Origin of the sequence: Pseudoalteromonas sp. NSLLW24 (genome assembly GCF_015864725.1) — a bacterium.
Lineage (GTDB): Bacteria > Pseudomonadota > Gammaproteobacteria > Enterobacterales > Alteromonadaceae > Pseudoalteromonas > Pseudoalteromonas arctica.
This window is the reverse complement of record NZ_JADYWQ010000002.1, coordinates 57,672-173,014: the sequence shown is the minus strand read 5'-3', so window position 1 is coordinate 173,014 and position 115,343 is coordinate 57,672. Positions and strand designations below refer to the sequence as shown.

General features: G+C 40.0%; 84 protein-coding genes, 1 tRNA gene, 1 pseudogene and 1 riboswitch (1 of these 87 only partly in view). Of the genes and pseudogenes, 31 read left to right on the top strand and 55 right to left on the bottom strand.

From position 1 onward, the window contains the following. Together I6E72_RS02315 and I6E72_RS02310 are read right to left on the bottom strand one after the other, a co-directional pair. Positions 1–795, bottom strand: partial view of a CheR family methyltransferase gene (locus I6E72_RS02315; RefSeq protein WP_007581859.1) — the 5' portion only. 36 nt of this gene lie to the left of the window's left edge; 795 of the gene's 831 nt are visible here — the first part of the coding sequence; its start codon is at positions 793–795; its stop codon lies off the left edge, out of view. Between the two features lie 20 nt (positions 796–815). Beyond that, positions 816–1,748: a chemotaxis protein CheV gene (locus I6E72_RS02310; protein WP_007581858.1), complete on the bottom strand. Its 933-nt coding sequence runs from the start codon at positions 1,746–1,748 to the stop codon at positions 816–818. Between the two features lie 140 nt (positions 1,749–1,888). Here I6E72_RS02310 and flgA point away from each other — a divergent pair, with 140 nt between their 5' ends. From flgA to I6E72_RS02295, 3 genes are all read left to right on the top strand, one after another. Continuing rightward, positions 1,889–2,596 (top strand): flagellar basal body P-ring formation chaperone FlgA, encoded by a 708-nt coding sequence (gene flgA, locus I6E72_RS02305; RefSeq protein WP_197110941.1) that lies wholly within the window; start codon positions 1,889–1,891, stop codon positions 2,594–2,596. Positions 2,597–2,672: 76 nt separating this feature from the next. Continuing rightward, the gene (gene flgM, locus I6E72_RS02300) at positions 2,673–2,993 is read left to right on the top strand and encodes a flagellar biosynthesis anti-sigma factor FlgM (protein ID WP_002959436.1); all 321 of its coding nucleotides are present in this window, start codon (positions 2,673–2,675) and stop codon (positions 2,991–2,993) included. After that, the gene (locus tag I6E72_RS02295) at positions 2,986–3,417 is read left to right on the top strand and encodes a flagella synthesis protein FlgN (RefSeq protein WP_024592769.1); all 432 of its coding nucleotides are present in this window, start codon (positions 2,986–2,988) and stop codon (positions 3,415–3,417) included. Before flgM ends, I6E72_RS02295 begins: the two co-directional genes overlap by 8 nt. Before the next feature lie 143 nt (positions 3,418–3,560). Here I6E72_RS02295 and I6E72_RS02290 read toward each other — a convergent pair whose 3' ends face one another. Beyond that, on the bottom strand, positions 3,561–24,581 hold the full coding sequence (locus I6E72_RS02290; protein WP_197110939.1) for an Ig-like domain-containing protein: 21,021 nt from the start codon (positions 24,579–24,581) through the stop codon (positions 3,561–3,563). Positions 24,582–24,820: 239 nt separating this feature from the next. Here I6E72_RS02290 and I6E72_RS02285 point away from each other — a divergent pair, with 239 nt between their 5' ends. From I6E72_RS02285 to I6E72_RS02270, 4 genes are all read left to right on the top strand, one after another. After that, a complete protein-coding gene (locus I6E72_RS02285) occupies positions 24,821–26,797 on the top strand; it encodes a TolC family outer membrane protein (RefSeq protein WP_197110937.1) in 1,977 nt (658 codons plus the stop codon). 120 nt (positions 26,798–26,917) lie between these two features. Further along, the gene (locus tag I6E72_RS02280) at positions 26,918–29,056 is read left to right on the top strand and encodes a type I secretion system permease/ATPase (protein ID WP_197110935.1); all 2,139 of its coding nucleotides are present in this window, start codon (positions 26,918–26,920) and stop codon (positions 29,054–29,056) included. Beyond that, complete coding sequence (locus I6E72_RS02275) at positions 29,053–30,474, top strand: HlyD family type I secretion periplasmic adaptor subunit (protein WP_197110933.1); 1,422 nt, start codon at positions 29,053–29,055, stop codon at positions 30,472–30,474. Before I6E72_RS02280 ends, I6E72_RS02275 begins: the two co-directional genes overlap by 4 nt. Before the next feature lie 23 nt (positions 30,475–30,497). Further along, a complete protein-coding gene (locus tag I6E72_RS02270) occupies positions 30,498–31,085 on the top strand; it encodes a response regulator transcription factor (protein ID WP_197110931.1) in 588 nt (195 codons plus the stop codon). Between the two features lie 22 nt (positions 31,086–31,107). On the opposite strand, the gene I6E72_RS02265 is transcribed toward I6E72_RS02270, so the two are convergent. The 3 genes from I6E72_RS02265 to I6E72_RS02255 all read right to left on the bottom strand — a co-directional run bounded on the left by I6E72_RS02265 (position 31,108) and on the right by I6E72_RS02255 (position 34,376). Beyond that, positions 31,108–33,063 carry a bifunctional diguanylate cyclase/phosphodiesterase gene (locus I6E72_RS02265; RefSeq protein WP_197110929.1) on the bottom strand — a complete coding sequence of 652 codons (1,956 nt, stop codon included), beginning with the start codon at positions 33,061–33,063 and terminating at the stop codon, positions 31,108–31,110. Then, complete coding sequence (locus I6E72_RS02260) at positions 33,063–33,770, bottom strand: transglutaminase-like cysteine peptidase (protein ID WP_007583156.1); 708 nt, start codon at positions 33,768–33,770, stop codon at positions 33,063–33,065. Before I6E72_RS02260 ends, I6E72_RS02265 begins: the two co-directional genes overlap by 1 nt. A 147-nt stretch (positions 33,771–33,917) precedes the next feature. After that, the gene (locus I6E72_RS02255) at positions 33,918–34,376 is read right to left on the bottom strand and encodes an LPP20 family lipoprotein (RefSeq protein WP_008168853.1); all 459 of its coding nucleotides are present in this window, start codon (positions 34,374–34,376) and stop codon (positions 33,918–33,920) included. Between the two features lie 406 nt (positions 34,377–34,782). Between I6E72_RS02255 and I6E72_RS02250 the strand changes: the two genes are divergently transcribed. Continuing rightward, the gene (locus I6E72_RS02250; protein ID WP_197110927.1) at positions 34,783–35,976 is read left to right on the top strand and encodes a flagellar assembly protein FlgT; all 1,194 of its coding nucleotides are present in this window, start codon (positions 34,783–34,785) and stop codon (positions 35,974–35,976) included. Here I6E72_RS02250 and I6E72_RS02245 read toward each other — a convergent pair. Further along, positions 35,973–36,872, bottom strand: coding sequence for a LysR substrate-binding domain-containing protein (locus I6E72_RS02245; protein ID WP_197110925.1), 900 nt, complete (start codon positions 36,870–36,872; stop codon positions 35,973–35,975). The two genes, I6E72_RS02250 and I6E72_RS02245, sit on opposite strands and share 4 nt — an antisense overlap. Before the next feature lie 112 nt (positions 36,873–36,984). On the opposite strand from I6E72_RS02245, the gene I6E72_RS02240 reads away from it, so the two are divergent. The 5 genes from I6E72_RS02240 (at position 36,985) to I6E72_RS02220 (ending at position 42,856) form a co-directional block, all read left to right on the top strand. Next, on the top strand, positions 36,985–37,713 hold the full coding sequence (locus tag I6E72_RS02240; RefSeq protein WP_010553231.1) for a glutathione peroxidase: 729 nt from the start codon (positions 36,985–36,987) through the stop codon (positions 37,711–37,713). Positions 37,714–37,795: 82 nt separating this feature from the next. Continuing rightward, on the top strand, positions 37,796–39,244 hold the full coding sequence (locus tag I6E72_RS02235) for a dihydrolipoyl dehydrogenase (protein ID WP_039484710.1): 1,449 nt from the start codon (positions 37,796–37,798) through the stop codon (positions 39,242–39,244). Positions 39,245–39,388: 144 nt separating this feature from the next. Further along, positions 39,389–40,321, top strand: coding sequence for an exopolyphosphatase (locus tag I6E72_RS02230; RefSeq protein WP_024609032.1), 933 nt, complete (start codon positions 39,389–39,391; stop codon positions 40,319–40,321). Between the two features lie 494 nt (positions 40,322–40,815). After that, positions 40,816–41,688, top strand: a complete 873-nt coding sequence (locus tag I6E72_RS02225; protein ID WP_197101070.1) for a polysaccharide lyase family 7 protein — start codon at positions 40,816–40,818, stop codon at positions 41,686–41,688. A gap of 79 nt (positions 41,689–41,767) precedes the next feature. Then, positions 41,768–42,856, top strand: coding sequence for a hypothetical protein (locus I6E72_RS02220; protein WP_197110923.1), 1,089 nt, complete (start codon positions 41,768–41,770; stop codon positions 42,854–42,856). 239 nt (positions 42,857–43,095) lie between these two features. Here I6E72_RS02220 and I6E72_RS02215 read toward each other — a convergent pair whose 3' ends face one another. After that, positions 43,096–43,626, bottom strand: a complete 531-nt coding sequence (locus tag I6E72_RS02215; protein WP_197110921.1) for a hypothetical protein — start codon at positions 43,624–43,626, stop codon at positions 43,096–43,098. A 333-nt stretch (positions 43,627–43,959) separates the two neighbouring features. Between I6E72_RS02215 and I6E72_RS19685 the strand changes: the two are divergent. Then, positions 43,960–44,118: pseudogene (locus I6E72_RS19685) on the top strand (VOC family protein); the annotation flags it as partial. A gap of 164 nt (positions 44,119–44,282) precedes the next feature. On the opposite strand, the gene I6E72_RS02210 reads toward I6E72_RS19685, so the two are convergent. The 17 genes from I6E72_RS02210 to rppH all read right to left on the bottom strand — a co-directional run bounded on the left by I6E72_RS02210 (position 44,283) and on the right by rppH (position 60,580). Further along, positions 44,283–44,357, bottom strand: a tRNA-Arg gene (locus I6E72_RS02210). A 72-nt stretch (positions 44,358–44,429) separates the two neighbouring features. Beyond that, a complete protein-coding gene (locus tag I6E72_RS02205; RefSeq protein WP_197110919.1) occupies positions 44,430–45,098 on the bottom strand; it encodes a FlgO family outer membrane protein in 669 nt (222 codons plus the stop codon). A 7-nt stretch (positions 45,099–45,105) separates the two neighbouring features. Continuing rightward, positions 45,106–45,798, bottom strand: a complete 693-nt coding sequence (locus I6E72_RS02200) for a FlgO family outer membrane protein (RefSeq protein ID WP_024589981.1) — start codon at positions 45,796–45,798, stop codon at positions 45,106–45,108. A gap of 13 nt (positions 45,799–45,811) precedes the next feature. Further along, positions 45,812–46,405 (bottom strand): FlgO family outer membrane protein, encoded by a 594-nt coding sequence (locus tag I6E72_RS02195; RefSeq protein WP_197110917.1) that lies wholly within the window; start codon positions 46,403–46,405, stop codon positions 45,812–45,814. Between the two features lie 52 nt (positions 46,406–46,457). Further along, a complete protein-coding gene (locus tag I6E72_RS02190) occupies positions 46,458–46,991 on the bottom strand; it encodes an SPOR domain-containing protein (protein ID WP_197110915.1) in 534 nt (177 codons plus the stop codon). Between the two features lie 177 nt (positions 46,992–47,168). Continuing rightward, a complete protein-coding gene (locus I6E72_RS02185) occupies positions 47,169–50,120 on the bottom strand; it encodes a carboxypeptidase-like regulatory domain-containing protein (protein WP_197110913.1) in 2,952 nt (983 codons plus the stop codon). Between the two features lie 43 nt (positions 50,121–50,163). Next, positions 50,164–50,991, bottom strand: coding sequence for a fimbrial biogenesis chaperone (locus I6E72_RS02180; protein WP_197110911.1), 828 nt, complete (start codon positions 50,989–50,991; stop codon positions 50,164–50,166). 8 nt (positions 50,992–50,999) lie between these two features. Beyond that, positions 51,000–51,446, bottom strand: a complete 447-nt coding sequence (locus tag I6E72_RS02175; RefSeq protein WP_197110909.1) for a DUF4402 domain-containing protein — start codon at positions 51,444–51,446, stop codon at positions 51,000–51,002. Between the two features lie 33 nt (positions 51,447–51,479). Next, a complete protein-coding gene (locus I6E72_RS02170) occupies positions 51,480–52,070 on the bottom strand; it encodes a DUF4402 domain-containing protein (RefSeq protein WP_197110907.1) in 591 nt (196 codons plus the stop codon). Between the two features lie 167 nt (positions 52,071–52,237). Further along, on the bottom strand, positions 52,238–52,834 hold the full coding sequence (locus I6E72_RS02165; protein WP_197110905.1) for an SPOR domain-containing protein: 597 nt from the start codon (positions 52,832–52,834) through the stop codon (positions 52,238–52,240). 65 nt (positions 52,835–52,899) lie between these two features. Further along, positions 52,900–53,583 carry an SPOR domain-containing protein gene (locus I6E72_RS02160; protein WP_197110903.1) on the bottom strand — a complete coding sequence of 228 codons (684 nt, stop codon included), beginning with the start codon at positions 53,581–53,583 and terminating at the stop codon, positions 52,900–52,902. 702 nt (positions 53,584–54,285) lie between these two features. Beyond that, positions 54,286–55,164 carry a UTP--glucose-1-phosphate uridylyltransferase GalU gene (gene galU / locus I6E72_RS02155; protein ID WP_007583126.1) on the bottom strand — a complete coding sequence of 293 codons (879 nt, stop codon included), beginning with the start codon at positions 55,162–55,164 and terminating at the stop codon, positions 54,286–54,288. 23 nt (positions 55,165–55,187) lie between these two features. Further along, the gene (locus tag I6E72_RS02150; RefSeq protein ID WP_165721034.1) at positions 55,188–56,039 is read right to left on the bottom strand and encodes a thymidylate synthase; all 852 of its coding nucleotides are present in this window, start codon (positions 56,037–56,039) and stop codon (positions 55,188–55,190) included. 10 nt (positions 56,040–56,049) lie between these two features. Beyond that, complete coding sequence (lgt, locus tag I6E72_RS02145; RefSeq protein WP_007583122.1) at positions 56,050–56,853, bottom strand: prolipoprotein diacylglyceryl transferase; 804 nt, start codon at positions 56,851–56,853, stop codon at positions 56,050–56,052. Positions 56,854–56,866: 13 nt separating this feature from the next. Further along, positions 56,867–57,676: a sulfite exporter TauE/SafE family protein gene (locus I6E72_RS02140; RefSeq protein ID WP_024589991.1), complete on the bottom strand. Its 810-nt coding sequence runs from the start codon at positions 57,674–57,676 to the stop codon at positions 56,867–56,869. A gap of 90 nt (positions 57,677–57,766) precedes the next feature. Then, on the bottom strand, positions 57,767–60,031 hold the full coding sequence (gene ptsP / locus I6E72_RS02135; RefSeq protein ID WP_007583118.1) for a phosphoenolpyruvate--protein phosphotransferase: 2,265 nt from the start codon (positions 60,029–60,031) through the stop codon (positions 57,767–57,769). Positions 60,032–60,061: 30 nt separating this feature from the next. After that, positions 60,062–60,580, bottom strand: a complete 519-nt coding sequence (rppH, locus tag I6E72_RS02130; protein WP_002958704.1) for an RNA pyrophosphohydrolase — start codon at positions 60,578–60,580, stop codon at positions 60,062–60,064. 683 nt (positions 60,581–61,263) lie between these two features. Here rppH and mutH point away from each other — a divergent pair. Continuing rightward, positions 61,264–61,935, top strand: coding sequence for a DNA mismatch repair endonuclease MutH (gene mutH, locus I6E72_RS02125; protein WP_197110901.1), 672 nt, complete (start codon positions 61,264–61,266; stop codon positions 61,933–61,935). Positions 61,936–62,131: 196 nt separating this feature from the next. On the opposite strand, the gene eno is transcribed toward mutH, so the two are convergent. From eno to rlmD, 5 genes are all read right to left on the bottom strand, one after another. Continuing rightward, a complete protein-coding gene (gene eno / locus I6E72_RS02120; protein ID WP_024610627.1) occupies positions 62,132–63,430 on the bottom strand; it encodes a phosphopyruvate hydratase in 1,299 nt (432 codons plus the stop codon). Positions 63,431–63,543: 113 nt separating this feature from the next. Next, complete coding sequence (locus tag I6E72_RS02115) at positions 63,544–65,178, bottom strand: CTP synthase (protein ID WP_197110899.1); 1,635 nt, start codon at positions 65,176–65,178, stop codon at positions 63,544–63,546. A gap of 162 nt (positions 65,179–65,340) precedes the next feature. Then, positions 65,341–66,138, bottom strand: coding sequence for a nucleoside triphosphate pyrophosphohydrolase (gene mazG / locus I6E72_RS02110; protein ID WP_121953495.1), 798 nt, complete (start codon positions 66,136–66,138; stop codon positions 65,341–65,343). Between the two features lie 2 nt (positions 66,139–66,140). Next, on the bottom strand, positions 66,141–68,297 hold the full coding sequence (gene relA, locus I6E72_RS02105) for a GTP diphosphokinase (protein ID WP_121953494.1): 2,157 nt from the start codon (positions 68,295–68,297) through the stop codon (positions 66,141–66,143). A gap of 8 nt (positions 68,298–68,305) precedes the next feature. Then, on the bottom strand, positions 68,306–69,631 hold the full coding sequence (gene rlmD, locus I6E72_RS02100; RefSeq protein WP_121953493.1) for a 23S rRNA (uracil(1939)-C(5))-methyltransferase RlmD: 1,326 nt from the start codon (positions 69,629–69,631) through the stop codon (positions 68,306–68,308). Between the two features lie 109 nt (positions 69,632–69,740). On the opposite strand from rlmD, the gene barA reads away from it, so the two are divergent. Then, positions 69,741–72,515 carry a two-component sensor histidine kinase BarA gene (barA, locus tag I6E72_RS02095; RefSeq protein WP_007583105.1) on the top strand — a complete coding sequence of 925 codons (2,775 nt, stop codon included), beginning with the start codon at positions 69,741–69,743 and terminating at the stop codon, positions 72,513–72,515. Between the two features lie 82 nt (positions 72,516–72,597). Here the strand turns inward: barA and pdxJ are convergent, their stop codons facing one another. The 10 genes from pdxJ to rpoE form a co-directional block, all read right to left on the bottom strand. Next, positions 72,598–73,329 carry a pyridoxine 5'-phosphate synthase gene (gene pdxJ, locus I6E72_RS02090; RefSeq protein ID WP_007581734.1) on the bottom strand — a complete coding sequence of 244 codons (732 nt, stop codon included), beginning with the start codon at positions 73,327–73,329 and terminating at the stop codon, positions 72,598–72,600. 22 nt (positions 73,330–73,351) lie between these two features. After that, positions 73,352–74,044 (bottom strand): DNA repair protein RecO, encoded by a 693-nt coding sequence (gene recO, locus I6E72_RS02085; RefSeq protein ID WP_007581733.1) that lies wholly within the window; start codon positions 74,042–74,044, stop codon positions 73,352–73,354. Between the two features lie 20 nt (positions 74,045–74,064). Then, positions 74,065–74,997 (bottom strand): GTPase Era, encoded by a 933-nt coding sequence (gene era, locus I6E72_RS02080; RefSeq protein ID WP_007581730.1) that lies wholly within the window; start codon positions 74,995–74,997, stop codon positions 74,065–74,067. After that, complete coding sequence (gene rnc / locus I6E72_RS02075) at positions 74,987–75,664, bottom strand: ribonuclease III (RefSeq protein WP_007581728.1); 678 nt, start codon at positions 75,662–75,664, stop codon at positions 74,987–74,989. The genes era and rnc overlap by 11 nt, the downstream gene beginning before the upstream one ends. Before the next feature lie 2 nt (positions 75,665–75,666). After that, positions 75,667–76,602, bottom strand: a complete 936-nt coding sequence (gene lepB / locus I6E72_RS02070; RefSeq protein WP_024589998.1) for a signal peptidase I — start codon at positions 76,600–76,602, stop codon at positions 75,667–75,669. A gap of 16 nt (positions 76,603–76,618) precedes the next feature. Beyond that, positions 76,619–78,406, bottom strand: a complete 1,788-nt coding sequence (lepA, locus tag I6E72_RS02065) for a translation elongation factor 4 (RefSeq protein ID WP_007581724.1) — start codon at positions 78,404–78,406, stop codon at positions 76,619–76,621. Between the two features lie 275 nt (positions 78,407–78,681). Next, positions 78,682–79,131, bottom strand: a complete 450-nt coding sequence (locus I6E72_RS02060; RefSeq protein WP_154903490.1) for a SoxR reducing system RseC family protein — start codon at positions 79,129–79,131, stop codon at positions 78,682–78,684. 19 nt (positions 79,132–79,150) lie between these two features. Beyond that, the gene (locus I6E72_RS02055) at positions 79,151–80,101 is read right to left on the bottom strand and encodes a MucB/RseB C-terminal domain-containing protein (RefSeq protein WP_007581719.1); all 951 of its coding nucleotides are present in this window, start codon (positions 80,099–80,101) and stop codon (positions 79,151–79,153) included. 4 nt (positions 80,102–80,105) lie between these two features. Then, positions 80,106–80,723 (bottom strand): sigma-E factor negative regulatory protein, encoded by a 618-nt coding sequence (locus I6E72_RS02050; protein WP_007581717.1) that lies wholly within the window; start codon positions 80,721–80,723, stop codon positions 80,106–80,108. Between the two features lies 1 nt (position 80,724). Next, a complete protein-coding gene (rpoE, locus tag I6E72_RS02045; RefSeq protein WP_002958721.1) occupies positions 80,725–81,306 on the bottom strand; it encodes an RNA polymerase sigma factor RpoE in 582 nt (193 codons plus the stop codon). A 246-nt stretch (positions 81,307–81,552) separates the two neighbouring features. Here rpoE and nadB point away from each other — a divergent pair, with 246 nt between their 5' ends. Continuing rightward, positions 81,553–83,163 (top strand): L-aspartate oxidase, encoded by a 1,611-nt coding sequence (gene nadB / locus I6E72_RS02040; RefSeq protein WP_007581714.1) that lies wholly within the window; start codon positions 81,553–81,555, stop codon positions 83,161–83,163. Here the strand turns inward: nadB and I6E72_RS19680 are convergent. After that, a complete protein-coding gene (locus I6E72_RS19680; protein WP_007581712.1) occupies positions 83,138–83,494 on the bottom strand; it encodes a hypothetical protein in 357 nt (118 codons plus the stop codon). The genes nadB and I6E72_RS19680 overlap by 26 nt on opposite strands. Before the next feature lie 55 nt (positions 83,495–83,549). Continuing rightward, on the bottom strand, positions 83,550–83,801 hold the full coding sequence (locus tag I6E72_RS02035) for an FAD assembly factor SdhE (protein ID WP_007581709.1): 252 nt from the start codon (positions 83,799–83,801) through the stop codon (positions 83,550–83,552). Between the two features lie 164 nt (positions 83,802–83,965). On the opposite strand from I6E72_RS02035, the gene ygfZ reads away from it, so the two are divergent. Both ygfZ and I6E72_RS02025 read left to right on the top strand, forming a co-directional pair. Next, positions 83,966–84,877, top strand: a complete 912-nt coding sequence (gene ygfZ / locus I6E72_RS02030; RefSeq protein WP_010553210.1) for a CAF17-like 4Fe-4S cluster assembly/insertion protein YgfZ — start codon at positions 83,966–83,968, stop codon at positions 84,875–84,877. A gap of 12 nt (positions 84,878–84,889) precedes the next feature. Continuing rightward, positions 84,890–85,375, top strand: a complete 486-nt coding sequence (locus I6E72_RS02025) for an FKBP-type peptidyl-prolyl cis-trans isomerase (RefSeq protein WP_007581704.1) — start codon at positions 84,890–84,892, stop codon at positions 85,373–85,375. A gap of 41 nt (positions 85,376–85,416) precedes the next feature. Here I6E72_RS02025 and I6E72_RS02020 read toward each other — a convergent pair whose 3' ends face one another. The 3 genes from I6E72_RS02020 to I6E72_RS02010 are packed head-to-tail and all read right to left on the bottom strand — an operon-like array spanning position 85,417 to position 87,100. Continuing rightward, a complete protein-coding gene (locus tag I6E72_RS02020) occupies positions 85,417–85,899 on the bottom strand; it encodes a hypothetical protein (protein ID WP_197110897.1) in 483 nt (160 codons plus the stop codon). A 25-nt stretch (positions 85,900–85,924) separates the two neighbouring features. Continuing rightward, positions 85,925–86,737: a DUF481 domain-containing protein gene (locus tag I6E72_RS02015; protein ID WP_197110895.1), complete on the bottom strand. Its 813-nt coding sequence runs from the start codon at positions 86,735–86,737 to the stop codon at positions 85,925–85,927. Positions 86,738–86,779: 42 nt separating this feature from the next. After that, positions 86,780–87,100 carry an HI1450 family dsDNA-mimic protein gene (locus tag I6E72_RS02010; protein WP_007581697.1) on the bottom strand — a complete coding sequence of 107 codons (321 nt, stop codon included), beginning with the start codon at positions 87,098–87,100 and terminating at the stop codon, positions 86,780–86,782. Positions 87,101–87,467: 367 nt separating this feature from the next. Here I6E72_RS02010 and I6E72_RS02005 point away from each other — a divergent pair, with 367 nt between their 5' ends. The 7 genes from I6E72_RS02005 to I6E72_RS01975 all read left to right on the top strand — a co-directional run bounded on the left by I6E72_RS02005 (position 87,468) and on the right by I6E72_RS01975 (position 95,301). Further along, positions 87,468–88,259 (top strand): crotonase/enoyl-CoA hydratase family protein, encoded by a 792-nt coding sequence (locus I6E72_RS02005; RefSeq protein WP_197110893.1) that lies wholly within the window; start codon positions 87,468–87,470, stop codon positions 88,257–88,259. A gap of 71 nt (positions 88,260–88,330) precedes the next feature. Then, positions 88,331–88,684, top strand: coding sequence for a CidA/LrgA family protein (locus I6E72_RS02000; RefSeq protein WP_024609017.1), 354 nt, complete (start codon positions 88,331–88,333; stop codon positions 88,682–88,684). Then, entirely contained in the window at positions 88,677–89,420 is a 744-nt protein-coding gene (locus tag I6E72_RS01995) for an LrgB family protein (RefSeq protein ID WP_197110891.1), read from the top strand. Before I6E72_RS02000 ends, I6E72_RS01995 begins: the two co-directional genes overlap by 8 nt. Positions 89,421–89,458: 38 nt before the next feature. Beyond that, positions 89,459–90,289, top strand: a complete 831-nt coding sequence (locus I6E72_RS01990) for a mechanosensitive ion channel family protein (protein WP_008167991.1) — start codon at positions 89,459–89,461, stop codon at positions 90,287–90,289. 168 nt (positions 90,290–90,457) lie between these two features. Then, positions 90,458–93,712 (top strand): nSTAND1 domain-containing NTPase, encoded by a 3,255-nt coding sequence (locus tag I6E72_RS01985; protein WP_197110890.1) that lies wholly within the window; start codon positions 90,458–90,460, stop codon positions 93,710–93,712. Positions 93,713–93,728: 16 nt separating this feature from the next. After that, the gene (locus I6E72_RS01980) at positions 93,729–94,106 is read left to right on the top strand and encodes a DP-EP family protein (protein ID WP_197110889.1); all 378 of its coding nucleotides are present in this window, start codon (positions 93,729–93,731) and stop codon (positions 94,104–94,106) included. Positions 94,107–94,311: 205 nt separating this feature from the next. Further along, entirely contained in the window at positions 94,312–95,301 is a 990-nt protein-coding gene (locus tag I6E72_RS01975; RefSeq protein WP_007581681.1) for a sensor domain-containing diguanylate cyclase, read from the top strand. A gap of 78 nt (positions 95,302–95,379) precedes the next feature. On the opposite strand, the gene I6E72_RS01970 is transcribed toward I6E72_RS01975, so the two are convergent. Continuing rightward, positions 95,380–95,862 (bottom strand): winged helix-turn-helix transcriptional regulator, encoded by a 483-nt coding sequence (locus I6E72_RS01970; RefSeq protein WP_024590009.1) that lies wholly within the window; start codon positions 95,860–95,862, stop codon positions 95,380–95,382. Positions 95,863–96,031: 169 nt separating this feature from the next. Between I6E72_RS01970 and putA the strand changes: the two genes are divergently transcribed. Both putA and I6E72_RS01960 read left to right on the top strand, forming a co-directional pair. After that, positions 96,032–99,835, top strand: a complete 3,804-nt coding sequence (gene putA / locus I6E72_RS01965; RefSeq protein WP_010553201.1) for a bifunctional proline dehydrogenase/L-glutamate gamma-semialdehyde dehydrogenase PutA — start codon at positions 96,032–96,034, stop codon at positions 99,833–99,835. 117 nt (positions 99,836–99,952) lie between these two features. Further along, positions 99,953–101,146 (top strand): HD-GYP domain-containing protein, encoded by a 1,194-nt coding sequence (locus I6E72_RS01960; protein WP_007581678.1) that lies wholly within the window; start codon positions 99,953–99,955, stop codon positions 101,144–101,146. A gap of 53 nt (positions 101,147–101,199) precedes the next feature. Here I6E72_RS01960 and I6E72_RS01955 read toward each other — a convergent pair whose 3' ends face one another. The 6 genes from I6E72_RS01955 to I6E72_RS01930 form a co-directional block, all read right to left on the bottom strand. Beyond that, positions 101,200–102,237, bottom strand: coding sequence for a general secretion pathway protein GspB (locus tag I6E72_RS01955; protein ID WP_197110888.1), 1,038 nt, complete (start codon positions 102,235–102,237; stop codon positions 101,200–101,202). 11 nt (positions 102,238–102,248) lie between these two features. Further along, positions 102,249–103,166 (bottom strand): ExeA family protein, encoded by a 918-nt coding sequence (locus I6E72_RS01950; RefSeq protein WP_024590013.1) that lies wholly within the window; start codon positions 103,164–103,166, stop codon positions 102,249–102,251. Between the two features lie 165 nt (positions 103,167–103,331). Beyond that, the gene (locus tag I6E72_RS01945) at positions 103,332–103,850 is read right to left on the bottom strand and encodes an Lcl C-terminal domain-containing protein (RefSeq protein WP_197110887.1); all 519 of its coding nucleotides are present in this window, start codon (positions 103,848–103,850) and stop codon (positions 103,332–103,334) included. Between the two features lie 9 nt (positions 103,851–103,859). Then, a complete protein-coding gene (locus tag I6E72_RS01940; protein ID WP_197110886.1) occupies positions 103,860–105,509 on the bottom strand; it encodes an Lcl C-terminal domain-containing protein in 1,650 nt (549 codons plus the stop codon). 69 nt (positions 105,510–105,578) lie between these two features. Further along, positions 105,579–105,911 carry a hypothetical protein gene (locus tag I6E72_RS01935; protein ID WP_007581673.1) on the bottom strand — a complete coding sequence of 111 codons (333 nt, stop codon included), beginning with the start codon at positions 105,909–105,911 and terminating at the stop codon, positions 105,579–105,581. 22 nt (positions 105,912–105,933) lie between these two features. Next, positions 105,934–106,638, bottom strand: a complete 705-nt coding sequence (locus I6E72_RS01930) for a DUF2982 domain-containing protein (protein WP_165721048.1) — start codon at positions 106,636–106,638, stop codon at positions 105,934–105,936. A 246-nt stretch (positions 106,639–106,884) separates the two neighbouring features. Between I6E72_RS01930 and I6E72_RS01925 the strand changes: the two genes are divergently transcribed. The 3 genes from I6E72_RS01925 (at position 106,885) to msrA (ending at position 111,661) form a co-directional block, all read left to right on the top strand. Continuing rightward, the gene (locus I6E72_RS01925; protein WP_024590017.1) at positions 106,885–107,937 is read left to right on the top strand and encodes an efflux RND transporter periplasmic adaptor subunit; all 1,053 of its coding nucleotides are present in this window, start codon (positions 106,885–106,887) and stop codon (positions 107,935–107,937) included. Between the two features lie 3 nt (positions 107,938–107,940). After that, a complete protein-coding gene (locus tag I6E72_RS01920; RefSeq protein WP_010553194.1) occupies positions 107,941–111,039 on the top strand; it encodes an efflux RND transporter permease subunit in 3,099 nt (1,032 codons plus the stop codon). Between the two features lie 85 nt (positions 111,040–111,124). Then, positions 111,125–111,661, top strand: coding sequence for a peptide-methionine (S)-S-oxide reductase MsrA (msrA, locus tag I6E72_RS01915; RefSeq protein ID WP_197110885.1), 537 nt, complete (start codon positions 111,125–111,127; stop codon positions 111,659–111,661). Positions 111,662–111,751: 90 nt separating this feature from the next. On the opposite strand, the gene I6E72_RS01910 is transcribed toward msrA, so the two are convergent. The 3 genes from I6E72_RS01910 to I6E72_RS01900 all read right to left on the bottom strand — a co-directional run bounded on the left by I6E72_RS01910 (position 111,752) and on the right by I6E72_RS01900 (position 115,332). Continuing rightward, a complete protein-coding gene (locus I6E72_RS01910) occupies positions 111,752–113,578 on the bottom strand; it encodes a TonB-dependent receptor domain-containing protein (RefSeq protein WP_197110884.1) in 1,827 nt (608 codons plus the stop codon). Between the two features lie 37 nt (positions 113,579–113,615). Then, positions 113,616–113,799, bottom strand: a riboswitch (cobalamin riboswitch). Positions 113,800–113,862: 63 nt separating this feature from the next. After that, positions 113,863–114,648 (bottom strand): ABC transporter substrate-binding protein, encoded by a 786-nt coding sequence (locus I6E72_RS01905; protein ID WP_197110883.1) that lies wholly within the window; start codon positions 114,646–114,648, stop codon positions 113,863–113,865. A 201-nt stretch (positions 114,649–114,849) separates the two neighbouring features. After that, positions 114,850–115,332 carry a YajQ family cyclic di-GMP-binding protein gene (locus tag I6E72_RS01900; protein WP_007377833.1) on the bottom strand — a complete coding sequence of 161 codons (483 nt, stop codon included), beginning with the start codon at positions 115,330–115,332 and terminating at the stop codon, positions 114,850–114,852. Positions 115,333–115,343 lie beyond the last annotated feature (11 nt).

The window sequence follows — 115,343 nt, the reverse complement described above, 5'->3', positions numbered from 1 at the left end:
AACCATATCAAATTCAGTACTTAGGCCAGTTAGGGACTCTGACGCGCCTAAAAATAAGTACCCTTTTGGGTTTAATGCTTGTGCAAACTGATTAATAATTTTAGCTTTTATTTCAGGCGCAAAGTAAATAAGTACATTACGGCAAAAAATAATATCAAATTTGCCCATTAACGCGTAAGAATCAAGCAAATTCAGGTGCCTAAAACTAACTTGTTTTTTTATTGTATCGTTTACTTGTGCCATACCATTGCCGCTGTCTTTAAAAAACTTTTTACGACGCTCTGCAGATAACCCTCTGGCAAGTGCAAGCGCGTCATATTCTGCATTTTTACACATATCAAGCATGGTATTAGATATGTCGGTACCAATAATTTGTGCGCCCATACGAAGCACACCAGGTTGCTTAGTATTAAATTCAGCTACTGACATAGCTATTGAATAGGGTTCTTGTCCTGATGAGCTGGCAGCAGACCAAATTTTTAAAGGCCTTCTTAAGTCTTTAAACTCAGGGAAGAGCTTGTTTTGGAGCAACTCAAACGGGTATTGATCTCTAAACCATAACGTTTCGTTTGTGGTCATTGCATCAACCACTGCGGCTCTTAATTGCCGCTCGTGAGGCCCGAGAGTTTTACTAACCAACTCCGATAAAGATCCCACATTAAATCGAGTCATTAACGGAGCAAGTCGGCTTTTAACTAAATACTGTTTGTTTTCACCTAAAACAATGCCGCATTGCTGCTCTAAAAACGAACGAAACTGGTCGTATTCACTTTGCTGCAAATCTTTATTATTCAAGTTAGTAGCACCTATTTTTGTTAATCACAATGAACCCACTTTTTAACCGCTGTTGCTAATTCGTCTGGGTTAAATTTAGCAATAAAGTCATCTGCCCCGACTTTTTCAATCATAGCCTGGTTAAAAACACCACTCAGAGAGGTATGCAAAATAACATGCAAAGGTGCAAGTTTGGGATCTGCTTTTATTTCAGCTGTTAAGGTATAGCCGTCCATTTCTGGCATTTCAACGTCTGAGATAAGTAACGCTACTCGCTCAGTAATATCGTTTTTACAATCAAGCTCTGCTATTTCTTTTAATCTTATAAGTGCTTCTTTACCATTTTTGGCAAGCTCTGTTTGCACGCCTAACGGCTCTAGGGCACGTTTAACTTGATTACGCGCAACAGCAGAGTCGTCTGCAATAAATACGATACGTTCGCCTAAATCTTTTTGAATATCGCCGCTTTGTGCAACTTCAGCACTTACTTCTGTGTTTACTGGGCAAATTTCGTTGAGAATTTTTTCTACATCGAGAATTTCGACTAATTCATTTTCGATTTCGGTCACTGCCGTTAAATATGAATAACGTCCGGCGCCTGATGGCGGTGGCATTATTTTTTCCCAATTCATATTTACAATACGTTCAACTCCGCCCACTAAAAACCCTTGTACAGAGCGATTGTATTCAGCAATGATTATAAAGCTGTCTTTAATGTTGTCGATTGGGCGCCCACCTACAGCCATCGATAAGTCGATTACTGAAATAGTTTGACCACGAATATGTGCAACACCACGAATATACGGATTAGATTTTGGCATGCTTGTTAGTGGAGGGCATTGCAGCACTTCTCTCACTTTAAATACATTAATACCAAAACGCTGACGCCCTCTGAGCTTAAATAAAAGTAATTCTAGGCGGTTCTGCCCAACCAACTGTGTGCGTTGGTTTACTGAGTCTAAAATGCCTGCCATTCAAATCTCCTAAAGAAAACAAATAATACGGAACGATAATTGCTTTCTATTTATAAAGCTACATAACATCGCGGGTGCGTCTACTTTTTGACGCAAAATATTTATACCCTGTTTGAAACCATAAGCATAGTCGAAACATTATGAGTTTGTTAAAAAAAATCAGAAGATACAGTGTTTTTTATTTTGTTACTAGCTTGTGCTTTGTATTCCCTTTGCACGCTAAAGTGTTTAGTAAAGATTTATTACAAGACATGGCCGTCACTTACATAGGTAAGCAGGTTGGTACATTACAAAATACTAATATTCAATTAAGTGCACTGCCTTTAGATAGTCGCATCCCTGATCGTGTCTGTAATACTAAGCTTGAATTATCAACATCCGATGAGCCACCATTTAACCGCCAAGTAACCTTACAAGCCAAGTGCAATGATGCGCAAACGTGGACTCAATACGTTCATGTAAGAGTTGTTGAAATGGCTCCAGTTGTTGTTGCCACTGCTAATTTAACTCGTGGTGAAGTAATAACTAAATCGCATTTAAGTATTGAAATGAAACCAACTCACTTTGTACGAATTCAGTACTTAGATGACCCTACAATGCTAATAGGCAGCAGAAGTAAACGAAATATTAGAAGTGGTATGCCAGTATTACTAAACCAAATTTGTATGGTGTGTAAAGGTGACTCTGTTAATATTTACGCTAATCTCAGAGGCCTTAGAATTAAAACCACAGGTATTGCTTTAGAAGACGGTACTTTGGGCGAACAGATACAAATAAAAAACAAAAAATCAGGTAAAGTTTTAAATGCGCGAGTAGATGGTGTAGAGTCTGTTCAGGTGAATATTTAATTTAGATTTATACTAAAGTATCCTACGTATATGCCGATAACATGGCATAAGTTGGGTAATATACGGGTTTATTATTATGGTCAATCAAGTTAATGGCAGTAATCAACAAGCTAATGCGCTTACAAATGCAAAGCAGCAACAAGTTGATTTAAAAAAAGATAATGCTAATACACAAGCTGCTCAGGCTCCTTCGCCTAAAGCTGCTAGTGATTCTGTAAGTTTAACGCCGCAGGCACAGCAATTAAAAACGCTTCAAGATAAAGCGCAGCAATCGCCTGGCTTTGACAGCGATAAAGTTGCTGAGCTAAAAAAAGCAATAACTGAAGGTAAATACCAAGTGGATAGTGAAAAGCTTGCTAAAAACTTAGCTGATTTTGAGTTTAACGTGTATGGCTGATCATAATAGTTTAATTAGCGTAAAACTAAACCAACAAGTAAGTTGTTTAGATTCTTTGCATACGCTATTAAACGACGAGCTTACTGCTATTGCCTCACGACGTGGTGCTGGTTTAAAAGAAATTACCCAACAAAAAATGTCTTTTTTAACTAAGTTAAGCACTCTTGATAAAGAGCTAAGTAAGCTAATTGCTAGTAACGACTCACAAAATCCTGAAATATCTGAGCTAATAAGCCAAGTTAAAACTCAACTTGCACAATGCCAAAAACAAAATAACGTTAATGCTCATGCTGCCCGCCAAGCGCAACTAAGTGTTAAACAATTAAAAGAGATATTAATTGGCGCACCAACGTCAATGACCTACGACCAAGCCGGTAAGTCTGTAAATACCGAGAGTAAACTGGTTCGTAACTTAAAAGCTTAAGCCCAAAATTTTACATTAAAAAAGCCTTATTGACTTATCAATAAGGCTTTTTTAATGTCCTTTATTCTTAAATTTAGTTATAAATAATACCAATTCACTTAATTATGTAAGCCCCCTTAATAATTAAGAGGGCTTTATTGGTATTAAATATCCGTTTGATTATTACTACTTTCAATTAAGTGTTTAATCATCTCTTCCGATTGATTTTGTACATCAACCGCAGGTGCTGCTGTATCAATGCTTCCCCCGCTTTGGGCTGGGGTATAAGCAATTGCAGAACCTTCGTCTTCAACCAGTGTATTTAGCGCTATAAGCTGCTCTGCATCTTCGTTAATGATTACATCATCAATATTAAGCGGCTCCGCCGAACTCATTTGCACCGTTTGCTCAGGTGTTGATAGACCACTCAAGTTACCTAAATCAATAGTTTCAGTACTTAATATGTTGTTGCTTGAAACTTCATTAGAGATTGTATCGCCTAGAGCCGACTCTTCGCTAAATGATGCAGGGATTGTGTCGCCAGAGGCTGAGCCTGATTCAGAGGTGTAAATATTGCCGGACTCGATAAACACATCATTACCATTTTTAACTTGGTAATTACCAGCTTCGTCCACAGTATAGAAATACGTGTTTTCAAGACCTGTACCCAGTAAACCTAAAAGATTCAGATCTAAATTAGTAGAGTCCCAATTACCTTGAGCATCTACAACTGCATATGGCGCTGAAGTTAAAGCTAAATCAATGCCTAAAACTAATGAGTCGAAAATATAGACCTTACTTCCCTCACCGCCATCAGATGTACCTTCGTAACCAACCAATATCCCTATACCCAATAAATTAAGTAAGTACTCAGGTTCTACTGTAAAGTTAATCGGTGTAGTATCAATAACCAATCCAGATAAACTACCGCTTGATGTTGCGTTTCCAGAACTATCGGTCGCTACAGCTGTTACAGTATAAGTCCCATCAGCTAAGGTAGTATTAGCTGTTACGCTCCACTCACCAGATGCATCAGCAGTTACTGTTTCCGTTGCCTCTGTAGCGCCACTAAAGGTAACAGTTACAGACTCACCAGGAGCGGCTGTACCTGTTATAACTGGGTTTTGATCTATAGTTAGTACCAATCCTGAATCGATTGTGATTCCTGAATCAACGGCACTGCTTGCTGATCCTTCTCCGATATTACCTGCACCATCAGCAATGCTTACATCAACGCTGTAGTTGCCCTCAGGAAGTACTTCTGTAGAGGTCACGCTCCAAGTTCCATCAGGCTCAACTGTTGTTTGAACATTGTGAGTGGCACCAGCTGAATCAGTAAACATAACGATTACTAACGCGCCTGCAAAACTTCCAGTTACTGACCCTGTAACAGTAGGTGTTATATCTTGCCCTACCAATATTGGATCTATGACTACAGTTGGCGCTGTGTAGTCTGTGCTTGACACCATAGTATCGCTAGCAGAGTTACCCGCTGTATCGCTTATTGATGCTGTTGCATTAAAGCTACCTTCACTAAGCGCGGTGGTAGCTGTTACTGACCATGTGCCATTGCCTGAAACTTGAGCGGTAATAGTTTGTGAATCATTATTAGCATCGGTAATAACAACACTCACATTTGTACCTGCTGGTGCATCACTTGTACCTGTAATTGTTGGTAACGGGTTATTAGTAACAGGTAACTGGTTAACTTCAACTGTTGGTGGTGTTAAATCAATAATGCCACCTAGGCTTGTAGAACTTGTAAGCCCTAAGTTTTCAACTGTAGCACTTACAGTAAAGGCACCTTCAGCTAATGGTGTTGTAGGTATTAGAGTCCATACACCTGCAATAGCTTGGGTGTTATATGTCGTTGCTGTACCGCTACTATCGGTAATAACTACCTGTACGTCACCTGCTAATATATCTGTGGTACCTGTAATTGTTGGCGTTGTATCGCTTGTATCTACAATTTGATTAATTAACAAACCTGGTAAGGTTGTACTAATAGTGCCCGTTTGCGTAACTGTTGTTATATTCCCAGCATCATCTGTACTTATTGCCTCAATTGTTAAGTCACCTTCAGCAAGTAAAGGAGTAACAATAAGCCATGTTCCGTCTCCTAATACCGAAGTGGTAACTACATATAATGTATCTGTAGAGTCAGTAATATTTACGGTAATTAAACTTCCTACCTCTTCATCGCTTGTCCCTTCAATAGTAGGTGTTAGCGTATTAAGTACACCAAACGCATCAATCCCTAGCGCTGGCGCTATAGTATCTATGGTTACTTGCTCAATGGCCGACTGCCCAGTATTGCCTGCGGCGTCAGTTATACTTGCAGAAACAGTATATATACCATCTGATAAGCTAGTAGTTACTAAAGACCACTTGCCATCGCTACCAATTAAGGTATTAAATACCGTTTTTTCACCATTACTACCAATAACAGTTACGTCAATATCTGTACCTGGTTCTTCTTCCGATGTACCTGAAATTTCTAATAAATCGGTATTGCTAATGCTCAGTGGTAAAATTCCAACCACTGGTACTAGCGTATCAACGACGAATTCAAGCGTATCGGTAACTACATTACCTGCATTATCAGTAATACTCACATTAGCAACGTGTTGCCCTTCAGATAATGCATCTACCTCGAGTGAAAATAACCCAGCTGCATTAACCGTAGTGGTTAAAACTGAACCACCATCAAGTTGTATTTCAACAACACCATTAATTAAATCACTGGTACCTTGGATAATTGGCGTTGAATCTGATGTTGTGCCAATAACCTCTAAGCCAAGTGTTGGCGATATTGTATCCACCACATCCGTAAGTAGCTGCGTCGTAGTAATACCTACTTCACTTAACACATTAACAGTGACTTTAAACACTCCTTCAGCCAATGATTGAGGAACTTGTACAGCCCACGTATTATCGGCTTGCACTATAGCCGTAAGCTCTTGTACTACATTTTCGCTATCTACCACTCTAACTAGCACTTCGGTGCCTGGGGCTTGGTCGGTCGTACCGCTAATTATTGGTAAATCGCCCTCACCAGTAGCAAAGTCAACCACCGCATTAAGTAACGGCGTTGAAGCATCTACATCTGCAGTCGTAATAGTGGTGGTGTTACCCGCTTCATCGGTTGCAGAGGCTTCAACAACTGATAGACCAATAACATTAACTGCTAGGCCTAATAGCTCCCAATCACCATTTGCATCTGTGGTTACATCGTATGTTAAATCAAGTAAATCACCTGCAAGCTCTAAAGTAACAGTAACTGTTTTACCCTCACCTAAATCAGAGGTGCCAGATAAAGAAACCAACTGACCTAATAGGAACGAAGGCACAATTGTTAGCTCTGGTCCCACGGTATCAACCTCACCACCGGCTTTATTGTCGACCGAAGTATTGCCCGCAGCATCGCTAATAGTTGCACTAACACTGTAAACACCGTCAGCTAAAATATTATTAGCAGCCGCTTGCCAGTCTCCATTGCCATCGGTTTGAACGGTCATTTGATGAGAAACTCCAGCAGAATCAGTAAAGGTAACAATAACGTTTGTATTTGCCTCGTTAGACGTACCTGTAATCAATGGAGTGCTATCTTGAGTTAGTATTAATGAACTTTGATTAATACTAATTTCGGGAGCAATTGTATCAATAGTTGCAGTATTTGTTGCGTCCCCAGTATTACCAGCGCTATCAGTAACAAATACTTCAACTGAATAACCTCCTTGTGAAAGAGAACTACTTGCCTCTACAGACCATATACCACCAGTTTGAACTGTTGTATTTACAGTATGCTTATTCCCTAGTGCATCGGTAAATACCACAGCGACTGCATCACCTACCATGGCACCTGTCACATTCCCTGAAATACTTGGAGTTAGATCGGTACTTCCAGCAATATCGTTAATGATCACAACTGGCGCTGTTATGTCAACTTCCCCTGTAATACTTGTGTTTACAGGATTACCGGCAGTATCTGTTGTTGAAGCTAAAACCGTGTAAATGCCCTCGCTCAACTCTGTACTTGCAGCGACTGACCATGTGCCATTTGCACCAACCATAGCATTAACCGTTTGCTCTGCACCTAAGCTATCAGTAATTAAAATAATAATTAATGCGCCTTGCGGTGCGGTTGTTGTGCCTGAAATTGTAGGCGTTGTATCATTTAAAGTTACAAGCGGCGTAATACTAAGCGTTGGCGCGGTTAAATCGATAACACCGCTACCTGTTGTATTACTCGTTAAGCTTCCTTCAGTTACACTTGCCGAAACAGTAAACTCACCTTCAGGAAGAATACTTGTCGCATCAACACTCCAAATCCCACCTACCACAGTTGTAGTTACAGTATGTGAAATGTTATTAACGTCAGTTATGACAACCGTGATGTCTGTGTTATCTGCCGCACTACTTGTGCCCGATATTGCTGGTGTTTGATCGTTCGTATCAACAATTGTATTAATATTAATTGTAGGCGCATTGGTATTTAAAGTTGCGGTACTATTTGCAACTGATTCATTCCCTGCGGCATCAGTAACACTTGCAGAAACTGTAACTTCACCATCAGTCAGTGCGTCTGTTATATTTGCACTCCAAGCACCTCCTGCACCAACAACAGTTGTGTAAGTCTCGGTACTATCTCCATCGGTCACAGTTACTGTAATACTCGTGTTTTCAGGTTCATTGGATGTGCCTGAAATAGTTGGCGTGCTGTTATTAATTGTACCTAATGCGTTTATAGAAATACTTGGTGCTTGAGTATCAATAAAGCTCGAGCCTGTAGCCAAACCTTGATTGCCAGCATCATCGGTAATACTTACCTCTACATCATAATTGCCATCTGGCAAGCTTGGCGCCGTAACTTGCCAATCGCCGTTAGCATCAACTATTGCGGTTAAAATGTGTGTGTCATTATTGCTATCTGTAATGACTATATCGACCACCGTATTCTGTGGTTCAGTTGAAGTACCACTTACAATTGGTGTATTAGTGTTAAATACAGTTATATCATTAAGTACAATAACAGGTACTTGGGTATCAATTGTTAAATCAATAGTCGTGCTGCTGATATTATTAGCGTCATCGGTAATACTTACTTGCGCCGTATAATCACCATCAACAAGTGCTACGGGGACATCTACTTGCCAATTGCCATCAGTACCCACAGTTGTTGTTAGTGTTTGACCACCAATAATAATGCTTACATCTGCACCTATCTCATTACTTGTGCCTGAAATTGTAGGTGTTGTATCTATTGTCGCGTTAACTTCGTTCACAATTAATGTAGGATCAACGCTGTCTATTTCACCTTGAGCCTGCTGCGTTGTTAAGTTACCAACACTGTCTCTAACCTCTGCAACAACGGTATATTGACCTTGCGCTAGCTCTGCAGGTACAGCAACAGACCAGTCGCCACCGGCTTGAACTGTCGCAGTAAACGCTTGGCTTTCTCCTTCACTATCAGTCACGGTTATATTAATTACAGTGCCTTGCCCCATATCGGTGGTGCCGCTAATTACTGGCGTACTGTCATTAGATAAAGCATCGACACTAACTGTTAGGTCTGGCGCTACGTTATCAAAATCAAGTGTATTGATTGTTCTAACATTACCAGCGGCATCCGTTGCACTGGCAGTTACATAGGCAAGATTTAGTAAAGGTACTGTTATGTTTGCAAGCCCCCACGTACCATCAGGATTTGTTGTCGCTGTATAAGTTGCGCCAACTAACCCACCAACTAGGTACTCTGTGATAGTGATCACAGAACCCCCTGGTAGATCAGAATCCCCCGAAAGAGAAACTAAATTACCTAATAAAAACGATGGAATAATTTCAAGATCCGGAGCGGTTATATCGACTTCGCCAGTGTCTGTACCCCTGCCTGTATTGCCTGCGGCATCGGTGATGCTGGCGCTGACGCTGTAATTACCTTCCGCTAAATCGCCGCTTGGCGTTACACTCCAGTTACCATTAGCATCGGTTTGTACATCAATAGTTTGCACTGCATTCGCTGCATCTGTAAACGTCACCTTGATGGTGCTGCTAGGTGCATCACTGGTGCCTGTCACTGTTGGCGTGCTGTCGTTTGTTAATACTGGCGCATCCACGGTAATGCTTGGCGCGGACGTGTCTATTGTGCCGTTGCCGGTAATATCGGTGCTGTTACCTGCCACATCGCTAATACTTGCTTCGATGCTGTATGGTCCTTCAGCCAATGCAGTCGGTACTTCCACCGAGAAGTTGCCATCAGCATCCACAGTGGTCGTAAAGGTTTGTGTATTGCCTTGATCGTCCACAACCGTGAAGTTAATAACCGTGCCTTCAACGGCATCACTTGTGCCGCTAAGTGTCGGAGTGATGTCATTACTTGAACCTGGGCTGGTAAGCACAAGTGTCGGTGCAGTGGTATCTACTTCACCAGTGCCTGTGGCGGTGGCTTCGTTGCCTGCCGTATCGCTCACGCTTGCGCTTACGGTGAAGTTACCTTCTGCGAGTGCTATCGGTACAGGGATTGACCATGTGCCATTGGCAAGTACGGTGGCGCTCATTGTTTGTGGTGTGCCACTGCTATCTGTCACTATAACCGTTACCGTACTGCCTTGCGGTGCATCACTACTGCCTGCAATCGTTGGCGTGGTGTCGTTGCCTACACCATTGTCGGTAATAACAAGGCTCGGGCCAGTAAGGTCTATCAGACCTGTCTCGGTGGCGCTGCCGATATTACCTAGGCCATCGTCTACCTCTGCGGTGACCGTATATTCGCCCTCGGCTAGTACGCTTGGTGCATCGACGCTCCATACACCACCCGTTACGGTCGTATCAACAGTCGTAATATTCCCTGCACTGTCTTCAAACGTTAAGCTGATAGTGGTGCCATCGGCTGCATCACTTGCACCATTAATGGTTGGTGTGGTGTCGTTGGTATCAACCAAGGCATTAATGCTAATGCTCGGCGCGGTGGTGTTGAGTGTCGCGGTTTCACTTAATGTGGTGGTGTTTCCTGCACTGTCGCTTACGCTTGCTTCGATAGTGAGTGGACCATCAGTTAGCGCGTTCGGTACATCCGCTGACCAACTGCCATCGGCTTGTACTGTCGCGGTGAACGTTTCTGTATTATCTGCATCCGTGACGTTAATCGTTATAACCGTGCCTGCTGGCGCGTTTGATGTCCCGCTAATTGTTGGCGTGCTGTTATTAGTGGCGCCTACTGTGTCTAACGTCAGTGTCGGCGCTAAGGTATCTAAGCTGCCAGTTTGTGTGGCGCCGCCAGTGTTACCTGCATCATCGGTGATACTGGCTTGTACGGTGTAGCTTCCATCTGGTAATTCAGGGCTAGTTGCTTGCCAATCACCGTTTGCATCCACAGTAGCGGTGATTGGGTGCTCATCACCGTTACTGTCGGTAATAACAATATTTACAACAGAGCCTGCAGGCTCTGTTGAGGTACCACTAATCACTGGGGTGCTGTCGTTACTCAAACCCAGTGCATCAACGGTGACAACTGGTGTGATGGTATCTACATTACCACTGCTGTTTGCGGTACTCTCGTTGCCTGCGGCATCGATAATGCTGGCAACAACGCTAAACTCACCTTGTGCAAGGGCTGTCGATACTTCGATTGCCCAGTGACCATCGCTGTCAACTATTGTATCAATGGTTTGCACAGCACCTGCGCTATCTGTGATAGTGAGTGTAACAGTGCCACCAATTTCATTACTGGTGCCCTGAAGCTCTGGTGTTAAATCGCTGACATCGCCCACGTTTTGAATGGTGAGTAGTGGCGCTTGCGTGTCGATAGTCGTGGTGTCACTCACGGTGGTTTCATTGCCGACACTGTCGCGCACACTTACTTCAATGGTGCTTTGACCTTCACTTAATGGTGTCGCTGGTGTGGCGATCCAATCACCGTTTGCATCCACAAGGGCGGTGATGGTTTGCGGGTTGCCTGCGCTGTCGGTCACTACGATAGTCACTTGTGCCCCCTCGCCCGCATCACTTGTACCGCTTATGATTGGCGTGTTGCTGTCGCTTTGTGCTGCAACATCAACAGTGAGTGTCGGTGGTGTATTATCAAAGTCGTCTGAGCTAATTGTACGGGTATTACCTGCGGCATCGGTCGCTGTTGCGATCACTGAGCCAACATCAAGTAATGATACATCTAATCCGACTAATGACCAGTTGCCATCCGCATCTGTTGTAGTGGTATATGTTGCACCAATACCACCGCCTACCAGTTGCTCGGTAATAGTAATTTCACTGCCTACTGGCAAATCAGAGGTGCCGCTTAGGGTAATTAATAAACCAAGCTCAAACGTTGGTGTAAAGGCAAGTGCTGGCGGGGTTACGTCTACTTCGCCCGTATATGTACCTGTACCTGTGTTGCCTGCGGCATCGGTGATGCTGGCGCTGACGCTGTAATTACCTTCAGCTAATGTACCTGTTGGTGTCGCACTCCAGTTACCATTAGCATCGGTTTGTACATCAATGCTTTGAGTAGCATTCGCTGCATCTGTAAACGTAACGGTAATGGTGCTATTAGGTGCATCACTGGTGCCTGTCACTGTTGGCGTGCTGTCATTTGTTAATACTGGCGCATCTACACTCACACTTGGTGCTGTGGTATCAATGGTGCCGTTGCCTGTAATGTTGGTGCCGTTACCTGCCACATCGCTGATGTTAGCGGTGATCGTGTACGGCCCTTCTGCCAGTGCAGTCGGTACTTCTATAGAGAAGTTGCCATCGGCATCCACAGTGGTGGTGAACGTTTGTGAGCTACCTAAATCATCCACAACGGTGAAGTTAATAACCGTGCCTTCAACCGCATCGCTTGTTCCGCTGAGTGTTGGGGTGATGTCACTACTTGAGCCTGGACTGGTAAGTACAAGTGTCGGTGCAATGGTATCTATTTCACCAGTGCCTGTGGCAGTGGCTTCGTTGCCTGCGGCATCGCTCACACTGGCGCTCAGTGTAAAGGTGCCTTCAGCCAGTACTTGCGTGGCTGCTACGCTCCATGTGCCATTAACCCCTAATGTGGTCGTTACGGTATGAGTAATATTATTACTGTCGGTGATTTCAACGCTCACGGTGCTGCCTTGTGGCGCATTCGCTGTGCCGGTGATCGTAGGTGTTGTGTCATCAGTCACGGTTACATCATTTACGGCAATATTAGGAATGGTCGTATCCACTACGCCATTTTCTGTTGCTGTACTTGTATTGCCGCTTCCATCTGTAACACTCGCTTCAACTTCATAACTGCCTTCAGCTAAGTCAACAGGAGCTTCAACACTCCAGATACCGTCTGTAACAGTTGTTTGTACCGTGTTTGCTATGTCATTACTGTCCGTGAAACTGACGGTGATAATAGTGCCATTTGCTGCACTGCTGGTACCGCTCACATTCGGCGTTGTATCATTTGTATCCATTAATGCATCAATATTAATACTCGGTGCGTTGGTATCTAATGTTGCGCCTTCACTTAACGTGGTGGTGTTGCCTGCACTGTCACTGACGCTTGCTTCGATAGTGAGTGGACCATCAGTTAGCGCGTTCGGTACATCCGCTGACCAGCTGCCATCTGCTTGCACTGTTGCAGTGAACGTTTCTGTATTATTTGCATCCGTGACGTTAATCGTTATAACCGTGCCTACTGGCGCGTTCGATGTCCCGCTAATTGTTGGTGTGCTGTTATTCGTGGCACCGACTGTGTCTAACGTCAGTGTCGGCGCTAAGGTATCTAAGTTGCCTGTTTGTGTAGCGCCGCCGGTGTTGCCTGCATCATCGGTGATACTGGCTTGTACGGTGTAGCTGCCATCTGGTAATTCAGGGCTGGTTGCTTGCCAGTCACCGTTTGCATCCACGGTGGCGGTGATTGGGTGTTCATCACCGTTGCTGTCGGTAATAACAATGTTTATAACCGTGCCTGCAGGCTCTGTTGAGGTACCACTAACAACTGGGGTGCTGTCGTTACCCAGGCCCAGTGCATCAACGGTGACAACCGGTGTAATGGTGTCTACGTTACCACTGCTGCTCGCGGTGGTTTCGTTGCCTGCGGCATCGGTAATGCTCGCAACAACTGTGAAGTCGCCTTGGGCAAGCGCGTTTGATACTTCAATAACCCAGTGGCCATCGCTGTCAACTATCGTATCAATGGTTTGCACAGCACCTGCGCTATCCGTGATAGTGAGTGTGACAGTGCCACCAATTTCATTACTGGTGCCCTGAAGCTCTGGTGTTAAATCGCTAACATCGCCTACGTTTTGAATGGTGAGCGTTGGCGCTTGCGTGTCGATAGTCGTGGTGTCACTCACGGTGGTTTCATTGCCAACACTGTCGCGTACACTTACTTCAATGGTGCTTTGACCTTCACTTAATGGTGTCGCTGGTGTGGCGCTCCAATCACCGTTTGCATCCACAAGGGCGGTGATAGTTTGTGGGTTGCCGTTGCTGTCGGTAACCACAATCGTCACTTGCGCGCCTTCACCCGCATCACTTGTACCGCTTATGATTGGCGTGTTGCTGTCGCTTTGTGCGTCAACCTCAACAGTAAGCGTTGGTGGTGTGTTATCAAAGTCGTCTGAGCTAATTGTACGCGTGTTACCTGCTGCATCGGTCGCTGTTGCGATCACTGAGCCAACATCAAGTAACGATACATCTAATCCGACTAATGACCAGTTGCCATCCGCATCGGTTGTAGTGGTATAAGTTGCACCAATACCCCCGTTAACAAGTTGCTCGGTAATAGTAATTTCACTACCTGCTGGCAAGTCAGACGTACCACTTAATGTGACTAATAAGCCAAGCTCAAAGGTCGGCGTAAAGGCAAGTGCCGGTGGAGTAATATCCACTTCACCACTGTCTGTGCCTGTGCCGGTATTACCTGCCGCATCGGTAATGCTGGCGCTAACACTGTAGCTCCCTTCGGCTAAATCAATCGTTGGTGTCGCGCTCCAGTTACCATTGGCATCGGTTTGTACATCAATGCTTTGAGTGGCATTTTCTGCATCGGTAAACGTAACGGTAATGGTGCTGTTAGGCGCATCACTGGTGCCTGTCACTGTAGGTGTGGTGTCATTGGTGAGTACTGGCGCATCCACGGTAATGCTTGGCGCGGTCGTGTCTATTGTGCCGTTGCCTGTAATATCGGTGCTGTTACCTGCCACATCGCTGATGCTGGCGGTGATCGTGTACGGCCCTTCTGCCAAGGCAGTCGGTACTTCCACTGAGAAGTTGCCATCGGCATCCACAGTGGTCGTAAAGGTTTGTGTATTGCCTTGATCGTCCACAACCATGAAGTTAATAACCGTGCCTTCAACCGCATCGCTTGTTCCGCTGAGTGTTGGGGTGATGTCACTACTTGAGCCTGGGCTGGTAAGTACAAGTGTCGGTGCGGTGGTATCTATTTCACCAGCGCCTGTGGCGGTGGTGTCGTTGCCTGCCACATCTTCAACACTCGCGCTTACGGTGTATGCACCTTCTGCAAGTGCTACCGGTACAGGAATTGACCACGTACCATTAGCAAGCACGGTGGCATTTATTGTTTGCGCTGCGCCGTTGCTGTCGGTGACAACAATGGTTACTTCACTGCCTTGCGGTGCATCGCTGGTACCTGCAATCGTTGGCGTGGTGTCGTTGCCTACACCGTTGTCGGTGATAACAAGGCTTGGTGCGGTTAAGTCAATCTCGCCTGTTTCGGTGGCGCTGCCGATATTACCTAGGCCATCGTCTACCTCTGCGGTGACAGTATATTCGCCTTCGGCTAAATCAGTTGGTGCGTCTACGATCCATACACCGCCCGTTACGGTCGTATCAACAGTCGTAATATTCCCTGCACTGTCTTCAAACGTTAAACTAATGGTGGTGCCATCTGCCGCATCGCTTGTACCATTAATGGTTGGGGTGGTGTCGTTGGTGTCAACCAGTGCATTAATACTGATGCTTGGCGCCGTGGTGTTGAGTGTTGCGTTTTCACTTAATGTAGTGGTGTTGCCTGCACTGTCGCTTACGCTTGCTTCGATAGTGAGTGGACCATCAGTCAGTGTGTTCGGTACATCTGCTGACCAGCTGCCATCGGCTTGCACTGTTGCGATAAACGTTTCTGTATTATCTGCATCCGTGACGTTAATCGTTATAACCGTGCCTACTGGCGCGTTCGATGTCCCGCTAATTGTCGGCGTGCTGTTATTAGTGGCGCCTACTGTGTCTAACGTCAGTGTCGGCGCTAAGGTATCTAAGTTGCCTGTTTGTGTCGCGCCGCCGGTGTTGCCTGCATCATCGGTGATACTGGCTTGTACGGTGTAGTTGCCATCTGGTAATTCAAGGCTGGTTGCTTGCCAATCGCCGTTTGCATCCACGGTGGCAGTGATTGGGTGTTCATCACCGTTGCTGTCGGTAATAACAATGTTTATAACCGTGCCTTCAGGCTCTGTTGAGGTACCACTAATCACTGGTGTGCTGTCGTTGCCTAAGCCTAGTGCGTCAACGGTGACAACAGGTGTAATGGTATCCACATTACCACTGCTGCTCGCGGTGGTGTCGTTGCCTGCCGCATCGGTAATACTCGCGCTTACAGTAAAATCACCTTGTGCAAGGGCACCTGGAATTTCAATATTCCAGTGACCATCGCTGCCAACTAGGGTTTCAAGGGTTTGCACAGCACCTTCGCTGTCGGTGATGATGAGTGTAACGGTGCCACCAATTTCATTACTGGTGCCCTGCAGTTCAGGTGTTAAATCGCTAACATCGCCTACGTTTTGAATGGTGAGTAGTGGCGCTTGCGTGTCGATAGTGGTGGTGTCACTCACGGTGGTTTCGTTGCCAACACTGTCGCGTACACTTACTTCAATGGTGCTTTGACCTTCACTTAATGGTGTCGCTGGTGTGGCGATCCAATCACCGTTTGCATCCACAAGGGCGGTGATAGTTTGTGAATTACCATCGCTATCGGTCACTGCAATAGTGACTTGCGCGCCTTCACCCGCATCGCTTGTGCCGCTTATGATTGGCGTGTTGCTGTCGCTTTGTGCTGCAACATCAACAGTGAGTGTCGGCGGTGTATTATCAAAGTCATCTGAACTAATTGTACGGGTATTACCTGCGGCATCGGTCGCTGTTGCGATCACTGAGCCTAAGTTCAGTAATGAGATATCAATACCAGTCAGTGACCAGTTACCATTGGCGTCAGTGGTTGTGGTGTAACTTACGCCCACACCGCCGCCAACAAGTTGCTCAGTAATGGTAATTTCACTGCCAGCCGGTAAATCAGAGGTGCCGTTTAATAACACCAATGAACCTAATAAGAAGGTAGGTGTAAATGCTAAATCTGGTGGTGTTATATCTACTTCGCCTGTATCTGTACCTGTACCTGTGTTGCCTGCGGCATCGGTGATGCTGGCGCTGACACTGTAGTTCCCTTCAGCTAATGTACCTGTTGGTGTCGCACTCCAGTTACCATTAGCATCGGTTTGTACATCAATGCTTTGGATGGCATTTGCTGCATCTGTAAACGTAACCGTGATGGTGCTATTAGGTGCATCACTAGTCCCTGTCACTGTAGGCGTGCTGTCGTTCGTTAATACTGGCGCATCTACGGTAATGATTGGTGCGGTGGTATCAATGTTACCGCTGCCAGTGATGTCTGTGCTGTTGCCCGCGACATCGCTAATAGCCGCCTCAATGCTGTAAGGCCCTTCAGCTAATGCAGTCGGTACTTCTACTGAGAAGTTGCCATCAGCATCAACCGTGGTGGTGAACGTTTGTGTATTGCCTTGATCGTCCACTACGGTGAAGTTAATAACCGTGCCTTCAACCGCATCACTGGTGCCGCTTAAGGTTGGGGTTACGTCGTTACTTGAGCCTGGGCTGGTAAGTACAAGGGTCGGTGCAATGGTATCTATTTCACCAGTGCCTGTGGCGTTGGCTTCGTTGCCAGCGACATCGCTCACGCTTGCGCTTACGGTGAAGTTACCTTCTGCAAGGGCTGTCGTAACAGGGACTGACCACGCGCCACTTCCGCCAACTGTCGCGGTAATGGTTTGCTGTGCACCGGCACTGTCTGTCACAATAATAGTGACTTCACTGCCTTGTGGCGCATCGCTTGTACCCGAGATGGTCGGTGTCGTGTCATTGCTAACACCATTGTCTACAATAACAAGGCTTGGTGCGGTTAAGTCAATCTCGCCTGCTTCTGTGGCGCTGCCGATATTACCTAGGCCATCGTCTACCTCTGCGGTGACAGTATATTCGCCTTCTGCTAGTACGCTTGGTGCATCGACGCTCCATACGCCGCCCGTTACGGTCGTATCAACAGTCGTAATATTCCCTGCACTGTCTTCAAACGTTAAACTAATGGTGGTGCCATCTGCCGCATCGCTTGTACCATTAATGGTTGGGGTGGTGTCGTTGGTATCAACCAATGCATTAATACTAATGCTTGGGGCCGTGGTGTTAAGTGTGGCGGTTTCACTTAATGTAGTGGTGTTACCGGCGTTATCACTAACGCTAGCTTCAATGGTGAGCTCACCATCGCTCAGTGCATTCGGTACATCCGCTGACCAGCTGCCATCGGCTTGCACTGTCGCGGTGAACGTTTCTGTTGTGGTGCCATCACTCACGCTGATGCTAATAACAGTCCCCGCTGGCGCATTGCTACTTCCGCTGATAGTCGGGGTGCTATCGTTCGTTGCGCCCACGGTATCAAGCACAAGCGTTGGCGCGAGGCTATCAATGGTGCCCGATTGCACGGCACTATCGGTGTTACCTGCGGCATCGGTAATGCTGGCTTGCACACTGTAGCTGCCCTCTGGTAATTCAGGGCTGATTGCTTGCCAGTTGCCGTTCGCATCGACTGTGGCTGTAATTGGTGTTTCATCGCCGTTACTGTCTGTGATAACAATATTCACAACGGTGCCTTCAGGCTCTGTTGAGGTACCACTAACAACTGGGGTGCTGTCGTTGCCTAAACCCAGTGCATCAACGGTGATAACGGGTGTAATAGTATCTACATTACCACTGCTGTTGGCAGTGGTGTCGTTGCCTGCAGCATCAGTGATGCTGGCAACAACGCTAAAGTCACCTTGTGCAAGGGCACCTGGAATTTCAATATTCCAGTGGCCATCACTTTCAACGGTGGTGGTGAAGGTTTGCTCAGCGCCTTGGCTGTCGGTGATGGTCAGTGTTACGGTGCCGCCAATTTCATTACTAGTGCCCTGCAGCTCAGGTGTTAAATCGCTGACATCGCCTACGTTTTGAATGGTGAGTATTGGCGCTTGTGTGTCTAACGTAATTGTATCTGTAACTGTTGTCGTATTTCCTGCTTCGTCAGATACACTCACTTCGATGGTGTTATCACCTTCATTTAAATCTGTTTGTGGAGTTACTTCCCAGTTACCATTTGCATCTACTGTGGTGCTAAGTGTTTGTTCAACTCCATTTTCATCTGTAATAACAACCGTGATACTGGTACCAACGTCTGCATCACTAGTGCCTGAAATAGTAGGCGTTGAGTCGTTGGTTACAGCTTCAAAGTCAACGGTTAAGCTAGGTCCTGATGTGTCTATATTACCGGTAGCCGTAGTTGAAGCGCTATTTCCTGCAGCATCAGATACTTCAGCTTCTACAGAATAATCGCCCGAGGCCAACTCTTGAGAAAGCTCAACACTCCAATTACCATCGGCATCCGTTGTAGTCCTAAATGTACGAACAACTCCTTGAGAATCAGTAACCGTTAAATTTATAACTGTGCCTGAAGCTACGTCTGTTGTGCTACCTGAAATAATTGGAGTAGTGTCATTACTAGTTTCTAGTTCATTAACTTGTATTGTTGGAGGCGTAATATCAATTACAGCATCAAGCTCTGCATTTGCGCTTCCACCACCTATGTCTGTTACTGTCGCACTAATTAAAATGGTGCCCTCAGCTAAATTTGCTGGCGGAGTAACACTCCAAAGACCGTTTTCATCAACAACTGTGGTTAAAGTAATTATTGCACCCGCTGAGTCAGTGATCTGAACTTCAACTTGAGAGCCAGCTTGTGCATTAAAAGTATCACCATTTATTTGAGGTGTTTGATCGTTAGTTTCGCCAATAATATCAATGGTAATGGTCAATGCGCTTGTATCAATTGTGCCTGAAGCACTTGCTGTGCCTTCATTACCAGCGCTATCACTAATACTTGCATCTACAGAGTAGCTTCCTTCAGCTAAAGCCGCGGACACTTCTACAGTCCAACTTCCATCTGCAATTACTTCTGCTGTAATTATTTGTACTATACCGTTAGCATCGGTCACTGTTAAAGTTACGGTTGAACCAGCTGGCTCACCGCTAGCTGTGCCTGAAATAGTTGGTGTTGTATCACTCGTATCGCCTAGCGCATTAATAGTAACTATTGGCGCTGTGGTATCAACTTCTCCCGTTGTTGTGGCTGTGGTTTCATTACCTGCGGTATCAGTAACCGATACCTCAACAGTAAACTCACCTTCACTTAATTCGTTTGGTACATCAACACTAAAGGTGCCATCGGCTTGTACTTCAGTGATGATTATTTGTGGATTACCTGCTTCATCAGTTACCGTAATTGTAACTAATGTGCCTTCTGGCTCACCCGTTGCGGTGCCTGAAATTGTTGGGGTGTTATTATTAGTATCACCTACAGGGTCAATAATCACTGATGGCGCAGCGGTATCAACTTCTCCAGTTGTAGTTGCTGTGGTTTCATTACCTGAAGTGTCGGTAACCGATACCTCAACAGTAAACTCACCTTCACTTAATTCGTTTGGTACATCAACACTGAAGGTGCCATCGGCTTGTACTTCAGTGGTAATGATTTGTGGGTTACCTGCTTCATCAGTAACTGTAATAGTAACAACCGTGCCCTCTGGCTCCCCCGTTGCGGTGCCTGAAATAGTTGGGGTGGTGTCGTTACTATCAGCCAGTGCATCTATCGTGATCACCGGTGCTAAAGTATCAACCTCGCCAGCCGTAGTTACTGTGGTTTCATTGCCCGCAGTATCTGTAACCGATACCTCAACAGTAAATTCACCTTCACTTAATTCGTTCAGCACATCAACACTAAAGGTGCCATCGGCTTGTACTTCAGTAGTAATTATTTGTGGATTACCAGCGTCATCAGTTACCGTAATAGTAACAACTGTGCCCTCTGGCTCACCTGTTGCTGTGCCAGAAATTGTCGGTGTGGTGTCGTTGCTATCTGCCAGTGCATCAATCGTAATAACAGGAGCTGAGGTATCAATAGTACCCGTTGTTACTTCTGTACTTTCGTTACCAGCAGTATCAGTGATTGATACGTCTACGCTGTATTCGCCTTCGCTTAATTCATCTGGTACATCAACAGTGAAAGTGCCGTCAGCGAGTACTTCTGTAGTGATGGTTTGTGGGTTACCTGCTTCATCAGTCACGGTAATAGTAACAACGGTGCCCTCTGGCTCGCCCGTTGCAGTGCCAGAAATTGTCGGTGTTGTATCATTGCTATCAGCGAGTGCATCAATCGTAATAGTTGGTGCGGTATTATCGATAGTTCCTTGTGCTGAAGTTTCACTTTGATTACCTGCCTCATCGCTAACGATGGCATTAACGCCAAAGTCACCTTCAACTAACTCATTAATAGCATCAGCTGTCCAGGTACCATCAGCTAACGTTTGTGTTGTAATTGTTTGTGTATTACCACCAGCGTCCGTCAATGTTAATGTAACCGTTGTTCCGGCTGGTACATTTTGTACAGAACCTGATATTGTTGGAGTAGTATCGGCGCTATCTGGGATTGTATTAATTGCTATAATTGGAGCTGATAAATCAATTGTTCCAGTACCGGTATCGCTTGCTTCATTACCTGCAGCGTCTGTTACTGTTGCTGTAATTGTAAAGTCGCCTTCAGCAACAGCTTGAGTTGCACCAACTTGCCAAGTTCCATCTTCTGACACAACCGCCGTCAATGTTTGAGACTCACCATTTGCATCAGTAACTAAAACACTAACAAGGCTACCCGGTGCTACATCACTCGTTGTTCCGCTAAATGTAGGTGTTGTATCGTTTGAATCAGCAAAGTCATTTATTGCAACTAAAGGAGGGGTGGTATCAACTGAGCCTAATTGTGAATCTTGAGCTGCGTTACCCGCATTATCAGATACATTAGCTGTTACTGTAAAATCCCCCTCACTTAAAGCAGTTGGAATCTCAATACTCCAAGTACCATCCGCACTTATAGTAGTAACTAACTGTTGCTCAGCTCCTAGACTATCGGTAACAGTTAAAGTCACTTCACTGCCCGATGCTAAACCTTGGGTAGAGCCGGTAAGAGTAGGTGTTGTATCGTTTGTATCTGCAATATTGTTAATAGTCACACTTGGTGCGGTTAAATCAACCGTACCTGTAACAGTTGCAGTACTGCTATTGCCAGCAGTATCACTAACACTCGCTGTTACTGTGAAATCTCCTTCACTGAGATCTGCAATAATATCCGCTGTATATGTACCATCGGCATTTGTAAGTGTTGTGAGTGTTTGTTCATTGCCTTCACTGTCAATTATTACTAAGGTAACTTCTGTTCCTGCTGGTACATCAATTACGTTACCACTTACTGATGGGGTTACATCATTCGTATCCTCAATAGGATTAATCGTGATTGCAGGGTCGGTTAAATCAATTTCTCCAGTTTCGCTTGCAGAAGCTGTATTACCCGCAGCATCAGTTACAGTTGCAACCACATTAAACTGGCCTTCAACTAATTCATTACTTGCCTCAACTGACCAACTTCCATCAGCACCAGTAACTACTTGCACGGTTTCTGCTACGCCATCGCTTCCTGTAAATGTAACGGTTACTAACGCACCAGGTTCTACGTCTTGGGTAGAGCCGCTAATTGTTGGTGTTGTATCGTTAGTATCAATAATAAAATTAATGCTTATAGTTAAATCAACATTACCTACTGCACTTGCTTGCGCCTCATTGCCCGAGTCATCTATAACCGCTGCAACTACAGTAAAGTCGCCCTCAGGCAGAGGAGTTGTTACTTGTGCAGACCACGAACCATCTTCTTGCGTCACTGCAAGTAATGTAAATGTACTCCCATCGCTTGCCGTAATAGTTAAAGTAATGGTTGTACCTGCAGGCACATTACCGGTGTTACCACTTAAAAATGGAGTGGTATCGTTAGTATTAGCAATTGCATCGATTTGAATTGAAATAGGAGCAAACGTTATTTCGCCGTTTGTTTGCGCAGTAGCCTCATTACCTGCTACATCGGTTACTGACGCAGTTGCTGTAAACTCACCACCTGGCAAGATTTCATTAGCATCAACACCCCATGTGCCATCTTCATTTAATAAAGTAGTTAAAGTTTGTACGCTACCGTTAATATCGGTTACTAATACTGTAATTACAGAGCCCGCTGGAGCGTCTTCTACCCTACCTAAAAATGTTGGTGTAGTATCGTTAGTATCAGCAATTGCGGTAACGGTAATATCTGGGTTTGTTAAATCAACAACACCTTGGTTATTTGCTTGGGCTTGATTACCTGCAGCATCACTTACACTTGCATCAACCTCAAACTGCCCTTCAGCCAATGGCGTAGTTACGTCGATAGACCAATCCCCATCAGCGTTAGTTTGGGTTAATAATGTTTGAGTTTGACCATTAAAATCGGTAATAACCACACTAATAATAGAGCCAGCAGGTACATCTTGCGCGTTACCTGTAATAGTTGGCGTGGTGTCTTGAGTGTCGTTAATATTATTAATTTGTACCGTAGGCGCCGTTAAATCAACTACTCCTGAATCACTTGCTAATGCTAAGTTTCCTACACTGTCGCTTACTTGTGCATCAACCGTAAAATCACCTTCAGGCAAAGGAGTCCCAACTTCTACACTCCAGCTTCCATCGGCTTGAGTAACTGCTGTTAATGTTTGTATTTGTCCTGCACTATCTGTAACAGTAATTGTTACTTGCGTGCCTTCAGGAACCCCATTTGTTGTTCCAACAAGTGGTGGTGTCGCGTTATTTGTTTCATCAGTTACATTTACTGTGATTACCGGAGCAGTTAAATCTACATTCGCTAAAGCTTGATCTACAGCTTGATTTCCAGCGGCATCAATCGCCACTGCGCTTACGTTAAACTCTCCTTCAGATAAAGGTGAGGTAGTAGTAATAACCCAATTTCCTAGCGCATCAACCTGAGTAACAATTGTTTGTACCGTACCTGCACTATCCGTTAACGTGACTGACACATTATCCCCAGTGTTCAACCCAGATACAGTCCCTGTTACTGTCACTGTTTGCGAAGCAGAATCGGCAACAGGATCAATAGCAATAAGCGGAGGTGTTGTATCAATTTCTATAGAAATAGTGTCGTTTATAGGGTTGCCAACAGGGTCTGTTGCTTCAACAACAACCGTTACAGGGCCATCTGCGATTGGAGTTGGTAGGGTTATTTCAAAGGTACCATCAGGGCCAATCACAACACTAACTACTTGAGAATTTCCATCAACATCAGTTACCGTTACATTAACCGTTTCGCCAATTAAGTTTTCACTCGTACCGGTAATTGTTGGTTGTGATGAATTAGTAACGCCCAGCTCATTAAGTGAAATAGAAGCCGAAGTTGCGTCAGGCACAATACCATCAGAGGTATCTCTTAAATTAAAAGCTTCAGTAGCGCTTTGATCAAAAGAAGAATCAAAAGTAACACTACTAGGATCAACACTTTCAGAAATTCGGGTTAACTGTACAAACGAACTACCTCCATCGGCACCAGCTGCATTACCGCCACCAGCGGCTGTTGCCTCTAAATTATCTAAAATGTCCCCATCACCCTCTAATGCATCTAAAAAATCTGTTACATCTGAATTAGCCGCCGTTGATGAGTCTTGCTCTGTACCTAAGTCTAAGCTTGCGATTGCTTCATCTAAACTTTCATCAAAAACAGTTGTTTCGCTAGAGTCTCTTGCTTCTTTCGCTAATAGGTCTGGTGTTATTTTTACCTTTTGATTTGCGGGTATAGATAAGGTTTCACCTTGCACATCTATTTGTAACGACGACTTAATAGCAGTAACAACTAAATCACCTACGGTAATAATGTCACCAACGTTTAACGCTCTTATTGATCCATCATCCAACACAACACCCGCCGAACCCTGAATATCAATAACTACAAGTTGATTTGCTTCCATTTAGGTACCCTCAAACTTTTTAAAATAACAATCTAATAAGTTAAAGGTAGAACAAAAAAAGCACATAGATACTGGACTCAAGTACAGGTTTAGAAGAAAAATTCAAAAATAAAAAATCAACAAAAAAGTGGTAGAAATTTTTTTTTATGCTGTCCAAAAAGATTACTTGCAAAATTAGCACTCCTTTACTAAATATTTAAAAGAGTATTTTCGGTCTTAACAGGATCTAAGAGGAAGAAATGATTATAAAAAACACTTTTAAAAAGCATCAAGGGACTATGTTAATCGGATTAGCGATTACAGCCGTAACTTTATCAAACTACGTGCATGCAAACGAACAATCAGCAATGCCACTTACATACGTCTCAAGTAAAGCGATTGAAAACAATCCTGAAGTACAAGAAGCATGGCATGCTTTTAAATCTTCTATTTATGGAGTGGATGCTGCCCGTTCAGGTTATTTACCAAGTGTTGATGTATCAGCGAGCGCAGGATATGAAAGAAGAAATTACGGTATTGAAGAAGAATATAACCGTAATACAGCCGAATTAAGCGTTACTCAAATGCTTTATGACGGTTTTAGAACATCTAATACAGTTGACCGTTTTAAACGTATTCAACTTATTAGGTACTTTGAGCTTATTTCTCAAACAGAACAAACAGCACTTGAAGCCTCGATTGCACTACTTGACGTACAAAAATTCAAGGAGTTAGTACAACTTGCAGAAGCTAATTTACAAGAGCACGAGTCTGTATACCAACAAATAGAGCAAAGCGTAGGCGCCGGTGTAGCGCGCGCAGCAGACCTAGAACAAATTAGTGGCCGTTTATCTCTAGCGCAATCTAATGTGTTAACGGAGTACTCTAATTTACATGATGTAAGCGCTCGCTACCTAAGAGTTGTAGGTGAGCTACCTATGAACGATATAAAGCAAGCTGACCTTGATGAAAACAATATACCAATTTCGGTTAACCAAGCGCTAGACGTCGCCTACAAAAACAGCCCTTCATTTTATGCCTCTTTGTATAATATTGAAGCGCAAAAAGCGAACGCCAAAGCACAAAAAGCGGCCTTTCATCCTAACGTAGATTTATCTGCCCGCTACGGTAGCCAAGATAGAGATGAGCTTGGTCAAAATGAAACCAGAACAGAAGCGCGAGTCGGCATAGATATTAGTTATAACTTGTATAACGGTGGTCTTGATAGCGCTAATTTAGAACAAGCTTATCAAGATATAAACATTGCAAAATATCAACGAGATCAAGCCTGTATTGATATTCGTCAAAGTCTGCAAATTGCCTACTACAACGTCACTATACTAGAGCAAAAGTTGCCAGCGCTTAATCAACACCGCGAATCATCAACTAAAGTTAAAATTGCATATAAAGATCAATTTGATATAGGCCAACGAACTCTACTAGACGTACTTGATGCCGAAAACGAATCGTTCCAATCAACACGTTCATACATAGTTGCGCTATACGACCGCCAATCGGCTATTTTAACTATGCTAAAAGAAATGGGGAAATTATTGCCAGCACTTGACGTAATGTCAGGTAAATACCCTACATTAAAAGAGCTAACTGACGATCCTATTGTGCATAACGCACAAAATATTTGTCCGAGTTACGATGTAGCAACCACCTTTAGCCGCAAGGCATTTCTACAAAAAAAAGCGAAGCAAGATAATGCCTACATGAGTGTAACCGCTATGCCAAGGTACTTAGATATACCGTTGGAAACCGACACTACACAAAGTAGCTTTTTAGATGATGATGGTGACGGCGTACCAAACGAGCAAGACACTTGTCCGAGTACGCCGCTGTCAACTAATGTTGATTTATCTGGCTGTACAATTTATAGCGCATCAACCTCGAATATAGAGATTGGTATCCCTTTTTCTGCTGACTCAAGCGATGTAAGGCCTCAATATATTCAAGAAATTAGTCGGCTTGCAGATTTTTTAAAAGAAAATCCAAATAAGCAGGTTGAAATACAAGGTCATGCTTCTCTAGATGGAGATCGGAAATATAACCGTAAACTATCTGAAAAACGTGCGTTTGCCGTTGCTGAAATTCTAATTAAGCAATTCGATGTAGAACCTAAACGTGTTAAATCGTTTGGGTACGGTATTGATCAACCTCGAGTAAACGAAATATCAGTAAGAGCTAATGCTGCGAATCGACGTATCGAAGCTGTAATTACTGATATCTGAGTCAATTAACGTTATGTAAATAACCTAAACTCGGCATGAAATATTTAGGCTAAATTTATTTCTCGAGTTTAGGTTTAGTAGTAACAACCGCATGCAGTTCTACATAACATTGGATGGTTTATGGAATTAAACGATGTACTTGATCATGGTGGCATCCTCGTTAACTGCCTAGCAGTTTTATGTCGCCATCATGATAAAGAGTTTTCAAGAGAAGCACTATTAAATGGACTTCCTCTAACTGATGGAAATCTTACTCCATCAGGTTTTTCGCGCGCAGCTAAGCGCATTGGCTTTAAATCGAAAGTAGTTAATAAGCCACTACAAAAAATTAATACAGCACTGCTACCTGCCATCTTAATTTTAAAAGACAATCAAGCCTGTGTTATTAACTCTATTGATTACGATAAGCAGTTGGTGAGTGTAATTTACCCAGAGCTTACCGAATCAGTTATCGAACAAAGCATTGATGAATTAGCAGGCAACAGTGTTGGTTTAATTATTTATGCACAACCAGAATTTGCATTTGATGAGCGAACACCTGTACTTGAAAAACTATCAAAAGACGGATGGTTTTGGGGAGTAATTAAAGAGTGCCGCTCACTTTATAAAGACGTAATCATTTCAGCTATTGCGTTGGGCTTTTTGTCGGTTGCCATGCCTTTATTTGTAATGAATGTATATGACCGCGTAGTGCCCAACCATGCAACAGAAACCCTTTGGGTACTTGCTATTGGTATTTTGATAGCACTCACTGCTGACTTTGTTTTACGCTTAGTAAGAGGCTATTTTGTAGAGCTTGCTGCAAGCAGAATAGATGTAAAAGTATCGGCTGTAATTATGGAGCGGGTATTAGGTATGAAACTAAAAAACCGTCCATCATCAGCTGGCTCCTTTGCTAGCAATATTCAATCATTTGAAGCTGTACGTAACTTTTTTAGTTCCATAACGCTTGTCGCATTAGTCGACTTACCATTCGTAGTTTTATATTTAATTGTTATCGCCATTATTGGCGTACCTCTAAGTTTACCTATTATAGCGGGCGCACTTATATTATTAGCTTACGCTATAGCCGCACACCGCAAACTTGAAGCCCTTTCAGAGCAAACAATGAAAGCAAGCTCAATGCGAAATGCAGTATTAGTAGAAAGTTTAACCAATATTGAAGATGTAAAAAGCTTTCACTCAGAGTGTAAAACACAATCTGTATGGGAAAAGTCGACCATTTACATTGCGCAAGTAAACGCACAAAGCAGACTCGTTTCTAGCTCTATATCAAATACAGCATCGTGGATACAGCAATGTGTAGGCGTGATAATAATGATAATAGGCGTACACCTCGTTATTGAAGGTGAGCTAACTCAAGGCGGATTAATTGCAGCCTACTTATTATCATCTCGTGCTATGGGCCCTATTGGGCAGTCAGCCGCTGTTTTAGCGCAATATCATCATGCCGCAATAGCAATGCAATCACTAAATGAGATTATGGAAAAAGAGGTCGAGCGCCCACCTGGTAAGCATTGGTTAAGCCACCCTATTTTAAAGGGCGATATAGAATTTAAAGATGTATGTTTTAAATACTCTGACGAATCTCATAATGCACTCAACGGCGTTAGCTTTAAAATTAAAGCTGGTGAAAAAGTTGCAATTTTAGGACGTAATGGCTCAGGTAAAAGTACATTAGAAAAGCTTATCTTAGGGCTATATGAACCCTGTTCAGGAGCAATTTTGATGGACAATAACGATATACATCAAATTGACCCTGCAGAGCTTCGCCATAATATTGGTTATGTACCGCAAACCGTTGCCCTGTTTTATGGGACCTTAAAAGACAACCTTACGATAAGCGCTTGGCATGCCAAAGACGAGCAAATTATTGAAGCCTGTGAGCGAAGCCAATTATTTGATTTAATTAATTCGCACCCAGACGGATTTGATCTACAAGTAGGCGAGCAAGGCCGCCAATTATCAGGAGGGCAACGCCAAGCTGTAGGTATGGCAAGAGCCATAATTAACGACCCACCAATACTATTACTAGATGAGCCAACCTCATCGCTAGATCACAATAGTGAAAGTAAAATTATTAACAATTTAAAAAATTATTCTAAAGATAAAACCCTAATTGTAGTGACTCACCGCTCATCATTACTCGAGCTTGTTGACCGTATTATAGTTTTAGATAACGGAAAAGTAGTTGCTGATGGACCAAAACAAAAAGTAATTGCGGCGTTAAATAATAAAACCGTGGAGCAAGCCTCATGAGTGATAACAAAAAACCACTTGAACAACGCTCTTTTGAATCTGTTAGCAAAGCAATAGAAGCAAGAAAACAAGGTAAGCCATCCGTATTTAATAAACTATTTAAAGGATGGATTTCACCGCCAAATACTCAAGACTGGGTAGTAGATGCACAGTGGGAAAAAATGCAGCAGGAACCAGCAAGCGCTAGGTTACTACTTTATCTAATTTGTTTAACGTTTATATGCCTTATTGTGTGGTCTGGCTTTGCTAATTTGGATGAAGTTGCTCGTGGCGAGGGCCGTGTTATTCCCTCTAATAAATTACAGCTTATTCAATCTTATGACGGCGGTATGGTCGAAAAAATAAATGTCCGAGAAGGCCAAATAGTAAACGAGGGGGATGTACTCATTAAAATAGACCCTACCCGCTTTATTTCTAGCTTTAGAGAAAATCAATCCAAGGTTGAATCGTTAAGTGCAAAAGTTGCAAGGCTCAGAGCGCTCACTCAAAAAAAGGAGCTCGCATTTAATGAAGATGTTATAAAAAATGCACCTCAGGTGGTTCAACACGAACGCTCTCTTTATTTGAGTAACAGCCAAGAGTTGGAGCAACAGGTAAGTATTCACAAACGCCAACTAGAACAGCGACACCAAGATTATATTGAAGCAAAAGCGGCACTTCAGCAGCATACCAGCGCGCTACGCTTAACAAACAGGGAGCTTAAAGTGACCCGCCCATTGTTACGCACCGGTGCTATTTCGGATATAGATATTATTCGTTTAGAGCGTCAAATAGTTGATTTAAACGGCGAGATAAACAGAACCAAAGCAGTTATAAATAGGAGTCTTTCGGCCATTAACGAAGCTAAAAATAAGGTAACCGAAGTTGAGCTCGTTATGATCAACCGCTGGAACAATGAACTCTCTGAAGCGCTACTGCGACTAGATTCAATTAAAGAAACCGAATCTGGCTTAGCCGACAAAGTAACTCAAACTGAAATACGCTCTCCTGTTAAAGGCACTGTACAACGATTACTAGTTAATACTGTTGGCGGCATTTTACAGCCCGGTAGTGATGTTATGGAAATTGTCCCGCTTGACGATCAACTTGTAGTAGAGGCAAAAATACCACCTAAAGACATTGCATTTTTACGCCCTGGGCAATCTGCAATGATAAAATTTAGTGCTTATGACTTTGCCGTATATGGTGGCCTTGAAGCCGAAGTATTACATATAAGTGCCGATACAATTACGGATGACCGCGAAAACACCTTTTATTTAGTGCAGCTGAAAACTACCAAAAATAATTTTTCGAAAGAACTAACTATTATTCCAGGGATGACCACTCAAGTGGATATTATTACCGGTAAAAAAACCGTACTTGAGTATATTTTAAAACCGGTTCTTAGAGCTACATCGCAAGCAATGACAGAGCGTTAAAACATTTTATAAATGGAGAAGTAATGCGCCAAAGTATTTTTATTACACAGCCTGAATTTGAATCGAAACACTGGCATACAGCGTTTCCTGGTTGTTTGATATGCACAAAAGAACCACACAGAGTCACGGCATCAAGTATTATTTGGGTTTTGGCCGGTACACCTAATTGGCTTGAGCTTGTTAAAAAGTATTCTCAGCAACGTTTACTGGTTATTGTTATGACCAACGAACTAGAAATAAATCAACTAAGAAGTGCGCTTGAAGCAGGAGCTAGGGGGTACGTAGAAGCACTCGCTACTAAAGTAATTATCGAACAAGTACTTGAGACTATTTGCTCTGGCGGAATATGGTTACCGGGGCAATTGCTCTCTAACTTAGTGGGGGCTTTATCAAACACACCGTTTAAATATGCGAGCACATGCGAGCTTGATGTACTCACAAAACGAGAACGCCAAGTAGTTGATATTGTTGTAACAGGTGCAACTAATAAGCAAGCTGCAGAATCTTTAAATATTACAGAACGTACAATTAAAGAGCATATGAGCTCTATATTTAATAAGCTAAAAGTACGCGACCGTATTCAATTAATGTTAGTTGTAAAAGGGCATTAACCGCACCGTTAATGCCTATTACTTACTCTTTAATAACCCCATCAAAACCTAAGTTAATAAGCGTATCTATATCATCTTGGCTTGTTACACCTTGAGCCACCACTTTAATGCCAATAGAATGCGCTAACGTACACACTCCTCGCAGGAATGTTTGGTTATCTTGGCTGTAACTAATATTGTGGCCGTAAACGCTATCAACCTTAATCATTTCAAGACCAAACTCCTGAATTTTATTAATTTTAGTAAATTCAGTGCCTACACGTTTTAATGCTACTTTAGCGCCCATGCACCGTGCCTGCTCACAAAAATCTTTGAATATCTCAATTTCGCTAACGGCAATACTTTCACGAATATCAAAACAAATTTTAGAGGCTAAATCAGGAAACGCCGAAAGGTACGTAAGAATCGAAGCAAGTGCAGCATCATCAAGTAGCGTTTGAGCAGATAATTCAACCGAAATCAGTTCACTTGGTGGCTCAATACTATAATGAGCCACCAACGCCTTAATTAAACCCCAATCTAAACGCGCTAATAACTTTAATCGGTTAGCCCACTGGTAGTAGTAACTAGCACGGTATACTTGCCCACCAAGCTTTAGGCTCAACCCTAATTGATTTTGCATTACCTGCCCTGTAAAGCTCGTTACTGGGTAAGTATTTATTTCTAAATTATTATTGTTGAGTGCCTCTTCTATGGCATTTTTCCAGCTAGTTGCATTATCAAACAGCTCACTTTCTTGCTTGATTTGAGCTACTTTTGCTTGTACATCAGATTGTTTACCCGATGATTTTAAAAGTTCATCCGCACGCTTTAATACATCAAATCGCGTGTCGTCTTTTTGAATATAAGTACAGCTGTGAGGTATCGCTAGCTTAACGTTTTTATACTCTTCAACAAACGATTGATGCATCAATAAAATACGTTCACTGATTGCTTGAATATCATCAATATCACTAAATAAAACGGTAAAATCGCTGTGAGAAATACGTGCAATGTAATTTTCAGAAAAGTGTTCTTGGTTGCTCTCTAAGAAACTAACCAACATCTGTGAAAATCGACGTAGAAAGTTAACCATTTCTACTCGTCCCACTTCCTCACTTACGCGATCGAGGTTAACAACCCTAAATAAAAATAAGGCACCATGGGCATGATCTTTCGATTTTTGTAAGTGAGCCTCAAGCGTTGCACCAAAGTATTCTCTATTTGCTAAACCAGTTAGCTCATCGTGTTGCGATTTAAATCTAAGCTCTTCTAAACGTTTACTATCTTCTTTAATAATACGGCTAAAACGGGTAGATAATTGGTTCATTGATTGCACTAAACGTGCAAACTCAAATGTACGAGGGACGGTGGATTTAATAAAACGTTTTTCACCAAATGCATTAGCCTGATACACAACATCATCTAGCGGTTTTAATATCCTACTTAAAAAGTAAGCACTAACTATACAAGCAAAAAAAGCGACAATTAAAAAACTAAAAAATAGTTTAAGCGCACTTTCCCATAAGGCTTGCTCAGCATATTGACTATGGCTTTCTATAAACAAAGTACCAAACTGCTGCCAACCATCATTTACTTGCCCAACCCCTGGCTGTACATTTAATCCATACATTGCTCTAAACCACTGCGGAGCCGTCGCTTTAAGTTCATCGGTAAACGTGCGTTTAACAATCACCTCACCATTAGGGTTTTGTAGTTCTATTCGCTTATAGTGACCGGTATCAAATGTAGCCGATACTAATAATTCAAGCTCAACAGGGTCTTTGTCTAATTGGCTGATCATTAACGCGAGTGAACTGGCGTTATCTACATTTTTTAAATACAGCTGGGTCGAAAAATAACTTTTAGCCGAATTAGTGCTAATTAAAACACTACTTATAAAGCCTACAAAAATAACAATTAATAATGCAATCCACAGCTCTTGTCTGAGTGTTATTTTTCGTTTTTTAAGATACTTAGATAAGGAAAATGATGCCATTACCACATAACTCCTTCTTTGGTTGTCTGCTCCAAAATTTTACGCCAGCGTGAAAGTCTTGCTGTTGGGCTGGCTACACTTTTGGTTGAATTATTAGCCCATAAACCTTGGCTGTTAAAGCTAAAAACAGGGCTTAAATCTACACGTTTTGCAGCAGGTAAAACCTTTGTTATTAAACTGTCTAAAATAAGTGGCTGAGCGTTTGGTGTAGCAAAATAACCTAACACCATATGTGCTTGCGTTTTGTTAGTGCCCGCAATTTTTGCTTTTACATAAATAAGGCGTAACTTGTCGTCACTCACCCCTAGGGCTCTTAAGCTTATATACTTTGCTATTGCGTAATCTTCACAATCACCTAGGCCTCTGCCTAACGTTTCTAAAGGGGTTGCCCAATAATCATTTTGTTTCCAAAGCAAAATATCAGTTTGATAGCGTAAATTACGCGCAAAAAAATCATTAACAATAAGAATTTGTTGTTGCTCTGGTTTGTTTTGAGTTTGTACCAACATACTTTGCCAGTTACGTGCAACAGCCGCTCGCGCAGGTCCATATTTTTGACCCATCAGCTCAATAAAGGTATTAAATTGAATAGTTAGTCGGCTTGCAAGCACACCACTAGAGAGTACAAAAAACAGTAATAGGTAGCGCAAATTGGCTTTGCACCATATAAATAATTTAGGATTTAAATAAGTTGGCTTAAACGCCATTTACAGAGCCACTGTTAATATAAGTGGCAATAAAATACATCTGTTGATCACTACGCAATCTGCTTAAAAATTAATCCTAACAACAGCATAGCACTCAATATAAGAGGATGAGATATTTTGAATAACTTTTTTAATTAACTGGGCTATTTAGTAATAAGTTACTTTTTTAACTTCGCGTGGTTTTACTTCACCTATGTATAAATCGTGCACACGCTTCATATTAAGCTCAAGCTCGGTCACGTAAGTGTCATCTACTGCGTAAGTTTTAATTATTTGTGCACCTTTAATAAGCCCCTGCACTTTACTTTCTAGGTAATCGTCTTGAGCAATTGAACCTTCCACCGTTGTTCCTGCGGTAATTTTTTGCCCATATACTTGCTCAGTAAGCTCGCGGTAAGCCTCAAGCTTAGAAGCCTTAATTGCCATAAGTTGCTTTTGCGACGCGTTAGCGCCTTTTTGCAAGCTAATAGGTGCATACCCTATCGCTTTTAAAACGGGGTAATTATTTGGCTCTACATATTTATATTCAACATGCTTATCAAAAACGCTGCTACAACCACCTAAGGTTAAACACCCAAGTGTAATAAGTAATGAAATTGCTCGCATAGCATTTAGCCCTTGTATAGTAATTAGCAGTACATATGCACGTTTAATGCCATTTATAGCATTACTAGGGCGTGTTGATCTTTGTGGATTGAAATTTGTTCAATCTAGGGGCGATTAAATCGCGGCGCGAGGTTTGTAACCTAGTGGGCTAAGTAAAAACCGAGCAACAAAGAGTTAATCGTCCCTAGAAAGAACCCAAAGGGCAGCGCATGTTTGGTATTTATGCTGCGTTATCGCCTATTCATGGGGAATAACCACACTACATAGGCTCCGCCTTGCCTAAAAACCAAACATACTGCTGCAAATTCACCCACCAAAGATCAACACGCCCTAATAATTACCAAATAACATTGGTACAGTCCTTGCTCTACCTAGTTAATAGCTAACGTTTAATTGGAGTAAAAGTATGAAGTCGTTTTTATCATTGGCATTTGCAGGATTAAGTGTAACGGCATTATTAACCTTCTCCCCTTTTACTAGAGCACAGTGGTATGAATCAACGGGTCACGCGAACGTTCAAAATGGTGATACGAGCGCAGCTAAATCTGCCGCTATAAAAGATGCGATTACACAAGCGTTAGTGTTCTCTGGCGCACGGGTTAGCTCTGTACAAACCCTGGTAGATGGCGTGTTAATGCAAGATCAGCTAAAAATTAGCAGCCACGGCGAAATTCAAAAAATTGAACTGATCAGCGAAAATAAATACGACAATAAATTTGCCGTTACATTACGACTCGATATTTTTTCTCAAACAGAGCAATGCCCACAAAATAGCTTTAATAAGTTTGTGGCCGTTACACAAAGCCAACTTGTTCATCGTGAACACGCTAAAATGGGTCAAATATTTGACGTAAGTAAAGCGATTAGCAAAAATATTTTTACCTCTCTACAAAAATCAAAAATGAGCGCAGTGCCTATTGCTTACTATAATAATGCAATAAGCGTTGATAAATACTTTTCGCAGCAGCACGACTATTCAAACGCTCAATTAGAAGAAATATCTTCGCGCAGTAACGCTCAATATGTTCTGCTTAGCCAAATAACCAGCCTTTCGACTAGCGACAAACTCAATAACGATTATGCATTTTGGCAAGACGAGGCGTATGAGCGCAGTTACAACATTGAATTTGCACTATTTGATGGCACTACCTATGAGCAACTTTGGCAAAATAGTTACCATACTCAAGCAATTTGGCCATTTGAAAAAACAACCATAGTTGATGTTAATAGTGATAGGTTTTGGCAATCGCCTTATGGGCAAAGCATAACCGATATCAACCAAACAGTAAGTTATGACATTCAAGCAGCCATGGCATGTTTACCTACTCAAGGTAAAATAATGCATATGGAAAATAGCAAAATCGTTATTAACTTGGGTAAAGCTCATGGGTTAAAAAAAGGCCAAATGCTAAGCATTGCGCACCATAACTATTTAACCGACGCGGCAGGTAATGTTATGCCGCACACTATTACCACGCTTAATAAAATTCGCGTAGAGCAGCTTTATCAGCAAACCGCAGTAGCAGTCAGTATTGATGACAAACCGCTACCTGGCGTGCAAATTAACGATGTAGTAGAAATAATCAGCCAAGATATTTAGAGTTTTTTACTCAATTTAGCTTTTAAATTAGGGTGAGCCGATAACCACTCGCCCAATTGTTCTACACCAGATAAATGCGGATAATGCTTTCTGCATGCAAACACCACATTACGCTGCTGATTAGGGAATATAGGCAAGTAATCAATCCCTACACGGTCGGTACATGCCAACTTTGGTACAAATGTAATACCGTCATCCATAGCCACTAACGCTAATAATGTTTCTAAACTATTACCTTTATACTGGTTAGATACATCGACTCCTGCAGAAAAACAAAACTTTTGGGCTTGATCTTTAAAGCAATGACCATCACTTAACATTAATAGGCTGCATCCTTGAAGATCGCTCAGCGCTACTTTTTTATGCTTAGAAAGCGCGTTATCGTGTGATACCGCCACTAAAAAATCTTCTTTGTATAAAGCAACCATATGGTAATTAATAAGCTCTGGCACATCGGCTAAAATAGCAAAGTCGAGTTCACCCTTGTTTAAAGCTTCTAAAATTGTTGCTGTTTGCATCTCAATAAACGAAAACTGGCTATCAATAAATGCCGCTTTCATCGATGTTAATAACGCAGGCAACAAGTAAGGCGCAATGGTAGGAATAATACCAATAGTTAATTTACCTTGTAGAGGCTCGTTAGAAGTAGCAGCAAGTTCTTTGAGTATTTGCGTTTGTTCTAAAATAATCTCTATTTGCGTCAACAAACGTTCACCTTTTGCTGTTAAGGTAACTTGCTTGGTTGAGCGATCAAACAAAGTAACGCCAAGCTCATTTTCGAGTTTTTTTACTTGACCACTTAATGTAGGCTGGCTTACAAAACATGCATCGGCAGCTTTGCGAAAATGTTTATATTGCGCTATTGCTTTTACATATTCAAAATCTTTTAAGTTCATATTCAGCTCTACGTGATAGTTTATAACTATCAGTTTAATACAAACAAACGATTGGAACTATATTTAATTATTCACCATAATGGCTATCAACAAATCAAGAGGAACAAAAACTATGTTAAACAATATCGAAGGTCAAACAATCCCAAGTGTTACATTTGCAACTCGTCAAAATAACGATTGGAAATCAGTAACAACAGATGACATTTTTAAAGGTAAAACTGTTGTAGTGTTTTCACTACCAGGTGCATTCACACCAACATGTTCATCAACTCACTTACCACGTTACAACGAATTAGCAGGCGTACTTAAGCAAAACGGCGTTGACGAAATTGTATGTTTATCAGTAAACGATACCTTTGTAATGAACGCATGGGCTGAACATCAAGAAGCGCAAAACATTACTTTATTACCAGACGGCAACGGCGAATTTACTGACGGCATGGGCATGTTAGTAGACAAAAACGACCTAGGCTTTGGTAAGCGCAGCTGGAGATACTCTATGCTTGTTAAAGATGGCGTGATTGACAAAATGTTCATCGAACCAGATTTACCAGGTGACCCGTTTGAAGTATCTGACGCAGACACAATGCTTGATTACATCAACCCTAAGCAAGCTAAACCAGAACCAGTAAGCATCTTTACTAAACCTGGCTGTCCTTTCTGTAAAAAAGCAAAAGAGCTTCTTGCAGAAAAAGGCTTCGCATATGAAGAGATTGTTATGGGTGCAGGCGCATCACTAACAAGCCTAAAAGCTGTATCTGGTCGTGACACTGTTCCACAAATATTCATTGGTGGTAAACACATCGGTGGTTCAGACGACTTAGAAAAATACTTTGCTTAATTAATAAGTAAATTAAATACCTAACGTTAGTAGGTAAAAAATAGGGGCTTTTATGCCCCTATTTATTAGAGGAAAAAATACTATGAAAGAATTGCAAACCGATGTTGTTGTTATAGGCGCAGGCACTGCTGGTTTAAGTGCTTATCGTAATGCTAAACAGTTCACACAAAATGTATTAATGATCGAATCAGGCCCATACGGCACCACATGTGCACGTGTTGGTTGTATGCCAAGTAAGTTATTGATTGCAGCCGCTGAAGCTGCACACGCAATTGAAATGGCACCTGCATTTGGTGTTCATAGCTCAAAGCCTATCATTGATGGCAAAGCAGTTATGGCACGCGTTAAAAGTGAACGAGATCGTTTTGCAGGATTCGTAGTAGAAGCCGTAGATGAATTACCAGATGGTGATAAAATTCGTGGTTACGCTAAATTTTTAGACACAAACCGCATACAAATAGACGACCACACAATTATTACAGCAAAACGCTTTGTAATTGCCACCGGTTCACGCCCTTCGTACCCTGGCGTATTTAATAACTTTGGCGACAAACTTATTATAAACGACGACGTATTTGATTGGGATGACCTACCAGAATCAGTCGCTGTATTTGGCCCTGGTGTAATAGGTCTTGAAATTGGCCAAGCACTTAGCCGACTAGGCGTAAATGTAAAACTATTTGGTGTAGGCGGCGCAATTGGCCCACTTACAGACCCAGTAGTAAAAGACTATGCAAATACTGTTTTTGCTGAAGAATTTTTTGTAGATACCGACTCAAACGTATCTGACATGATGCAAGTTGGCGACAAAGCACAGCTAACTTACACCGACAAACAAGGTGAAAAACACACCGAACAGTTTGACTACGTACTTGCAGCCACAGGCCGAGTACCTAACGTAGATAAACTAGGCCTTGAAAACACCGGCATTGAGCTTGATGAACGCGGCGTACCGCACGCAGACACGCACACAATGCAATGTGGTGAGTCGAACATATTTATAGCAGGCGATGCGAGTAACATGCTCCCATTGTTACACGAAGCATCAGACCAAGGTGCTATTGCAGGTCAAAATGCCGGGCGCTTCCCAGATGTACGTATAGGTCTGCGCAGAGCTAAAATTGCAGCTGTATTTAGCGACCCACAAATAGCGATGGTAGGCGAAAGCTACAAGCAAATTACCGACCGTTTAGGCCCATGTGGTTGTTTTGAAGTAGGCGAAGTCAGCTTTGAAAACCAAGGCCGTAGCCGAGTAATGCTTAAAAACAAAGGTCATATGCGAGTATACGCAGAGCAAGGTACAGGCTTATTTTTAGGTGCTGAGTTTATTGGCCCACAAGCCGAACACATCGCTCACTTACTTGCATGGGCTGTACAAAACAAAATGACCGTACCAGAAATGCTTGATATGCCATTTTACCACCCAGTAATTGAAGAAGGGTTACGTACCGCCCTTCGCGACTTAAATGCCAAACTTAAATTTGGCCCAGACATTGTAAATTCATGTATGGAATGTGGCCCAGGCGCATAACCTATTTGCCACACATACAAACTTGCTAGCAAAAGCTAAAACTAACGTTTTGGCTTTTTTTTATAATTTTTTTGAGCTGACCTCTCAAAAAAAAATTTAGCTGTTACACTTAATTGATAATTCAATTTAATAAATGGAATAGCTATGCCCAATAATAAATTTAGACTAGTCACCCGCAGCGATTTTGATGGCTTAGTTTGTGCTGTATTGCTTAAAGACTTGGACCTAATTGACGATATTTTGTTTGTTCACCCAAAAGACATGCAAGATGGCAAAATAGACATTACCGAAAACGACATTACCACCAACCTCCCCTACGTTGCAGGTTGTCACATCGCATTCGATCATCACCTTAGCGAAACCGTTCGTAACTCAAGCGACATAAAAAATCATATTATTGATCCAGAAGCCCCATCAGCAGCTCGCGTAGTTTATGACTATTATGGCGGCGCTGAAAAACTTCCAAATATTTCTGTTGAAATGATGGACGCGGTAGATAAAGGCGATGCTGCTCAGTTTTCAAAAGACGAAATATTAAACCCAACCGATTGGGTATTAATGAACTTTATTATGGATGCGCGAACTGGCCTTGGTCGTTTTCGCGAGTTTAAAATTTCAAATTACCAATTAATGATGAAACTGATTGATGCGTGTAAAGATCAGAGCATCGAAGAAATCCTACAAATGGAAGACGTAGCCGAACGTGTTGCTTTATATAACGAGCATAACGAAAAAGCCAAAGAGCAAATTTCTCAATGCGCTACCGTCCATAAAAACTTAGTGGTTCTTGATTTAACCCAAGAAGAAACTATTTACGCCACAAACCGATTTGTTATTTATGCAATGTACCCCGACTGCAATATCTCGATTCATAAAATGTGGGGCCTTAAAAAACAAAACGTAGTGTATGCCGTTGGCAAATCAATCACTAACCGCAGCTCAAACACGAATGTTGGCGAACTGTGCCTTAAATACGGCGGTGGTGGTCATTTAAATGCAGGTACTTGCCAAGTAGAAACAAGTAAATCTGAAGCCGTACTTAGTGAGCTAATCGATACGATTACAAGTGATGGCTAAGTTTTAATATTTAATTATGTAAAAGCGAGTAAATTAACGTTTACTCGCTTTTTTGTGCAACAAACTATTTTAGCTAAAGTCATAAAGACTATGAGCTATAAAGTCATTATCTGACTTAGTCGCGCCCTTCTTTACAAACCTTTATTACAATAAAGCATTTTATGCGCTGATTGCCATTAGTAAATTAACCAACCTAAACTTACGAGACTAGCAGTCGTCTATACATAATTCCGTTCATTAGTGCATTACTTTTCACAGTTCCGAACTTTATTGAAAATAAATTGGTTAACCAAAAAAAATCAAAGTTTTTTTCTAACTATAAGAAAAATAAAGCCAATAATAAGAAAAAATATAAGTTGCAAAATTGTAAATATAAAAATAACATATTGGATAGTAAGAAGCAAAAATAAAACCTTACCAATTTTAAAACCAATTAACTAGCAAGCCTTAATAAATAAGAGCAGAGGCTTACTACTTTTACATGGAAGAACATAATGCAACAAAGATATATAACACCAATGATTAAAGCATCTGCTGTAGCTATTGCTTTATTAAGCTTTACACCTAGTAAAGCATTAGCATCGTGTAACTACAGTGGTAACGCCCCTAGCGGCTCTTACGCACCTGGATATGTTTCTGGCAATCAACGTACAGAAGTACAAAAAGCTAAGTTACAGGTTGGTCCAAGCTCAACAACTTGCTACTCACAAAGCCAAATTAAAAACAGTAGTTCGAAAAACGACCATTTTTATACAACTTCAGATGGCTCCGTTATTTACTTTTATGAATCGGGTGATAGTAATAGATCAGAGCTTCGTGAGGAACGCGAGTTTAAAATTAGCGAAAATACATCATCAAGCCGCTACATCCGAATTAATTCAAAGTTTGTATCTAAATCATCAAACCTAGGAAAAGCCATTTTTGCACAAGTGCACGTAGATGAAAGCGGACAAAAAGGGCCACTAGCCGCACTTAAGTGGGCTGCAGCTGGCGAACAAAAAGATGCATACAACAACTCGCCTGAAGGGATCTACCTTTCACTTCGCAGAACCATGAACTGCTCAGGAACTGATTGTTTCACACATATTTACGTAGGTAATTACGACGAAACATTTAAAACTTATAGACTTGGTTTATTTAACGGAAAGTTAAGATTGAAGGTTAACGACTCATATATTAACTTGCCACGCAATGATATTTACGATGAAGACGGTGATGGCAATAAATCAGAAGTAAAAACTGGAAGCTCTATCGATTTAAGAAATAACGCAGACTGGAAAGATAAAAAACTCTACCTCAAAACAGGTGTTTACATAAACACAGATGGTAGCGCTAAAGTAGCAACTAAAAACTTAAAGTTTTATTAAGCGTTAGTAACCTGCATAGCTCGTCAAATATACGACGAGCTTTACTTTGCACTAAAATAAATTATGAATAAACACAAGCATGACTAAAAGAAAAAACCGAGCAACAAAATGGCAAAGTAAATCGACTACATTAACGTTGATGGCTCTCGCGTTTCTATGTGGTTATTCTACTGCTTTATTAGGTGTATTTGACTCATTCACGGGAGAAGTTGAATCGTATGAAGTAAAAAAAATTCAACCACTCACATCCACTAACCACGAAAAATTAGATACTCGCCTAGCTAACAAAAACCTAAACGAGCCGCAAGAAAGCGAAATAAAAGTTATTCAAAACCATACCAGCGAGAGTTTTGTTAACCCTGTTGAGGCTCACTTTCACAGCAGTGACACCTACGATGCTATATCAATGCTAAACAAAGTGATTATATTATCTGAAATGGGAAATTATGCTGACCAAGGTGAAATAGCAGAAGCGCTCGATTCATTTAAAAACTTACTCGCCACCTATCCCGATGAACAAGCTAACTTAATTGATCATATGAGAACACTCAGTTTTGAGTCAAAAGAGTTTCATCATATTGTATCTATTTTACAAGAACTACCTGAACACCAAGGTAGCCTTGCCTTAACGAATGTTGCACTTGAGCTTAGTCAAAATGATGATATTAAATCACAAGAACAGTTCTTATTACTTGCCGCAAACCTAAATAATAATATTGAAAACCCACGCATTCAAACTGCCCTTGCTGATATCGCAATTTACGCTGAAGACTCTGAGCACATTGTTTTAGATGCATTAACTTTATTAAAACCTTTTCATATGGATGACTACGAAAAAGAGCAAGTATTAACGCGAATAAATAACCTATTAGCGACTAGTGATACTACTAACCACAGCCAACTTATTAATAACGCATTAAAATTTAGCAACAACGAAGAACGAGAGCATATGGCAAGCCAATTTATAGATTCTAACTATGATATTGAAACACGCCATGAGATTTTAAGTGGGCTTCACACTGGCATTGTACCGCGCTCAAATCAGATCAAAGAACTGTTATTAAACATAGCGAGCAATCAATCAGACCCGCTAAACCAGGCGGCACAAAGCACGCTAAAAGAGTTGTTTTATATTACCTACCAAGAATATAAACAAATTAAAAATTAAGCAGGCAAATACTAATGTCTACAAAACCATTGCAGTGGTAACTCATACCCAAGTAGTACAGGTGAGGGTTTACTGGTAAAGCACCTGCACTAGGCATTATTCCGAAAGGGTAAATGGGTGTAACCTAAAAAGCTAGAGCATGCTTTTCTCTAGATTAAGGAGCACATTCAAAGAACTTGACCCAATAGAGATGAGATATTTTATTGTATTTCCATAAAGCTTCGTAATAGCGCAACAAACTACTTATTTTTATTAAGTAGTATTATTAAATAATTAGGCAGAGGTCGAATAAAATTAAAAACAATGTAGCCAATAACTGCAAAAACTCCCCCTCCAATAATTGGAATGATTGGGCCAAAGCCCATACTTGCCGCAACAGCATACCCCAGAAAATAAGCGGGTTTATAGATCCTAAAAAAAACAGCTGCTACCAGAATTGAGGGTAGCGCTAGCATCGAAACAAATTCTACATAACCAGCATAAAACAGTGCGCCGTTAACGAGCGCATAAATACCGGCTCCAGCAAGTTGAAACCAAACGTGTTTTGGGTAGAACTTACCGTACTGTTTATTTATAAGCGTCCCTAGTACCCAGCTCAATACGGGTAAAATTATTACTCCCCACCAGCTGGATATTGCAGGTAAGCTAGAGTCATGCAGTAAATGATGCGAAGGAACGCCGCTGTTTAAGTGCTGGTATGCTAAGTAGGCTAACACGTAGGCAATAACCATAATGACTAGCAATGAACGAGAGTCTTTGGTTTTATACATTTTAAAGCATCCTTGTGATTTATCTGCGATAGTTACTAGTGCGCAAAAATTCAGTCTTGCGACTCTTACACCCTATCACGTCGAAGGTTTTCCACTAATATGGTTTTGTAAGCAAATATGTAATGATGATTATATTTACTCAGAGAATTTGTACTGCGGGCTACGGAGACATTTTTTTGATAAATTACACTATGGTTCTTCACTAAATATAATTTAGTAACTTAAATTATTTAAATTGATTTAAGCCATGTGCAAACAAGTTCCATATGTCGCATTATGGCACGTAACCGTATTTCGGCTTCGATCTGTAATCGGTAATTCAGGCTCAATGAATTAAAGTCTAGAGGTATTAATTTCGACCAAGAGCCAACAGGTGAGAGTTATTTATTGCAAGAAGCTGTTTTACATTATCCGTCTGATAATAAAATTAAACTTTATTGGGCAGGTGAAAACCGGCCTAATCCACCTTGGCGTGTGGAAATATGTACCTAACAAACGATTAATGTTGTAACTATCTGTTATGGCAAAGATAGTCTTGAATATAGTTGAGCCACTTTAATAAAAGGGCATCTATGAACTTTTTTAAATTTCAACTGCTATAGATGCGCTATACAGAAATTAAAAAAGGAGTAAGAAGTCTAACTTATTGATTTAATTGGTAGCCCCTGCAAGAATCGAACTTGCAACTGCCCCTTAGGAGGGGGCCGTTATATCCATTTAACTAAGAGGCCACAAATAAGCTGTGTGCTTAGAAGTGTGAATTATAACGGCATCTGGTTTTTTATATCAAGCGACAACTGAACTTAATTGCTTGATAAGTATATATCTTCTTTATTTAGTACATAAATTGGGATTAGTTTTCGACTACTCGCGACAATTTTTTTTGTATGCGCGTTAATTACACGTGTATTTACAACAACAGCATCACTGCGATAAATTAATGTACCCGCTAATACATGGCTCGCCATTTGATCTTCGCTAAGCTTTTCAATATCGCGCGAAAAAGCAAAATCACCACGACTATTTACATCTATTGTTTGAGTGGTTTTAAAATCAACCACGCCATAACCAAACTTTTGTAACTGATGAATTAACGTCTCAGATATTTGATTACCCAATTGATTACTTTTAGTAAGCGATGAATCAAGATCGACCAAGGTAGTAACGGCAATATTAATATTGGCGTTGGTATCACTTTCAAACTCAAGCGTATCAACCAAATCAAGCGCCATTTGCTCTACATAGTTAGCAAGTGTTTTATGGTGTTTAAGTGGTGTAAATTGATTGCCGTTAACATTATCTTGAGTTGATTTTTGCTCGGCTGTTTTAAGCATGCTTGCTAAGTCATAATTTACTTGTGTGGTTGAAGATGCATTCATTTCAGCACTTTCATTATTTTGAGTAAAGGCACAACCTGCTAAGTTAGCTAAAGCAAAAAAAACGATAAAGCGGTTAAATAATTTACTATACATAATTATCTCACTTGCTTGCTTGTTTTAACATTATGCCATCAGTGCGATAGCTACTATTAAGCGCATCAACAACCGACTGTGGAATAAACCCTTGTGCAGAACCTACTACGGCCTTACTTTCTAGCCCAACAATACGTGCATTAACAAGTACACCACCTTGATGGTTTACAAGTGTACCGGCTAGTACATACTTAAAGTTTTGATCTTGATTTAGCTCTAAATAGTCGCGACTAAATACAAAGTCGCCTGTTGAGGTAACACGCATATAATCAGTTGTTTTAAAATCAATAACGGGTACACCAAAGCTGTGTAATTCATGCATGAAGCTTTCTGCAATTTGGTTTCCTAGTAAGCTACCATCGTTGTAGTCTTCATCTAAAAAAATAAAACTCGAAACAGCTAACGGTGTTTGTTCACTTACGTACTGTAAGTTTTCAACCATGTCTTGCATTATGCCGCGCACATAATGGTTAATATTTTTGCGCATTGGCGGTGTTGCTTTTGTGTAGTTATCTTGTGGAGCCATTCCTGACTGAAATAAGTTATCGTCAGAAACAGGTGCTGCAACGTCGCGTTGGTTACTCACCAGTTGGTTGCTTTGCTCACTTTGTGGTGTTGCGGTGTCTGTATTCATTGTGCCTAGTATTTGAGAGCAACCAAAGCCCAGTGGTAAGCATAATGTAATTAATAGGTTTTTCATTTTGTGCTCCAAATTAGTATTCGCTTCGGTATAAAAGTCCGTTACGCTGCTGAATTTTCTCATTGCCCCACATTACATTAATTGGGATCTCGGTACTTCCCGCAGAGAGCACCTGTTTATTTTCTATATTCACAAGCCGTGCATTAACTATGTATGCATGCTGCTGGCGAGTCACTGTTCCTGTGATAACTAAGTCAATATTTTGGCGATTACGTAATTTACTTAAATCGCGACTTAAAATACTGTCTGAGTTTTCTGATAAAGAGAGGTTATTCCCAAGTCTGTACTCAACGGTGTGATAACCCAGTTGAGTAAATTGTGTAAGCAGACTTTCTTGGATCTGCTGACTTAAGCCTGAGGCTTGCCCTGTCACTAATTTTGTATCTAGTGCATCTGCATAAAAGAAGCTACTAACGCCAACACGTGTATTAGCATTTAATGCTCCGTTTAGGTGGTTAAGTTGCGACGTTAAATTAACTACATAGTCATTAACCGTAAAAGGAGCCATGGCTGCTTTAGGTGCATCTGTAGGCACACTTGGTTCTGGCGGCGGCACCAAGTTACAAGCAGCTAAATTTAAAAATAATAAAGGCAGTAAAAGGCGCATAATTGCCATCCTCTTCAAAACATACTGAGGATGAAGCAATTTGTATGCCGACTTATTTGATAGGTTGTTGCGTGTAATGGCTTACAATACAGCTAATAGATTTTTGTTTAAGTTTATTGCAGGCACTTTTAGCATTATTTTGGTTTGCGAATGCGCCTAACTTTAAACGATAATAGGTAACACCATTTATTTTTACTGTTTCAAAATTTGCTGCTACTTCACCATTAAACATTTCCTCATTACCTACTTTAAGTTCATTATAGCTTTTTATTAACCTAGACCTATCACTAACTGACGCAACTTGTAATGCGTAAAGAGGCAGTTCCTCTGATGACGGGTTATGTGTCTCAAAAGCCGATTTGTCAGTTGGAACTGTTTCATTAAATTTAGGTTTTTTATTATTAGCAGTGGTGTATGCAGGATTTTCGTTTTGATTTTTTTGAGCGTTGTAGCTACTTTCTTTTTTTTGCTCTTTTGCAACTGCCGTTAGCTGCTTTATAAGCAAATTTAAATCTTGCTCAATAACTAATAACCGTTCTATTCCGGCTTTAGATTGCTGCCACTGCTGTGAAGATTCACGAAGCATTTTAACCTCTTGTGCTGTTATACTAACCTCGTTACTAGTTGTTATTTGTGGCTTATTTTCAATCGTTTTTTGTGTTGTTGTATTGCACCCTGTTAGTAGGATTATACTTAAACCAAATATGCTTAAAGGCCTTCTATTTATCACTTACTTTTCCTTTTTTGTGATTTAAACTATTTATTAGTGACTAATTTTTTGTTCCTGCACGCTGCATTCGAGGCCTTTCGTTTGCATAGTTTCGCACATACTTTTTAGCTGAGATAACTCAGTTTTAGCATAACCAAGAGCTAAAATATAACGCGCAGACTCTTCATCTTTAACATAAAATGGGGCTTGTTGAGCATCTTTTAAAATATTACGCTTAATAAGTTGATAATACGTTTTAAGAATAGACAAAGACGAAAAGCTACCTATGTTAGCTATATAGCCTTGGGTTTTCTGTTTTTCAGTTAATATAAAGTTTACACCAGCTACTACATCACCTCTAGCTGGTAGATTGACTAGTACTTGTTGTGTGTTTTTTAATGATTTCCGGTTTTTAAACTGCCCGTCTATTACTGCTTTATATTTCCCTGGACGTAAATCTGTAAACAAGTAGTATCCATCGTAAGCAGCTTGAGTTTGCGCCACTTTTGAACCCGACTCATCAAAAAGCTTTATTGTTGCATATGCGGCTACGTCATTAGTTTCAGCTCCCTGTTTGTAAACAGTGCCTTCTATTTCGCTGCTATTATTAAGCGCAATATCCATGTACTCTACAAATCCTGCTCGCGGTGTAAATGAAAAACCGTCATTCGCAGTAACATAAAAAGGGTCGGGTAAACTTTCAGAATCAATAATAATATCAGTAGTTAGGTTAGCTGGCATACCTGAAAGCAATGCCATACCATTTTCGTCAGTGTCCGCACGCCGATAATTTTGTAGGCCTTTGACTTTTACACCTTCAATATTTTTATCGCCCTTATCGAATACTCCGTTATTATTTTCATCTAGGTATACATGTACCATTAATGAGCCGCTATTAACTAGACTTCGCTTGTTAATAAAGTAGCCTTTATTAACAGTGTCAAAACCCAAGCTGACACGGCTGAATAATCCAACGCGCCAGTTGTCATCAGTATCTACGTTAAAGTAACTATTTAAGCTAAATAAATCGGCCTGCCAATTTAAATCAAGCTCAGCTAGTGTAATATTATTTTGTAGTTGATGCCTTAATGTAAGCTCCCCTTGTAAGGATGAAGTTAAAGTTCGACTAAACTGAGCTTCGTAACTTGTTATTTCCCTCTCTGGCTTAAAAGTATAGTTGACACCAAATCGAGTGCTTACTCTACCAAAGCGCTTTTGCAAGCGGCTACTTCCGTAAAAAAGATCATTATCTGACCACTGTAAGTTATTATTAAAAGAGTAACCTCCAATAGTATAATTAAATATATTACCCAGTCTAAATTGGTCTTCAAATAAATTACTCTGTAGGTGAGTTGCTGTATTTTGATAACTAAAACTTCCATAACCGATATCTGGAGTACGACCAGCTATGTAAAACTCGTAAATTTTGGCGCTATTTAAGAGGTTATTTTGTTGATTTGAATTTAATCTTCTTGTTTCATCTTGAATACTAAAGCGTAATGATTGGCCTGCTAATTCGCTACGTAAAGCGATTTCTAATTCTTTTTCATCGTTTGAGCTTTGCTCATAATCTATATTCACTAACACTTTATCAAATATACTTATATTTGAGCCTAGCGCATAGGTAGACTCATTAGCACCGTCATCATTATTTAATGCTGATAAACCAGTGTAAACAGAAATGTAGTCATTAATGCCACGCTCGTAGCGTCCAGAAAACTGCCAGCCATCTTTAGCACTTTTATAGCTTGAATTATTAAGTAGCTGCTCCCCCTGCTCGGTTACAGACATTTCGTAAAAGTCTTGACCAGCCTCTAAGCTATTGCCATTAACTAAATATTCTTCTACTTTACGCTCGACTTGACCTTGCGGCCCATAAAAAATTAGTTCAAAGGTATTAGCACCATATAATAAGTCTATATTTTCAAATAGATAACGACCTTCGGGTAAGCTTAGCTGCTGATCAATTAAAACCTTATTTCTATACAGCTCAACATCCCACCCTGCATGAATAGCACCTGTAAGGGTTATTTGGTTTGTATTGACTTGAGAATAAAGTGGTCTGTTATTTATTTTTACGCCGCGTGCAAAAGTACTTAAGAAATTATTACCTATTTGGGTTGCTAATACATCACCAAATTGTACATTCGTTGCCTTTAATGGGCCTAATAGCTCTGCATTGGCATCTTCTTTACTGAAAAGCAGACGTGCATCAGTAATCAAGTCACCTTCTCGACCAGCTAGATAATATTCAGTTTTTACATAGGCTAGATCTTGAGAGCCTAAAATTGAATAATTTAATGCGCTATTACTATTAGATGCAGAATAATTTAATTGTAAATCTGCAACCGGTGCAGATGCGCTTTGGTATGGACTAGCTTTCCACGGTAATGTGGGCTTTGAATTGATTGTACTACTTACTAAGCGCTGCTCTCTCTTAAGCTTAAGTTCTAATGGTAAAGGTATACTTGGTTTTAAATTAAATTCTAAGCTACTAAAATTTAGTTGGGCATTTAAAGCAAACCAAATATTTAACTGCTCAAAGGCAATAAATATATCACCCGCATCTACATAAAAATCGCTATCTTGTAATGGGTAAACAACCCCATTAATAAAAGCATTTTTTGAATTTAGATCTAATTTAAACTCGTTATTTGCAGAGATAAACCAGCCTTGAGCTATTAAGGATTCGTTATCAACTTCTATAGCGAAATTTAGTTGCTCAAATAAACTATTTAGCTCTAACCAAGCTCCATGTTCACTTTTAATAGCAATTAACTCGCCTAGATAATACTTTCTAAGGTAAGTTGAAAGAAAAAGTAGTTCCCCTACGGGGATACCAATGTTTACTTCGGCTTCGTTAGATATTGGTGACTGCATAATATGCTGTGATTGCTCAGTGCTTTTTTGCAATTTTTTTTCAATATTAAACAAAGTGTTATAAATAGCACTTTCGTTTTGCATATTAGTAGCACCAACATGAGTTGCTGAAGTTAATAAAATCACTCCAGACACCCGTATTAGCATTTTTTGTAAGTACCTTAACAAACTAGTTCAGTAAACCAGATGAGCTTGGAGTTATATCAAACGTTTTTTCAGCAAACTTTATACCGCGGTACTCTTTTAAACCCGAATAAACTATTCGCAATTTACCAGGTTCGGTGATTAGGTTTTCATTGAAAAAGTTAAGCTTCAAATATGCCTCTTCTACCTCTGCATAAATACTGTAGTCGCTTACCATCGACACTTTAATTTCTTTATTATTATCTGGCTTAAAAAACACCTCAACTTTACCAAATGAGCTGTATTCTCCGGCGCGTGATAAAGATACCTTCAGCTGCTTTATATTGTTTATCTTAATTAATTCAACTGTACTAATATCAACGACAGGATTAACTCCCCCCTCTCTTAAAATTATTGGTATTGAGTAACTCAAAATCATATTTACCTTGATCCCTAAGCTATTAGAATTACTAGTAGTTTCATTAGGCAGAGCCTGAAATAACAAATGAGAGCGGTATTCTCTTTCTTCGAGACCCTTAGGTTTACGAAGAGCTAACTTTACAATTTGTCTTTCTCCTGGGGCCAATCTAACCTGTGAGGGACTCATTCTAACAAAGTCACTCAATGCTGATGCTGTTTTTTCACCAACAGGCAAGGTTGTATAGCCTCCGGTGGGCTTAGATACTTTCTCTTGCCAAGCTAAACGATATGTTCTGTATTCATCACTGTTATTGATCACTATTACTTTTGATACACGTTGGCGGTCGTCAAATGAAATGCGTGTTGGTGAAATGAGTAAATTGGATTTACTTGAGGCGCTAAAAATTAAAAGCAGCGGTAAAATAAAAAAAGTTAAAATTTTGATTAAATTCATTTTTATCCCTAGTAAGATATTGTTATATCTATAGTCGTACTATAACGATCATCTAAGTATGACTCTCCATCACCACTTAAAACAAGTTTTCCTCCAATAGCTAAAACAGCCATGCCATAGGCATTTGTTGTTATAGAATTGGTGTAAATAAGGCTATCGAGCGTAAACTGGGTGCCACCGTTAATCCGGCTTAATTTTTGATAGTTTCCTGAGTCCGTAATGTATATCTGAACTCGCGCTCCAAAATTTTCAAATAAGAGCTCTGCTGGAGCCCCCCTTTTTATAATATGAACATTTACTCCCGAACTTGAACCATTTTTTTGAACAGTTATTGAGCTACCTGGTTCGTTTTTAACCACTACAATAGTGCCAAAATCAAGAGGTTCAATCATTGTTATTTGAGAGTATGCACTTGTACAAAACAATGCGCTGAATATCAGGATATAATTTTTCATATAAATGCCTGCACTTGCATGCAGGCTAAATTCTTAATAATCAAGTATTAATGTAAAAGTACCGCTGTAGTCCCCATCAATGTAGTCACTAGTAGGCGTTGTTCCATCAGTAGTTAGCGTGGCCCCCATATTAAAAGTAGCCTCTCCGTTTGAATCAACCTGAATTGATGTTGTAGCAGCTGAGTTAGGTGTAGCCCCGGTAAGAACATAGTAAGTTGGCGAGCTTAATGTAAAGACTGCAGTACCAGCTGGCGCTGTAACAGGAGAAATATTACCTGAAATTCCTGTACTATCAATTGTTAAAGTTGCAAAAGGTGATACACCCGAAACCGAAAATGATGCAGGAGCACCTGCAGCCAAAATAGCTATTTCTGCAGCGGTACCAGCTGCTCCCGTAGTAGATGCTGTAGCTGGGTTTGCAGCCAGTACTAAAGTTGCAGTATCTGTACTTGTTGTATCTGCAGTCGCACGTATTGTTCCAAAATCTAAATTCGCAGAACTTTCAAAAGTAAATGCGTTTTGTACAACCACGCCTGCATTAAATGTAGCCGTTTCAGCTAAAACGCCTGTAGAAGTTAAAGATAGTACTGCAGCAATTGATGCTAATTTAATTGATTTGTTCATAAACATTCCTATTGTTTGATGTGAGCTGGCTAACCTTTTGTTCAGGTTAAGTTAACTATCGGCTGAAATCATTAATTATTTAGCATTTAGTCATACTTTATTGAAACTAATTAAAAATATAGGAGTTCATACCATAAAATCCAGTAATTAAGCATTAAAAATATGCACTAGACATCTTCACCTTCAAATAAGGTAGGTTTACACGGCAAATCAATTTGAGACAAAATCTGACAAAAAGCTTGTGTATGCTGAGGAGTCTTAAAAGGGCCTGCGATTAGTTGATAAAGTACAATATTAGGCTTTTTTAATGTATTTACTTTATACAAAAAAGAATTGAAAATTAATGGATCGTTGATTTTTAAATTTTGAGAAGCGACCGTAGCCAACTCTTTTTTTAAAAAGCTGCCTAATTGCACTGCATATATAGGGACTTGCATGACACTTTCTTGATGAGAGGACTTATTTGGTTCATCAATACTTCCATGTTCCACAATTATAGCTTCAGTTCGCATTGATTCAGGTAGCGCTTTTAAATCAGATTGTAATGATAAAGCTTGAATTAGCATTAATAGATCTTCTTCAATATCACTCAAACGATTTATTTTATCTTTGCTGTTATCCCATTGTTCAAGATAAGGTTTTATCTCTTGCATACGGACCATATCATCTAACTGTTTAGTGTCAGCATTTTGACTACTGCACCCCATTAGCCAGACAACGAATCCAAATAATAAAATAAAATATTTCAACTGATTAAAAACCATTTAGCACTATGTAACAATAAACCAAGCAAAAAACAAGCCATAAATAATTTTGCTAATTCAGTGTATTAAAGCCTTACTGGCTTATCGGTGTAGTTACTTACTATGCAATCGAGTTTATATAACTTGAATACGTCACAGTCTGCTTTTGCATTTTTAAAGTTTTGGTAAGAGCCAAGTTTTAGCCTGTAAAACATTTTGTCGTTTATTTTGGCGGTTTCTACGTTAGTCAATATTTTGTCTCTAAACAACGGCGCTGCTTTAGTATTTAGCTCTTGCCATGCTTTAGCCACACCTTGCTCTGAGTCAACCGAAGCTACCTGTAAAGCAAATACATGTTTAGGTTTATTTAATTTTAAAGTTTGTTTTTTATTACTGTAATTTTGTTTAACTTGTTGGCGTGACTTAACATTGCGTGTGTTTCGTGGTGAGCGTACAGACTTGCTGCTATACCCTTGATTAGACTGCGCAATAGCTTTGCTGTTTATAATATCGATATGATTTACGAGGTAAGTTATTTCTTTTTCTAATCTTAAAATTCGCTCTATACCTTCACGAGCTTGTTGCCACTGCATTGCGGCATCTTTTAGCTGTGCAAGTTCAAGGGCTGTAATTGATACGTAGTCAGGCGAGTTACTTTGAGGTTGTTCATCAATGGTTTTTATTTCAGGCGAGACGCTGCATGCTGTACCAAATAAAAGCATTAGCAAGCTAAGTAAAAGCCCAATGTTATTTTTTTTATATATAAACATGTATTAGTTGTCCTGAAAGCAGTGTTTTTACACTACATTTCAGTTAAACATTCTCACAAGAAAGCGTTTAACTTTATTTAAGCTGTGAGCCATAAAACTAGCTCTTCGCATGCTTGTCAGTGTTTCGTAAAACACAACGTTGCATACTCCATCCCTTCCTTGAGAGCATTATTTAATACAAATTCAATGCCAATTAACACAAACTTTACAACATAAATAACAATATGTCTGTAATGACTTAAAAACTTTTATTTTAGAGCTATTCCTTTTCTTATTTTATTCTAGGGCCTGTTGACCTTTCAGGATTAAAATTTGTTCAATCTAGGGGCCATTTAATCGCGGCGCGAGGTTTGTAACCTAGTGGGCTCGGTAACTGCTCCTGCGTTACCCTACTGGCTTACATCCATGTAAGAATAAGTAAAAACCGAGTAAAGCTTCCGCGTCCTGCTCACGCCCCTTACCTACATCCATGTAGGCAACAAAGAGTAAATTGCCCCGAGGCAGAACCCTTCGGGCAGCGCATGTTTGGCATCTATGCTACGTTATCGCCTATTTATGGGGAATAACCACACTACATAGGCTCTGCCTTGCCTAAATACCAAACAGCCTGCTGAAAATTCAACCTCGAAAGATAAACAGGCCCTAATAAAACTCATAAAAAAAGGCGCCGATATAGGCGCCTTTCATGTTTTACGTTAACTGTTAAATCAGTTTTTTAATAAATGATTTTAATTCATCGGCAAATTCATCGCGACGAAGTGCAAACTCAATCGTTGCTTTTAAGTAACCAATTTTACTTCCACAATCGTGGCTACGGCCTTTTATAGCGTATGCATCTACTTTTTCGTGTTCCATTAACATCGCAATTGCGTCAGTTAATTGAATTTCGTCGCCTGCACCTTGCGGAGTTTTTGCAAGTAACGGCCAGATATTTTCGCTTAATACGTATCGACCCACTACAGCTAAGTTTGATGGAGCTTCATCTACTGGCGGCTTTTCTACCATATTAAGAATTGGTGAGCTTTCACCTTGCTTTAAGTCAACATCACCTAAATCAACCACACCAAACTGGTTAACTTGTGCCATTGGTACTGGTTCTACCATAATTTGGCTGTGCTTGGTTTTCTCAAAATTAGCGATCATTTCTGCTAAGTTATCTTTTTTAAGATCGCTCTCTACATCGTCAATAATTACATCTGGTAAAATAACTACAAACGGTTCGTTACCAATAATAGGCGCTGCACAACTAATAGCATGGCCTAAGCCTTTTGCTTCACCTTGGCGTACGTGAATAATGGTTACGTCTTTAGGGCAGATTGCTTGCACTTCGGCAAGTAGTTGCCGCTTAACACGCTTTTCTAAAGTAGCTTCTAGTTCAAAGCTTGTATCGAAGTGATTTTCGATTGAATTTTTACTTGAGTGCGTTACTAACACTATTTCTTTAATTCCTGCAGCAACGGCTTCGTTTACTACATATTGAATTAAAGGACGGTCTACCACTGGAAGCATTTCTTTAGGAATTGCTTTAGTGGCTGGTAACATACGAGTACCAAGGCCCGCTACTGGGATCACTGCTTTCATTTTATGTTTTCCTTAATCTTTTATTATACTGAAAATGGATATTGAATCGCTTCATGGCATTGATAGCCTGTTACTTCAAAGTCGTCTCGTGTTACCCACGTTTCTATGTCTTCTAATGATTTAATTTTTGGATTAATTTTTAACTGAGGTGATTCAAATGGCTCACGCGTTAACTGCACGTCTCGCATCAGTTCAAGTTGGTTTTCGTAAATATGTGCATTAGCAATTTTATGATACGCCTTACCCGCTTTGTGGCCGGTAATTTGAGCCACTAACGCAAGCAACACAAAACACTGAATTTGATTGAAATTAAGGCCGAGCGGTACATCACAGCTTCGCTGGTATGACGTTAAATATAGCGTATCGCCAAGTAGCGAAAAAGTGTGCGTATGCATACACGGCCGCAAACAACCAAGCTCAAACTCACCTGGATTATAAAACGTGATTATTTCACCACGGTCATCAATGCCATTTTTTAAGTTATTAATAACTTTGGAAAGCTGATCAAGCGTTGAGCCATCTGGACGTTGCCAACCACGGCCTTGTACGCCATAAACACGGCCCATATCGTCCTCGCCTTTACGGTGAGGATTATTAAGCCATGCGTTGTTATCGTTCGCGTTGGCATCCCATGTTTTACAGCCAATTTCACGAAACTGCTCAGCGCTGTCGTACCCGCGTAAATATCCTAGCAACTCAGCAATCGCTGCTTTGTAGTAACTTTTGCGCGTAGTGATCATTGGAAACTTATTATTAGCCACATCGTATTCTAAATCGGCATTAATAACGGTTAAACAACGCGTACCTGTACGTTTGTTTTCGACCCACTGACCTTCGTCAACAATACGCTGACATAATTTTAAATATTGTTTCATGCTTTTCTTATTATGCCTTAGCTGTTTTAACGTGTTGTGGTTGCTTATATGCCCAAATTAATAAACCTAAACCACCCACTATCATAGGAAGTGAAAGTATTTGTCCCATTGAAATAAAGTCGGCAAATAAACCGAGTTGTGCATCGGGTTGGCGGAAATATTCAATACAGAATCTAAACACGCCGTAACCTAATAAAAATACACCGGCTACGCTGCCTGCTGGACGTGGTTTTTTAATAAACCATTGCAGGATTAAAAACAGCACTAAGCCTTCAAAAAATGCTTCGTATAATTGCGATGGGTGGCGCGCAAGCGGACCGCCCGTTGGAAATACCATTGCCCATGGCACGTCGGTAACTCGGCCCCATAACTCACCGTTTATAAAGTTACCAATACGCCCTGCTAAAAGCCCTACAGGAACCAGTGGTGCAACAAAGTCGCCTACTTGAAGCAGTGACTTTTTACGCGTCCACGAAAAAATTGCGACGGCGGTTATAACGCCAAGTGTTCCACCATGGAACGACATACCGCCCTGATCTATCCTAAATAAATACAGTGGGTTTTCTATAAAATAACTAAACTGGTAAAACAATACGTAGCCAATACGCCCACCTAGTATTACCCCTAACATGCCGTAAAACAGTAAATCGCTTACTTGGTCTTTAGTCCAACCCGAATTTGGCTTTGACGCTTGACGATTAGCAAACCACATCGCAAATGCAAAACCTATTAAGTACATTAAGCCATACCAACGTACGCTTAGCGGTCCAACAGAAAAAATAATTGGATCAATTTGAGGAAACTCAAGTGCCATAAAAAATAAACCTTTAGCTAAAAACCATTTTAATTGCGATAACTACAAGCAGCACCGCGAAAACTTTCTTAATTGTATTAACAGGTAAATAGTGAGTTGCTTTGGCGCCAATGGGCGCAACAAACCACGAGGTAATAACAATCCCAAATAATGCAGGTAAATAAACAAACCCGGCAAAACCATGCTCTAAATCGGTAACATGCCAGCCTGCGCTGATGTAACCAATAGAGCCAAATAACGCAATAACAATTCCGCACGCTGCCGCGCAGCCAATTGCTTTTTTTATATCAACCGAAAAATAATTAAGCATAGGTACTATTAAAGCTCCGCCGCCAATCCCTATTAAACCTGATAACCCGCCCATTATTGCAGAAACGCCTCCTAAAATAGGACCTGCCGGCAACGGTTTTTCTGACATCGGTTTATTACGCGCGGAGAGCACCATTCTTGCTGCAATAAATACAACACTTATAGCAAACACTGTACGTAATATTTGTTCAGGGATTAAACTTGCTGCAAAGCCACTAATAAGTGCACCTAAAGCCACACCCGACATAACCCACGGGGCGATTGCCCAAGGCACATTATCATTTTTATGATGAGCCAGCGCTGAAGACGTTGAAGTAAATAAAATAGAAGCGAGTGAGGTTGCAATAGCAATTACTAATACATGATCAGCCGACGTTACATTAAATGAGAGTAGCAGAGTGCTTAGTACTGGAACGATAATTAAACCGCCGCCAATGCCTAGTAACCCAGCTAAAAACCCAACAATACAGCCTAGTAGTGCGCAGCTTGCGACTAACAAACCTAAGTCATACATAGTAATCTCAAATACCCTTTTAAGGTTTATATATTAAAGGATTATAAAACTAATAGCATCTGTGTATTGCAATTAATTAGGTGTACAAGCTTATTTGGGGGTGTAAAACAAATCACCTAATTTATGCTCTAGCATAAAGCTTCGCGTTAAACGTAGTACTTGTTTGGCTGTGGATTGCGCTAAACATTCACTTAGTAGTTGTTCCATGTCACTGACATTTAAACGCCTAAGTACCCACTTCACTTTATTAAGCGATGATAAATTCATACTCAGGCGTCTGTAACCCATGGCAATAAGTAAAATAGCTCCTTCAGGATCGCCGCCTAGTTCACCACACAAACTAAATGGCAGTTCATATTGCTCACATTCGTGCGCCACTTTATTTAGTACTCTTAGTACACCTGGGTGATAAGGGTTAAAAAGTTCGGCTACACGTGCGTTAGCCCTGTCTACTGCTAATAAGTACTGTGTTAAATCGTTACTGCCTACTGAGCAAAAATCGACTTTTTTTGACCACTCTGGAAGCATAAATACACTTGAAGGTACTTCCAGCATTATTCCTATGTCGGGTCTTTCTATGGTTTGCTCTGGGTATTTTTCACTTAACTCAAAATAAGCCTGTTCAAATAACGCTAGTGACTCATCAACTTCTTCAGTGCCACTGATCATAGGGAGCATTATTTTTAAATTACCCAAACCAATATTTGCTTTAAGCATCGCTTTTAGTTGATCTAAAAATAACTCTGGGTGATCAAGGCTAATACGAATCCCACGCCAACCTAAAAATGGGTTTTCTTCGGTAATATTAAAGTAATCAAGTACCTTATCACCCCCAATATCCAATGTACGCATAACCACAGGATTAGGATGATAGCTAGTTAGTACTTCTCGGTACCAATTTTCTTGCTCTGATTGCGAAGGAAACTGACCCTTTTGCATAAACCACGCTTCGGTTCGATAAAGCCCCACACCGTCACAAATATGCGCGCTACTTTGCTCGGTATTAAGCTCAAGGCCTGCGTTTAATAATAAGCTAACATGTTCACCGTCAAGCGTAATTGATTCTGAGTCTTGCTCAGCTAAAAAGCGGTTATTTAGTAGGTTATCTTGATGCTGTAACTCTGTGTATTCGTCCATCAGCATTTGTGAAGGCGATATATATAAACGCCCAGCAAATGCATCTAAAATCATCGGTTTGCCATTAAACTGCAGTAGAGGTAAATCCTCTATGCCCCAAATGGCAGGGATCCCCATCGCACGCGTTAATATAGAAGCATGGCTATTTGCAGAGCCATTTACGCTTACAACGCCTGTTAAATGACCTTTTGGCACTTCAGCAAGCATGGCGGGTGTTAAGGTATTAGCAATTAAAATAGTGTTGGCCGGATAATTTTTAACAGCGTGCTCGGTATTTACAAGGTGGTGTAATACGCGAAGACCAATGTCTTTAACGTCAACAGCACGCTCTTTTATATAAGGGTCTTGCATGGCATTAAATTGAGATATTAAACGCTCTATTACAATTTTTAGGGCGCTTTTAGCACACCACCCTTCTTGTAATTGCATTTCAACATTATGCCCTAAACTTTTAGCGTCAAGCAGTTGTTGGTACACATCAAATACCGCAAGAGCTTCGTGCGGAATAGAATCGCTTAGCGTCATCGATAGGGTATTAAATTCTTTGCGCGTTGCAGCTACAGCTTGAGTAAATAAACGGCGCTGCTCAGTAACATCACTGTCTTTTAAAAGCTCAATAGATTTAAAATCAAGTTTTGGTAATACAACAAATGCTTGTCCTATACCTATTCCTGGCGCGCTCGATACACCTTTTAAAACAGACGTTTGATGAGATGACTCATCTTGGCGTAGTATTTCTTTAATTTCAGCATGCGCTAACTGTGAAGCAAGTTGAGCAGAAAGCGTTATTAAAAACGACTCTTCGTCTTGGCTAAATACACGTGCCATTTTTTGTTGGACAACAATAACGCCCAGTACTTTTTTTTGATGAACAACGGGTACAGATAAAAAAGCGTTGTAGCCTTCTTCGTTTACTTCGGGGGAGAGCTTAAAACGAGGATGCGATTTAGCAAATGCAATATTAATAGGTTCTTCGCGTTGCGCTACTAGGCCAACTAAACCTTCGGTAAAACCAATTCTAAACTTACCTACCGCATCGGGGTTTAGCCCTTCGGTTGCCATAAGTACAAAATTGTCCTGGCTGTAATCTGCAAAATAAATGGAGCAGCACTGGGTTTTCATGGCATCTTTAACCATTTGCACAAAGCACACTAATGCGCTGTCTAAATTCGCTTGTCGCGATACAGACTCCGCAATAGATCTCAGTGTAGCCAGCATGTCCTGCTCCTTTATTTTATTCTGAATTAACTACCTTTTACTTCGCCAATGATCTTTATGTTGTTCTCTCTTATTAAAAGGCATGGCGAAAGGAGCAAACTCTTTCATTACACGTCGATAAACATCCCGTTTAAACGATACAACCTGTCTTACAGGATACCAATAACTTACCCAGCGCCAATCATCAAATTCAGGATGATGGGTTTTAAGTAAATTTACATCTTCGTCTTTACAGCGTAATTTTAGTAAAAACCATTTTTGTTTTTGCCCAATACACACCGGACTAGAGTCTCGGCGGATTAATCGTTTGGGTAATTTATAGCGTAACCAATGTTTTGAGCTTGCGACTATTTCTACATCTTCTGGTCGCAACCCTACTTCTTCGTGTAATTCACGGTACATGGTTTGTTCTGCAGTTTCGCCATCATCAACACCACCTTGGGGAAATTGCCAAGAGTGTTGACCATAACGTCTGGCCCAAAAAACCTGTCCCTGATTATTGCAAATCACAATTCCGACATTGGCACGAAAACCTTCGGCATCAATCACCTTAGTGCCTCATTTGTAAGTCGATTTTTAATGATTGTTCCACATTAGCCGCAATACGGCAAATACTATTATACCCAACCCGATTAGTAAGCTAAGTTTGAGCTTTTAGTACATTGATAAATTATGGAGAGTGGGTAAATATTTGGAAAATAACTTAACAAGGCTATTGCGGTTCTTGTTTTCCTCTAGTTACTCACAGTTTGTGCATAACTTTTGTAAAACACGCTCATTTTGCAAACAAATCCACAATATTAGATCCAAAAACTTGGCTTCTCCACAGATTCTGTGGATAAACATGTTCATATAGTTGTATTTATCCTTACAACTTTTAAATTGCTTAATCAAAACTGAATGTACAACATTAAAAAAACCAACTGAGTCAGTAACTTAAAGTAAAGCAGCTTAATTTCAATATGTTCAAAATTAACCCAAACAACAAGCGAGCAAAAAACACACAACCCTAGAGATATCCACGGCTTAGCCTATTTGCTATCATGGCTATGATATTTATACAACCGAAATTAAGAATACTAATTACGTTGAATTGATATTTATAATCGCAATAAAAAATAGCTCAATAACAAAAAACTATCGTATGCAGTTTCTCCGCATAAGTAATTTCAACGTAGTTAGTGAGTTGTTAAACCTCTATAATATTCATATTTTAATAAAATTGGCATGACATGCGACCTACAAAACCACACTCAATAAACGATTTAATGCAACGCGTTAATAATATTGCCGGATTAACTCTAGGGCAGCTTGCTAACAAGTATAATTTTAAAACGCCGGATGATTTACTGCGCGAAAAAGGTTGGACTGGTCAGTTAATTGAATACGTACTAGGTGCTACTGCGGGCTCAAAACCACTTCCGGATTTTGAAGATTTAGGAGTTGAGCTAAAAACACTCCCTATTTCTTATAAAGGTAGGCCACTGGAAACTACGTTTGTATCGGTTACACCTTTAATGAACGTTACAGGAATGACGTGGCATACCAGCTCTGTACGTAAAAAACTAAATCATGTTTTATGGCTGCCAATTTTAAGCGAACGTGATATTGCCCCGTTTGATAGAACCATCGGCAGCGGCTTTTTGTGGCAACCCACGTTTGAACAAGACGCTTTATTACAGCGCGACTGGGAAGAGCAAATGGAGCTAATTGCGCTAGGTAGAGTCGACGAAATATCAGGCCATTTAGGCGATGCGATGCAAATTCGCCCTAAAGCGGCCCATAGCAAAATAGTAACCGATGCTATTGGTCCTAATGGAAAAATAATAAAAACCTTACCACGTGGCTTTTATTTAAAAACGAGTTTTACTGGTGATATTTTAAAACAGCAGTTTCAGCTTTAAGTGCGCAAAAACGAAAGCTTCAATAAATAGTTATACTTTTGTGTCCCCTTTGTTTGCACTGCGTGCGCGCGTCAGCAAGTTTAACGCCTACAACTTATTCTCACCTCTTTGAATAAAAGTATCAGGCATAAAAAATCCCCGCTTGTGCGAGGATTTTATAATCTAAATTAAAAATCAGATTCTATATGAAATAGAATTACTGACCTTTAACTTCTTTAAGACCATTGTACGGTGCTTTATCACCTAATTGCTCTTCAATACGAAGCAATTGGTTATACTTAGCAACACGATCAGAACGGCTCAATGAACCCGTTTTAATTTGACCTGCAGCAGTACCAACCGCTAAATCAGCAATTGTTGAGTCTTCAGTTTCACCTGAGCGATGAGAAATAACAACAGTAAAACCAGCGTCTTTAGCCATTTTAATTGCAGCTAAAGTTTCAGTTAAAGAACCGATTTGGTTAAACTTAATTAAGATTGAGTTAGCAATACCATTGTCGATACCACGTTTTAAAATCTTAGTGTTTGTTACGAATAAATCATCACCTACTAATTGGATTTTATCACCCATTAGTTTTGTTTGGTGTGCAAAGCCATCCCAATCAGACTCATCAAGACCATCTTCGATAGAAACGATTGGGTAACGAGTAGTAAGATCTTGTAAGAAGAAGTTAAACTCTTCAGAAGTGAATTTTTTACCTTCACCCTTAAGGTCGTAGATGTTTGCTTCTTTGTCGTAAAACTCAGATGCAGCACAATCCATCGCTAAAGTGATGTCTTTACCTAACTCGTAACCCGCGTTTGCAACAGCAACTTTAATTGCAGCAAGTGCCGCTTCGTTAGAAGCAAGGTTAGGCGCAAAACCACCTTCATCACCAACAGCCGTTGAATGACCGTCAGCTTTAAGTACTTTAGCAAGGCTATGGAATACTTCAGCACCCATACGTAGGCCTTCGCGGAAGTTTTTAGCACCAACTGGCTGGATCATAAATTCTTGGATGTCTACAGAGTTATCTGCATGCTCGCCACCATTGATGATATTCATCATTGGAAGAGGCATTGAATAAACACCCGGTGTACCGTTTAAGTCAGCGATATGTTCGTAAAGCTCAACTTTTTTAGATTGAGCTGCTGCTTTTGCAGTCGCTAGTGATACAGCTAAGATTGCATTGGCACCTAGTTTTTCTTTATTTTCAGTACCATCTAAATCTAGCATTACTTTATCAACAGCGCTTTGTTCTAATGCGTTTTGACCAGCTAGAGCGTCTGCGATTTCGTTATTGATAAAACCAACAGCTTTTAATACGCCTTTGCCTAAATAACGTGTTTTGTCACCATCACGTAACTCTAATGCTTCGCGAGTACCTGTAGATGCACCTGAAGGTGCTGCAGCACGGCCCCATGAACCATCAGCTAAATGTACATCAGCTTCAACAGTTGGGTTACCACGCGAGTCCATAATTTCGCGACCGATTACTTTTACGATTTTTGACATCTTGTTTCCTCTATATTCCCAAAATGGTGAGTTCGACTAACTTTACTACGTTTTATATAACTTAGTCAGCCCTTAAAACAAAAAAGCCGTGCAATATGCACGGCTTTTTTAAATTATGATGACGCTTTCTGGTGGATATGAGCGGCAGCTACAAACCCTTCGAATAGCGGATGACCATCGCGTGGTGTTGACGTAAATTCCGGATGGAATTGAGCGGCAATAAACCAAGGGTGATCTTTATTTTCAATAATTTCTACCAGTTTTTTATCTTCTGATAAACCAGTGAAGCTCAAACCTGCTTTTTCAAGTTGCTCTACAAAGTTATTGTTAACTTCGTAACGATGACGATGACGTTCTACAATTTCATCACTACCGTACATTTCATGCACTTTAGAACCCGGTGTTAAATGACATTTTTGTGCGCCTAAACGCATTGTGCCACCTAAATCAGATTTTTCGCTGCGTGTTTCAACATTACCTTCAGCATCAAGCCATTCAGTAATTAAACCAACAACGGGAGCCGCAGATTTGGCATTAAACTCTGTTGAGTTAGCATCAGTAAGACCGGCAACATTTCGTGCATATTCAATAAGCGCTACTTGCATACCTAAACAAATACCTAAATAAGGCACCTTGTTTTCACGCGCATATTTAGCCGCTAATATCTTACCTTCAACACCTCGACCACCAAAGCCGCCTGGCACTAAAATAGCGTCTAAATTAGATAACAGCTCAACACCTTTGCTTTCAAGATCTTGTGAATCTACATATTGAATATTTATTGTTAAACGATTTTTAAGACCCGCATGTTTTAATGCTTCGTTAACCGATTTGTACGCATCTGGTAATTCAGTGTATTTACCAACCATACCAATGGTCACTTCACCCGTTGGGTTAGACTCTTGATAAAGTACTTGTTCCCACTCAGCTAAATCAGCTTCAGGTGGATCTAAGTGAAAACGACGACATACGAAGTTATCTAATTCTTGCGTTTTTAATAGCGCTGGAATTTTATAAATACTGTCTACATCAGGTAATGAAATAACCGCTTTTTCTTCTACGTTTGTAAATAATGAGATTTTTGCACGCTCATTATTTGGTAGTTTACGGTCTGAACGACAAATAAGAATATCTGGTTGAATACCTACTGAGCGTAACTCTTTAACAGAGTGCTGAGTTGGTTTTGTTTTAACTTCACCTGCAGGGCCTAAAAATGGCACTAACGTTAAGTGAATAAATAGCGCGCGTTCGCGGCCAATTTCAGTTCCCATCTGACGAATTGCTTCAATAAACGGTTGTGATTCTATATCACCTACAGTGCCGCCAATTTCTACAATAGCAATATCATAACCTTCAGCACCGTCGTATACACGTTGCTTAATATCGTTAGTGATATGTGGAATAACCTGAATAGTAGCGCCTAGGTATTCACCACGGCGCTCACGACGTAATACGTCTTCATATACACGGCCTTGTGTGAAGTTATTACGACTAGTCATTTTGGTACGAATAAAACGCTCGTAGTGACCTAAATCAAGGTCAGTTTCTGCGCCGTCTTCTGTAACGTAAACTTCACCGTGTTGAATTGGGCTCATTGTGCCTGGGTCAACGTTGATGTAAGGATCCAGCTTTAAAATGGTAACATTTAAACCACGGGCTTCTAAAATAGCGGCCAGTGAAGCTGCGGCAATACCTTTACCCAACGAAGAAACAACTCCGCCAGTAACGAAGATAAATTTTGTACTCATGCGAACCCTAGAATATCAGGAATTAAAAGGAATATAACACCCAAAGAAGAGCCTAAGGGTATATCATCAAGACGGGGCGAAATTGTACCAAAACACTGCTTATCAATCCAGCTAAAATTAGCTAATACGCGCACAAAAAATGTGCACTATTTAACATTAAGCCTATTTTACTTTTTTAATCGCATCCCACGCACTATCCATCTCTTCAAAGGTGGCTGTATCTAAGCTTTTACCTTGCGCATGCAAATAGGCGTTTACCTTTTCAAAACGCGCTGAAAACTTATCATTAGCGCTACGAAGCAGTTGTTCGGGATCTCGTTTAATATGGCGTACAACATTAACAGTGGCAAAAAGTAAGTCGCCGAGCTCTTCCGCTGTATGATCAGATAACGGGTCTTGCTCAATCGCTTCTTTTACTTCAAGCACTTCTTCGCTCACTTTATCAAGTGCACCATGATACGTTGGCCAATCGAAACCAAGTGCGGCAACCCGTTGTTGAATTTTTTTGGCTTTACTTAAACTTGGCATATTGGCAGGAATATCTTGCCAAAAAGAAGGTGATTCTGTTTGCGCTCTAGCACTGCGTTCTTGTGCTTTGATTGCTTGCCACTGTTGCGATAGCTGCTCGTCTGTTAGCTCTTTTTTATCGCCAAATACATGCGGGTGGCGACGTGTAAGCTTATCGTTTAATTGCTCCACTAGATCATTAAAATCAAATAGATTTTGCTCTTGTGCAAGCTGCGCATAAAAAATAATTTGAAATAACAAATCACCCAATTCACCTTTAAGCTCACCTAAGTTGCCTGACTCAATACAGTCGGCAACTTCGTATGCTTCTTCTAGTGTATGCGGCACAATAGATTTAAAATCTTGTTTAAGATCCCACGGGCAACCATCCTTGGGATCTCGCAGTGTTTTCATTATGCTAAGAAGCTGTGTAAGCGCTGCATTATCATTCATGATTAATGACCACGCTTGGCATCGTGTACACCTTCAATTTGGTGTAACTTAGAAAGAACACGATTAGTACCCGATAAGTCATGTACTTCTATTTGCATCGTAAATATAGCTAACTGATTATCTTCAACCGTATTTACGTTCATGTTTAAAACATTTACTTTTTCGTTAGCAAGTACTGAGCTTATATCGCGTATTAGCCCTGAACGATCGGTTGCTTCTATTTTAATACTTAGTGCGTACGAGCCGTTGATATCATCAGACCAACTTACCGAAATAACACGCTCTGGATGCTGATTTTTTAAGTTATTAAACGAATCACAGTCTTCCTTATGAACACCTATTCCTCGACCTTGCGTTATATAACCTATTATCTCATCGCCAGGGACAGGACGACAGCATTTGGCTACATGGCTCATTAAGCTACCAACGCCATCAACCACTATGCCGTTTTTGTCACCGGTTACTTTGCTAGGCGCTTTAATACGAATAACCGGTTCATCTTCTGTCCGATCACTTACAAAGTTAAGCATTTGATTGAGGCGTACATCGCCCGCACCAATTGCAACCATTAAGTCATCAAGTTCTTTAAAGTTAAAACGCTTGATGGCTGGCTCTAAATCTTTGTATGTTAAATTAAGCTTTTGTAATTCACTGTCGAGAATTTCTTTCCCCGCACTTAAGTTTTTGTCGCGGTCGAGCTGTTTAAACCAGTGATGAATTTTGGCTCTAGCGCGCGATGACTTAATGTATCCTAATGACGGGTTTAACCAATCACGACTTGGATTTGGTTGTTTTTGGGTCAGTATTTCTACCTGATCCCCAGTTGTAAGTTGATGCGTGAACGGCACTATTTTGCCGAATATTTTTGCACCAATACAACGATGCCCCACATTTGAGTGAATGTAGTAAGCAAAATCAAGCGGTGTAGCGCCAAGTGGTAAATCAATAATATCGCCGCTTGGGGTAAATATGTATACGCGGTCTTCTACTACTTGGTTTTTAAGCTCTTCTGCTAAATCGCCACCATCAACCACTTCTTCTTGCCATTGAAGTAACTTACGCAACCAGCTAATTTTTTGCTCATAACCCGAGCCGCGTCCCGGTAATGCACCTTCTTTGTACATCCAGTGTGCAGCCACACCCAACTCAGCATCTTGATGCATATCGCTGGTACGAATTTGTATTTCTACTGTTTTACCTTCAGGCCCAAATACCACGGTATGGATTGACTGATAGCCGTTTTGTTTTGGGGTTGCTACATAGTCGTCAAACTCTTTATTAAGATGACGCCAATTGGTGTGCACAATACCCAGCGCTCCATAACAATCTTGTAGGCGTTCAACAACGATACGCATTGCACGAATATCAAAAAGCTGATCAAACTCGTAGTTTTTTTGCTGCATTTTTTTATAAATGCTGTAAATGTGCTTGGGGCGGCCATAAACTTGGGCCTCTATTCCCGCTTCACTTAAACGGTTTTTTACTTGCTCAACCATATCTTCCATATAGGCTTCGCGCGTAAGACGTTTGTCGTCAAGTTGTTTGGCTATGCTTTTATAGGTGCCTGGGTGCAAATATCTAAACGATAAATCTTCCAGTTCCCACTTTAATTGCCCTATTCCTAATCTGTTTGCCAATGGTGCAAAAATATCAGCCGTTTCTTTAGCGGCAATGACGCGGTCTTCTTCATCCGCATTTTTTACATTACGTAAATGACATACCTGCTCGGCAAGCTTAATGACCACGGCGCGCACATCTTCAACCATGGTTAATAACATTTTTCGAATATTATCAACTTGCATAGTTCCTTTACCTTGATGCGATAAAGTACTAATAGTGGCCATTTGTGCAACCCCAGTTAACAGCATGGCTATATTACTACCAAGCTGCTCTTCTATGGTTTCTAATGATATTAAATCGTTTAAAAAATACGGGGTTAAATACGCAGTAGCTAACGATTCGGGGTCGAGATTTAGCTCAGCTAAAATTTCAACCATTTCGATTGCAGTAGTTTGCCTGCTTTCATTATCACATTTTACGCAGAGCGCTTGCGCTTTAGTAAGTAGCTCTGTTTTTTCTTCAGACAAGGCAAGAAATAAAAGCCGAGTGCTAAAATCTGTTGTCTCATCTTGTTGATGTGATTGTCGTGTAGCTACCATAATGCGTTCTACCTCCGTTGAAATAACGCCATAGTTTCAATATGCCCTGTATGAGGGAACATATTCATTAGCCCAATTTTATTAAGATCAAAGCCAGCTTGTGAAATAATTGCGCTGTCACGGGCTAAAGTAACAGGGTCACAAGAGACATATAAAATAGTTTTAAACTGCTTTAAAGATAATTGCTCTAATACAGCCATTGCACCAGTCCTAGATGGATCGAGTACAAGCACATCTAAGTTTTTACTAAACCATGGGGCGCTCTGTATGCTTTGCGTTAAATCAAAGCAATGAAACTGCGCATTGGTAATAGAGTTAGTTTGCGCATTTTGAGCAGCCATTGCAACCGCTGAAGTCACACCTTCTACGCCAATTACAGATTTTGCTTGTTTTGCCAACACTAATGAGAAATTACCAATGCCACAAAATAAATCCAATAAATTTTCATCACCTTTTAAATCAAGCCAATTTGCGGCTTGCTTTAACATAGCTTCGTTAACTTGCGCATTTACCTGAATAAAATTACCTAAACCAAATTCAAATTTTAGATCAAACTCTTTAAGATAATAAAACGGCATGGCTAAGTGTGAATGCTCAATTACATCGCTCTCGCTTTGCCATACAACTTCAAACTGTTGGCTTTTTGTTATGTGCTCAACCAAAGCCTTTGTATCATCGTTAATTGCTTTAGTGTGACGAATAACAACAAAGTTTTTCTCATCACTTTGGCATAACTGTAAATGGCTTATACTGTGCAGCGCTTTGTGTTGATTAATTAAACCATCAAAAAGTGTAAAAACATCTGCAAATACTTCATCAAGTACTGCACATTTATTAATACTGACAATATTTTTTGAACCACTGGCTCTGTAACCAACACGCATTTTTTTTGCTGCTTTATCAAACATAACGGCTATGCGAGCGCTGCGCCTGTAATGCACAGACTTACTTAATAATGGAGCTTGCCAGTTTAAGCTGTTTAATTTAGCAAACTTACTAAATAGCTGAGTAACTGCAGTTTGTTTTTCTACAACTTGTTGGCTTACTTCTAAATGCTGTAATTGGCAGCCACCACACTGATTATAGTGCTCACAAAAAGCGTCTACTCTTGATTCACTCGCTTTAATAACTTTAATTACTTTTGCACTGCTGTATTTAGCTTTATCTTCGACGAGCATTGCTTTAACTGTTTCATTTGGTAATGCACCGCTTACAAAGCATACTTTATTATTATGCTTCGCAATGCCACGCCCTTGATGATCCATTCCCGTTATATTTAATTCTAATGTTTGTTGCTTAAGCGGTTTTTTTTTCGCTTTAAAAATTTGCGCCATTAGGCATTACCTTCAGTTTATTTATGAAGCACCTATATTTAGATGCTTTAGAATGCGTGTTGAACCGTATATACTCAAATCATACTAATAACGATAAAACGCTCCCATTATGACCAAATTAGGCTTACGCGATTCTGTTTTAACACTGACCCTGATCCCAACGGTGATCATAGGATTACTACTTGGTGGCTATTTTACAATAAATCGTTACATTGAGCTTGATGAAATTTTATATCAGCAAGGTACTACTATTTCTGAGCCCCTTGCTATTGCGCTTGAGCAACCCATGCTCGAAAAAAACAAACAGCTATTGAATCGCCTTATAAGCTACACACATAACAAGCACTCCCCTACAATTAAGTCGATTGCAATTTTTGATAAAAATAATGCGCTATTAATGACGAGTAATTATCACCGCTCATTTGAAAAGTTAATTAATCAAAAGACGCTCATAAATTTAAAAACGACCCACGTGCAAAAGTCAGATGAGCTTGTTACATTCTTCACGCCCATTATTAACCATACAAGTCACGACTCTAAATGGGATCCATCTGCTTTTCAGTCATCTCTGGGCACCGTTATTATACAGCTAAACAAAGACCAAGCTGTTATAGGGCAGCAACGTGCTTTATTAATTAGCGGTATTGTAATTATTTTATCATTGGTATTTGCAGCAATTTTAGCTTTAAGGTTAAGCCGCATGTTTATGACGCCGCTTAATAAGTTAGTACTTGCAACCGACAAGTTAGTCGAAGGTAAAAGAAGTACTGGCCTTAACGACAACATGATAGGTGAATTTGAGCTATTGCGAGAAGGCTTAAATACCATTGCTCACACTATGGTGATGCAAAAAGATGAAATGCAAAAAAATATTGACCAAGCAACTAGCGACTACCGCGAAACACTAGAGCAATACGAAACTTCAAATATAGAGCTCTCATTTGCAAAAAAAGAAGCTCAAGATGCTAACCGCGTAAAATCAGACTTTTTAGCTAAAATGAGTCACGAACTTCGTACTCCGTTAAATGGTGTTATTGGATTTACACGCCAGCTTTATAAAACACCACTAAACAAGCATCAAAAAGATTATCTCGATACTATTATGCTATCAGCAAATAGTTTAATGACTATTATTAGCGACATTCTAGATTTCTCCAAACTAGAAGCGGGTGCAATGGAACTTGAGTCGATTCAGTTTCAACTTCGTGATGCTGTAAATGAAGTGATGACGCTACTCGCTCCTAGCGCACACGATAAGCAATTAGAGCTATCCATTTACATTAACCAACAAGTACCAGATGACTTAACGGGCGATCCCACTCGCTTTAAACAAGTGCTGATAAACCTATTAAGTAATGCGATTAAATTTACTGAAAAAGGCTCCATTAAGGTCGACATAAGCCATCGGTTACTCGACGACGAACGCACCTCTTTACTTGTGTCAGTAACAGATACTGGCGTGGGTATACCTATGGATAAGCAAGACTCTTTATTTACTCCATTTGGGCAAGCAGACTCAAGCATTACACGTAAGTTTGGTGGTACAGGTCTTGGCCTCATTATTACTAAGCATATTGTTGAAGCGATGAATGGCCGCATAACATTAAACTCTGCACCAGGTAACGGTACCTGTTTTACATTCAATAGTGTGTTTAGTTTGCCCAATCATGTATTTACTAACGACTTACCGACTAAATCGCTCATTGGTAAACGTATTTTGTATTTAGAGCCACACGAGCATACACATCACGCTGTACTTTCGTTATTGACTCAATGGGAATCAAGCGTAACGGCATGTTTTAACGAGACTAGCTTTTTAGACGCTATAAAAAATACTGAACATAAATATGATGTTTGCTTAATTGGCCATATGGCATCAGTTGATGATATGCAGCAACTAAAAAGCTATGTAAAAGCCGTGCGTGAATCTACTGATTACTTATATTTAATGCTTAATACTGTATCGCACAATATGCGAGAAGCCTTTATAGGCAGCGGTGCTGATGCGTGTTTAAGTAAACCACTTAATCACCGTAAGTTATGTGAAGTACTTGCTGCACCTTACAGGCTTGACCACCCTACTCATAATATTGAACAAAACGATCAAGCTTTGCTGCCGTTAAAAGTATTAGTTGTTGATGATAACGATGCCAACTTAAAACTTCTCCATACTTTATTAAGTGAACAGATTGAAGTAATAGAAACGGCACATAATGGTTCACAAGCATACAGCTTAAGTAAAAGTCATAAATACGACATAATTTTTATGGATATTCAGATGCCAATTATGGACGGTATAACCGCATGCAAGCTTATACAAGAATCATCACTTAATGAAGATACACCAATTATAGCTGTAACGGCACACGCCCTTCAAAGCGAAAAAGAGCAACTACTAAAAGATGGCTTTAAAGGCTATTTAACTAAGCCTATTGATGAAGATATGCTTAAACAAATTATTAGCGATCATAGTCCACAGACCCCGGTTAATCGCGATAAAGCTAAAACAGATACACCACAAAGCCCGGCTCCATTTCAAAGTAGTCGAATTGATTGGGCACAAGCCCTGCAGCGTGCTGGAGGAAAGAGCGAGTTAGCGCTAGAGATGCTTAATATGCTACTTCTAAGCGTCCCTGAAACTCTTACATTGCTTGCTAAAGCGATAGAGAGTAATGATTGTCAGCAAGTCCTAAGTATTGTCCACAAGTTTCATGGCGCATGTTGTTACACTGGTGTACCAAAACTTAAATCACTCGCAGAAACAATTGAAACATCACTTAAAAATAAATGCTTGTTAGAGAATATTGAACCTGAATTATTTGAGTTACAGGACGAGCTTGAAAACTTACTTGCTGATGCAAGCGTAACTGAGCTACAAAGATAAGCTTTGAATTTTAGATACAAAAAAACGCGGCATTAACCGCGTTTTTTTAATTAAGCTTTTTAAATACTTATGTAGATTCGTATTACATTCTTGCTTCAATCATTAATCGTTTCATGTCGCGTACGGCTTTATCGAGCCCATCTATCGCTGCACGAGCAATAATAGCGTGGCCAATATTTAGCTCATAAATCTCAGGCATCGCGGCAATGGGTTTAACGTTATGGTAATGAAGACCATGGCCAGCGTTAACAATCAAACCTAAGCTTGCTGCGTATTTAACACCTTCACGAATATGCTCTAACTCTTTGTGTAAATCAGTATCATTTGTTGCATCAGCATACGCGCCTGTGTGTATTTCTACATAAGGAGCACCACATTCTTTAGCTGCATCTAATTGTGCTTTATCTGCATCAATAAATAGCGATACTTTAATACCCGCGTCGGTAAGCGTTTTTGTTGCGGCTTTAATTTTATCTATATTACCCGCTACATCTAAGCCGCCCTCGGTGGTTAACTCTTCGCGCTTTTCAGGTACTAAACACACGTACTCGGGTTTTACTTCAAGCGCTATCTGTATCATTTCATCGGTAACAGCGGTTTCAAGATTCATGCGAGTTTGGATAGTTTTAGCCATCACATAAACGTCGCGATCTTGAATATGGCGTCTGTCTTCACGTAAGTGAATCGTAATACCGTCTGCGCCTGCATGCTCTGCTACACTGGCTGCATGCGCTGGATCTGGGTAACTTGTTCCACGCGCTTGACGAAGTGTTGCAATATGATCTACGTTTACACCCAAAAGAATATCTTTCATTTTCTTACCTGTAAAATTACGTTTATTGAGAGGCCATAAATAGCTCACGGCTTTTTAATGGTTTACTACCTAATAAGGGTTTTAATAAATAGCGACTTAATTGCTTTGCCATATATAGCACATCACTTTGGCTAAAGTCATGATTTGCTATGGCGTTGAGTTGTTTGCCACTAAATCCAGAACGCGTATCTTCTTGTACTAAAAAACCAAGTTCGGGGAAATAACTATACGTCTGCTTTTCATCTATTGGTTCACCACTGGCATCAAAACTAAAATCCACGCCATAACCGAGTAATTCCAATAATTGAAATTCGTACGAGCGAAGCACTTCTTGTAAATTGGCTCCGCTGTTTAGGTTTCCTAGGTGGGATTTATATAGCTCAAATACTTGTTCAATTGGCTCATTAACAGGAACGATGCGGTTAGTCAGTTCGTTCAAATAAAAACCACAATAAAGCTCATCACCTTTTAAAAAGTGCGGGTTACCATGCAGTTCAAACTTATTGATATATTTTAAATCGTACTTGCCACTGTAATTAACAAGGAGTGCCTGGAACGGCTGAAGTTGTGCTTTATGTTTAGTGGCCTGGCGACCACTAATTCGGGCCAGCATTCTTAACTGACCAACGCCTTCTACAAGCATATCTAACATTACCTGGGAGTCACTATACGGACGCCTATGTAATAAATACGCGGTGTAGAAGTCGCTATCCATTCACTAAGCTACTGCTTGGTTTAGTCTTCACTGTAACCTAAGCTTCTTAGTGCACGTTCATCATCAGCCCAACCCGACTTAACTTTAACCCAAAGCTCTAAAAATACTTTGTTATCAAGCATTTCTTCTATGTCTTTACGAGCTTCACGGCCAATGGTTTTTAGCTTTTCGCCTTTATTACCAATAACCATGCGTTTTTGTGTTTCGCGCTCAACAAGAATTAACCCATTGATGTGCCAAATACCGTTGTCTTGCCATTTAAACTGCTCAATTTCAACAGTCACAGAATACGGTAGTTCTTCACCCATAAAACGCATTAGCTTTTCACGAATAACTTCAGCTGCCATAAAGCGCATTGAACGGTCAGTTACATAATCTTCAGGAAAGTAAAATTCGCAAGGAGGTAAGCGTTTAGTTACCTCTGCTTTGATTAAATCAACGTTTTTACCTTGCGTTGCCGATACTGGCATAATTCCAACAAAATCAAACTTGTCACTTAACCACTTCATATGAGGCAATACAAGATCACGGTCTTTAACTTGGTCAATTTTATTAATAACTAATAATACAGGCTTACCACTTTGCGATACTTTATTAAGTACCATATCGTCATCTGCATTCCAATGAGTGCCTTCAACGACAAAAATAATAAGCTCTACATCGCCGATAGAACTAGACGCTGCTCGATTCATTAAACGGTTAATAGCACGCTTTTCTTCAACGTGTAGACCCGGTGTATCTATGTATACCGCTTGGTGTTTATCTACGGTATGAATACCCATAATACGATGACGTGTAGTTTGTGGTTTACGTGAGGTAATACTCACTTTTTGCTCAATGATTTCATTAAGCAAAGTCGATTTACCTACGTTTGGTCGACCGACAATCGCCACCATTCCACAAAATGTATCTACATCACGTTCATGAGGCTGTATTAAGGTATCAAGGTTCATTTTTAAGTATCTTCAATGCTTTTTCAGCAGCTTTTTGTTCGGCCTTACGGCGCGAGCTACCAACAGAAATTATGCTATCCATTCCATCAACAATACATTCAACCGTGAATGTTTGATTGTGTGCTTGGCCTTGTGTATCAACCACTGTGTAGCCCGGTAACGATAATTTACGGGCTTGTAAATACTCTTGCAGCAGGGTTTTAGGATCTTTCTGGTTAAGCCCTGGTGAAATAGCATCCAAACGTGATTGGTACCACGCCAATATAAGATCGCCACAACTGTCGATACCTGAATCTAGAAATGCAGCGCCTATAATAGCTTCTACTGCATCAGCAAGCGTTGACTCGCGACGAAAACCGCCACTTTTAAGCTCGCCCGGCCCTAAGCGTAAATAATCGCCTAGACCAAATTCAAGACCAAACTCAGCAAGTGTTTGACCACGCACAAGTGTTGAACGCATGCGGCTTAAATCGCCTTCACGCGCTTTAGGGAATTTGGCATAAAGTGCATTGGCAATCACAAAGCTTAAAATCGAGTCGCCTAAAAATTCTAGTCGCTCATTATGTTGGCCTTTATGGCTGCGGTGCGTCATTGCTTGTTCAAGTAAACCTTGATCAGCGAATTCATAGCCAATTTTTTTATATAATTCTGTTACATTTTTTTTCATCGTTACTGAATATTACCTAGGCGTTCAAAGCGAACACCAGTTGGAACCCATCCTGGTAAAATATCATCAGGGCCATTCTCAAATTCAAAACTCATCCATATAAAGACAGCTTTACCCACCAAGTTTTCTTTTGGTACAAAGCCCCAAAAGCGACCATCTTGGCTGTTGTCGCGGTTATCACCCATCATAAAATAATGATCAGCAGGAACAGTCCATTCATCAGAAGGCGTGCCCGGTTGCTGATAGTAACGCCCTTTTCTTTCAGGCGCTTGTGGGTTGATTAATATATCATGCGTAACTGTTGTTAAATTTTCATTCACACGAGCTAGAGGCATTGGGCCTTGTTTAAATTCGTTATCATTAATTAGTTTAAAATCAATTTTATTGAATTCATTACATAAAAGCTCACCCTGTTGGGTTTCGCCTTCTTTACAGTTTGGCTGAATATATAAACGTTTATCACGATAAACAATTTTATCGCCAGGTAAACCAATCGTACGTTTAATATAGTCAACACTTTCATCTAAAGGGTATTTAAAAACAACAATATCACCACGCTCTGGCTCACCTACGTCAACTAACTGAGTGCGCCAAACTGGGTCTTTTATTCCATATGAATACTTTTGTACTAAAATAAAGTCACCCACTAACAGTGTAGGCATCATTGAACCAGATGGAATTTGAAACGGTTCAAAAATAAATGATCTAAAAATAGTAATTGCTGCAATCATCGGGAAAATCGACTTTGCTGTTTCTGTTAGTACTGGTTCTGGTGCAATTAATGCCGCAGTTTCTTCATCTAACGGAGCTCCAGCAGACGTTTGCGCTATCGCTAAGCGTTCCTGTCTTTTAGGTGCATACATTAAGTGATCTATTAACCATATTAAGCCTGAGCCTAAGGTTAATAGCACCAATAAAACTGAAAAATAACCAGCCATTTATAATCCTTTGTTTTTATTTACCAACTTTTAAAATAGCTAAAAACGCTTCTTGAGGCACTTCAACATTACCTACTTGCTTCATACGTTTTTTACCATCTTTTTGCTTTTTAAGTAGCTTTTTCTTACGACTCACATCGCCACCGTAACACTTAGCAATTACGTTTTTACGTAACTGTTTTACCGTAGTACGTGCAATAACGTGTTGTCCAATCGCTGCTTGAATCGCAATATCAAACATTTGACGAGGAATAAGCTCTTTTAATGCATCAGCTAATTGGCGACCACGAGACTGAGCACCATCACGGTGAACAATAATCGCAAGTGCGTCAACACGCTCACTATTGATTAAAATATCAACACGCACCATATCTGATGTTTGAAAGTGTTTAAAGTTATAATCAAGCGATGCAAAACCACGGCTTGTTGATTTTAATTTATCAAAAAAGTCCATTACCACTTCAGCCATAGGTAGCTCATACGTAACAGCTACTTGCTTTCCGTGATAGGTCATTTTTGTTTGGCTACCGCGTTTTTCAATACACAAAGTAATAACATTACCTAAGTATTCTTGTGGTACCAAAATATTAGCTTCAACAATCGGCTCACGAATTTCTAAAATATCGTTTACTGCAGGTAAATCAGACGGGTTATCAATCTGGAATGTACCTTCTTTAGTAACTATCTCATAGATTACCGTAGGTGCCGTTGTAATTAAATCAATATCGTATTCACGCTCTAAACGCTCTTGAATGATTTCCATGTGTAGCATACCTAAAAAGCCACAGCGGAAACCAAAACCTAATGCAGTTGAATTCTCTGGTTCAAAGAATAACGACGCATCGTTTAAGCTTAATTTATTAAGCGCATCACGGAATGATTCATACTCATCAGATGCAATTGGGAACATACCTGCATAAACCTGAGGCTTAATTTTTTGAAAACCAGGTAAACGAAGTGGAGCCGCATTTTTTTGATGAGTTATAGTATCGCCTACTGGCGCACCATGTATCTCTTTGATGCCAGCAATAACAAACCCTACTTCACCTGTTCTTAAAATACCGGTGTTAGTTTGCTTAGGTGTAAACACACCCACTTGGTCGGCAGTATGTATATGCTCATTCGACATTATTTTTATTTTGTCGCCAGTGCGTAATTCACCGTGCTTAATACGCACTAATGATACAACGCCTTGGTATGGGTCAAACCAAGAATCGATAATAAGTGCTTGTAGAGGTCCATCTGTATCGCCTACTGGCGGCGGAACATCTCTAACAATCATTTCAAGAACTTCGGCAATACCTACACCCGTTTTAGCGCTACATTGCACTGCATCAAGGGCATCAATACCAATAATTTCTTCAATTTCTTCTGCAACGCGCAAAGGATCCGCTTGCGGTAAATCGATTTTGTTAAGTACTGGAATTACTTCTAATTCCATTTCAATAGCGGTGTAACAGTTAGCTAATGTTTGTGCTTCAACGCCTTGGCCTGCATCGACAACGAGTAGTGCACCTTCACATGCAGCTAAAGAACGCGATACTTCATATGTAAAATCAACGTGTCCTGGAGTATCAATGAAATTAAGTTGATAAGTTTCGCCATCGTTCGCTTTGTAATTCAACGTTACACTTTGCGCTTTAATGGTAATACCACGTTCGCGCTCAATATCCATTGAATCCAAAACTTGTTTTTGCATTTCACGGTCGGTTAAACCGCCACAAACTTGGATCAAACGATCTGAAAGGGTCGATTTACCATGGTCAATATGGGCGATGATCGAAAAATTACGGATATGCTTCATAAACTGGATTCTATACTTCTATTTTAATGGACTAAATATGAATACCTAAGTGACTTGAAAATACTTGCTGTAGGATGCCATAAGCTCAGTTTGTAAATTACAAACATCACGAATGCTTTTTAATATTGATTAAAACCATTTTATTTATTGAATAACAATAAGTTAAATTTATTTAACTTACATAATTCAGCTAGATAAAATAATTTAAAAAACCACTATTCCCTGTATTTCCAAGTTACTTTGGTATAAAACGGCAATTTTACATTTAATTGGCGTCAATCACCATCTATTTGAGTTAAAGGGATACTAATTGGGTGAATTTTTATAACTTTTATATCGTGCTTTAGCGATTTCACGCGAGTTTTAGCTATAAAGAAACCAGTAACACCACCTAAAGCTGCAGCTAAAATTTGCCAACCTTCACAAGACATAAATAATTGCGCTGCAATCAGTGCAAAAACCAGACTTAAAAGCAGTGGTAGCATGTATACCGCAAATGCATGCTTAACGACGTGACTATCATCAAGTGACAAGGTTACCTTTTGTCCTACTTCAACAGAGGATTCAAATTTATAAGGGAAGGTTTTTTTTGCAGTGCCAAACAGCTTACCAAACACTTGTGAGCCGCAACGACCATTGCAGCCTTCACAAGCTTGTTTTTGTTGTGCTTCTAAATGAGCAATGTGGCCATCGAGGGCCACAACAGTGAGGGTTTGTTCAATCATAACAATCCTTACGAATCGTTTATAATGCGCGGGTAACTGACTCAGCAATCGCTTTTGCGGTCATACTCGGTACATTACCAACAACCGATACATCAAAATTACCGCCATTATGCACATATACTGTCGTTGCACCAGAGGTTAGTGCACCACTTAAACGCTTACCCGGTAATGGACGCTGAATAAATACCGAAATTTCAACAAAACCATCAGAGAACAAGTAATAGTCTGTTAATTCGTTATTTAAATCGAGCTTATGTCTGTCTGATTTTAGTAATTCAAAGCCATCCGGTAACCAACTAATTTGCCAGTTAGTAGCTGTACTGTCTTCGTTTATAAGTGCATCGTTTGGTAAAGGCGTTGGAAAGTTTCGATTGAGCACTTCAAGTAACATACCTGCTGGCTGCTCTGTCACACTAATGTGAGTAAGCTGTAACTGCTCTAAGGCCTCACCTTCATGGTTAACGTACGCGGCTTTTAGTAATAACGACGATTCCATATCCAGCCAAATCCAATAATTATATTTATACTCGTCTTTAGATTCTATGCGAACTAGTTGAGCAGCACGCCCTGCAATACGACCTTTCCCGCCTAATACAAAATCATAGTGCGCGCTTAAGCGATCTATATCTTTAAAAAGCACTTCAGGAATTGGACCCGCTATTGAATCTGTTTTTAGGGAGTATGGTTCTGACTGAGGTTCAAAATAAGTAACTTGGTTGTCAATACGGACCATTTCAAGCCCAGCACCGTTAAGTAAACTTAAATGCTCAAGTTCTGTGTCACCTTGTAAAGCATGCACCCATCGGTAGGGTTCCATTGTTTTACCTTTGACAACCACAAACGAAGCGTCAAAATTACGGGTGTGAACGGCATTAGCCATTTTTAGTAATAAATCTTTGGCAGGATTTGTGTCGTTGGCAAATGCATTAAAGCTTACTACCAACGACAGAACAAAAGTGATTACTTTCATTTAATTAGTTTTTTTCCTCAGACGCTTTGGTATTAGTTTGCGCTGTTTCTAAAGAATTCGCAACTCGTGCTTGGCGTTGATGCTCAAGGACTAATGCACCAATACGTTGTTGCTGTAATTCACGTAAACCTTGCTCTGCATTTTCAAGCGCAGGCTCAGATGAGTAACTTACTGGCGACGCCATACCTGTCAGCGGTGTGGTTTGTAGTAATGGAATTTCGCTTTGTTGCTCGTTGTTACTTTGAGGAAGCGTATTAACGCCCACAATAGCAAACATTGCCACACTGGCTGCAATTGCTAGTTGAGCAACTGGCTTGCGCCAATTAAAAGCCACTACTTTATTATCTTGTACCGTCTCAGTGATTGCTTGAGGCTGTGTTTTTGACTGACTAAAGTCAGCATAAACAGGCTCGCTTTCTAGTGCTAATGCAACGCGATCGCTAATATCAATATGTATGTCGTTATTATTTTTTTGAGCACGCATCGCATCACCAATTAACGCATAACGGCCAAACGTAGTTACATCTTGCTCTGCAATTTTTGCATCTGTCAGATGTTGCTCGCCATCAAGTAATGCCGATAACGCTTCGTTATCTAACTTGTTAAGGTGTGCTTTTGTCATACTAAGACTCGCCTATTAATGGGTTTAATTTGTTATCTATTGCTTCACGGGCACGAAATATACGCGAACGCACAGTCCCGACCGGGCAATCCATTACCACTGCTATTTCTTCATAGCTCATCCCTTCGATTTCTCTAAGGGTGATTGCGGTTTTAAGATCTTCAGGCAAACTATCAATCGTATTAAAAATAACAGCGCGTACTTCTTCGCTTAAAAGTAGGTTTTCAGGAGATGCATTAGATCGCATTGAATCTGCACAATCATAAAACTCGGCATCTTCAGCGTCTATATCATTTGCTGGCGGCTTACGCCCCTGGGCTACTAAGTAATTTTTAGCACAATTAACGGCAATACGGTATAACCACGTGTAAAAGGCGCTGTCACCTCTAAAGTTAGGAAGTGCACGGTAAGCTTTAATAAAAGCCTCTTGTGCTACATCAGCAATATCGCCTTGGTTTGATACATAACGTGAGATCAAACCTGCAATTTTGTTTTGATACTTCTTTACTAATAGGTTGAAGGCGTTTTTATCTCCTTGCTGGACCCTTTTTACTAGCACTAAATCTAATTCCTGCTCGCTCATTCGAGCCGGTACTCCTATGTCTGATTTTTGCTTGTTATTCATATTGTCGTCATTGTTCACAAATTCTCTGACCTCTTTATGAATAAAAAGTTCTGCTTAATATTATTTTTTTATAAAATAGATGATAAATAACGGCGCTAAGCCTTTAAAATCACTACGTAGTAGTATGACAAATATGGTACAACTACAGATATTAAAAACAAATATTGCTCTATACGAGCATTGTAACCGCAAAGTACCTCTGACATGAACCAAAATAAACATCATATTGCAGATGTCGCTATTATAGGTAGCGGCGCAGCAGGCTTATCACTTGCATTATCTCTAGCTAATTATTGTAACGTTACCGTGATCAGTAAAGGAGCGCTTACAGAAGGTTCTACTTTATATGCTCAAGGTGGTATAGCAGCTGTATTTGATAAACAAAACGACAGCATAGAATCTCATGTTGAAGATACACTCGATGCGGGCGGCGGTTTATGCGACAGAGACGCTGTTCATTATACTGCCAGCAATGCTCACGATTGCCTACAGTGGTTAATCGACCAAGGTGTTCCCTTTGATATGGAGTTTGATAGCAAAGGAAAAGAGCGTTTTCATTTAACACGTGAAGGCGGTCACAGCCATCGTCGTATTTTGCATGCAGCCGATGCTACTGGCAAAGCTGTGCAAACCACGCTTATTAGCCAAGTTAAAATTCATAAGAATATAACGCTCTTAGAGCAATACAATGCTATTGATTTAATTACAGATAAAAGCGCCGGAAAAACAGGATCACACATTGAAGGTATGTATGTGTGGAACAAAAAAGCTAAAAAGGTAGAAACCATTTCAGCTAAATTTGTTGCTCTTGCCACTGGTGGCGCAAGCAAAGTGTATTTGTATACATCTAATCCAGATGTATCAAGTGGTGATGGCATTGCAATGGCATGGCGCGCAGGCTGTAAAGTTGCCAATATGGAATTTAATCAATTTCATCCAACGAGCCTTTATCATCCAGAGCTACAAAACTTTTTAATTACAGAAGCTATGCGCGGTGAAGGGGCTTATTTAAAACGACCTGATGGCACTCGTTTTATGAAAGATTTTGACAGTCGTGAAGAACTTGCTCCACGCGATATAGTGGCACGCGCAATCGATTTTGAAATGAAGCGTTTAGGTGCTAATTGTGTTTATTTAGATATTAGCCACAAAGATAAAGACTTTATTATTGAGCACTTTCCTACTATTTACGCAAAATGCCTAAGTGTAGGGCTTGATATAACAAAAGAAGCAATCCCAGTTGTACCTGCTGCGCATTACACTTGTGGTGGCGTAATGACCGACTTTAACGGTAAAACAGATCTCGATAACTTGTATGCTGTTGGCGAAGTCGCTTACACAGGCCTACATGGTGCAAACCGTATGGCAAGTAATTCATTATTGGAATGTATTGTATTTGCCCACGCTGCAGCTAAAGATATTTTAAGTAAAATTGAACATGCACCAGAGCCAATGGCTCTACCTCATTGGGATGAAAGCCGTGTTAGTAACTCTGATGAAGAAATTGTTATTACCCATAACTGGCATGAACTACGTTTATTTATGTGGGATTATGTAGGTATTGTACGCTCTACTAAACGCTTAGAACGTGCACTGCATAGGGTTGAGTTGCTGCAGCAAGAAATACATGATTATTATGCAAACTTTAGAGTAAGTAATAACTTGCTTGAGCTTCGTAACTTAGTACAAGTGTCAGAACTCATTATTAGAAGTGCAATGGAGCGAAAAGAAAGCAGAGGCCTACATTATACTATTGATTACCCTGAACAAAATGAAAATCCAACACCGACTATTTTGACTCCAAAACGCAATTAATCGCGCTTAAAGTAGCACGTTTTAGACGCGCATAGCTTTGTTCATTAACACCATTGGCTGAAATTATAAGCCAATGGTTGTTACTAAAACCTTTAATATGTAGCCATATATTGTTGCCATAAAAACGGCTTTTTTTACTAATTTCACCCTGAATTTTTAAACCTTCACCCTCAAACCTAAATAGCTTGGGTTCTAGAATTATAACGCCATGGTTTGGATGAATTGCCAACACTTTTTGCCACACTAAAAAGCCAGCTAATATATTAATTATCAAACAAAAAAGCATAGCTAGTAGCGAATCTAAAAATAAACATAATATTAAACTGAGCATGCAAAAAAAGACCACAATAGGTTTGTGGTCAGCGTTATTATTAGTAACTGTAAACCTATACACGAACTCGGTCTAAGATCAGCGAAACCATACCGTTTAACTGCTCATCTTTACATTCTTGATGACCCATAAACCATGCAAATAAGTCAGGGTCTTCTTCTGTTAGCAAACGCTGAAAAATAGCCTGTTGCTCTGCGCTCAAAGAGTCGTATGCTTCTTCAACAAACGGCATAAACAAAACATCAAGCTCTAACATGCCACGACGGCAAGCCCAACGAATACGTGCTTTACTATGAATTTCAACCATTTTAAACCTCATACTTAATTGACTCGAGTTTAACAAACACAAGCCTATTTAGCAGCTATTAATCTCTCATTAAAGAATAAACCCGCACCAATAAGCGCTTGTCTGTACCATACGTAACAACTGCGTTATTATGTCACTTCATTTATATTGCAAAGAAGGTTTTTATGTCGAGCGTTTATGCATGTCCGTTATCTCATCAACTTATTAGCCTCTGCGGTGCTGATAAATTATCTTATTTACACGGGCAAATCACTCAAGATCTAAATAAATTAACCAGCAGTAATTATTTGTGGGCTGGCCATTGCAGCGCTAAAGGTAAACTTTGGGGCGTATTTAAATTATTTTCTTATCAAGACAGCTACTACCTTACAGGCAGCGAAAACGAAGTAGAAAAATCGTTAGCTGAGCTAAAAAAGTATGCCGTATTTGCAAAAGTTGACATTAGTGCATGTTCAAAGCGATTAATTGGTCTCATTGGTGATGATTTATCGGATGTACTCGCACAACTTGATATTAACTTTGAAGGTGATGCGAGCGCGTGTGACTTTGAAAGCGGTAAAGCACTAAAATTAGCTGATAACCGTGTTTTATTGATGGTCGATAGCCAGTTTAGTATGCCTGATGACGTATCTACACTTGATAACGAAGCTCCTTGGCAACAAGCATCTATGCTTGCAGGTGAACCTCAGTTAAGTGCAGATGCAATTGGCGAGTATGTTCCTCAAATGGTAAACCTACATGCTATTGACGGTATAAGCTTTAAAAAAGGGTGTTATACCGGTCAAGAAACTGTGGCTCGCATGAAGTACCTAGGTAAAAATAAGCGTGCAATGTATATAGTCTCAGGTCAAAGCGAAGGGATACTTTCAGAGCCCGATTTAGAAACCCAATTAGGCGAAAATTGGCGCCGTGCGGGTAAACTTATTGCACAAAGCTTTAATGAACAAACAAATAAATTAACAGGCCTCGTTGTGTTGCCAAACGATACTGATGTAACTCAGGTACTTCGTGCAAAACACACACCTCAGGTGGAGCTAAGCATTCTGCCTCTACCCTACTCTCTTGAAGATGAATAAATAGGAATGACTATGATCGTTGCGGCAAACAAAGTGGTAAAAATGCATTATTCGGTAATGGATAATGATGGCAATAGCATTGATAATTCGTTCGGTGGTGAGCCACTACACTTTATCATTGGCACAGGCTACTTAATTTCAGGCCTAGAAAATGCTTTGCAAGGCAAACAACCAGGCGACACACTTAGCGTAAAAGTTGAACCTGATGAAGGTTATGGCGAACGCCACGATAACCTAATGCAAGCTGTACCTAAGTCGATGTTTGAAGGTATGGAAATTGAAGTCGGCATGCAATTTCGTGCATCAACAGATGATGGTGACCAATCAGTAATGATCATCGATATCCAAGATGAAGAAGTTATTGTAGATGGTAATAACCCACTTGCAGGCATAACACTTAACTTTGATGTAGAGATACTAGAAGTACGTGATGCAACCGAAGAAGAACTCACTCATGGTCATGTACATGGTGAAGGTGGGTGTGGTCACGACCACTAATACACTGTTAAACCAAGAAAAAAGCGCCTAGGGCGCTTTTTTTATATCATATTGTTGCGCTTAACCGTTTCAGTTTTTGCCTTACTAGACAGCGCGATTGATACATTCTTTTCTTTTAGAGCGGCGAGTAAACCTTTTTGATCGTTTGTGCCAACTCGATACAAAGTGCCATCTTTAAGCGTTAGCTGTATTGCACTAAAGCCAGATACTGTATACACCCAACCATCGTGAGTAATTCGCATACCAATACCGTGTCTGTAAGAGTTTTGAACTGCCTTAGCTTCTACTACTTCGCCAAGCTCAATACTTTGCCCTGCAACGCCTGGGCCAAACGCCCAGCTAATTTTTTTATCATCTACTTTTACTGTTAGACCATGGAACAAAAAGCCCACCAGCACTAAAATCCCAGCAAATATAATTAAAGGTCCATCAGCGCCTAACAAGTTCCATGCAAGCGCTACAAAACCGCCTATCCACGCTAATACAAAAAAGATAAACACCGCATACTGTTTATGCTGATACATAATATTCTCTAAATTAAATAAATACTTAAAAGCTGTACACCAATGTAGCACTCAGCTCTGAGTCAAACTTGAGTTTATCATCTTCGGGTTTTGAATTATAACGATACATGTAGGTAAATTTGAGTGATACCGCACCAATCACTTGGCTTATTAGTGCGGTTTCCGATTTTAAGCGAGAATTAAGACCTGAGAGCGACTGCTCTATACTCACATCTTGATTAAAACGAGTACGCTTAGAAACCAAACGTTCCCACTGCATTGCAACACGTACTAAATAACCGGTTTTATTAATTTCATCTTCGCTCACATCCGAATCTTCATCGGCTACTGAACGGTATAAACCAGGTCCTATATCAATATCTACTTTGTTTTTAGAGCCTTGATATACACGTGCACCATAGCCTGTCGCCACCGTACTTTTAAAATCAAGTCCACTAAACTCATCTTCTTCGTAATCACCGTAAATAAAAAATGAGGAGTTTTTAACACCAACTTTATAGTTACCTTGCGCTGATACAAAAATACGATTAGCTGTAACATCAGTGCCACCGCTTTCATCGTTCTCATCACGCTTATAAAGAGAGTCTATTTTAAATTGGTTACGCCACTTTTCAAAGTCTTGGTATAAATTACCTTTGAGCTTAAAACTGGTCGAATTGGTGTTACCTTTACTTAGAATAAAGCCAAATTCAGTATCACCGTAGAACATGTCACCTTTGTGTAACTCATGAATTTCTTCATCAGAGAGCTTGCCATATTCATGAAAATCTTCAAATGGATCAACGGCCCAACTTGGGCTGCTAATTATTAAAAAAATTAAAAATAAATACTTACGCACAATACTCTCTCTGCACACAATTATAAAAATAAGCCGTATTGCTTATTCAGTTTCTTTCCATAAAATATGACAAAACGGAGCATCTTTATCACGACTAATCAAAATTTTAGCAAACAAAACATCATCGTTTTCAAATTCTAAACCAACCAACACCTGAATAAAGTGCTCTGGCTCTATTTCAAGGGCTACAAAGTCTTGCCACTGGTCATCTGGCTCGTCTTCTTCAATAAAGCCTAGGTCTTCTCTAAACTCATTAAAGTCTTCAACATCTTTTTCACTCAAGTTATTTGGCGCTAACTCTAAAAAAATATCATAAGCTTGGTGAGTAGCTTCTTCTACCGTATATAAACGTGGACCCGACATATGTGCTTAACCTTAAGCTTTTAAGTTGCGCTATATTATCAAATCTCATCATCATTTTGATAAAAAAAAGCTTAAAACACTGACTTTTTTGTAACCGAGTCATGCTTTATTCAGCATACAACTAAAACGACAAATAAAAACTCACCTAACCTATTGAATATAAAGATTACTTTTATTATTTTAGTTAAAATAACAACGTAAAATATTTTTATTATCTTAGGTCCGAATTGTTTAGCCTTTTCTCATCTAAAACCAATCCTTTAAGACTACGGCTTTAGCAATAAATTCCATTTATTTAAAAAATACGGTCACTTTACTTAATTCCTATAACAACATAAGCTCAACCAACAGGTCAGAGGAGTGTGTAATGATAAAACTAGAAAAACAAAATGGCATTGCAACCGTCACGCTTAGCAGAGCAAAAAAACAAAATGCATTAAGCTTTGAAATGTTTGTAGAGCTAAACAAAGCCATTAAAAATATAAAAAGAGATCGTAGTATTCGTGCTGTGGTAATAAAAGGCGATGGCGAGCATTTTTGTGCAGGCCTTGATATATCTGCAGTAATGGCTACACCAATGAACATAGTGAAATTATTGCTTAAATGGTTACCTGGCAATCAAAATTTAGCGCAAAAAGTAGTATTAGGCTGGCAGTCACTGAGTGTGCCCGTTATTGCACAAATTGATGGCAACTGTTTAGGGGGTGGTTTGCAAATAGCTTTGGGGGCAGATTACAGAGTTGTTCATATTGATGCCAAACTTGCCATTATGGAAGCGCGTTGGGGATTGTGCCCCGATATGGGCGCAAATGTAATGATGAGCGGTTTAGTTAAGCGCGACCAAGCACTTTGGCTTGCAAGCCACGCAAACCCAATCACTGCACAACAAGCAAATGAGCTAGGTTTGGTTACTAAACTTACCGATGATACTCAGCAAGCAACGCAAAACATGCTCGATACATTACTTGAGCGTTCACCAGATACGCTCGCTGCAATTAAACGCATTACACAACTTAGCTATAAACCAAACCAACGAAAAATACTCGCTAAAGAAACCTTCAGCCAAATTCGCTTATTGTTAAACCCAAACACTAAAAAAGCAATTGCTAAAGCAAAAGGAAAAGCGAATATAACCTACGCAAATACAAAGCACTGGTAGACTATTGCACAATGCATAAAAGAGTTTGATTTGTTAAAGTTAAGCTCTTATCTTTTCTGTGAGCCACTTTGATGAAATATCTGCTCAGTAGCGCTATTATTTTACTATGTTTAGCCTGCGCTAAACTCATTATGCACTTTATTGGTGGAAGCTTTCCTGCACCGTTACTTGCTATGGTTATTTTATTAGTTTTACTCTTATCGGGTATTGTAAAAGAGCAACATGTAAAACCATGCGCCTCCCCTATTTTAAATATTATGCCTATCTTTTTCATTCCTGCGGGTGTGGGATTTATTGAACATCTCGGCCTTATAAAATCGCACTGGGCATTTTTAGCCTCAGTTGTGGTGCTAGTCCCTATAACTACCTTGTTGCTTGTTAGCAGTGTAATTGCGAACTTTAAGGGAAGAGAAAATAATGACTGATTTTACTTTTTCCGCTATTTCAGAGCTACAGCCTAATTTATGGTGGCTAAGTATTCCTTTTATTATTGTATTATTTTTAGCACTAAGGGCCGTAAACCAAAGTATAAAAAACAGCGTATTTAAATCGCTCACTAACCCCGTATTTTTAAGTATTAGTATTATCGCTTTATTACTAATTAACCTAAATCTGCCTTATACGCAATTTGCCTCGCACAGCAAATTATTAAGCTGGTTATTAGAGCCCGCGATTGTAGCTTTAGCACTTCCTTTATATCAGCAGTTTACACACGTACGAAAAAATCTATTACTCATAGTCGCAACATGTAGCTTAGGTATTGTTAACGCAACCGTTGTGGCATTTTTGCTAAGCATATTATTTAATGCGCCTGCGCAGCTAAGTGCATCTGTTGCCGCACTCAGTGTCACAACCCCAATATCTTTAATTGTTACTGAGTCATTAGGGGGGATTAGCTCTCTTGCTGCGGCTTTAGTTATTTTTATTGGTTTACTAGGCGCTTTATTTGGCTTTATGCTTTTTCAACTCATTAATATTTTTAATCACGAATCTCAAGGTGTTGCAATGGGCACAGCTTGTCATGCAATTGGGACTGCTGCTGCTATTGCTGAGCATCCAAAAGTAGGCGCTTACTCCTCAGTTGCAATGGCGCTAAGTGCTTTATTAACAGCAATTATAGTACCGCTGTTATATCCATTTTTAGTCAACATTTTGCTATAGTTGGAAAAATACAACATAGCCCTAACATAGAGCGCTTTATGATCAGTTCTGAAATCGAACAGTTTGAAAAATATTACACCATGCTTACTGAGTATATGGTTACCTACAGTATGCAAATTGTTGGCGCTATTTTTATCGTCCTCATTGGTTTGTGGATAGCACAAAAGCTTGCCAAATTTGTAGCCGCGTTAATGACCCGTCATAACGTTGACATTACGCTTACTAACTTTGTCAGTAGCGTGGTAAAAGTACTGCTAATTGTAATGGTTATAATTATTGCACTTGGCAAAATAGGTATCAGCGTTACGCCATTTGTAGCAGCCATTGGTGCTGCATCTTTAGGTGCTGGTTTAGCGCTGCAAGGAATGCTTTCTAACTATGGTGCGGGCCTTGCCATTATAGCCACTCGACCTTTTGTTGTTGGTGATACTATTGAAGTTAAAAATGTAAGCGGCCAAGTTAAAACAATTGAGCTTGGCTACACTATTTTAATCAATGAAGAAAAAGTAGAAATCACCATTCCAAATAAGCATATTGTGGGCGAAATACTTCATAACTCATTTAGTTACTCATTGGTCAAAGGTGAAATAGATATAGCCTATAGTGCTTGCTCTGATAATGCGATTAGCCTTATTGAAGACGTACTTAAAGCACACGAATTAGTCGCACAAAATCCGTTATCACAAGTGGGTATTGAACGCTTTGCCGATAGCGGTGTTACAATAAGCTACCGATATTGGGTACCTACTACTAAAATTATCGAAACCAAGCTGGCTATTAATGGCGGTGTTTATAAAGCAATTAATAACGCTGATATTGAAATCCCATTCCCTCAACGCGTCATTACTATAAATAAAAGCGATATATAGTCATAAAATCCAGTGGGTAATTCAATATTGAATTACCCACATCAATAAACTTCTTTTACTGCGTAAAAACTCCTTATCTGTTTGTTATTTTATCTGTAATATAAAGACTTGGTTAAAAAAGTCGGCTAATCACTCGCTTTAATTACATAATAACAATAATGAGCCATTATGAATCTCAGCCCTTTTTATTTAGGTGATTGGCAAGTCAATCCCCTGTCAAATACTCTTCAGCGTGCAGAAAAAAATAAACAGTTAGAACCAAAAGCCATGGATGTGTTAGTTCATCTTTGCTTCCAAAAAGGCGAAATTGTTACTACTGACGAGCTATTAGATCAATGCTGGAAAAATGTTGAGGTAGGCGATAACCCGCTGCATAAAACAATTACCCAGTTACGAAAAGCCCTCGGTGATAAAGCAAGTGAGCCCACCTACATAGAAACTATTCGCAAACGTGGTTACCGCGTTATTGCAAAACTTGAGTTTCCTCTGGCTGAAGATATAAAAAAAAGTGAAAACACATGGCAAGGTGGCTCTCCTTTTTTAGGATTAAGCGCCTACAACCCAAGCGATACACACCTATTTTTTGGCCGCAATCAATCTATAGAAACGTTACTCAATAGAATATCGAGCCAAGTTAAATTTGGTCGTGCTTTTTGCTTAATACTTGGCCCTAGCGGTACGGGTAAATCTTCGCTTGTTAATGCTGGGATTTTACCAAAACTGCTAGATGAGCGAGGCTATAACGGCATTGGGGTTATTTCTTATAGCCAACTCGACTTTGCAGATGTTCATAAAAATAGACTTTTTTTAGATTTAGCTTCTGCATTGCTTGATTGGGATATAAATGGCCTTCCTGTATTTGAAGGATTAAGCGCGCAAACACTGGCAGAGCAACTAGAATTGGCAATCGATGGCGTAATCAACGCCATACAAATTGCACTTAGCAAAGCCTCTACACAACTTAAAACACCCCAGTTATTTTTATTTATTGACCGCTTAGAAGTACTGCTTTCTTCTCCTTTATTTAGTAGCGAAACGCGCAGCCATTTTTTATCAGTTATTGAGCGCTTAGCAACCTCTAAAACTGTGATTGTATTTAGTGCGTGTCGTAACGACTTTTACCCTTTAGTGGTTGAACAACCAAGTCTAATGGCAGGCAAAGCTCATGGCGCGCACTACGATTTAACACCGCCAAATCGCCAAGAGCTTCAACAAATTATTCGCCTGCCAGCGTTAACCGCTAATTTAACGTTCTCGAATGACCCAGAAACCCAAACACCACTGGATGAAATATTGTGCGCCGATACAGCTAATAACCCCGATGCATTACCCATGCTGCAATACACATTGCAAGAGCTGTACTTGCAGCGCAGTGATAGTAACGAGCTACTTCACAGTGTTTACACAAAACTCGGGGGTATTGAGGGAGCTATAGGCAAAAAAGCAGAAGATATATTTATTGACCTCAGCAACGAGCAACAACAGCAACTAAAAAGCGTGTTATCACAACTGATCACTTTAAATCCAGATGGTAAAACCATTACGAGCCGCGCTGCCCGCTGGCAAACATTAACGAACACAAGCCAAAAAGAGCTTGTGCAAGCCATGGTCGATAGCCGTTTATTTGTATCGCATTTACAAAATCAAGAAGCCTGTTTTAGCCTTGCTCACGAGGCATTATTACGTCAATGGCCGCGAGCAAAACAATGGATTAATGATCATAAAGATGCCTTAGCAATAAAAAGCCGCTTACAACACCAAGCGCAAAATTGGATAGATGAAGGTAAAAGTAGTGCTTACCTCCTAGCGCCAGGTAAACCGCTACAAGAAGCGCAGCTATTACTAAACGACAAACTGTTTAAATTAGATGATAACGAGCACACTCTTATCAAAAGCTCTATAAAAAAAACAAAAACAAAAATAAGAGTAAAACGGGTGACCGTTGCTTTATTGTGCTTACTTACATTTACCGCGTTATTAATGAGCTTTACTAGTTTTAAGGCCCAGCAACATGCGCAAAAAAAACAGCTTGAGGCCGAAAGCTTACTGGGGTTTATGGTGGGTGACTTTGCCGACAAACTGCGTAGCGTAAAGCGTATGGACTTACTTGATGGTATTAGTAATAAAGCACTTGAATATTTTACAAATCAAACAGACGAATCAGGTTCACTCTTTAGCTTTAGCGATGATAAAGCACAATTTAACAACCGTTTCCAGTACGCACAAACCCTCGAAGCAATGGGTGAAGTAGCTTATTCCCGAGGTAAAACCGATGAAGCCTTTACCGCCTTTGAAAACGCCCGCACCCGCCTTGAGGCATTATTAAAAATACAGCCTAACAATATAGAATTACTAACGCTTGCGGGTGCTAATGCCTTTTGGTTAGGCCAGCTTCATTATGATAAAAGTGATTACGCTGCCACTGAGCCATTATTTAAAAAGTACCATATGTATAGCGAAACCATGTATTCATTAGCAGCGAATGATTTTAATTCCATTATGGAGTTGTCGTATTCACATAATTCGCTGGGATCTTTGTATTTAAAACAATTTAATTATAAAGCGGCAAAACAGAGCTTTACCGAATCACTTACTCTTAAAAACGAAGCGCTTGTGCTAAAGCCCAACAATAAAAACTTATTGCGTGATAAAGCAGATACCCTTAGTTGGCTTGCAAAAACTGAAGGTATGCTTGGTAACTTCAACACTGCAGTGTATATATTGGACAATGCAGTTGCTGTGGTCAAAAAGGTGGCTAATCACTACCCTGATGACGCGAGTCTTTTTTATATGTCAGCAAATATATATATGCAACAAGGCTATTTACTAAGCTATTTACCTGATAAAAAAATGGCCTATTTAAAAGCTCGCTTTGCGAATGAAAATATAAATGAGGCTTTAAAGCAAGATCCAGAAAATAATGAATTTCAACATATGTATTATCGCTCTTTAGCGCAATTAATAATGTTGTCTTATGACAAAAAAGTAGATTCAAGAATAGGAAAAATTATTAGCTTCTTAAAATCACAAGGTTTTAATAGTATCAATTCTATTAATACACAAATTAGTCTGGCTCGCTATTTTATTGACAGAAACTTCCCTCTTAAAGCGCAAGAGTTATTAACAACCCTTGAGAATGATGGCGAATATAAACGTTACATAACCAATAAAATGAAGAATAGAGATAACTTAGCTCCCATAAATATAAACCTGCTCAAAGCTAAATTAGCTTCGACCAGCGAACAGCGAGAGCAATTTTGCGTAAATGCGCTTAAAGCTATTACTCAAACAGTAAAAATAAACCAAAGTATTCACGTAAAGTACCCGCAGGTACAAGCATATACCTGCTTAAACCGAGCAAACGAAATACCAACAATAACAGCAAGCCTGATAAAACTAGGCATTACTGACTTTAAACTATAAATACAAAGGAAATAACATGAATACCACCTTAGAAAAAGTCGATTTTCAAGTACATATTGAGTTTAACGATAAAAAAGAGGCCGTTTTTAGCTATACAGAAAATGGTAAAGCCGTTGACGGCGGCGGTACAGTAAGAGCCGAAACTGCAGGTACTTACACTTTAACTCCTGTAACAGTTGGGCTAGGCTTTTTTTTCACGGGGTCTACAATTACTAATAAAATCGGAACATGTGCCCAAGATTTCAGTTATGAACTTAGTGATAACCGCCAAGCAATCACCGTCACCGATACAGCAAAAAACTCAGGCACTGCATGTTTAATATTTAACGTTGAGTGTAATGATAAACCTTATTCAAGCCCTGACCCACAAGTTATAAATAAAGACAAAAATTAATTATTGATTTTAAATTGCACAAGCATAATTTCCCCAGTGCAATTTATTTATAACCTAACTACCTTTTAGCTAAGCACTGACACACTTCAATAAAAACAAATAAAATCAACAAATTAAAAAAGAAGGTTACCGAAAGGTTTAAAAACCATAAATTAAATAAACTCCTAGACATAAAGTTTCATTAACAATAAAAATGAGCAACACCATGTCTAACAATAATGAAAATAGCAGAGCAAACAACACCGACAACGCTGTATCTGCATTAATGAGCAGCATTTCTAATACCGTTAACAATGAAAAAATAAGCGCAATTATTAATGTCACTAATGTGATGGCCGATGCTATTTTTATTGTTAATGCAGATGGAGTGTTTGAATCAGTAAATCCCGTTGCAGCTCGTTTTTTTAATGTTACGTCTGACTCGTTAATAGGTAAAAAATGGCAAGATTGTTTACAAGAACAGTATCGCGATGACTATCAATACATGTTTGAAAGTTGGAAAAACAACTATCAAACACCACTCAATCATGGCCCGAAAGAAGTTAAAATAATAAAAAACAATGGTAACTGTTTAGATATAGAGCTCTCAATTTCTTGTATACCCGCATCAACTACAAACAATATCCCTCTATTTATTTGTATTATGCATGATATTTCTAGGCATGTTAAAAAGTATAAAGTACTCGAAAACATAGCCAAAATAGATCACCTTACAGGCGTCGCTAATCGCTGCACTTTAGAAAAGGCGATTATTAAAAATTGGCAAGAATGCATAGTAGACAAACAGCCTTTGAGTTTTATCTTGATCGATATTGATTTTTTTAAACTGTTTAATGATAATTTTGGTCATGTAAAGGGTGATAAATGTTTGCAAAAAGTAGCTCAAACAATTGAAGACTGCCTCCCCTCAAAAGATAGTTTAGTAGCACGCTATGGTGGTGAGGAGTTTGCTGTTGTATTACCCCGCTCACATGTCTCAAATGCAGAAATGATCGCAAAACGTATTCAAGAAAAAATACTCAACATTAATTTTAGAGATATTGGTTTGCCAGCGAATGTAAAGATAAGTGTAAGCCAGGGTTTAGCGTGTGAATACGATAATCAGTACAGAACATCTGAGGCATTAATATGCGCGGCTGATACGGCTTTATATAGAGCGAAGTCGGAAGGTCGTAATAAATTATGTATAAGGTGATGTACTAACTATTTGGTATAGCCTTTATCTACTAAAATAAAAAACCGCAATTGCGGTTTTTTATTACTTGAGAAAAGCTTAAATGTCGATTAGCAGCCCTTCGTCTTTTTTAATCTTTTCGATCACCATATAAGTATGATGAGTGCCCACGCCGGGAATATCGACTAAGTCGCCAAGAACTTGTCTATATTCTTCCATATTAGAAACGCGGATTTTTAATAAATAATCATAACCGCCTGCCACCATGTCGCATTCAACGACTTGTTGTATTCTTAGTATATGCTCTCTAAATACCTTAAATACTGCTGTATTTGAAGCAACAAGCGACACTTGAACATGTGCTACTAAGCTTTGATTAAGCTTTGCTTCGCTAAGCTTAGCGTAGTAGCCTTCGATATAGCCTTCTTGCTCTAATCGTTTTACACGATCTAGGCACGGGCTTGCACTCAAATTAACCTGTTTTGCGAGGTTAACATTTGAAATTCTGCCGTTCTTTTGTAGAACGTCTAGTATGGCTAAATCAATACGATCTAGCATGCGTAATCTATTTGGAATTGTCATAACAGAATTTTATGCGGATAAGTTAAATTTATGCCCTGTAAATTATCGTAAAACGCGAAATTTAACCAGCATATTCTGCTGAAATTTAATTAGAATGCACTCACAATATCACTGGTAATTTATTGGTAATTAATTTTACTTTAATTCTTAACACTCCTGAGGGTTGCTTATGTTATTCAACGGCGATTTAACAACGATTTGTCCTATTAGACAAAGAATCCGTGACTTCTACCGCATAGATGAAAATGCGGTTATTGATCATATTTTACCGCTTGCAGAAGTAGGCGTAAAAGCACGAAGTCGTGCCTGGGAAAGAGCCCGCCAGATTGTTTTAAACATTCGTAAAGAGCAAGATGGGCAAGGCGGTGTTGATGCGCTTTTAAATGAATTTTCACTCTCTAGTGAAGAAGGCGTTGTATTAATGTGTTTGGCCGAAGCGCTGCTTCGCGTACCAGACAAAGCAACTCAAGATGTACTGATTCGTGACAAGTTAGCGAAAGGTGATTGGAGCTCTCATTTGGGCAGCAGCGATTCTTTATTCGTAAACGCGTCTTCTTGGGGATTATTAGTTACCGGTAAAATGGTTAACTACACAGACAAAACGAAAGAACAACAGTTCGGCATGCTTAAAAAGACCATTGGTCGTTTAGGTGAGCCAGTTATTCGTAAGTCTGTAAATTTTGCTATGAAAATTATGGGTAAGCAATTCGTTATGGGTCGTACCATTGACGAAGCAATTGAACGTGCTGCCGATACAGAGCAAAAAGGTTATGTATATTCTTACGATATGCTAGGCGAAGGCGCGCGCACAATGAAAGATGCGAAGCGTTACTTTGACAGCTACATGAATGCTATACACTCGATTGGTAAAGCGGCAAATGGTCGTGGTCCAATTAAGAGCCCTGGTATTTCAGTTAAGCTTTCTGCTATTCATCCGCGCTATGAGTTCACTCATAAAGACCGTGTGATGGAAGAAATAGTCCCTAAGTTAAAAGAACTTGCGCTTGCTGCTAAGAAATACGATATCGGCTTTACCGTTGATGCTGAAGAAGCTGACCGTTTAGATATTTCATTAGATGTCATTGAAGCGGTATTTAGTGATGAAGATCTTGGTGATTGGCAAGGATTTGGCTTAGCGGTTCAAGCGTATCAAAAACGCGCTATTTTTGTAATTGAATGGCTAACAGACCTTGCAACCCGTGTTGGTCGTAAAATGATGGTACGTTTAGTTAAGGGCGCGTACTGGGATACTGAAATCAAAACCACACAACAAGATGGTTTAGAGCATTTCCCTGTATTTACTCGTAAAGCAACAACCGATGTTTCTTACAAAGCATGTGCTATTAAAATGCTTGAAGCGCGCGACGTACTTTATCCGCAGTTTGCAACACACAACGCTTACACTGCCGCGACTATTTTAGAAGTAGCGAAAGGCGACAACACCGGTTTTGAATTTCAACGTTTGCACGGTATGGGTGAATCATTATTCGACCAAATCGTTAACGAAGAAAAAATTCAATGTCGTGTATATGCCCCAGTTGGTCAACACGAAGACCTACTTGCTTACCTTGTTCGTCGTTTGTTAGAAAATGGTGCTAACTCATCATTTGTAAACGCGATTGTAGATACAACAAAACCTGTTGAATCATTACTACCAGACCCTGTAGAAACACTGCAAGGCCTGCGTAACAAGTACAATACGCAAATCAAAATGCCAATTGATTTATACGGTGAAGAACGTGCTAACTCTAAAGGCATGGATTTAACCGATATTAACGTTATTACCCCTTTCAAAGAGAATCTTGAAACATGGTTTAATGAGCACTTAATTGAGCAAAGCCAAGTACCAGAAGGCTCATTGGCTGTTAAAAACCCAGCAAATCACAAAGAAATCATCGGCCACGTTAAGTTACAAACTGGCGAAGAGATGAAAGTATTACTGGCTAACGCTGAAGCGGCACTTGAATCATGGTCACAAACACCAGTAAAAGAGCGTGCTAATTTACTGCGCCGCGTTGCTGACATTTTAGAGCGTCATCATGATGAACTAGTCGCTATCTGTATTAAAGAAGCGGGTAAAGTAGCGCAAGATGGTATTGATGAAGTACGTGAAGCGGTTGATTTTTGTCGTTACTACGCAGCGCGCGCTGAAGAGTTATCTAAAGATGAGCGTTTTGAAGCCCGTGGCGTTATTTTATGTATTAGCCCGTGGAACTTCCCGCTTGCAATATTTTTAGGTCAAGTTGCTGCTGCGATTGTTACAGGTAACACTGTAATTGCTAAGCCTGCTGAGCAAACAAGTTTAATCGCCCTTCGTGCCATTGAACTAATGCTATCTGTTGGTTTACCTGAGCACGTTGTTCAACCGGTTATCGCTCGCGGCTCAGAAGTAGGTAAAACAATTGTTCCAGATGAGCGCATTCAAGCGGTTATGTTTACAGGTTCTACTGAAACAGGCACATTAATTTCTCAAACACTTGCTGCACGTAACGATATTCAAGTACCGTTAATTGCAGAAACAGGTGGCCAAAACTGTATGATTGTTGACTCAACGGCGCTTCCTGAGCAAGTAGTTGACGATGTGATCAGTTCTGGTTTTCAAAGTGCTGGCCAACGTTGTTCTGCTCTTCGTGTTTTATTCATTCAAGATGACGTAGCAGATGGCATTATCGAAATGCTTAAAGGCGCTCTAGCTGAGTTACACATTGGCGATCCATCATTACTATCAACTGATGTTGGCCCTGTAATTGATGAAAAAGCACTTAAAAACTTAAATGAACACGTTGAGTACTTAAAAGGTAATTCTATACTTCATTACGAATGTAAAATTCCTGATAATACTCAAAATGGCGCATACTTTTTTGCTCCTCGTTTATACGAAATTAAAGACTTATCAGTACTTAAACGTGAAGTATTTGGCCCATGTGTTCATATTGTTCGCTTTAAATCGAATGAACTTGATGATGTGATGGATCAAATAAATAACACGGGCTATGGTCTGACAATGGGTGTTCACTCACGTATTGAAGAGCGCTGTGAGTACCTTGCTAAAATGTCACGTGCGGGTAATGTTTACATTAACCGAAACATGATTGGTGCCATTGTTGGTGTGCAACCGTTTGGTGGCCGTGGTTTATCAGGTACTGGCCCTAAAGCCGGTGGCCCTAACTACCTACAACGTTTAGTAAAAGAAAAAGCATCACCAGATAACGTACAAATGACTAACCTAACGCCTGACGAACTTGATTTGCACCACTACAGCGGTGCGAATGAGCAAGTTAAAAAGCTAATGGCCAACTCAATGCGCGATGAGAAAATCTGGCGTGCAACACCACTAAACGACCGTGTTTCGGCTGTACGTCAGTTGCTTGCTAAAATCGCGACGGTAGAAATTATCGACGATTTAGCAGACGACTTAGCATTAACATTATCAGAAGCACGTGCACAGCTTAACCGCCTTGAAAAGCACATGCGTAAGTTTACTACCCTGCCTGGGCCAACGGGTGAGTCTAATACACTTCATCTAGAAGCACGTGGTTGTGTAGTGTGTTATGCAGATAAGAGCACATCATTTAACTTCTGGGCATTGTCTATCATCACTGCTATTGCCGCAGGTAATACGGTAATTACTGTAGCGTCTGAGCTGTTTTATGATGAAGCCGTTGCCTTTAAAGATAAATTTATCTCTACAGGTGTTGCAGAAGGTGTTTTCCAAGTAGCTAAACCTAACCAGTTACAAGCTATTTTGGCGCACCCTCATTTAGCCGGTGCGGTAGTTGCTGCTCGCTCGTCTCGCTTGGGCTACTTTAGTCAACAGCTTGCACAGCGTAAAGGTGCTATTTTACCAGTAATTAGCTCTGAGTATTACGATACATTAATCAAACGTCTTATTACTGAAAAAACAATCAGTATTGATACAACAGCATCAGGTGGTAACACATCACTAATGACGCTTGTTGAAGATGATGAATAGTTAAGCTAATGCTTTTTAACTAAAAAATAAAAAAGGCACTGAAAAGTGCCTTTTTTATTAGGTAGTAACGTATATATTTGTTAGCTTAATGAAAGATTAACAATAGAAGTAATAAATTTGAAAATAATTCCTGTAGGTCAGTTACTGCCTGGTATGTTTGTGCAAAGCGTTACTAGACAAACTGGCAGTATTAAAATTAAAAATCAAGGCTGGGTTAAAACTCAGGCTGGTATTAATAACCTAATAAAAGCAGGTATTTTAGAAGTAGAAATCGACCCTGATAAAACCCTCATTGAATCAGTCCCTGAAAAAGCTCCTATTGCTGTACCTGCAACAAAAATAAAGCGTGACCCTTGGCAAAAAACACACAGTGCCGAACAAGAAATGGGAAAGGCAAAAAAACTGTATGACGAAGCTAAAACACTGCAAATAAAAGCATTTAAAGATATTAAAGCAGGCCGCGATATAGATATTGCACCGTTCAAAGAGCTGGCAAGTGGCTTTATGGACTCTGTTTTTAGAAACCAAGATGCCCTAGCCTGCCTTACCCAAATGCGCCAAAAAGATGCTTACCTACTTGAGCACTCTATTAATGTATCGATATTAATGGGGATTTTCGCTAAGCATTTAGGTATAGAAAAAAACATTATCGTTGAACTGACTACCGGCGCACTTTTACACGACATTGGTAAGATAAAAATCCCTGATGAAATACTCAATAAGCCGGGTCGCTTTACCGATGATGAATTTAAAATAATGAAAATGCACTCGCTTTTCAGTAAAGAAATATTAGAAGAGTCTGGCTTAACGGGTATCGCGGTTGATATTGCAGGTATGCATCATGAAAGGCTTGATGGTAAAGGCTATCCGTTTGGTAAAAAGGGCGACGAAATAAGTCAGTACGTACGTATGGCATCAATTGTAGATGTGTATGATGCACTTACCGCAGAACGTGTTTACAAAGCAGGCATGGAGCCAATAAAAGCCTTTAAAATACTAAAAGACGGATGCCCAGATAGCTTCGATCCCGTGCTGCTTAATAAGTTTATTCAATGTATTGGTATTCATCCGGTAGGAACGCTCGTTAGATTATCGAGTCAAAAAGTTGGTTTAGTGACCGAGAGTAATCCCAGTACACCACTAAAGCCTATCGTTAAAACATTTTACAGCGCCAAACATAGTCGCTATACAGAGATAAAAGATATCGATTTATCTAATAAAAAAACCTTAGATACCCTCGAATCAGCGGTGAAACCTAAAGAATATAATATTGATTTAGAACGCTTTTATAAAAACTCAATATTACCCTAAGCAATATTGAGAGCTCAACATTCTACCGAGCTCTCAACATAATAGCTAAACGTTTACTGCGGCCAGTCTTGCAAAGCCTTTAAGCTAAACTCATAACCATCAAAATCAAGTACACTTTGCTCAGGTGTAATCTCTCTTACAGTTAAAGCACCTATGCTCTCTCCTTCATGTAACTCTCGGCCATTTAGCTTGATCCAACGTTTGTCAGCACTCGATGAATAAATATGCGCTTGATATTTAATACTAGGCAACATTGATTGCAAACCATCTGGTAGTAATTCTACAGGCTCAACACGTGATGACGTTTTTGATGCATGGGTAACTTCATAATCCTGATTTTTTTCGACGTCTTGTATAGCTTGCGCAAACGCATTTTTAAGTGTTGTAGGCACCTCATCAAGCTCAGGATCGCTCATCTGTTGAGATTGGTTGTTACCATTAATTGGCTTACCTAGTACTTTATATTTACTCATATCTAGTTGAGCTGATGCTGTATTTTGACTTTGCCCAAATACCGAAGCGTTCTGTGTATTATTTGGATTGTAATTATTTTGTGGATTAAATACTGGCTGATTATAATTTTGAACTGGCATTACTTGTTGCACGTTCTGCTGATTATAACCCGTTGCGCTCGTGACCGGACTCGATGGCATAGGAATATATTGCCCATTAGGCGTTAATAACATTTGCTGTACACCATTAGGTGTTTGCACATGTACAAGTTGCCCTTCAATCGTTGCAGTATTATTTGGAGCTATTTTAGCGGGTTCTAACTTAGCTATTTGCTGCTTATCAACTGCGGCATCTACCTCTTTAACTTGTTCTTTAGGTGACGATTTTTCGCTTTCAACCACCTTAATTACAGCGGGTTCCGATGTGTTTAATAAAGTAGTACCTTGTAACCACTTACCAGTAGTAAACCCACCAGCTACCGCAATAAAAGCAGCTAAGCTTGTACCAAATACTAACGCTAATCGTCTATAACGCTTAAGTGCTTGCTGTTGCTTTAACTGCTCTGATTGCAAGTCGTATTGCTCAGCACTCATATCTGATTGCTGCGACTGCTTTAGCGCATCTAATAAATAAGACATAACTTACCTAACTATAAAATAAATGAAAGCCCAATGCCTACGGCAAATAAAGCAGCGAATGCAAGGCTATATGGTACAAATGACGTTGCTTTGTTGGCCTCATTAACTGGCGCTACAAAATCCATGGGTAATGACTCATGTGCTGATTTTTTTATTATATCGCTATCAACTATCAACTGCTGCTTTGCAAAAGTGCCTACCAAAGCTCGCTCACATACCAAGTTCATTAATCGTGGCACACCACCGGTTAATTGATGTACAGCTTGCATGGCATCCATCGAAAAAATTCCCTTATCACATCCTGCAACATGTAACCGATGCTTTATGTAAGCAACTGTTTGGCCTTGCGTAAGTGGTAATAAATGGTAACGAGCTGTTATTCTCTGGGCGAGTTGCCTTAATTCATTGCGCTTTAAAAGCTCTTGTAGCTCAGGTTGACCAACCAATACTATTTGTAATAATTTTTTATGATCGGTTTCTATATTTGTCAGCAAGCGTAATTGTTCAAGCACATTAGGGGCAAGTAACTGCGCTTCATCAATTATAAGTATGGTGTGCCCACCCGATTTATTATTGGTCTCTAAGTGCTTTTTTATAATATCGGTAAGACTTTTAAGCGTCGCATTATTAGCATCGTAACTAATGTTGAGCTCATCACAAATACTAGCCAATAACTCTAGCTCTGAAAGTGCTGGGTTATGGATCATCGCTACTTGCGTGTTTTCAGGTAACTGCTCTAACATACTGCGGGTAATTGTAGTTTTACCAGTACCCACTTCGCCTGTTAATAATACAAAACCACCGTCTTCACCTAATCCATAGGTAAGGTGTGCTAAGGCTTCTTTATGTCGTTCACTTAAAAATAAGTAATGAGGGTTGGGCGAAATTGAAAAAGGTTTTTCATTCAGGCCAAAATAGCTTAAATACACCGTGATGTTCCTTCGTAATTAAATCACGGCCTATAATGGCAAAAAAACGCACTAAGTGACAACGTTGTAAGCGCTTTATTATTGAAATAACGTAAATTTATGTAAAACAAAAAAATGCAGCGGTTTTAAGGCTGCACTTTCATCTGTCTAATCTTAGTAAGTACTTTATTCTTCGTAGCGAACTAACCGTAAATACACATTACTAGTTTTGGCGTGCAAGCTATTCAGCCCACTATCAAATTGATAAACCCATGCAGAGCTCATCGTGCTCACACCCGATGTATTTGACCAATAGTTTTGAAGCTTAGTACCAAAAAACACCTCTTCATTAATGCTCGGCTCGGTGCAACTGTGCTCTAAAATACTCGCCAACTCTTTAATGTTAGGCATTTGCCAATCATCGTAATCTGCAGTTGTATCATTTTTAGCACCGCGTAGTGCTTCTTGCCAAGTAAGAGAAGGTGTAGAGCCTTCGCAAAGCTGCGTCTCTGTATTATAAATTTGCCCATAACTACAGCGTTGCCACATAAGGCCTGTTTCGGTATCAGACACTGTGCCATCTGTATTTATAGTAAATCTATCTGTCGGCGTTGTGGTATCTGCACCGTCGTAGCACGTTTGCGCCGCTGCAATATTAAAGCTCAAGCTTATAGTTGCTAGTGCATAGAGTAATTTAAATCTCATTATTTTCTCCTAACGGCTTCTAACTAAACGAACATACGCGGTATTTTCTTTTGGATAAGCAAGATCGTTACCATCACTCATATCAATAATGTACGCTTGCGATAAACTTGTACCATCGGCTGCAGTTTGTGAAGTCCAATAACGTAAGTGACTTAATGCACTTTCACTTGGCATATTGGGGAAAAACACCTCATCAATTAATATGCTTTGCCCTTGTTTACCATAATCAATTAAACCTAAAAGCTCTGTATAAGTAGGTAACCGCCAATTTGTACCACCACAAAAATCTAAGTTATTCACTTCGTTTATATAACTTTGTACTCCACAACTCGTATCATCCGGACAAGTTGAATTGGCTGTACTAGTATCGGTAAAAGTAGTATCGCCTAAATCCCAAAAGTAATGATTTTGCCCCTCACGCAAGCTTGTATTTGGCAATACTCCTGAGGATTCACTTTTTACTTCCCATACAAGTCCAGTAACATTATCGCGTATACAGGTAAAGTCACTACTATCATCACCAACTTCATCCGCAAACTGATTAAGTTTAGTGTAATCAAACGCTAAATTACCTTTACCAACCTTATCTAAGCGGTTTGCATAGCTATCGCGTCCAAGTTCAGCATCTTGCGCTGGAAAGTCATCGCTTTCACAGTTAATGCGTTGGGTGTTGTTATAGCACTCACCAACACCACTATCGTTTATAAGCCCAAGCGCTTTTGGTGATACATCAACAAATAAAGAATCTGTATCGGTGCGTCCTTTTGAGTCGGTTACCGTTACTTCAAAGCTCAACGTGGATTCAGTATCTACATCAGAGGCAAAAAATGTCGTTGTACATTGGTCGCTATTACTTAATGTTTCGCTATTACCGGTAAGTTGTTGCCACTTACACTGATAGGTATCGGTGACAGTTTCGCTATTCGTTGCATCAAGCGTTACTTCTTCAAACTCTTCGACATTTTGATCAGCGCCTGCATTTGCATCCACTAGTTCATTTGTTTTATTAAGCGTCATTGAATATTGAGTACTCGCCTCACCGCCTTCATCATCAGTAACTGTTAGCTGCCAAGACAAATTTACGTTACTTTCTAGTAAAGGATGAGAAAAGCTAAGAGTTGACTCATTAAAGCTAGCAATATCTAAATCAGGACCTGATAGCAGTTGCCACAAGTAACTATCAATTTGGCCATTATCATCAGGATCGCTCGACTCAAGAGCGCTCAAAGTAACTGTATCTTTGTATACAGAAGGAAGTGTTTCAGGAGATGTTTGGGTAACAACAGCAAGAGGAAGTTGATTATTAGAGCTCACTGAAATAGAAATGTCGTCACTAACAGCGCTACTACCGGTGCTTTGATAGCTTACTCTTAAGATTATTTCACTATCAGTTTTTACGTCAGGGGCTGTCAATGTTTGCTCAGCACCATCAAGCGGAAAACCTTCTAAGCTTGGGCCGCTAACTTGTTGCCATGAAAACGTACCATCAGCGGGGGAACCTTGTGCTGTGATGGTAAATTCAGTTTTTTCGATAATTTGTAAATCGGTTCCAGCATTAACAGATGTTTCTACAACTGTATTATCGCTATCACCGCCACCGCCTCCACACGCACTCAGCAAACCGCAAGAAATGAGGGAGATTAAAGCAAACGCTTTCATACGCAGCACCTTATTATGTCAAATAATTACTATAGTGTAATTACTAGCAATAAAGATGCCATTAAAGTACTACATATATGTATCTTGATGAATGCGTACAAACAACTTCGTACCGATTTTACTGTAATCTACTTTGTATTCACGCCCATCTAAAGCTTGAATAAATAGTAATTGTTTTTCTTCGCCAAATACATCAGGGCTTCCAACATAGACTATTTCTAAATAGCGATCTTTTGCATCACGGCGGTTTTTAGGTAACTCTTCTTTAAATGGCTCTAAGCCATGTTGAGTCACTTTAATTTTAGGATGAATTTCAGAGTTTACAATCACTAAATCATGCTTTTTATCTTTATGTATTATGGTGTTTCGACCACTTTTTAAAAAGGCTCTCTCTTGACTCATTTTTCTTTCCTACAGTCGCAGCTTAATTATTAATTTGCGACGCTATAAACTGACTAGGCTCGCGCTTCCACTTATTTAAGTTAGCACTAAATGCCCAGATATCTCTATCTAACACACTGGCTGGTAATAATAAATCGTAACCGGTTAACAGTTGAAGGTGCTTAGTCCTGTTAGCAAACATAGCTATAAGACCAGTATAGCTTATCCCTTTATGGGATGTGTAATGTGTATCTTCTATTAGCCATTCTGATGGGCAATTGCCATTTTTGCAATGTTTTTGAACAACTTGCATAAATAAATTACGCTGCTCTATTAATAATTTCCCTGCAATTCGAGGCGCTATGCTTGTTAAAAAGTCATCTATGTCGTTTACCTTTATACCAACCGCATTTAATTCTAAGTAATCAAAGCCATCTTCTACTTTGGGTATACCACTGTGATTAAAGTTACTATGAGGCATACACCAAGCTCCGTACTTATGGTAATAAACGAGCTCAGACTCATTTAATATAAGGCTATGATATGGCTCTTGAGTTTTTAAATATCCAATAAAAATAGCGGCAATACACAAGCTCACTAAAAATATTTCAAGTATGCTAATCTCACCCGGCCTCAGTAAATTAAACAACATAATGAAAACTAAACCAATTGCACCTGCAACAAGCACTTCAATTGCGTTTCGCGCACCTTGTGCCCGAAACTTAATGACATTGTTAGATTTATCCATATTGGTAAAACACCATATAAAAAACAAGCATAATAACAGCCCAAATTATGACCTTTCTTGTTGTTATACATAAGTTACAGGTGGTTTTAAATTTCATACATTACCGCTTTTTCCTCAACAAAATAGGAACAATGAATAAATCTTATTTACTTTTACGCTTAACGCACAAATTTATGAGACACATAACCGTCTTTTCCCGGTCTTATTTCGTACAATACTTACAATTCATTTTCAGGTATGAAATCAATGTACTCAAGACAATCAGGTAAAGCACTTTTTCCATTTATTATTACGTTACTTCTAATATTTAGCGTTTATTTATATCTACCCGCTAGCCACGGCGAACAGGCCGATTTATCACAAATGTCTACTCAAGTAACAGCTCATACTGTTACTTCTCAGGAAAACGCAGTGATGATAGAAGCGATCGGTAGCGCGCGTGCAAACCAAGCAATCTATATAAAAAGTGCGCAAAACGATTATGTCACAGATATATATTTTAAAGACGGCGACTTAGTCAGTAAAGGACAAAAGTTAGTACAGTTACAGAGCCAACAAGAACAGCTTGCCGTTAAAGAGCTTGGCATTAACTTACGTGAAGAACAACGCCAGTTAGATCGCCTAACCGAACTTTCACGCTCGCAATCAACGGCAAAGTCGTTACTTGAAGAGCAGTTATCTCGTGTTGATGCAACAGAGGCCCAACTAGAAAGCGCTAAAACTAAATTAAACGAAATGACTATTAGTGCGCCCTTTTCAGGCCTGTTAGGTAAGCGTGAAATATCAATAGGTGCTTACGTAAGTAATACAACAATAATCACAACACTTGATGATATTAGTATTATTAAAGTTGACTTTAAAGTACCTGAAAAATATTTAGCACAATTAAATATGGGCATGAAAGTGCTTACGCAAAACGATGCCTACCCAGGACAAACATTTAACGGCAAGGTAACGCATATTAGCTCGCGTATTGATTCGGTTACTCGCAGTGTTGAAGTTACAGCAAGTTTTGCCAATAAATCAGGATTACTTCGCCCTGGTATGTTACTAAATACAGCACTTGAGCTAAGCAGCAACCAAGCTTTAATGGTGCCAGAAAAAGCGGTTATACCTTTGCAAGACAAACACTTTGTTTTTCAAATTCAAGATGGGATAGCTAATAAAATTGAAGTGCATGTTGCTAGCAGAAATAATGGCTGGGTTGCTATCGACGAGGGCCTAACTGATGGCGAGCAAATTGTTACTGAGGGGCTAATAAAAATTCGCTCTGGAAGTAAAGTAAGCGTAAAGGGGTAATACGTGAAAATTACAGATACTAGCGTCAAGCGCCCCGTTTTTGCCATTGTAATTAATTTACTGCTTCTTACTTTTGGACTGGTTGCGTTTACTATGCTGCCACTTCGTGAATACCCGGATATTGAAACGCCGATTGTAAATATCAGCACTGAATACACAGGTGCTTCTGCCGAAATTATAGAAACCAAAATAACGCAAATAATAGAAAATCGAATTTCAGGTATTGAAGGTATTAAAAGTATTAACTCATCGAGTCGTAATGGACGTTCAAACATTACCATTGAGTTTGATATTAACCGCGACATAGATGCAGCATCTAACGATGTACGCGAACGTGTAGCACGTGCACTTGATAGTTTGCCCGATCAGGTACGCCCGCCAGAAGTATCTAAATCAAATAGTGATGAAAGCCCAATCGCCTGGTTTGTATTAAACAGCGAAACAATGGACTCGTTACAGCTCTCTGATTACGCGCAGCGTTTTATTGTTGACCGCTTAGCCGTAGTAGATGGTGTATCTAACGTACGTATTGGTGGTGAGCGCCAATACGCCATGAAAATTTGGCTTAACCGCCAAGCAATGGCCGCACGGGGTATTACCTCAAGCGATATAGAAAACACACTTCGTACAGAAAACGTTGAGTTACCTGCTGGCGAAATAGAATCTATAGATCGTGACTTTACCGTGCGTACTGCCCGTAGTTATAAAGATCAGCGCGATTTTAAAAACCTGGTAATTAAACGTGGTGATGAAGGTTACTTAGTACGTTTAGGTGAAGTTGCCGATGTACGTTTAGAAGCTGCCGATGACGAAAGCTTATTTCGTGGTAACGGGCGTAATATGATTGGCTTAGGTATTGTAAAACAAGCTAAAGCAAACACACTAACCGTAGTAGATAACGCACGCAGCGAACTTGAAAAAATCAAACGAAACCTACCTGAAGGTACCACAATTCAAGACAGCTACGATTCGTCTGTATTTATTAAAGAGTCTATTAATGAAGTTTACAGCACACTTGCCATCTCTATGGGTTTAGTCGTACTCGTTATATTTTTGTTTTTAGGCAATATACGAGCAACGCTTATTCCTGCGGTCACCGTACCGGTCGCACTTGTTGGTAGCTTTATGTTTTTGTTGGCAATGGGCTACTCAATTAACTTACTCACTTTACTTGCCTTAGTACTGGCCATTGGTTTAGTAGTAGATGATGCCATTGTAATGCTTGAAAATATTCACCGTCGTATTGAACTGGGTGAGCCGCCGTTACTAGCTGCATTTAGAGGCGCGCGTGAAGTAGGTTTTGCCATAGTAGCAACCACGCTTGTACTTATATCTGTGTTTGTGCCATTAGTATTTATGGATGGCCGTATAGGTGCATTATTTACTGAGTTTGCTATGGCGGTAAGTGCTGCCGTATTTTTCTCAAGTGTTACAGCACTTACTCTCGCACCGGCTTTGTGTTCTAAAGTACTTAAAGTATCAGACAAACCAAATAAATTTAGCCAATGGATGGACCGCCAGTTTACTAAAATTGAAGTAAGTTACCGTAATTCACTCTCCACCAACATAACCCGTAAATGGGGTTTAATGGTGAGCCTATTATTAGCTGGCTTTGTTAGTTACTCGTTGTTTTTACAAGTTCCTTCTGAGCTAACGCCAAAAGAAGATCGTGGTACGTTCTTTATTATGATGAGCGGCCCTGAGGGCGCAAGTTACGAAAATAACGCCGCTAATATGGCTAAAATTGAAGAGCGCTTAATGCCTTATTCGCAAGCAGGTGAGCTAAGTCGCGTACTTGTTCGAGTACCTGGTTGGGGTGGCAGCGGCGGTGTTGCGATTGTGGGTATGGCCGATTGGGATAAACGCAAACGCTCAACGTGGGAAGTAATGGACGAAATAAGCGGTAAAATGCAAGAAGTTACCGATGTTCGTGCATTTGCCATTATGCGCCGTGGTATTGGCGGTGGTGGTTCATCTCGCCCAATAGAGTTTGTGCTTCAAGGTAATGATTACGCTCAACTAGCCGATTGGCGTGACCGTATAATAAAGCGTGCTGAACAAAACCCTGGTTTAGTAAGAATCGATCATGATTATAAAGAAACCTTCCCGCAGTTTTTAGTCAGCATAGATAAAAACAAAGCTGCCGATTTAGGCGTTTCGGTATCTGATGTAGGCCGTACACTAGAAACAATGCTTGGCCAGCGCCGTGTTACGACCTTTATTGACCGCGGTGAAGAATACGATGTGATTTTAAAAGGGACAAAAGAAGATTTTACCAATCCTACTGATATTTCAAATATATACCTTAAATCACGAAGCGGTGAACTAGTTCCACTTGATAGCCTTATCAGCTTAAAAGAAGAAGCAACAGCCTCGCGCTTAAACCGCTACAACCGTATGCGCGCAATTACATTAAGCGCCAACTTAGCTGATGGCTATACACTTGAGCAAGCGCTTAACTTTTTAAACGAAGTAGCCGCGCAAGAAAACGATATAGATGGCGCAGTAGATTACAAAGGTGAGTCGCAGCTTTATTACGAAGGCGCATCAGCGATGACCTACGTATTTATACTTGCACTTACCGTTACCTTTTTAGTACTTGCTGCGCAGTTTGAAAGCTTTATGCACCCGTTTGTCATTATGCTTACCGTACCGCTTGGTTTAATGGGCGCTATGTTTGGGCTTTGGGCTACAGGACTTACCTTAAATATTTACAGCCAAATAGGTATTGTCATGCTCATAGGCTTAAGTGCTAAAAATGGTATTTTGATTGTAGAATTTACTAACCAATTACGCGATAAAGGCGTTGAGTTTAGTGAAGCAATACTACAAGCAGCTACCCAGCGCCTTCGCCCAATAATAATGACCTCACTAACAACCGTTATGAGCTCTGTTCCCTTGGTTTTTGCTTCAGGCCCCGGCGCTGAAAGCCGTATGGTAATTGGTGTAGTTGTGTTTACAGGGGTTATTGTATCTACCCTGCTGACTCTTTTTGTTGTACCTGCTGCGTATTATGCTCTATCGAAAAATACACAGTCACCTGAGTTTTTACAACAAAAGCTGAATAAACAAGCTGCTGAAAAGCCTTTCGAAGAGATCTAATCTCTTTATTGCGCCGTAACCTTGTTGTTGCGGCGCATACAATTTATGCTCGCCTTTAAACTCCATATACATTTTAGGAATACTTATGAGCTCAACAACGCAAGTAGCAACATTTGGTGGCGGCTGTTTTTGGTGTATAGATGCAGCATTTAGACGTGTAAATGGCGTATTAGATGTGAGTTCTGGCTATACCGGTGGCGAAACCGACACCCCAACCTATAATTCTGTATGCTCTGGCACAACTGGGCACGCTGAGGTTGTTAAAATTGAATTTGATACTACTGTAGTTAGCTTTGAAACACTTTTAGCAATGTTTTTCACTTTGCATGATGCAACACAATTGAATCGCCAAGGTAACGATATAGGCACACAGTACAGAAGCGTTGTTTACTATCACGATGAAGCCCAACTAAAGCAAACCAATGAAATGATAGCTCAACTGCAAAGCCATGTGAGTGAGCCAATTGTGACAGAAGTCAGCCCTGCCACTACGTATTATCCAGCAGAGCATTATCATCAAGATTACTATAACGAAAACCCACAGCAGGGTTACTGTAGTATTTTAATAGCACCTAAATTACATAAGTTTGAAACCGTCTTTAAAGAGTTCTTAGCTGGCTAGCTAATTTGAGTAGTTAAATTGATTAGTTAAACTTAGCTACACATTAAAAAGCCCGACATAAGTCGGGCTTTTTAATATTAATAAATACCGTTAAAACTGGTAGCTTGCGCCTGCAAAAAAGCGACGCTCTGGAGTGTTGTAGTAATACACTTGACCCGTTGTAAAATCAGTATTTGAATCAACAGCGTTATACTCTTTATCAAATAAGTTTTCTACACGAAGCGAAACTTCAATATGCTCATTTACTTGATAATTACCCGCTAAGTTCCAAAGCGTGTATGATCCTAAACGCGTCACAGCACCTTGTCGGTCGCTACGGTATTGCATGTCTAAGCTTGCATCAAAAGCACCAAACTGTTTTGCAAGTTCCCAGTTAAAAGTACGTTTAGCAACATTACGTAACTCTGCGCCCGTTTCTTCGTCTTCAGCGCTTAAGTAAGCAAAGTTAAGGTTGCTATCAAAACCAAAAAACTGCTGAGATAAGCTAAATTCAACCCCTTCATAACGTGCTTCATCGATATTAGCTAATGCAAAGTTTGCATCGTAATCAATTTTATCTTCTATATCGTTTCTAAATATTGCAACATCAACTTGCGCAATATCAAAGTCCACACTCAAACCTAACTCACGGTTTACTGATTTTTCAGGCTGTAAATCAGGGTTACCATAAAGTGGGAAATATAAATCGTTAAATGTAGGGGCTTTAAAGCCAGTACTTTGGCTTATACGAAATGTTGCATCTTCAGATAAATGATAACCTGCAGCGGCTGTATACGTTGTTTCGTCGCCAAATTGCTCGTCGTCATCTTGGCGAACAGTTAAATTAGCCAATACTTTATCTGCATCGTAGTAAGCACCTACAAACACGGCAAGTACATCTCGGCTGTCTTCAACAAATAGTTGCGAACTATGAGATACATCATCGTTGTACCAATTGATACCACCACTAATGTTAAGCTCATCAGATAATAGGTATTGGCCGTTATAATCAATTTGTGTGCGTTTAGTTATAAAAGTACTTGTTGTTGGTCCAACTGAAAAATCAACATATGTATTGTCTGAATCATCCGTTGCTAGCGCTAAATCAATACTGTGCGTTTGGTTAGTGTAGTTTTTACTCCAACCTGCAGAAAGCTGATAGTTTTTAAAATCATCTCGTTCAATCGTACTGTCGGCTGGGCTAAAGCGGCTGTCGTAATCTGCGAAACCTTCACTGTATTGACCTAATAACTTAAAGTCGCCGTAGTGTGCATCAGTATAATTTACTTTAAAACCAAGATTTTTATTTTCATAGCCATCTTCATCTGGTGCTACGCCTTGCAGTACATCAAAGTTATCTGTTTTTTCAAAGCCTGCATTAAATGCTGTTGTTATATCGCCTGATTTTACAGAGCCTGCCACTTGATAATTTTGGTAAGAATCAGAACCAAACGTAGCACTCACAGATAAGTTATCTGATTCACGCGTTATAATGTTAATTACGCCAGCAAGTGCATCAGAGCCGTAAACAGCCGCGCGAGAACCCTTAATAATTTCAATGCGTTCAATACTATTTAAAGGGACATTATTTAATGCTTTTTGACCAAGTGTTGCTGAGCCTGTACGTACACCGTCAATCAAAATTAGCGTATCGCCAGAGCCAGTACCACGAAGTGACACACCTGTATTTTGGCCAAAACCACCGTTTGGATTAACCTGAAAACCAACTCGCGTGCTTAATAAGGTTGGTAAATCGCGTACGTTGCTTGCTTCTATTTCTGCACGCTCAATAACATTTACACTTGCTAAAACGTCATTGATTGATTGCTCAAATTTATTAGCTGTAACGGTTATTTTTTCAATTGATTGCTCTGCGCCAGACACAGAAAATGAAAGCGCAGCAGAAATAGCAACGCCTAAAGTTGTTTTGTTTAACATGATGTCCCCTACCTTTGCCCACCGCAAAGATTTAAGTAAGTAAGATTGCATCAAGGCCGGTCTCCGGACTCAGTAAGCACATCAAAATATGCAATACTTTACCGTTGCGGGGGCAGTGTTGGGCTTGTAGTCATCATGAAAACGCACCAACTTCCCGATTATCCTGCTAAAAAAATCATTACATGAAGTGGCTAGCAAGCACCTTGAAAATATGTCGCTATTGTGAGTATTTTGTTTACAAATGTCAATGGACGTCTATACAGCTAAAAACCTTTAAAATGCAGTTAGGGGCTAGTATAGTTTGAAGAAACTCCATATTTATCAAGTAGCTTCTGAAGTAGTATTTGTGCAGTAGGTAAGCTTAGTATTTCATCCATTTTATTACTAGTGATCTTATTTGATTTAGAGTTAACTAAAAAGTGCGTTTTATAAACGGCATCTGGTACGTTACTTTTATAGAGTAAATCCATATTAAAAGTATTTTGATTTTTAAAATATTGGTAAGCAATATTATTTAAAACACCTACTTCCGCGCGCTTTAATAGCAGCATTTTAACCACATTGAATTCATCAATGGTTAAACTTACCTGATGTTCCTCACTTAAAAATTCGGCATCGGTATTAAATCCAGCAAATTGATACGAGTACCCCAATACCCCAACCTTTGTTAATGACGTAATGTCGTCAAAGTAAGCTTGCTCATTTGTATTTTCTTTAAGCGTATAAAGCTCATTTTTGGTAATGGTATAAAATTCGGTTTTTTTAATATTCTCTTGCGCTGATTGTGGGATCCATTGCAGTGCCATTAAAAATAAAACATCAAAATTATTTTTTTCAACTGACAAAGCAAGCCTTTTTACAGGTAGAGACTCAAGTACGAAGTTAAACTCCTGCTGTGCGCCGTTTAAAATCTTAATAAACTCAGGAGCAAAACCCTGTTTTTTTTGCGCATTAATAATAATGGGAAAGTAGCCATCTTCAACCAGTACATCAATATCAACTGTTTTTGATAAGCTTGGTTTGGTAAATGTAAGCAAAACAAATAACAAAAATAATTGATGACGTTTCATTTTAATACCTTCTAGTGTGAAGTACTTAATTGCATGTGATTAAATATAATAGCTTAAATATCAAAAAGGAGATTAATACATACGGGAGTATCTAGGCAATAAAGAGGGATAATAGTGAGATATTTAAAAAGAGTAAGTAGCTTCAATCTGTCTGTAAGTATAAACAGATTAAAGCATGCTTAATTTAAAACTATTTATTAATTAATCGCGGAAATTTTTAAACTGAAAAGGCTGACCTAGCTCAGCACTGCGCACTACTTGCATAGCCTCTTGAAGATCGTCACGTTTTTTACCCGTTACACGTACTTCTTCGCCTTGGATAGCAGCTTGAACTTTAACTTTAGAGTCTTTAATGGCTTTAACTACTTTTTTAGCCATGTCCTTTTCGATACCTTGCTTTAAGCCAACGTTACGAAATACATTTTTACCTGCACGGGTAATATCTTGAAGCTCTAAGCTTGATACATCCATACCACGCTTAGATATTTTGTTAGCTAAAATATCAAATAATTGCATAACCTGAGAGTCTGCTTCAGCTTTAAGCTTAATTGTTTTGTCATTTAGCTCAATAGATGCATCAACGCCTCTAAAGTCAAAGCGAGTCTCTAGCTCACGATTTGCATTATCAACTGCGTTTTTAGCTTCGTTCATTTCTACTTCAGATACAATATCAAATGAAGGCATTGGTTTGCTCC

What these genes read in the sequence shown, in the direction of transcription:
- I6E72_RS02310 (WP_007581858.1), bottom strand. Translation starts at nt 1,748, where the DNA reads ATGGCAGGCATTTTAGACTCAGTAAACCAACGCACACAGTTGGTTGGG.
- flgA (WP_197110941.1), top strand. Translation starts at nt 1,889, where the DNA reads ATGAGTTTGTTAAAAAAAATCAGAAGATACAGTGTTTTTTATTTTGTT.
- flgM (WP_002959436.1), top strand. Translation starts at nt 2,673, where the DNA reads ATGGTCAATCAAGTTAATGGCAGTAATCAACAAGCTAATGCGCTTACA.
- I6E72_RS02295 (WP_024592769.1), top strand. Translation starts at nt 2,986, where the DNA reads ATGGCTGATCATAATAGTTTAATTAGCGTAAAACTAAACCAACAAGTA.
- I6E72_RS02290 (WP_197110939.1), bottom strand. Translation starts at nt 24,581, where the DNA reads ATGGAAGCAAATCAACTTGTAGTTATTGATATTCAGGGTTCGGCGGGT.
- I6E72_RS02285 (WP_197110937.1), top strand. Translation starts at nt 24,821, where the DNA reads ATGATTATAAAAAACACTTTTAAAAAGCATCAAGGGACTATGTTAATC.
- I6E72_RS02280 (WP_197110935.1), top strand. Translation starts at nt 26,918, where the DNA reads ATGGAATTAAACGATGTACTTGATCATGGTGGCATCCTCGTTAACTGC.
- I6E72_RS02275 (WP_197110933.1), top strand. Translation starts at nt 29,053, where the DNA reads ATGAGTGATAACAAAAAACCACTTGAACAACGCTCTTTTGAATCTGTT.
- I6E72_RS02270 (WP_197110931.1), top strand. Translation starts at nt 30,498, where the DNA reads ATGCGCCAAAGTATTTTTATTACACAGCCTGAATTTGAATCGAAACAC.
- I6E72_RS02265 (WP_197110929.1), bottom strand. Translation starts at nt 33,063, where the DNA reads ATGGCATCATTTTCCTTATCTAAGTATCTTAAAAAACGAAAAATAACA.
- I6E72_RS02260 (WP_007583156.1), bottom strand. Translation starts at nt 33,770, where the DNA reads ATGGCGTTTAAGCCAACTTATTTAAATCCTAAATTATTTATATGGTGC.
- I6E72_RS02255 (WP_008168853.1), bottom strand. Translation starts at nt 34,376, where the DNA reads ATGCGAGCAATTTCATTACTTATTACACTTGGGTGTTTAACCTTAGGT.
- I6E72_RS02250 (WP_197110927.1), top strand. Translation starts at nt 34,783, where the DNA reads ATGAAGTCGTTTTTATCATTGGCATTTGCAGGATTAAGTGTAACGGCA.
- I6E72_RS02245 (WP_197110925.1), bottom strand. Translation starts at nt 36,872, where the DNA reads ATGAACTTAAAAGATTTTGAATATGTAAAAGCAATAGCGCAATATAAA.
- I6E72_RS02240 (WP_010553231.1), top strand. Translation starts at nt 36,985, where the DNA reads ATGTTAAACAATATCGAAGGTCAAACAATCCCAAGTGTTACATTTGCA.
- I6E72_RS02235 (WP_039484710.1), top strand. Translation starts at nt 37,796, where the DNA reads ATGAAAGAATTGCAAACCGATGTTGTTGTTATAGGCGCAGGCACTGCT.
- I6E72_RS02230 (WP_024609032.1), top strand. Translation starts at nt 39,389, where the DNA reads ATGCCCAATAATAAATTTAGACTAGTCACCCGCAGCGATTTTGATGGC.
- I6E72_RS02225 (WP_197101070.1), top strand. Translation starts at nt 40,816, where the DNA reads ATGCAACAAAGATATATAACACCAATGATTAAAGCATCTGCTGTAGCT.
- I6E72_RS02220 (WP_197110923.1), top strand. Translation starts at nt 41,768, where the DNA reads ATGACTAAAAGAAAAAACCGAGCAACAAAATGGCAAAGTAAATCGACT.
- I6E72_RS02215 (WP_197110921.1), bottom strand. Translation starts at nt 43,626, where the DNA reads ATGTATAAAACCAAAGACTCTCGTTCATTGCTAGTCATTATGGTTATT.
- I6E72_RS02205 (WP_197110919.1), bottom strand. Translation starts at nt 45,098, where the DNA reads ATGTATAGTAAATTATTTAACCGCTTTATCGTTTTTTTTGCTTTAGCT.
- I6E72_RS02200 (WP_024589981.1), bottom strand. Translation starts at nt 45,798, where the DNA reads ATGAAAAACCTATTAATTACATTATGCTTACCACTGGGCTTTGGTTGC.
- I6E72_RS02195 (WP_197110917.1), bottom strand. Translation starts at nt 46,405, where the DNA reads ATGCGCCTTTTACTGCCTTTATTATTTTTAAATTTAGCTGCTTGTAAC.
- I6E72_RS02190 (WP_197110915.1), bottom strand. Translation starts at nt 46,991, where the DNA reads ATGCTTCGTGAATCTTCACAGCAGTGGCAGCAATCTAAAGCCGGAATA.
- I6E72_RS02180 (WP_197110911.1), bottom strand. Translation starts at nt 50,991, where the DNA reads ATGAATTTAATCAAAATTTTAACTTTTTTTATTTTACCGCTGCTTTTA.
- I6E72_RS02175 (WP_197110909.1), bottom strand. Translation starts at nt 51,446, where the DNA reads ATGAAAAATTATATCCTGATATTCAGCGCATTGTTTTGTACAAGTGCA.
- I6E72_RS02170 (WP_197110907.1), bottom strand. Translation starts at nt 52,070, where the DNA reads ATGAACAAATCAATTAAATTAGCATCAATTGCTGCAGTACTATCTTTA.
- I6E72_RS02165 (WP_197110905.1), bottom strand. Translation starts at nt 52,834, where the DNA reads ATGGTTTTTAATCAGTTGAAATATTTTATTTTATTATTTGGATTCGTT.
- I6E72_RS02160 (WP_197110903.1), bottom strand. Translation starts at nt 53,583, where the DNA reads ATGTTTATATATAAAAAAAATAACATTGGGCTTTTACTTAGCTTGCTA.
- galU (WP_007583126.1), bottom strand. Translation starts at nt 55,164, where the DNA reads ATGAAAGCAGTGATCCCAGTAGCGGGCCTTGGTACTCGTATGTTACCA.
- I6E72_RS02150 (WP_165721034.1), bottom strand. Translation starts at nt 56,039, where the DNA reads ATGAAACAATATTTAAAATTATGTCAGCGTATTGTTGACGAAGGTCAG.
- lgt (WP_007583122.1), bottom strand. Translation starts at nt 56,853, where the DNA reads ATGGCACTTGAGTTTCCTCAAATTGATCCAATTATTTTTTCTGTTGGA.
- I6E72_RS02140 (WP_024589991.1), bottom strand. Translation starts at nt 57,676, where the DNA reads ATGTATGACTTAGGTTTGTTAGTCGCAAGCTGCGCACTACTAGGCTGT.
- ptsP (WP_007583118.1), bottom strand. Translation starts at nt 60,031, where the DNA reads ATGCTGGCTACACTGAGATCTATTGCGGAGTCTGTATCGCGACAAGCG.
- mutH (WP_197110901.1), top strand. Translation starts at nt 61,264, where the DNA reads ATGCGACCTACAAAACCACACTCAATAAACGATTTAATGCAACGCGTT.
- eno (WP_024610627.1), bottom strand. Translation starts at nt 63,430, where the DNA reads ATGTCAAAAATCGTAAAAGTAATCGGTCGCGAAATTATGGACTCGCGT.
- I6E72_RS02115 (WP_197110899.1), bottom strand. Translation starts at nt 65,178, where the DNA reads ATGAGTACAAAATTTATCTTCGTTACTGGCGGAGTTGTTTCTTCGTTG.
- mazG (WP_121953495.1), bottom strand. Translation starts at nt 66,138, where the DNA reads ATGAATGATAATGCAGCGCTTACACAGCTTCTTAGCATAATGAAAACA.
- relA (WP_121953494.1), bottom strand. Translation starts at nt 68,297, where the DNA reads ATGGTAGCTACACGACAATCACATCAACAAGATGAGACAACAGATTTT.
- rlmD (WP_121953493.1), bottom strand. Translation starts at nt 69,631, where the DNA reads ATGGCGCAAATTTTTAAAGCGAAAAAAAAACCGCTTAAGCAACAAACA.
- barA (WP_007583105.1), top strand. Translation starts at nt 69,741, where the DNA reads ATGACCAAATTAGGCTTACGCGATTCTGTTTTAACACTGACCCTGATC.
- pdxJ (WP_007581734.1), bottom strand. Translation starts at nt 73,329, where the DNA reads ATGAAAGATATTCTTTTGGGTGTAAACGTAGATCATATTGCAACACTT.
- recO (WP_007581733.1), bottom strand. Translation starts at nt 74,044, where the DNA reads ATGGATAGCGACTTCTACACCGCGTATTTATTACATAGGCGTCCGTAT.
- era (WP_007581730.1), bottom strand. Translation starts at nt 74,997, where the DNA reads ATGAACCTTGATACCTTAATACAGCCTCATGAACGTGATGTAGATACA.
- rnc (WP_007581728.1), bottom strand. Translation starts at nt 75,664, where the DNA reads ATGAAAAAAAATGTAACAGAATTATATAAAAAAATTGGCTATGAATTC.
- lepB (WP_024589998.1), bottom strand. Translation starts at nt 76,602, where the DNA reads ATGGCTGGTTATTTTTCAGTTTTATTGGTGCTATTAACCTTAGGCTCA.
- lepA (WP_007581724.1), bottom strand. Translation starts at nt 78,406, where the DNA reads ATGAAGCATATCCGTAATTTTTCGATCATCGCCCATATTGACCATGGT.
- I6E72_RS02060 (WP_154903490.1), bottom strand. Translation starts at nt 79,131, where the DNA reads ATGATTGAACAAACCCTCACTGTTGTGGCCCTCGATGGCCACATTGCT.
- I6E72_RS02055 (WP_007581719.1), bottom strand. Translation starts at nt 80,101, where the DNA reads ATGAAAGTAATCACTTTTGTTCTGTCGTTGGTAGTAAGCTTTAATGCA.
- I6E72_RS02050 (WP_007581717.1), bottom strand. Translation starts at nt 80,723, where the DNA reads ATGACAAAAGCACACCTTAACAAGTTAGATAACGAAGCGTTATCGGCA.
- rpoE (WP_002958721.1), bottom strand. Translation starts at nt 81,306, where the DNA reads ATGAGCGAGCAGGAATTAGATTTAGTGCTAGTAAAAAGGGTCCAGCAA.
- nadB (WP_007581714.1), top strand. Translation starts at nt 81,553, where the DNA reads ATGAACCAAAATAAACATCATATTGCAGATGTCGCTATTATAGGTAGC.
- I6E72_RS19680 (WP_007581712.1), bottom strand. Translation starts at nt 83,494, where the DNA reads ATGCTCAGTTTAATATTATGTTTATTTTTAGATTCGCTACTAGCTATG.
- I6E72_RS02035 (WP_007581709.1), bottom strand. Translation starts at nt 83,801, where the DNA reads ATGGTTGAAATTCATAGTAAAGCACGTATTCGTTGGGCTTGCCGTCGT.
- ygfZ (WP_010553210.1), top strand. Translation starts at nt 83,966, where the DNA reads ATGTCGAGCGTTTATGCATGTCCGTTATCTCATCAACTTATTAGCCTC.
- I6E72_RS02025 (WP_007581704.1), top strand. Translation starts at nt 84,890, where the DNA reads ATGATCGTTGCGGCAAACAAAGTGGTAAAAATGCATTATTCGGTAATG.
- I6E72_RS02020 (WP_197110897.1), bottom strand. Translation starts at nt 85,899, where the DNA reads ATGTATCAGCATAAACAGTATGCGGTGTTTATCTTTTTTGTATTAGCG.
- I6E72_RS02010 (WP_007581697.1), bottom strand. Translation starts at nt 87,100, where the DNA reads ATGTCGGGTCCACGTTTATATACGGTAGAAGAAGCTACTCACCAAGCT.
- I6E72_RS02005 (WP_197110893.1), top strand. Translation starts at nt 87,468, where the DNA reads ATGATAAAACTAGAAAAACAAAATGGCATTGCAACCGTCACGCTTAGC.
- I6E72_RS02000 (WP_024609017.1), top strand. Translation starts at nt 88,331, where the DNA reads ATGAAATATCTGCTCAGTAGCGCTATTATTTTACTATGTTTAGCCTGC.
- I6E72_RS01995 (WP_197110891.1), top strand. Translation starts at nt 88,677, where the DNA reads ATGACTGATTTTACTTTTTCCGCTATTTCAGAGCTACAGCCTAATTTA.
- I6E72_RS01990 (WP_008167991.1), top strand. Translation starts at nt 89,459, where the DNA reads ATGATCAGTTCTGAAATCGAACAGTTTGAAAAATATTACACCATGCTT.
- I6E72_RS01985 (WP_197110890.1), top strand. Translation starts at nt 90,458, where the DNA reads ATGAATCTCAGCCCTTTTTATTTAGGTGATTGGCAAGTCAATCCCCTG.
- I6E72_RS01980 (WP_197110889.1), top strand. Translation starts at nt 93,729, where the DNA reads ATGAATACCACCTTAGAAAAAGTCGATTTTCAAGTACATATTGAGTTT.
- I6E72_RS01975 (WP_007581681.1), top strand. Translation starts at nt 94,312, where the DNA reads ATGTCTAACAATAATGAAAATAGCAGAGCAAACAACACCGACAACGCT.
- I6E72_RS01970 (WP_024590009.1), bottom strand. Translation starts at nt 95,862, where the DNA reads ATGACAATTCCAAATAGATTACGCATGCTAGATCGTATTGATTTAGCC.
- putA (WP_010553201.1), top strand. Translation starts at nt 96,032, where the DNA reads ATGTTATTCAACGGCGATTTAACAACGATTTGTCCTATTAGACAAAGA.
- I6E72_RS01955 (WP_197110888.1), bottom strand. Translation starts at nt 102,237, where the DNA reads ATGTCTTATTTATTAGATGCGCTAAAGCAGTCGCAGCAATCAGATATG.
- I6E72_RS01945 (WP_197110887.1), bottom strand. Translation starts at nt 103,850, where the DNA reads ATGAGATTTAAATTACTCTATGCACTAGCAACTATAAGCTTGAGCTTT.
- I6E72_RS01940 (WP_197110886.1), bottom strand. Translation starts at nt 105,509, where the DNA reads ATGAAAGCGTTTGCTTTAATCTCCCTCATTTCTTGCGGTTTGCTGAGT.
- I6E72_RS01935 (WP_007581673.1), bottom strand. Translation starts at nt 105,911, where the DNA reads ATGAGTCAAGAGAGAGCCTTTTTAAAAAGTGGTCGAAACACCATAATA.
- I6E72_RS01930 (WP_165721048.1), bottom strand. Translation starts at nt 106,638, where the DNA reads ATGGATAAATCTAACAATGTCATTAAGTTTCGGGCACAAGGTGCGCGA.
- I6E72_RS01925 (WP_024590017.1), top strand. Translation starts at nt 106,885, where the DNA reads ATGTACTCAAGACAATCAGGTAAAGCACTTTTTCCATTTATTATTACG.
- msrA (WP_197110885.1), top strand. Translation starts at nt 111,125, where the DNA reads ATGAGCTCAACAACGCAAGTAGCAACATTTGGTGGCGGCTGTTTTTGG.
- I6E72_RS01910 (WP_197110884.1), bottom strand. Translation starts at nt 113,578, where the DNA reads ATGTTAAACAAAACAACTTTAGGCGTTGCTATTTCTGCTGCGCTTTCA.
- I6E72_RS01905 (WP_197110883.1), bottom strand. Translation starts at nt 114,648, where the DNA reads ATGAAACGTCATCAATTATTTTTGTTATTTGTTTTGCTTACATTTACC.
- I6E72_RS01900 (WP_007377833.1), bottom strand. Translation starts at nt 115,332, where the DNA reads ATGCCTTCATTTGATATTGTATCTGAAGTAGAAATGAACGAAGCTAAA.